This window comes from Streptomyces sp. NPDC026394 (assembly GCF_055567735.1).
The window spans coordinates 734,698-845,257 of the sequence record NZ_JBVHPX010000002.1; the positions used below are offsets into that span (position 1 = coordinate 734,698).

Annotated in this window: 106 protein-coding genes, 4 tRNA genes, 1 pseudogene and 2 riboswitches (2 of these 113 running past the window's edge); of the genes and pseudogenes, 42 read left to right on the forward strand and 69 right to left on the reverse strand. The window is 72.3% G+C overall.

Annotated elements, in window-relative coordinates; all coding sequences use genetic code 11:
- The 5 genes from ACZ4QV_RS07385 to ACZ4QV_RS07405 all read left to right on the forward strand — a co-directional run.
- Positions 1–350, forward strand: the 3' end of a protein-coding gene (locus ACZ4QV_RS07385; RefSeq protein WP_361585414.1) for a hypothetical protein. The gene continues 1,204 nt to the left of window position 1, outside the view; only the last 350 of its 1,554 coding nucleotides appear in the window; its start codon lies off the left edge, out of view; its stop codon occupies positions 348–350.
- A 143-nt stretch (positions 351–493) separates the two neighbouring features.
- The gene (locus tag ACZ4QV_RS07390; RefSeq protein ID WP_361585683.1) at positions 494–1,777 is read left to right on the forward strand and encodes an AAA domain-containing protein; all 1,284 of its coding nucleotides are present in this window, start codon (positions 494–496) and stop codon (positions 1,775–1,777) included.
- Between the two features lie 421 nt (positions 1,778–2,198).
- Positions 2,199–2,588 carry a hypothetical protein gene (locus ACZ4QV_RS07395; protein WP_361144637.1) on the forward strand — a complete coding sequence of 130 codons (390 nt, stop codon included), beginning with the start codon at positions 2,199–2,201 and terminating at the stop codon, positions 2,586–2,588.
- A gap of 191 nt (positions 2,589–2,779) precedes the next feature.
- The gene (locus ACZ4QV_RS07400) at positions 2,780–3,529 is read left to right on the forward strand and encodes a hypothetical protein (protein WP_467762662.1); all 750 of its coding nucleotides are present in this window, start codon (positions 2,780–2,782) and stop codon (positions 3,527–3,529) included.
- 141 nt (positions 3,530–3,670) lie between these two features.
- Positions 3,671–3,744, forward strand: a tRNA-Lys gene (locus ACZ4QV_RS07405).
- A gap of 82 nt (positions 3,745–3,826) precedes the next feature.
- On the opposite strand, the gene ACZ4QV_RS07410 is transcribed toward ACZ4QV_RS07405, so the two are convergent.
- Positions 3,827–5,053 carry a M6 family metalloprotease domain-containing protein gene (locus ACZ4QV_RS07410; RefSeq protein ID WP_361585421.1) on the reverse strand — a complete coding sequence of 409 codons (1,227 nt, stop codon included), beginning with the start codon at positions 5,051–5,053 and terminating at the stop codon, positions 3,827–3,829.
- A gap of 265 nt (positions 5,054–5,318) precedes the next feature.
- Between ACZ4QV_RS07410 and ACZ4QV_RS07415 the strand changes: the two genes are divergently transcribed.
- Entirely contained in the window at positions 5,319–7,379 is a 2,061-nt protein-coding gene (locus ACZ4QV_RS07415; protein WP_467762663.1) for a putative bifunctional diguanylate cyclase/phosphodiesterase, read from the forward strand.
- A gap of 148 nt (positions 7,380–7,527) precedes the next feature.
- Here ACZ4QV_RS07415 and ACZ4QV_RS07420 read toward each other — a convergent pair whose 3' ends face one another.
- From ACZ4QV_RS07420 to ACZ4QV_RS07430, 3 genes are all read right to left on the reverse strand, one after another.
- Positions 7,528–8,754, reverse strand: a complete 1,227-nt coding sequence (locus ACZ4QV_RS07420) for an LLM class flavin-dependent oxidoreductase (protein ID WP_467762664.1) — start codon at positions 8,752–8,754, stop codon at positions 7,528–7,530.
- Between the two features lie 103 nt (positions 8,755–8,857).
- Positions 8,858–9,586 (reverse strand): maleate cis-trans isomerase family protein, encoded by a 729-nt coding sequence (locus tag ACZ4QV_RS07425; RefSeq protein WP_467762665.1) that lies wholly within the window; start codon positions 9,584–9,586, stop codon positions 8,858–8,860.
- Between the two features lie 138 nt (positions 9,587–9,724).
- Complete coding sequence (locus ACZ4QV_RS07430) at positions 9,725–10,654, reverse strand: maleate cis-trans isomerase family protein (RefSeq protein ID WP_361144651.1); 930 nt, start codon at positions 10,652–10,654, stop codon at positions 9,725–9,727.
- A 209-nt stretch (positions 10,655–10,863) separates the two neighbouring features.
- Between ACZ4QV_RS07430 and ACZ4QV_RS07435 the strand changes: the two genes are divergently transcribed.
- Positions 10,864–11,829 (forward strand): D-2-hydroxyacid dehydrogenase, encoded by a 966-nt coding sequence (locus ACZ4QV_RS07435; protein WP_361144654.1) that lies wholly within the window; start codon positions 10,864–10,866, stop codon positions 11,827–11,829.
- A 56-nt stretch (positions 11,830–11,885) separates the two neighbouring features.
- Positions 11,886–13,310: an amidase gene (locus tag ACZ4QV_RS07440; protein WP_361144657.1), complete on the forward strand. Its 1,425-nt coding sequence runs from the start codon at positions 11,886–11,888 to the stop codon at positions 13,308–13,310.
- Here the strand turns inward: ACZ4QV_RS07440 and ACZ4QV_RS07445 are convergent.
- Positions 13,291–13,791, reverse strand: a complete 501-nt coding sequence (locus tag ACZ4QV_RS07445; RefSeq protein ID WP_361144660.1) for a DUF3830 family protein — start codon at positions 13,789–13,791, stop codon at positions 13,291–13,293. The genes ACZ4QV_RS07440 and ACZ4QV_RS07445 overlap by 20 nt on opposite strands.
- 269 nt (positions 13,792–14,060) lie before the next feature.
- On the opposite strand from ACZ4QV_RS07445, the gene ehuB reads away from it, so the two are divergent.
- From ehuB to ACZ4QV_RS07475, 6 genes are all read left to right on the forward strand, one after another.
- Entirely contained in the window at positions 14,061–14,990 is a 930-nt protein-coding gene (ehuB, locus tag ACZ4QV_RS07450; RefSeq protein ID WP_361144663.1) for an ectoine/hydroxyectoine ABC transporter substrate-binding protein EhuB, read from the forward strand.
- Complete coding sequence (gene ehuC / locus ACZ4QV_RS07455) at positions 14,987–15,718, forward strand: ectoine/hydroxyectoine ABC transporter permease subunit EhuC (protein WP_361144666.1); 732 nt, start codon at positions 14,987–14,989, stop codon at positions 15,716–15,718. Before ehuB ends, ehuC begins: the two co-directional genes overlap by 4 nt.
- Complete coding sequence (ehuD, locus tag ACZ4QV_RS07460) at positions 15,715–16,368, forward strand: ectoine/hydroxyectoine ABC transporter permease subunit EhuD (protein ID WP_361144669.1); 654 nt, start codon at positions 15,715–15,717, stop codon at positions 16,366–16,368. The genes ehuC and ehuD overlap by 4 nt, the downstream gene beginning before the upstream one ends.
- Positions 16,358–17,200 (forward strand): ectoine/hydroxyectoine ABC transporter ATP-binding protein EhuA, encoded by an 843-nt coding sequence (gene ehuA / locus ACZ4QV_RS07465; protein WP_467762666.1) that lies wholly within the window; start codon positions 16,358–16,360, stop codon positions 17,198–17,200. The genes ehuD and ehuA overlap by 11 nt, the downstream gene beginning before the upstream one ends.
- A 300-nt stretch (positions 17,201–17,500) precedes the next feature.
- On the forward strand, positions 17,501–18,259 hold the full coding sequence (locus ACZ4QV_RS07470) for an IclR family transcriptional regulator (protein ID WP_031011220.1): 759 nt from the start codon (positions 17,501–17,503) through the stop codon (positions 18,257–18,259).
- Positions 18,260–18,372: 113 nt separating this feature from the next.
- Positions 18,373–18,446, forward strand: a tRNA-Lys gene (locus tag ACZ4QV_RS07475).
- Between the two features lie 68 nt (positions 18,447–18,514).
- Here the strand turns inward: ACZ4QV_RS07475 and ACZ4QV_RS07480 are convergent.
- The 6 genes from ACZ4QV_RS07480 to ACZ4QV_RS07505 form a co-directional block, all read right to left on the reverse strand.
- On the reverse strand, positions 18,515–19,102 hold the full coding sequence (locus tag ACZ4QV_RS07480) for a lytic polysaccharide monooxygenase auxiliary activity family 9 protein (RefSeq protein WP_361585435.1): 588 nt from the start codon (positions 19,100–19,102) through the stop codon (positions 18,515–18,517).
- Between the two features lie 206 nt (positions 19,103–19,308).
- Positions 19,309–19,902 carry a lytic polysaccharide monooxygenase auxiliary activity family 9 protein gene (locus ACZ4QV_RS07485; RefSeq protein ID WP_361144676.1) on the reverse strand — a complete coding sequence of 198 codons (594 nt, stop codon included), beginning with the start codon at positions 19,900–19,902 and terminating at the stop codon, positions 19,309–19,311.
- Between the two features lie 168 nt (positions 19,903–20,070).
- On the reverse strand, positions 20,071–21,270 hold the full coding sequence (locus ACZ4QV_RS07490) for a hypothetical protein (protein ID WP_467762667.1): 1,200 nt from the start codon (positions 21,268–21,270) through the stop codon (positions 20,071–20,073).
- Positions 21,271–21,335: 65 nt separating this feature from the next.
- Positions 21,336–22,286: a C40 family peptidase gene (locus tag ACZ4QV_RS07495; protein ID WP_361614784.1), complete on the reverse strand. Its 951-nt coding sequence runs from the start codon at positions 22,284–22,286 to the stop codon at positions 21,336–21,338.
- Positions 22,287–22,319: 33 nt separating this feature from the next.
- Positions 22,320–23,576 carry an SPFH domain-containing protein gene (locus ACZ4QV_RS07500; protein ID WP_467762668.1) on the reverse strand — a complete coding sequence of 419 codons (1,257 nt, stop codon included), beginning with the start codon at positions 23,574–23,576 and terminating at the stop codon, positions 22,320–22,322.
- Between the two features lie 278 nt (positions 23,577–23,854).
- Positions 23,855–25,237, reverse strand: coding sequence for a peptidoglycan-binding protein (locus ACZ4QV_RS07505; protein WP_467762669.1), 1,383 nt, complete (start codon positions 25,235–25,237; stop codon positions 23,855–23,857).
- A 331-nt stretch (positions 25,238–25,568) separates the two neighbouring features.
- Here ACZ4QV_RS07505 and ACZ4QV_RS07510 point away from each other — a divergent pair.
- The 4 genes from ACZ4QV_RS07510 to glxA all read left to right on the forward strand — a co-directional run bounded on the left by ACZ4QV_RS07510 (position 25,569) and on the right by glxA (position 30,747).
- Positions 25,569–25,642: transfer RNA gene (locus ACZ4QV_RS07510), tRNA-Lys, on the forward strand.
- A gap of 145 nt (positions 25,643–25,787) precedes the next feature.
- Positions 25,788–26,468 (forward strand): FadR/GntR family transcriptional regulator, encoded by a 681-nt coding sequence (locus ACZ4QV_RS07515; protein WP_361144686.1) that lies wholly within the window; start codon positions 25,788–25,790, stop codon positions 26,466–26,468.
- Positions 26,469–26,818: 350 nt separating this feature from the next.
- A complete protein-coding gene (locus ACZ4QV_RS07520) occupies positions 26,819–28,777 on the forward strand; it encodes a glycosyltransferase family 2 protein (protein ID WP_361144689.1) in 1,959 nt (652 codons plus the stop codon).
- Complete coding sequence (gene glxA, locus ACZ4QV_RS07525) at positions 28,774–30,747, forward strand: radical copper oxidase GlxA (protein WP_361635265.1); 1,974 nt, start codon at positions 28,774–28,776, stop codon at positions 30,745–30,747. Before ACZ4QV_RS07520 ends, glxA begins: the two co-directional genes overlap by 4 nt.
- A 66-nt stretch (positions 30,748–30,813) precedes the next feature.
- Here the strand turns inward: glxA and ACZ4QV_RS07530 are convergent, their stop codons facing one another.
- The 10 genes from ACZ4QV_RS07530 to ACZ4QV_RS07575 all read right to left on the reverse strand — a co-directional run bounded on the left by ACZ4QV_RS07530 (position 30,814) and on the right by ACZ4QV_RS07575 (position 40,562).
- Positions 30,814–31,884 carry a glycoside hydrolase family 6 protein gene (locus tag ACZ4QV_RS07530; protein WP_361635262.1) on the reverse strand — a complete coding sequence of 357 codons (1,071 nt, stop codon included), beginning with the start codon at positions 31,882–31,884 and terminating at the stop codon, positions 30,814–30,816.
- Positions 31,885–32,015: 131 nt separating this feature from the next.
- Positions 32,016–32,735: a class F sortase gene (locus tag ACZ4QV_RS07535; RefSeq protein WP_467762670.1), complete on the reverse strand. Its 720-nt coding sequence runs from the start codon at positions 32,733–32,735 to the stop codon at positions 32,016–32,018.
- Positions 32,719–33,426: a hypothetical protein gene (locus ACZ4QV_RS07540; protein WP_467762671.1), complete on the reverse strand. Its 708-nt coding sequence runs from the start codon at positions 33,424–33,426 to the stop codon at positions 32,719–32,721. Before ACZ4QV_RS07540 ends, ACZ4QV_RS07535 begins: the two co-directional genes overlap by 17 nt.
- Positions 33,427–33,585: 159 nt before the next feature.
- Positions 33,586–34,365, reverse strand: coding sequence for an HAD-IIA family hydrolase (locus tag ACZ4QV_RS07545; RefSeq protein WP_361144700.1), 780 nt, complete (start codon positions 34,363–34,365; stop codon positions 33,586–33,588).
- Positions 34,366–34,564: 199 nt separating this feature from the next.
- Positions 34,565–35,623 carry a 2-aminoethylphosphonate ABC transporter substrate-binding protein gene (locus ACZ4QV_RS07550; RefSeq protein ID WP_361144702.1) on the reverse strand — a complete coding sequence of 353 codons (1,059 nt, stop codon included), beginning with the start codon at positions 35,621–35,623 and terminating at the stop codon, positions 34,565–34,567.
- A gap of 103 nt (positions 35,624–35,726) precedes the next feature.
- Positions 35,727–36,524, reverse strand: a complete 798-nt coding sequence (locus ACZ4QV_RS07555; protein WP_361144704.1) for an ABC transporter permease — start codon at positions 36,522–36,524, stop codon at positions 35,727–35,729.
- Positions 36,511–37,473, reverse strand: a complete 963-nt coding sequence (locus tag ACZ4QV_RS07560) for a 2-aminoethylphosphonate ABC transporter permease subunit (RefSeq protein ID WP_361585461.1) — start codon at positions 37,471–37,473, stop codon at positions 36,511–36,513. Before ACZ4QV_RS07560 ends, ACZ4QV_RS07555 begins: the two co-directional genes overlap by 14 nt.
- A complete protein-coding gene (locus ACZ4QV_RS07565) occupies positions 37,466–38,620 on the reverse strand; it encodes an ABC transporter ATP-binding protein (RefSeq protein ID WP_361585464.1) in 1,155 nt (384 codons plus the stop codon). Before ACZ4QV_RS07565 ends, ACZ4QV_RS07560 begins: the two co-directional genes overlap by 8 nt.
- Positions 38,617–39,447, reverse strand: a complete 831-nt coding sequence (locus ACZ4QV_RS07570; RefSeq protein WP_361585467.1) for a phosphonatase-like hydrolase — start codon at positions 39,445–39,447, stop codon at positions 38,617–38,619. The genes ACZ4QV_RS07565 and ACZ4QV_RS07570 overlap by 4 nt, the downstream gene beginning before the upstream one ends.
- On the reverse strand, positions 39,441–40,562 hold the full coding sequence (locus ACZ4QV_RS07575) for a TIGR03364 family FAD-dependent oxidoreductase (RefSeq protein WP_361585470.1): 1,122 nt from the start codon (positions 40,560–40,562) through the stop codon (positions 39,441–39,443). The genes ACZ4QV_RS07570 and ACZ4QV_RS07575 overlap by 7 nt, the downstream gene beginning before the upstream one ends.
- 346 nt (positions 40,563–40,908) lie before the next feature.
- Here ACZ4QV_RS07575 and ACZ4QV_RS07580 point away from each other — a divergent pair.
- Together ACZ4QV_RS07580 and ACZ4QV_RS07585 are read left to right on the forward strand one after the other, a co-directional pair.
- A pseudogene (locus tag ACZ4QV_RS07580) lies at positions 40,909–41,781 on the forward strand (DUF2079 domain-containing protein); the annotation flags it as partial.
- Positions 41,782–41,869: 88 nt separating this feature from the next.
- Positions 41,870–42,601, forward strand: a complete 732-nt coding sequence (locus tag ACZ4QV_RS07585) for a hypothetical protein (protein WP_467762672.1) — start codon at positions 41,870–41,872, stop codon at positions 42,599–42,601.
- 36 nt (positions 42,602–42,637) lie between these two features.
- Here the strand turns inward: ACZ4QV_RS07585 and ACZ4QV_RS07590 are convergent, their stop codons facing one another.
- The 3 genes from ACZ4QV_RS07590 to ACZ4QV_RS07600 all read right to left on the reverse strand — a co-directional run bounded on the left by ACZ4QV_RS07590 (position 42,638) and on the right by ACZ4QV_RS07600 (position 45,254).
- Positions 42,638–43,396, reverse strand: a complete 759-nt coding sequence (locus tag ACZ4QV_RS07590) for a GntR family transcriptional regulator (protein WP_361144720.1) — start codon at positions 43,394–43,396, stop codon at positions 42,638–42,640.
- A gap of 57 nt (positions 43,397–43,453) precedes the next feature.
- Positions 43,454–43,861 carry a hypothetical protein gene (locus ACZ4QV_RS07595; RefSeq protein ID WP_361585476.1) on the reverse strand — a complete coding sequence of 136 codons (408 nt, stop codon included), beginning with the start codon at positions 43,859–43,861 and terminating at the stop codon, positions 43,454–43,456.
- A gap of 148 nt (positions 43,862–44,009) precedes the next feature.
- A complete protein-coding gene (locus ACZ4QV_RS07600; protein WP_467762673.1) occupies positions 44,010–45,254 on the reverse strand; it encodes an ROK family transcriptional regulator in 1,245 nt (414 codons plus the stop codon).
- Positions 45,255–45,310: 56 nt separating this feature from the next.
- Here ACZ4QV_RS07600 and ACZ4QV_RS07605 point away from each other — a divergent pair, with 56 nt between their 5' ends.
- Together ACZ4QV_RS07605 and ACZ4QV_RS07610 are read left to right on the forward strand one after the other, a co-directional pair.
- Positions 45,311–46,408, forward strand: a complete 1,098-nt coding sequence (locus ACZ4QV_RS07605) for a Gfo/Idh/MocA family oxidoreductase (protein ID WP_361585479.1) — start codon at positions 45,311–45,313, stop codon at positions 46,406–46,408.
- The gene (locus tag ACZ4QV_RS07610) at positions 46,405–46,950 is read left to right on the forward strand and encodes a heme-degrading domain-containing protein (protein ID WP_361144728.1); all 546 of its coding nucleotides are present in this window, start codon (positions 46,405–46,407) and stop codon (positions 46,948–46,950) included. The genes ACZ4QV_RS07605 and ACZ4QV_RS07610 overlap by 4 nt, the downstream gene beginning before the upstream one ends.
- 8 nt (positions 46,951–46,958) lie before the next feature.
- On the opposite strand, the gene ACZ4QV_RS07615 is transcribed toward ACZ4QV_RS07610, so the two are convergent.
- From ACZ4QV_RS07615 to ACZ4QV_RS07635, 5 genes are all read right to left on the reverse strand, one after another.
- Complete coding sequence (locus ACZ4QV_RS07615; protein ID WP_467762674.1) at positions 46,959–48,818, reverse strand: choice-of-anchor A family protein; 1,860 nt, start codon at positions 48,816–48,818, stop codon at positions 46,959–46,961.
- 130 nt (positions 48,819–48,948) lie between these two features.
- Positions 48,949–49,806, reverse strand: a complete 858-nt coding sequence (locus tag ACZ4QV_RS07620; RefSeq protein ID WP_361144733.1) for a fumarylacetoacetate hydrolase family protein — start codon at positions 49,804–49,806, stop codon at positions 48,949–48,951.
- Between the two features lie 168 nt (positions 49,807–49,974).
- A complete protein-coding gene (locus ACZ4QV_RS07625) occupies positions 49,975–50,775 on the reverse strand; it encodes a YidC/Oxa1 family membrane protein insertase (protein WP_361585485.1) in 801 nt (266 codons plus the stop codon).
- Between the two features lie 99 nt (positions 50,776–50,874).
- Positions 50,875–51,180, reverse strand: a complete 306-nt coding sequence (locus tag ACZ4QV_RS07630) for a DUF6412 domain-containing protein (protein ID WP_361144739.1) — start codon at positions 51,178–51,180, stop codon at positions 50,875–50,877.
- 179 nt (positions 51,181–51,359) lie between these two features.
- Entirely contained in the window at positions 51,360–52,364 is a 1,005-nt protein-coding gene (locus ACZ4QV_RS07635; protein ID WP_361585488.1) for a PucR family transcriptional regulator, read from the reverse strand.
- A 692-nt stretch (positions 52,365–53,056) separates the two neighbouring features.
- Between ACZ4QV_RS07635 and ACZ4QV_RS07640 the strand changes: the two genes are divergently transcribed.
- The 3 genes from ACZ4QV_RS07640 to ACZ4QV_RS07650 all read left to right on the forward strand — a co-directional run bounded on the left by ACZ4QV_RS07640 (position 53,057) and on the right by ACZ4QV_RS07650 (position 56,861).
- Entirely contained in the window at positions 53,057–53,767 is a 711-nt protein-coding gene (locus ACZ4QV_RS07640; protein ID WP_361585491.1) for a hypothetical protein, read from the forward strand.
- A gap of 130 nt (positions 53,768–53,897) precedes the next feature.
- Positions 53,898–55,649, forward strand: coding sequence for an NADH-ubiquinone oxidoreductase-F iron-sulfur binding region domain-containing protein (locus tag ACZ4QV_RS07645; RefSeq protein ID WP_361585494.1), 1,752 nt, complete (start codon positions 53,898–53,900; stop codon positions 55,647–55,649).
- Between the two features lie 162 nt (positions 55,650–55,811).
- On the forward strand, positions 55,812–56,861 hold the full coding sequence (locus ACZ4QV_RS07650) for an SCO0930 family lipoprotein (protein ID WP_361585497.1): 1,050 nt from the start codon (positions 55,812–55,814) through the stop codon (positions 56,859–56,861).
- On the opposite strand, the gene ACZ4QV_RS07655 is transcribed toward ACZ4QV_RS07650, so the two are convergent.
- The 5 genes from ACZ4QV_RS07655 to ACZ4QV_RS07675 form a co-directional block, all read right to left on the reverse strand.
- A complete protein-coding gene (locus tag ACZ4QV_RS07655) occupies positions 56,839–58,398 on the reverse strand; it encodes a sodium:solute symporter family protein (protein WP_361144752.1) in 1,560 nt (519 codons plus the stop codon). The genes ACZ4QV_RS07650 and ACZ4QV_RS07655 overlap by 23 nt on opposite strands.
- Positions 58,395–58,640, reverse strand: a complete 246-nt coding sequence (locus tag ACZ4QV_RS07660) for a DUF3311 domain-containing protein (protein ID WP_361144755.1) — start codon at positions 58,638–58,640, stop codon at positions 58,395–58,397. The genes ACZ4QV_RS07655 and ACZ4QV_RS07660 overlap by 4 nt, the downstream gene beginning before the upstream one ends.
- Before the next feature lie 11 nt (positions 58,641–58,651).
- On the reverse strand, positions 58,652–59,467 hold the full coding sequence (locus ACZ4QV_RS07665) for a class E sortase (protein ID WP_361585500.1): 816 nt from the start codon (positions 59,465–59,467) through the stop codon (positions 58,652–58,654).
- Positions 59,468–59,562: 95 nt separating this feature from the next.
- Positions 59,563–60,243 (reverse strand): hypothetical protein, encoded by a 681-nt coding sequence (locus tag ACZ4QV_RS07670; protein ID WP_361585503.1) that lies wholly within the window; start codon positions 60,241–60,243, stop codon positions 59,563–59,565.
- 70 nt (positions 60,244–60,313) lie between these two features.
- The gene (locus tag ACZ4QV_RS07675; RefSeq protein WP_467762675.1) at positions 60,314–61,708 is read right to left on the reverse strand and encodes a DUF445 domain-containing protein; all 1,395 of its coding nucleotides are present in this window, start codon (positions 61,706–61,708) and stop codon (positions 60,314–60,316) included.
- Between the two features lie 258 nt (positions 61,709–61,966).
- Between ACZ4QV_RS07675 and ACZ4QV_RS07680 the strand changes: the two genes are divergently transcribed.
- Complete coding sequence (locus tag ACZ4QV_RS07680; protein ID WP_361144764.1) at positions 61,967–63,265, forward strand: SGNH/GDSL hydrolase family protein; 1,299 nt, start codon at positions 61,967–61,969, stop codon at positions 63,263–63,265.
- Positions 63,266–63,322: 57 nt separating this feature from the next.
- Here the strand turns inward: ACZ4QV_RS07680 and ACZ4QV_RS07685 are convergent, their stop codons facing one another.
- The 4 genes from ACZ4QV_RS07685 to ACZ4QV_RS07700 form a co-directional block, all read right to left on the reverse strand.
- On the reverse strand, positions 63,323–64,036 hold the full coding sequence (locus ACZ4QV_RS07685) for a DUF1707 domain-containing protein (RefSeq protein ID WP_361144766.1): 714 nt from the start codon (positions 64,034–64,036) through the stop codon (positions 63,323–63,325).
- A 17-nt stretch (positions 64,037–64,053) separates the two neighbouring features.
- Positions 64,054–65,190, reverse strand: coding sequence for an ABC transporter ATP-binding protein (locus ACZ4QV_RS07690; RefSeq protein ID WP_361635224.1), 1,137 nt, complete (start codon positions 65,188–65,190; stop codon positions 64,054–64,056).
- An 8-nt stretch (positions 65,191–65,198) separates the two neighbouring features.
- Complete coding sequence (locus ACZ4QV_RS07695; protein WP_361614883.1) at positions 65,199–65,963, reverse strand: ABC transporter permease; 765 nt, start codon at positions 65,961–65,963, stop codon at positions 65,199–65,201.
- A 67-nt stretch (positions 65,964–66,030) separates the two neighbouring features.
- Positions 66,031–66,828 carry an ABC transporter permease gene (locus ACZ4QV_RS07700; RefSeq protein ID WP_467762676.1) on the reverse strand — a complete coding sequence of 266 codons (798 nt, stop codon included), beginning with the start codon at positions 66,826–66,828 and terminating at the stop codon, positions 66,031–66,033.
- A 297-nt stretch (positions 66,829–67,125) separates the two neighbouring features.
- On the opposite strand from ACZ4QV_RS07700, the gene ACZ4QV_RS07705 reads away from it, so the two are divergent.
- Positions 67,126–69,549, forward strand: coding sequence for a transglycosylase domain-containing protein (locus ACZ4QV_RS07705; protein ID WP_361144773.1), 2,424 nt, complete (start codon positions 67,126–67,128; stop codon positions 69,547–69,549).
- Between the two features lie 88 nt (positions 69,550–69,637).
- Here ACZ4QV_RS07705 and ACZ4QV_RS07710 read toward each other — a convergent pair whose 3' ends face one another.
- From ACZ4QV_RS07710 to ACZ4QV_RS07720, 3 genes are all read right to left on the reverse strand, one after another.
- Entirely contained in the window at positions 69,638–69,958 is a 321-nt protein-coding gene (locus tag ACZ4QV_RS07710; protein ID WP_073761238.1) for a DMT family transporter, read from the reverse strand.
- 34 nt (positions 69,959–69,992) lie between these two features.
- A riboswitch (guanidine-III (ykkC-III) riboswitch) is annotated at positions 69,993–70,054 on the reverse strand.
- Between the two features lie 76 nt (positions 70,055–70,130).
- The gene (locus ACZ4QV_RS07715; RefSeq protein ID WP_174856576.1) at positions 70,131–70,433 is read right to left on the reverse strand and encodes a GroES family chaperonin; all 303 of its coding nucleotides are present in this window, start codon (positions 70,431–70,433) and stop codon (positions 70,131–70,133) included.
- 89 nt (positions 70,434–70,522) lie between these two features.
- On the reverse strand, positions 70,523–70,843 hold the full coding sequence (locus ACZ4QV_RS07720; protein ID WP_125046746.1) for a DUF3618 domain-containing protein: 321 nt from the start codon (positions 70,841–70,843) through the stop codon (positions 70,523–70,525).
- A 193-nt stretch (positions 70,844–71,036) separates the two neighbouring features.
- Here ACZ4QV_RS07720 and bcp point away from each other — a divergent pair, with 193 nt between their 5' ends.
- Entirely contained in the window at positions 71,037–71,504 is a 468-nt protein-coding gene (gene bcp, locus ACZ4QV_RS07725) for a thioredoxin-dependent thiol peroxidase (RefSeq protein ID WP_361875920.1), read from the forward strand.
- 121 nt (positions 71,505–71,625) lie between these two features.
- Here the strand turns inward: bcp and ACZ4QV_RS07730 are convergent, their stop codons facing one another.
- Entirely contained in the window at positions 71,626–72,996 is a 1,371-nt protein-coding gene (locus tag ACZ4QV_RS07730; protein WP_467762677.1) for a sensor histidine kinase, read from the reverse strand.
- The gene (locus ACZ4QV_RS07735; RefSeq protein WP_125046740.1) at positions 72,996–73,502 is read right to left on the reverse strand and encodes a hypothetical protein; all 507 of its coding nucleotides are present in this window, start codon (positions 73,500–73,502) and stop codon (positions 72,996–72,998) included. The genes ACZ4QV_RS07730 and ACZ4QV_RS07735 overlap by 1 nt, the downstream gene beginning before the upstream one ends.
- A 508-nt stretch (positions 73,503–74,010) precedes the next feature.
- On the opposite strand from ACZ4QV_RS07735, the gene ACZ4QV_RS07740 reads away from it, so the two are divergent.
- The 4 genes from ACZ4QV_RS07740 to ACZ4QV_RS07755 all read left to right on the forward strand — a co-directional run bounded on the left by ACZ4QV_RS07740 (position 74,011) and on the right by ACZ4QV_RS07755 (position 77,308).
- Positions 74,011–75,549 (forward strand): MFS transporter, encoded by a 1,539-nt coding sequence (locus ACZ4QV_RS07740; RefSeq protein ID WP_467762678.1) that lies wholly within the window; start codon positions 74,011–74,013, stop codon positions 75,547–75,549.
- A gap of 168 nt (positions 75,550–75,717) precedes the next feature.
- Complete coding sequence (locus ACZ4QV_RS07745) at positions 75,718–76,356, forward strand: HNH endonuclease (RefSeq protein WP_361614837.1); 639 nt, start codon at positions 75,718–75,720, stop codon at positions 76,354–76,356.
- Positions 76,353–77,225 (forward strand): HNH endonuclease signature motif containing protein, encoded by an 873-nt coding sequence (locus tag ACZ4QV_RS07750; protein WP_361144787.1) that lies wholly within the window; start codon positions 76,353–76,355, stop codon positions 77,223–77,225. The genes ACZ4QV_RS07745 and ACZ4QV_RS07750 overlap by 4 nt, the downstream gene beginning before the upstream one ends.
- A 7-nt stretch (positions 77,226–77,232) precedes the next feature.
- Positions 77,233–77,308, forward strand: a tRNA-Leu gene (locus tag ACZ4QV_RS07755).
- A 96-nt stretch (positions 77,309–77,404) separates the two neighbouring features.
- Here ACZ4QV_RS07755 and rdgB read toward each other — a convergent pair.
- The 5 genes from rdgB to ACZ4QV_RS07780 all read right to left on the reverse strand — a co-directional run bounded on the left by rdgB (position 77,405) and on the right by ACZ4QV_RS07780 (position 80,155).
- Complete coding sequence (gene rdgB / locus ACZ4QV_RS07760) at positions 77,405–78,007, reverse strand: RdgB/HAM1 family non-canonical purine NTP pyrophosphatase (protein ID WP_030023741.1); 603 nt, start codon at positions 78,005–78,007, stop codon at positions 77,405–77,407.
- Positions 78,008–78,042: 35 nt separating this feature from the next.
- Positions 78,043–78,468 carry a hypothetical protein gene (locus ACZ4QV_RS07765; protein WP_361144791.1) on the reverse strand — a complete coding sequence of 142 codons (426 nt, stop codon included), beginning with the start codon at positions 78,466–78,468 and terminating at the stop codon, positions 78,043–78,045.
- 212 nt (positions 78,469–78,680) lie between these two features.
- On the reverse strand, positions 78,681–78,845 hold the full coding sequence (locus tag ACZ4QV_RS07770) for an SCO1431 family membrane protein (RefSeq protein WP_361144794.1): 165 nt from the start codon (positions 78,843–78,845) through the stop codon (positions 78,681–78,683).
- Positions 78,846–78,999: 154 nt separating this feature from the next.
- Positions 79,000–79,731: a ribonuclease PH gene (rph, locus tag ACZ4QV_RS07775; protein WP_030023744.1), complete on the reverse strand. Its 732-nt coding sequence runs from the start codon at positions 79,729–79,731 to the stop codon at positions 79,000–79,002.
- Between the two features lie 190 nt (positions 79,732–79,921).
- Positions 79,922–80,155, reverse strand: a complete 234-nt coding sequence (locus tag ACZ4QV_RS07780; RefSeq protein WP_003986022.1) for a PTS sugar transporter subunit IIB — start codon at positions 80,153–80,155, stop codon at positions 79,922–79,924.
- Between the two features lie 243 nt (positions 80,156–80,398).
- Here ACZ4QV_RS07780 and ACZ4QV_RS07785 point away from each other — a divergent pair, with 243 nt between their 5' ends.
- Positions 80,399–81,709, forward strand: a complete 1,311-nt coding sequence (locus tag ACZ4QV_RS07785; RefSeq protein ID WP_361144798.1) for a PTS transporter subunit EIIC — start codon at positions 80,399–80,401, stop codon at positions 81,707–81,709.
- A gap of 375 nt (positions 81,710–82,084) precedes the next feature.
- Positions 82,085–83,350 (forward strand): PTS transporter subunit EIIC, encoded by a 1,266-nt coding sequence (locus ACZ4QV_RS07790; protein ID WP_361144801.1) that lies wholly within the window; start codon positions 82,085–82,087, stop codon positions 83,348–83,350.
- Between the two features lie 96 nt (positions 83,351–83,446).
- Here ACZ4QV_RS07790 and ACZ4QV_RS07795 read toward each other — a convergent pair whose 3' ends face one another.
- Positions 83,447–84,199, reverse strand: a complete 753-nt coding sequence (locus ACZ4QV_RS07795; protein WP_361144804.1) for an MBL fold metallo-hydrolase — start codon at positions 84,197–84,199, stop codon at positions 83,447–83,449.
- Positions 84,200–84,561: 362 nt separating this feature from the next.
- On the opposite strand from ACZ4QV_RS07795, the gene ACZ4QV_RS07800 reads away from it, so the two are divergent.
- Positions 84,562–85,071, forward strand: a complete 510-nt coding sequence (locus ACZ4QV_RS07800; RefSeq protein WP_467762679.1) for a type II toxin-antitoxin system PemK/MazF family toxin — start codon at positions 84,562–84,564, stop codon at positions 85,069–85,071.
- 191 nt (positions 85,072–85,262) lie between these two features.
- Here the strand turns inward: ACZ4QV_RS07800 and ACZ4QV_RS07805 are convergent, their stop codons facing one another.
- The 11 genes from ACZ4QV_RS07805 to clpS all read right to left on the reverse strand — a co-directional run bounded on the left by ACZ4QV_RS07805 (position 85,263) and on the right by clpS (position 94,161).
- Entirely contained in the window at positions 85,263–86,213 is a 951-nt protein-coding gene (locus ACZ4QV_RS07805; RefSeq protein WP_361144810.1) for a PLP-dependent cysteine synthase family protein, read from the reverse strand.
- Positions 86,213–86,518, reverse strand: a complete 306-nt coding sequence (locus ACZ4QV_RS07810) for a MoaD/ThiS family protein (RefSeq protein WP_361144812.1) — start codon at positions 86,516–86,518, stop codon at positions 86,213–86,215. Before ACZ4QV_RS07810 ends, ACZ4QV_RS07805 begins: the two co-directional genes overlap by 1 nt.
- Positions 86,519–86,677: 159 nt before the next feature.
- A complete protein-coding gene (locus ACZ4QV_RS07815) occupies positions 86,678–86,791 on the reverse strand; it encodes a putative leader peptide (RefSeq protein ID WP_467762680.1) in 114 nt (37 codons plus the stop codon).
- 100 nt (positions 86,792–86,891) lie between these two features.
- Positions 86,892–87,704: a hypothetical protein gene (locus ACZ4QV_RS07820; RefSeq protein ID WP_361144817.1), complete on the reverse strand. Its 813-nt coding sequence runs from the start codon at positions 87,702–87,704 to the stop codon at positions 86,892–86,894.
- Complete coding sequence (locus ACZ4QV_RS07825; RefSeq protein ID WP_467762709.1) at positions 87,701–88,510, reverse strand: ABC transporter ATP-binding protein; 810 nt, start codon at positions 88,508–88,510, stop codon at positions 87,701–87,703. Before ACZ4QV_RS07825 ends, ACZ4QV_RS07820 begins: the two co-directional genes overlap by 4 nt.
- A 34-nt stretch (positions 88,511–88,544) precedes the next feature.
- Positions 88,545–89,594, reverse strand: coding sequence for a FecCD family ABC transporter permease (locus ACZ4QV_RS07830; RefSeq protein WP_361144822.1), 1,050 nt, complete (start codon positions 89,592–89,594; stop codon positions 88,545–88,547).
- On the reverse strand, positions 89,591–90,604 hold the full coding sequence (locus ACZ4QV_RS07835; RefSeq protein ID WP_467762681.1) for an ABC transporter substrate-binding protein: 1,014 nt from the start codon (positions 90,602–90,604) through the stop codon (positions 89,591–89,593). The genes ACZ4QV_RS07830 and ACZ4QV_RS07835 overlap by 4 nt, the downstream gene beginning before the upstream one ends.
- 35 nt (positions 90,605–90,639) lie before the next feature.
- A riboswitch (cobalamin riboswitch) is annotated at positions 90,640–90,754 on the reverse strand.
- Between the two features lie 45 nt (positions 90,755–90,799).
- Positions 90,800–91,222: a M67 family metallopeptidase gene (locus ACZ4QV_RS07840; RefSeq protein ID WP_361585529.1), complete on the reverse strand. Its 423-nt coding sequence runs from the start codon at positions 91,220–91,222 to the stop codon at positions 90,800–90,802.
- 92 nt (positions 91,223–91,314) lie between these two features.
- Positions 91,315–92,787 (reverse strand): amino acid permease, encoded by a 1,473-nt coding sequence (locus ACZ4QV_RS07845; protein ID WP_361144830.1) that lies wholly within the window; start codon positions 92,785–92,787, stop codon positions 91,315–91,317.
- Between the two features lie 385 nt (positions 92,788–93,172).
- Positions 93,173–93,802: a DUF2017 domain-containing protein gene (locus tag ACZ4QV_RS07850; protein WP_361144833.1), complete on the reverse strand. Its 630-nt coding sequence runs from the start codon at positions 93,800–93,802 to the stop codon at positions 93,173–93,175.
- Complete coding sequence (gene clpS, locus ACZ4QV_RS07855) at positions 93,802–94,161, reverse strand: ATP-dependent Clp protease adapter ClpS (RefSeq protein ID WP_361144836.1); 360 nt, start codon at positions 94,159–94,161, stop codon at positions 93,802–93,804. Before clpS ends, ACZ4QV_RS07850 begins: the two co-directional genes overlap by 1 nt.
- Before the next feature lie 81 nt (positions 94,162–94,242).
- On the opposite strand from clpS, the gene ACZ4QV_RS07860 reads away from it, so the two are divergent.
- Together ACZ4QV_RS07860 and ACZ4QV_RS07865 are read left to right on the forward strand one after the other, a co-directional pair.
- Positions 94,243–95,571, forward strand: coding sequence for a nicotinate phosphoribosyltransferase (locus tag ACZ4QV_RS07860; protein ID WP_125056078.1), 1,329 nt, complete (start codon positions 94,243–94,245; stop codon positions 95,569–95,571).
- A gap of 136 nt (positions 95,572–95,707) precedes the next feature.
- Positions 95,708–96,304: an isochorismatase family protein gene (locus ACZ4QV_RS07865; RefSeq protein WP_361144839.1), complete on the forward strand. Its 597-nt coding sequence runs from the start codon at positions 95,708–95,710 to the stop codon at positions 96,302–96,304.
- 393 nt (positions 96,305–96,697) lie between these two features.
- Here ACZ4QV_RS07865 and ACZ4QV_RS07870 read toward each other — a convergent pair whose 3' ends face one another.
- Positions 96,698–97,003: a hypothetical protein gene (locus tag ACZ4QV_RS07870; RefSeq protein WP_361144842.1), complete on the reverse strand. Its 306-nt coding sequence runs from the start codon at positions 97,001–97,003 to the stop codon at positions 96,698–96,700.
- A 116-nt stretch (positions 97,004–97,119) separates the two neighbouring features.
- Positions 97,120–99,519, reverse strand: coding sequence for an immune inhibitor A domain-containing protein (locus tag ACZ4QV_RS07875; protein ID WP_361144845.1), 2,400 nt, complete (start codon positions 99,517–99,519; stop codon positions 97,120–97,122).
- 399 nt (positions 99,520–99,918) lie between these two features.
- Here ACZ4QV_RS07875 and ACZ4QV_RS07880 point away from each other — a divergent pair, with 399 nt between their 5' ends.
- Positions 99,919–100,260, forward strand: a complete 342-nt coding sequence (locus ACZ4QV_RS07880) for a hypothetical protein (RefSeq protein ID WP_361144848.1) — start codon at positions 99,919–99,921, stop codon at positions 100,258–100,260.
- Between the two features lie 132 nt (positions 100,261–100,392).
- Here ACZ4QV_RS07880 and ACZ4QV_RS07885 read toward each other — a convergent pair whose 3' ends face one another.
- Both ACZ4QV_RS07885 and ACZ4QV_RS07890 read right to left on the reverse strand, forming a co-directional pair.
- The gene (locus tag ACZ4QV_RS07885) at positions 100,393–101,193 is read right to left on the reverse strand and encodes an RDD family protein (protein ID WP_361635208.1); all 801 of its coding nucleotides are present in this window, start codon (positions 101,191–101,193) and stop codon (positions 100,393–100,395) included.
- 99 nt (positions 101,194–101,292) lie between these two features.
- Entirely contained in the window at positions 101,293–102,897 is a 1,605-nt protein-coding gene (locus ACZ4QV_RS07890) for an RDD family protein (RefSeq protein WP_361635205.1), read from the reverse strand.
- Between the two features lie 249 nt (positions 102,898–103,146).
- Here ACZ4QV_RS07890 and ACZ4QV_RS07895 point away from each other — a divergent pair, with 249 nt between their 5' ends.
- Complete coding sequence (locus tag ACZ4QV_RS07895; RefSeq protein WP_361144856.1) at positions 103,147–103,623, forward strand: SsgA family sporulation/cell division regulator; 477 nt, start codon at positions 103,147–103,149, stop codon at positions 103,621–103,623.
- A gap of 93 nt (positions 103,624–103,716) precedes the next feature.
- Here ACZ4QV_RS07895 and ACZ4QV_RS07900 read toward each other — a convergent pair whose 3' ends face one another.
- The 5 genes from ACZ4QV_RS07900 to hppD all read right to left on the reverse strand — a co-directional run bounded on the left by ACZ4QV_RS07900 (position 103,717) and on the right by hppD (position 109,000).
- Positions 103,717–104,130 carry a VOC family protein gene (locus tag ACZ4QV_RS07900; RefSeq protein WP_361144859.1) on the reverse strand — a complete coding sequence of 138 codons (414 nt, stop codon included), beginning with the start codon at positions 104,128–104,130 and terminating at the stop codon, positions 103,717–103,719.
- A gap of 182 nt (positions 104,131–104,312) precedes the next feature.
- A complete protein-coding gene (locus ACZ4QV_RS07905; RefSeq protein WP_361144862.1) occupies positions 104,313–105,776 on the reverse strand; it encodes a dihydrolipoyl dehydrogenase family protein in 1,464 nt (487 codons plus the stop codon).
- 110 nt (positions 105,777–105,886) lie between these two features.
- Positions 105,887–106,180 carry a ribosomal protein L7/L12 gene (locus tag ACZ4QV_RS07910; protein WP_361144865.1) on the reverse strand — a complete coding sequence of 98 codons (294 nt, stop codon included), beginning with the start codon at positions 106,178–106,180 and terminating at the stop codon, positions 105,887–105,889.
- Between the two features lie 99 nt (positions 106,181–106,279).
- A complete protein-coding gene (locus ACZ4QV_RS07915) occupies positions 106,280–107,644 on the reverse strand; it encodes an FAD-binding oxidoreductase (protein ID WP_361585547.1) in 1,365 nt (454 codons plus the stop codon).
- Positions 107,645–107,854: 210 nt separating this feature from the next.
- On the reverse strand, positions 107,855–109,000 hold the full coding sequence (gene hppD / locus ACZ4QV_RS07920) for a 4-hydroxyphenylpyruvate dioxygenase (RefSeq protein WP_467762682.1): 1,146 nt from the start codon (positions 108,998–109,000) through the stop codon (positions 107,855–107,857).
- Between the two features lie 129 nt (positions 109,001–109,129).
- Here hppD and ACZ4QV_RS07925 point away from each other — a divergent pair, with 129 nt between their 5' ends.
- The 3 genes in view from ACZ4QV_RS07925 to ACZ4QV_RS07935 are tightly spaced (at most 15 nt apart) and all read left to right on the forward strand, a layout consistent with a single transcriptional unit that may run on beyond the window.
- Positions 109,130–109,597, forward strand: coding sequence for an Lrp/AsnC family transcriptional regulator (locus ACZ4QV_RS07925; protein ID WP_073761201.1), 468 nt, complete (start codon positions 109,130–109,132; stop codon positions 109,595–109,597).
- A gap of 15 nt (positions 109,598–109,612) precedes the next feature.
- A complete protein-coding gene (locus tag ACZ4QV_RS07930) occupies positions 109,613–110,260 on the forward strand; it encodes an ABC transporter permease (protein ID WP_361614856.1) in 648 nt (215 codons plus the stop codon).
- Positions 110,253–110,560 carry the start of a betaine/proline/choline family ABC transporter ATP-binding protein gene (locus ACZ4QV_RS07935; protein WP_361144875.1) on the forward strand. 946 nt of this gene lie beyond the right edge of the window, so the window shows 308 of its 1,254 coding nt (coding positions 1–308); it begins with the start codon at positions 110,253–110,255; its stop codon lies beyond the right edge, outside the window. The genes ACZ4QV_RS07930 and ACZ4QV_RS07935 overlap by 8 nt, the downstream gene beginning before the upstream one ends.

Sequence of the window (110,560 nt, forward strand, 5' to 3'; positions counted from 1 at the left end):
TGGCGACGGACGACCGGCCGCAACTGACCGAGGGCGGCAAGCTGTACCGCGCGCTGCCGGACGGCAAGGCCCAGCCCGCCGAGTTCGTCGGGTACACGGCGGACGGGCCGGGTGAGCTGGTGGTCCGGCTGACCGGCGGGATGGGGCGGGGGAAGACCCCGGAGTCCGGGTCGGTGCCCGAGCCCGGCGACATCGTGTGCTGGACTCTGTTCGAGCACCAGCCGCGCGGCGGACCGGAGTTGCCCGAGCCCGAGGACACGCCGTGGACGCATGGCGGGCCGCCGGCGGCCGACACCGCCGTACCGCCCGTGGACCAGCCCGATCCCGTCACCGCGGAGGACTTCCTGTGACCGAGGCCCGCCCCGCGCACCCGGACGTGCCGGCCGCCCGGCGGCCGGACGGCGCACCGCACACCGCCCCGGGCGCGGCGCCGTCCGCCCCCGGCGCGGCGTCCTTCGACCCGAGCGCGGCGGCGGCCGAGGCCACCGACGCGATCGTGCGCAGCACGCTGCACGGCACCCACCGCGGCGTCGTGGTCGACTCACCGCCGGGCGCGGGCAAGTCCACCCTGGTGGTACGGGCGGCTCGCGAACTGGCCGCGGCCGGACGCCCATTGATGATCGTCGCGCAGACCAACGCCCAGGTGGACGACCTGGTGCTGCGGATCGCCGAGAAGGACCCCGAGCTGCCGGTGGGCCGGCTGCACAGCAGCGAGCCGGGCGCGTTCGACCCCGCGCTGGCGGAGCTGCCCGCTGTCCGTACGTCGTCGAAGGTCGCCGACCTGGCCGGGCTGGACATCGTCGTCTCGACGGCCGCCAAGTGGGCTTACACGAAGGTCGACGAGCCGTGGCAGCACGCCATCGTGGACGAGGCGTACCAGATGCGCTCGGACGCCCTGCTCGCCGTCGGCGGGCTGTTCGAGCGGGCGCTGTTCGTGGGCGACCCCGGGCAACTGGACCCGTTCAGCGTGGTCGGCGCCGAGCAGTGGGCCGGGCTCGCCTACGACCCGTCGGCCAGCGCCGTGACGACCCTGCTGGCGCACAACCCCGGCCTGCCACAGCACCGGCTGCCGGTGTCGTGGCGGTTGCCCGCCTCCGCGGCGCGGCTGGTCTCCGACGCGTTCTACCCCTACACGCCGTTCCGCAGCGGCACGGACCACGGTGACCGGCGGCTCGCCTTCGGGGTGCCCTCCGACGGCTCGGGAGTCGACCGGGTGCTGGACGAGGCCGCCGCATCCGGCTGGGGCCTGCTCGAACTGCCCGCCCGCCACACGCCGCGTACGGACCCGGAGGCGGTGCACGCCATCGCGCGGGTGGTACGGCGGCTGCTCGACCGGGGCGGCGCGGCCACCAGCGAGCGCGGCCCCGATCCCGCGCCGCTGACCGCCGACCGGATCGCGGTCGGCACGGCCCACCGCGACCAGGCGGCGGCGGTACGGGCCGCGCTGGCCGGGCTCGGCGTCGGCGGCGTCGCGGTGGACACCGCCAACCGCCTCCAGGGACGGGAGTTCGACGTCACGGTCTTCCTGCACCCGCTCTCCGGCCGCCCCGACGCGACCGCCTTCCACCTGGAGACCGGCCGGCTGTGCGTACTGGCCTCGCGCCACCGGCACGCCTGCATCGTGGTCAGCCGGGCCGGCATACCGGAGCTGCTGGACGAACATCCCTCGGCGGACCCCGTCCAGCTGGGCGTCACGGTCAAGTTCCCGGACGGCTGGGAAGCGAACCACGCGGTCCTGGCCCATCTGAACGAACACCGGGTGGCGTGGCGGCCCTGACCGGTCGGCCGGGGCAGCCGGGCGCGGTCGGGTCGGCCGGGGCAGCCGGGCGCGGTCGGGTCGGCCGGGCGCGGTCGGGCGCGACCGGATCGCGAGGCTGTCGGAGCCGGCCGGTGCGCTGTCCGGGTCGGCCCGCGCGGCGTGGCGTGCCGCCGCACGCGAGAGCGGGCGGGGGGCGGGAGCCGGCCCGTGCCGCCGCGCGCGAGAGCGGGCGGGGGGGCGGGAGCCGGCCGGAGCGGCGCACTGGTGCCCGGGTGCGCCGCGTGCGGCCGTACGGTGGCGGTGCAGGCGCGGAACGGGGGCGCGCGGCATGCGACGTGCCGCTCCCGGCGGGCGGCTGAACCCCGTAGGGGCGCGTCGCCAGGCGCACTTGCGCGACGCGGGACAATGGAACGCGGCACACGATCCAGGAGGTACGTACATGTCCGAGCCGCAACCGGCTTCCGACCCGCGCGGAGCCGCCTCCGCGCCCCGGCGCCTGAAACCGGCTCCGCTGCTCTTCGAGCCTCCGGAGGCCACGTCCGACCCCGAGCACTTCTTCGACCTGGAGTCCATCGAGGACCCCAAGGAGCTGCTCGCCCGCTCCACCGAGCTGACCCTCGCCTTCCGCGCGGCGGCGGACCGGGCCACCGAGTTCCAGGCGATGGCGGCGGCCCACCTCGCCGATCCCCGGCGCTTCGACCGGCTGCCGCTCTCCGTGATCGCGGAGCGCGCGGACTGGACCGAGGACTACGCGGCGAAGATGGTGGAGTTCGGCCGCGGCCTGCTGCGCGGCGGTGGCGGCAGCCGCCTGGACGCCACCACCGACTGAACGGTTCAGCGGCTCCGGCGCCCGCTTCCCGCCCGCTTCGGCCTCTCCTCGGCCCTCGGCCCGTGATCCCACTCGTTGATCATGGGTCGCTGGCATATGCGAGCGCGGGAACATACCCCACACCGCCCCGTCCTGTCCCGATTTCGGCCATTCCGCAGAAACGGAACACCGCATACCGGTAAACCGGGCCCATGAGCGACTGGCCCTCCGAACACCCTCGCCGCCCTGCCCCCGCGGCGTTCCACACCGCGGCGTACGTCACCCTCGCCGGCGCCGACTGGCTCGCCTCCGCCGCCCCGTGCCCCGAGAACGTGCACGCCCGGTGGGCTTCCTGTCCGGAGGCGCCGAGCACGCTGCCGTGCGGCACGGTCTTCGACGTGATCAACGCGCCCGCGCTCTTCGGCCGCGACCTGGTGGACCGCTTATGGACCGCGGGGCCCGGGTCCGGCCCCGTCGCCACCCATCGCGGCCGCATCCTGCTCTTCGCCGAGCCCGGCACGGCCCGGCGGCTGCCCGCCCTGCTCGACTGGGAGGAGTGGTCCGGCTCCGTACCGCCGCTGCTCTGCCACGGACCGGGCGACGCGGTGACCGTCCCGCCCCTCTTCCCCCAGCGGCCACCCCAGCCGGACCCGCCGCACACCCCCCACACGTCCCCTACGTCTCACACGTCCCCCACGCCCCACACCACTCACATCCCCCACACCGATCCGACACCCCCGTCCGGCCACAGTGCCCAGGACCTCACCGCCTCCCGCTGGCTGGTGGCCCCGGACGTACGCCACCCCTGGCTCCCCGGACCGGGCGCCCTCCTCTGGGCCTGCATACGAGCCGCCCGGCGCGCCACCGCCACCGTCGCCACCGCCGCCCCCACAGCACCCGACGACGCCCCCGCCGACCTCTCCACCACCCGAACGGCGCCAAGCCTCACCCCACCGCTGTGACCAGCGCCACCACCGCCCCGGAGCCCCGGAACACGGGCCCGCCCGGAGCGTCCCGCCCCGCACACCCCGGTGCGGGGCGGGCCTCGCTGAATCGATTTTTGCGCCACCCGTTCAGGATGCTAATGTTTTCCACGTCAGCAGGCGCCGCTAGCTCAGTTGGTTAGAGCAGCTGACTCTTAATCAGCGGGTCCGGGGTTCGAGTCCCTGGCGGCGCACCGACAGAAGAAGGCCCCCACCTCGGTGGGGGCCTTCTTCGTACGCCGTGGAACCGCCGGGCCGCCGCCCGGACACCCGCCCTCAGCCGCTCCGCTCCACCTTGACCGTCCAGTCCCCCGAGGACGACCGCCCGTACACCTGTACCCGCACCCCGTCCTTGGGGTCGTCCAGGCTTTCGCCTTCGCCGAGCGGCGCATCGGCAAGCCGGGGGAATACGGAAGTCCCCCAACACGCCTCGGTACCGGGGTGTCCGTCCAGTACCTCCATCGGGCCACTGCCGGACGCGGTCTCGCTGTGCACGCGGTAGACCAGCACGCCCTCGGTGCAGACCTCGTGATCGTTTCCCACCGCGCCGCGCGCCTCGACGGCCAGCGCGCTGCGCGGACCGGTGCGGACGACCAGCAGCCGCGTCCGCCGTGCGTCGCCCGGCCCCATGGGTGCGGACAGCGGCCGCAGGGTGTGCACGGAGGAGCGCCGGTCCCGGCCGAGGGAGACGCACGTCACCTGGCGGCCGCCGAGCCAGCCGACCTTCCACTTGTGCCAGCCGAAGGGATCGGGGGCGAGGCCGAACTGGCTGCCCATGAGGTCCCAGTCGCCCACGTACGTGTCCCAGTCGCCCTTGCCCTCCCGGGGCCGGTGGTAGAGGTCCGGCAGGTCGAAGACGTGGCCGGTCTCGTGGGCGAGGACGTTGCGGTCCGGCGGGCTCTGCTCGAAGAGGGTGACGAACCGGCTGAGGTCGGCGTCGTCGGCGCGCAGCGGCAGGTCGAGGTTGACGACCTTGGTGGCGTCGGAGTCGACGCCGGCCGCGTCCGGGTCGGCGACGAGGTAGACGACGTCGTAGCGGCTGAAGTCCACCGAGCCGTCGGCGGCGGCGACCGCGTCGCGGAGGTAGGCGGCGCGGTCGCCGGCTTCCCAGTCCCGGCGTATGCCGTACGCGCTGGAGGTCCGCGGCATCCGTACCCAGCGGCGCTGGACGTCGGGGCGCAGGGTGAAACGGCCGTAGGACGCGCGCTCGAAGAAGCGGGTGGTGGCCGGGAAGTAGTCGGCGGCCAGTTCGCGGGGGTCGACTACCGGCTCGGAGTCGGGGAAGGACAGGAAGACCATGACGGCGTCAAGGGTGCGGACCGGGCGCGGGTAGGCGCGGTTCCAGGTGTCCAGCCCCTCGGAGTGGTGGGCGTCGGTACGGGCCAGGGCGCAGGGCGGCGTTCCCTCGGACGCGGTGGCGGGGCCCGCGATGACGGAGGTGGCTATGACGGCACTGAGGGAGGTGGCCACGGCGGCCACCCGGCGCAGCACGCGACGGCCCACCTCCGGAGGTTGCTGGGCGCGTGGCACATCGACCTCCCGGTACGGATTCGGAGCACCCTCACCACTTTGTGGGGAATTGCCGGATTCCGTCCTGTTCCGGGGCCCCAGACGAGTGACCGGCCCAACTCCCCACCCCGTAACGGAAAGTCACTATCGATCGTTGACCGGATACGCACGAACACAGCCGGACGGAAATGGCCAAACTTCCGCCACGGGTGCCGATGATCACGGTTACGTCGCTGGATAGGCCCTTGCGGCAGCCTCTATGATCGCCACACTTTCCAGCGCGGATTCCCCCCTCCATCACGAGACAAGCGCCATGCGGGAGCGAGCAGTGAGCGGATACCCCGGCGGCACGGGCCGCGCGCCCGGAACGACGCTCTCCGCGGTGACGGAGCGTAAAGAACCGACCAATGAATCCGACGGAGGCCCGGACGGCGCCTCCGGCCCGGCACCCACCGACGGCCCCACCGCGGCCGCCGGCCCCATCCGGTCCACCACGGCCGACGGACACCCCCGGCCAGGCCCGTCCGGCCCACCCGGCGAGCCGCGGCCCGGCGCCCGCGGCGAACCCGACGCCGGCGACGGCTCGGCGGCCTCGCTGCGCGACTACCGCGCCGCCTTCCGGGCCGCCCGCACCCCGCTGGCCGTACTGAACCGCGACGGCCTGGTGCTCGCCGCCAACCCCGCCTTCGGCGAACTGGTCGGCGCGGCACCGGACGACCTGGTCGCGGCCACCGCCGCCGATCTGACCGAACTGGGCACCGACCCGCGCATCTGGGCCGCGTACCAGGAGGTCCTGCGCGGCCACAGCGACCGGCTGCGGTGCACCCGACGCCTGAAACATCCCGACGGGCAGTTCCTGTGGGCCGAGGTGACGGTCGAGCCGCTGCCGGACGAGGACTGCGTCCTGCTGTCCGTGGCGGACATCAGCGACCGGCACGACCTGCTGGCACGGCTGCGCCACCTCCAGATGCACGACCCGGTGACCCGGCTGCCCAACCGCGCGCTGTTCTTCGAGCGGCTCGCGGGCGCGCTGGAGTCGGCCGCCTTCGAGCAGCACGGTACGGGCCGGGTCGGCCTGTGCTACCTCGACCTGGACGGCTTCAAGGCCGTCAACGACACCCTCGGGCACCGCGTCGGCGACCGGCTGCTGAGCGCCGTGGCCCAGCGCCTGACGCACTGCGCCGAGAGCCTGGCCGAGCGCGGCGCGGTACGCGGCGGCAGCGGCCACCTGGTGGCGCGGCTGGGCGGCGACGAGTTCGCCCTCCTGGTGGAGGACTCGGCCGGTACCGAACAACTCGCCGAACTGGCACAGCGCGTCCTGGACGCGCTCCAGCGACCGTTCGACCTCGCCGGTCAGCGGCTGTCGGTCTCGGCGAGCATCGGCGTCGTGGAGCGCGCGGCGACCGGCACCACGGCGACCGGCCTGATGCAGGCCGCGGACACCACGCTGTACTGGGCGAAGGAGGACGGCAAGGCCCGCTGGACGCTCTTCGACCCCGAGCGCAACGCGCACCGGATGACCCGCCAGGCGCTGTCCAGCACGCTGCGGCCCGCGGTGGACCGCGGCGAGTTCACCCTGGAGTACCAACCGCTGGTCGGGCTCGGCGACGGGCGGGCGCAGGGCGTCGAGGCGCTGGTGCGCTGGCGGCATCCGCAGTTCGGCACACTGTCGCCGAATCGGTTCATCGGATTGGCGGAGGAGAACGGCGCCATCGTCGAGCTGGGCCGCTGGGTGCTGGCCCGCGCCTGCCACCAGGCCCGCGCCTGGCAGCTAGCGCGTCCCGGAGCCGAGCCGCTGTTCGTCAGCGTGAACGTCGCCGTACGGCAGGTGTGGGACTCCGACCTGGTGGCGGACGTGGCGGGCATCCTCGCCGAGACCGGGCTGCCGCCCGCCCTGCTCCAGCTGGAGCTGACCGAGTCGGCCGTGATGGGCTCGGCCGGGCGCCCGCTCCAGGCGCTCCAGGCGCTGAGCGAGATGGGCGTACGGATCGCCATCGACGACTTCGGCACCGGCTACTCGAACCTGGCCTACCTCAGCCGGCTGCCGGTGTCCGTGCTGAAGCTGGACGGCTCCTTCGTGCGGGGCTTCCGCTCGCAGGAGCACCCGAACCCGGCGGACGAGACGATCGTGGAGGCGCTGGTGGCGCTCGCGCACCGGCTGGGCCTGACGGTCACCGCGGAGTGTGTGGAGAGCGCCGAGCAAGCGGAACGGCTGCGCCGTATCGGCTGTGACACCGGGCAGGGGTGGCTGTACTCCCGCCCGGTGCCCCCGGACCGGGTCTGCGACCTGATCGGCGCGGGGCGGCAGACCGGCGCGTAGTGGCCACGGAGGGAGCGGGCGGAGCAGCGCGCTCCCTCCACCCGCTGCGCGCTCCCTCCGCCCGCTCCGATGCATCCGCCCGTTCCCGGAGCGGTACCGAAGTCGCGCCGTTGTCCGCGCGACGGTCACACCGTCGGGCTTACGGCCGTCACACCGTCGGCAGCCCGTACGCGTCCGCGATCAGCTCGTACGAACGCAGCCGCACGTCGCCGCCGTGCGCGTTGGCAGTGATCATGAGCTCGTCCGCGCCGGTGCGCTTGGCGAGGTCGTCCAGACCGGTGCGGACCGCGTCCGGCGTGCCGTAGATGATGTTGGACAGCCAGTTGTCGACGAAGTCGCGCTCCATGCCGCTGAACGCGTACGCCGCCGCCTCCTCGGGGCTGGGCACCAGCCCGGGGCGCCCGGTGCGCAGCCGGATCATGGACAGTGCGCCGGTGAGGACCTGACGGTGCGCCTCCTTCTCGTCCTCGGCGGCCAACGCGGCGACGCCGATCAGCGCGTACGGCTCGGAGAGGACCGCGGAGGGGCGGAAGGACTCGCGGTACAGGTCCAGGGCGGGGAGGGTGTTCGCCGCCGAGAAGTGGTGGGCGAAGGCGAACGGCAGGCCCAGGCGGCCCGCCAACTGGGCGCTGAAGCCGGAGGAGCCGAGCAGCCACAGCGGCGGCCGGTGCGCGGACTGGACGCCGCCCGGGGACGTCGCCTGGACCGGGCCCGGCACCGCGTGGATGCGGCTGTAGGGGTGCCCGTCGGGGAAGTCGTCGTCCAGGAAGCGGGTCAGCTCGGCGAGCTGCTGCGGAAACTCGTCGGCCCCCTCGTGCAGCCGCTCGGTGCGGCGCAGGGCGGCAGCGGTGGCGCCGTCGGTGCCGGGCGCGCGGCCGAGGCCGAGGTCGACGCGGCCGGGGGCCATCGCCTCCAGCGTGCCGAACTGTTCGGCGATCACCAGCGGCGCGTGGTTGGGCAGCATGACGCCGCCGGAGCCGAGCCGGATGCGGTCGGTGTGTGCGGCGAGGTGCGCCAGCAGGACCGCGGGCGACGAGGACGCCACACCGGGCATCGAGTGGTGCTCGGCGACCCAGTAGCGGTGGAAGCCGCGGCGCTCGGCCGTGCGGGCGATGCCGACGGCGGTCCGTACGGCCTCGGAGGCGGTGTGCCCCGCGCCCACGGTCACCAGGTCCAGTACGGACAGGGGGACGGGCGCGGTGCCGCGGGCCGCGCCCCGGATGCCGTCGCCGGGCCGGGAATCCCCGTTCCGCGCGTCACCGTTCCGGGCGTCGCCGTCGCGGGCGTCGTCGGCCGGGGTGCCGGCACCGGTCCCGGCCCCGTCGCCGGATCGCTTTCCGTCGTGGTCCCGGATGTCGTCGTGGTCGCCGCTCACGGTGCGGGCCCTCCTCGCGTCGCTGGTCTGCCCGGGGGACAACCGGAGCACTTCTCCGGTTATTCCCGAACGCGCGCAGCGGGCCCCCGAGGCCGGCCCCCGGCTACCCCGCCGGCGCCCCCGCGAACAGCGTGCCCAGCGCCGGGCAGACGACCGTCCGGTCCAGCAGCCGCAGCCCCTCCCAGGCGGTGACCTGGTTGGCGGTGAGCACCGGCTTGCCCAGCTCCGCCTCGATGGCGGGCAGGTGGTCCGCGGTGTGCAGAGCCGTGTCGGGGAGCAGTACCACCTGGGCGTCGGGGTGGTCCCCCGTACGGGCGAGGAGGAGGACCTCCTCCAGGCCCCAGGTGCCGACCTCGGCGGCGGTGATGATCCCGCTGCCGCGGGTCGAGACGACTTCCGTACCCGCGGACTTCAGGAAGGCGCGGAAGCACTCGGCGACGTCGTCGGGGTAGGTCGCCGCGATGGCCACGCGCTCCGCGCCCAGGGCCCGTACGGCGTGCGCGAAGGCGAAGGACGTACTGGAAGCCGGCAGCCCGGCGGTGGCCGACAGCTCGCGCACCTGCTCCTGGGCGCCCTCCCAGCCGAAGACGAAGCTGGCGCTGGTGCAGGCCCAGACGACGGCCTCGGCGCCGCGGCTCTTGAGTTCGGCGACGCCGGCGGCGAGCCGGGCGGCGGAGCCCATCTCCAGCAGCGCGTCGACGCGGTGGGCGTCCTCGCCGATGTCGGTGTGGACGAGCGGCAGACTCAGTCCGTTGCCGAGGAGCGCTTCGAGCCGGGGGTAGTCGTCCTCGGCGGAGTGGCCGGGGTAGAGGAAGCCGACCGTGGATGCCATGCACGTCTCCTGACGGGGTGGGGGGATGCGTACGGGGGTGTGTGCCGCGGTGCGCGCGCCGCCCCGGGCGTACGTGCGCGGGGCGCGCGGGTGGACGCGGGGTGGGGGCGGCGGCCGGGCGGGCGCCGCCCGTACCCGTCAGACCGGCGCCGGCGGGCCGGGCTCCTCCGGGGGATGAAAGGGCGGTACGTCCGGTCCGTCGGCCGGTTCCGCCTCGGAGGACGGGACCGCCGACCCGGCGAACGCCGCTTCGGACAGACCGCCGCACCTCGGTATCCCGGCCCCTTCCTCGGGGGCCCAGGAGGCGGTCATGGAGGCCGGTCCGCGTCTGGCGACGGGGTCCACCAGCGCCTGGTACGGGCCGACGGCCTCGGCTCCGATGGCCCGCAGGGAGGCCCACATGGTGACCTGGTTGGCGGACAGGACCGGCATCCGGAGTTCGGCCTCCAGCTGCGGGATGACGTCGTACGTCGGCAGGTTCGTACAGCTGATGAACAGCGCGTCCGCGGCGCCGACGACGGCCTGGCGGGCCATGTCGACGACGTCCCGGTACGGCACTCTCCAGATGTGCCGGGTCAGGCCCAGGTAGGCGCGGCCGGTGACGGTGACGCCGGCTTCCTTCAGGTACTCCTCCAGGGAGTCGGTGACGGACTTGGTGTAGGGGGTGACGACCGCGATCCGCCACGCGTTGATCTCGCGCAGCGCTTCGAGGAGCGCGCCGGAGGTGGTGAGCGCCGGAAGCCGCTCCCCCGCCCGGGTCATGGCGGCGCACATGGCGCGCTCGCCCGCCACGCCGCCGACGAAGCTGCCCGAGGTGCAGGCGTACGAGACGACCTGCGGGGAGACGGCGCACAGCGCCTGGACGGCGGCGTGCAGGGTTTCGTGTTCACTGACCAGGCGGGCCAGGTCGAGGCTCACCTCGACGGGCACGAAAGGGGTCCGGGTGAGGTGGAGGGACACATCGTCGGGGATCCAGCGCCACAGCTCGCGGTCCAGGGCGAAGTCGAACGGAGCGACGACACCCACACCGAGCTGAGGCTTCGGTCCCCCCAGAAATGAGACGTCCATGATGCCCCCAGAAGAGCGAAGGGCTGGTAAGGGCAAGGCCTTTGGCCAGGGGTTCGTGGTGCGACCGGCACGAGCCGGGGACGTCGGGACAGAGCCGTTGTTGACACGGTAGTTACGACTTCTTAGCGTGGTCAATCCTCGCATCTCAGGCATCTGTCGGCGCCTCCTTTCATTCAAGGGGGCTCACGTTTCAGAACGGTTTCTGGCCTATGTCCGAAAGCACCGTCCTTGTCCTCGGCTCCGACCCGCCTCCCAAACTGGACCGGCTGGCCGGCCGGGCCCGGCTGGTCTACGCCGACGACAAGACCTTCGCCGACCGACTGCCGCACGCCGACGTGGTGTTGGCGTGGGACTTCACCTCCGACGCGGTCCGCGAGGCCTGGCCCGGCGACGGACCGCGCCCCGTATGGGTGCACACCGCGAGCGCGGGCGTGGACCGGCTGATGTGCCCGGAGCTCGCCGCGGACACGACCCTGGTGACCAACGCGCGCGGCGTCTTCGAGCAGCCGATCGCCGAGTACGTGGCGGGTCTGGTGATCGCCATGGCAAAGGACTTCTACGGCAGTTGGGAGCTCCAGCGGCAGCGGCGCTGGCGGCACCGGGAGACACTGCGGGTGGCGGGCAGCCGCGCCGTGGTGGTGGGCTCGGGGCCGATCGGCCGGGCCATCGGCCGGACCCTGCTGGCACTGGGTGTCAGGGTGGATCTGGTCGGGCGGCGGGAGCGTACGGACGATCCCGAGTTCGGCCGGGTGCACGCGGGCGGCGCGCTGCACGGTCTGCTGGGCACGGCCGACTGGGTGGTGTGCGCGGCGCCGCTGACCGAGGAGACCCGCGGCATGTTCGACCGGGCCGCGTTCGGCCGGATGCGGCAGCGGGCCCGCTTCGTCAACGTGGCGCGCGGAGCGCTCGTCGTCGAGGACGACCTGGTGGCGGCGTTGCGGGAGTGGCGGATCGCCGCGGCGGCCCTGGACGTCTTCGAGCACGAGCCGCTGACCTCGGACAGCGTCCTGTGGGACGTGCCGCACCTGATCGTCTCCCCGCACATGAGCGGCGACACGCTGGGCTGGCGGGACGCGCTGGCCGAGCAGTTCGCGGACAACTTCGACCGGTGGGCGGCGGGCGAGCCGCTCACCAATGTGGTGGACAAGCGGCTGGGCTACGTACCGGGCTCCTGATCTTCCGGGACCGTGGGAGCGGAGTGTGCGCGCAGGGTTCGTGAAGGGAGGTCGGGATGGCTGAGGTGACGGATCTGGCCGACTGCTCGGCGGTGCGGCTGGTCGCCGGGTACGCGGCGGGCGAGTTCTCGCCGGTCGAAGCGGTGCAGGCGGTACTCGAACGGGCAGGGTGGGCGCAGGAGCGGGTGAACGCCTTCACCCGGATCGACGCGGACGAGGCGCTGGCCGCGGCGAAGGAGTCCGAGGAGCGGTGGCGGTCCGGGCGGCCCGCCGGGCTGGTGGACGGGGTACCCGCCACGGTCAAGGACCTGCTGCTGACCCGTGGGGCGCCGACGCTGCGCGGCTCGCACACGGTGTGCGAGGAGGGCGCGCGCTGGGACGCGGACGCGCCGTCGGTGGCGCGGCTGCGCGAGCACGGCGCGGTGTTCGTGGGCAAGACGACCACGCCCGAGTTCGGGTGGAAGGGCGTCACGGACAGCCCGCGGCACGGGGTGACAGGCAATCCGTACGACCCGTCCCGTACGGCGGGCGGCTCCAGCGGCGGCAGCGCGGCGGCCGTGGCGCTCGGCGCGGGGCCGCTGAGTCTGGGCACGGACGGCGGCGGGTCGGTGCGCATCCCCGGGGCGTTCTGCGGGATCTTCGCGCTGAAGCCGACGTACGGGCGGGTGCCGCTGTATCCGGCGAGTCCGTTCGGGACGCTGGCGCACGTCGGGCCGATGACCCGGGACGCGGCCGACGCCGCCCTGCTGATGGACGTGATCACCGGGGCCGACTGGCGGGACTGGTCGCAGCTCGCACCGCCCGCCGGGTCGTTCCGGGAGGAGCTGGAGCGACCGGTCGCCGGGCTGCGGGTGGCGTACAGCCCGTCGCTGGGCTGGGACGTGCCGGTACGCCCGGAGGTCGCCGCCGCGGTGCGGCGCGCGGTGGACCGGCTCGCCGGGCTGGGGGCGCACGTCGAGGAGGCCGACCCGGACATCGCCGACCCGGTGGAGGAGTTCCACACCCTGTGGTTCAGCGGCGCGGCCCGGGTGGTGCAGCACCTGAGCCACGCGCAGCGGGAGCTGCTCGACCCCGGTCTGCGGGAGATCTGCGCGGAGGGCGCGCGGCGCAGCGCGCTGGACTACCTGGCGGCGGTGGACGTACGGATGGCGATGGGCGTGGCGATGGGCCGCTTCCACAGCACGTACGACCTGCTGGTGACGCCGACCGAGCCGATCACCGCCTTCGAGGCGGGCGCCGAGGTGCCGGCCGGGTCCGGGCACACGCGCTGGACGGGCTGGACCCCGTTCACGTACCCCTTCAACATGACGCAGCAGCCCGCCGCGACCGTGCCGTGCGGCGTGGACGGGGACGGGCTGCCGATCGGGGTGCAGCTCGTGGGTGCGCGGCACGCGGACGCGCTGGTGCTGCGCGCCGCGCACGCCCTCTGCACATCGGGGGCCGCGCGCCTGCCCGCGCCGCCTACGCCCGGCGGAAGCTGAGGGTCTCCCCCAGCGCGCCGGCGCGCCACAGGTCCTGGCAGGCGTCGGCCATCCGGTCCAGGCCGTCCACCACCGAGCCCCACACGATGCCCGGCACCCAGCCCGCGTCACCGTTGATCAGCAGGTTGTTGCGCTCGTAGAACAGCGCGAGGTCGACGACGGTGGCGCGGCCCTGGTGCTTGGCCTGGCTCTCGTAGCCGTACGAGGCGGTGCCCAACTGGGTGTCGCTGAAGGTGAAGTAGCACAGGTCACCGGGGATGGGCGTGATGGTCGGGTTCTCCAGAGGGGGCTCCTCCGGGGCGAACGGCGGGACGAGGGCGTAGATCTCGTTGCGGGCGTACTTGGCGTGGTAGACGTCGCCGCCGAGCGGCAGGGCGTCCCAGACGGCCTTGCAGGTGACCGGCGCGCGGTCGTCGAGCAGCTTGGCGGTGCAGCTCACGCCCCGCTTGTCGAGGGAGACTTCGATGAAACGGTCGACCATTTTGCCTCCTAACGGTGCTTTGCGCCTCCATGGTGGACCAGCGGGCAGCCCGATGCACACGGGACCACCGGACGCGGCACCCTCGGCTCTCCCCGCGGCGCGCGGCCGCTGACGACCGTCGCCAATCAGCCAACCGCACAACGGAATTGCCGCCCCCGAACGGGTGTCGTATGCACGCATGACCGACATGCGCCACGACCCCGCACCGCTTGCATCAAGGGCCGGAAACGATAGGCATATTTTCAACGGGCTCGGGTAGCCGCGCGCCCATGGCTCCACCACAGGGGAACAGCTCAGGAAACACCGCATCAGGGTTACGCCGCCGCTCACTGCTCGCAGGAGCGGCGGCGCTGGGTTTGACGGGGGCGCTGGGGGCGACGGCCGGCTGCTCACAGGTCGACATCACCGGAGCTACGGACGGGGGACACCTACTCGACGATCTTCGCAGCAGGAAAGTCGTACGGATGGGCATCGCCAGCGAGCCGCCGTACGCGTCGATCAACAGCCAGGGCGAACTGACCGGCGAGGCACCCGCCGTGGCCAAGACCATCTTCCAGCGGCTGGGAGTGGAGCGCTTCGAGCCGGTGCCGGTGGAGTTCCAGGCACTCGTGCCCGGACTGCACTCCTTCCAGTACGACGTGATCGTGGCCGGCATGTTCATCAACAAGGCCCGCTGCCAGGCCGTGCTCTTCTCCGACCCGGACTACGAGTCGAAGGACGGCTTCCTCGTGCCGAAGGGCAACCCGAAGAAGATCACCTCGTACGAGGACGTGGCCGAGGGCGGCTTCCGGATGGGCACCGGCATCGGCTACGCGGAGATCGACTACGCGGTCGGCAACGGCGTCGCCAAGGGGAAGATCCAGACGTACGGCGACCAGATCGCCGGCCTGGAGGCCCTGGAGGCCGAGCGCATCGACTGCTTCGCCGGCACCGCGCTGACCATGATGGAGGCGCTGAAGACCGGCAAACACCCCACGGTGGAGATGACCCGCCCCTTCACCCCGGTGGTGGACGGCAGACCCCAGCGGGACGGCGGCGGCTACGGCTTCCGGATCGGCGAGACGACGCTGCGCGACGCCTTCAACGGCGAGCTGCACAAGATGAAGAAGAGCGGCGAACTCCTGCGCATCGCCCGGCCCTTCGGGTTCACCGAGGAGTTCATGACCGACCTCACGGCGAAGGAGCTCTGTGCCCGGTGACCGGAGCCTTGTGGGAACTGTTCTTCGAAGGGGTGTGGATCACCGTCCAGCTCATGGTCTACAGCGCCGTGCTGGCCGCCGCCGTCGCCTTCGGCATCGGCCTGGCCCGTACGTCCCGGCTGTGGATCGTGCGCTTCCTGTCCGGTGTCTACGTGGAGTTCTTCCGCGGCACCTCGGCGCTGGTCCTGATGTTCTGGCTGTTCTTCGCGCTGCCGCTGCTGGGCTGGCAACTGGCCGGCCTCTGGGCGGGCACCCTGGCGCTCGGCCTGTCCTACGGGGCGTACGGCTCCGAGGTCGTGCGCGGCTCCGTCCAGGCGGTGGCCCCCGCCCAGCGTGAGGCGGCGATCGCGCTGAGCTTCACGCCGTGGCAGCGGCTGCGCAAGGTCATCCTGCCGCAGGCCGTGCCGGAGATGATGCCGCCGTTCAACAACCTTCTGATCGAGCTGCTCAAGGGCACCGCGCTGGCCTCGCTGCTGTCGATCGGGGAGCTGACCTTCCAGGCCAAGCTGGCCCGGCTCTCCACGGGCCAGAGCGCCCAGGTCTACGGGATCATCCTGGTCCTCTACTTCGTGATCGCGTTCGTGGTGACCCGGATCATGCGCCTTCTGGAGCGCCGGGCCAAGGCGTCGATCGGCCGCGCGCCGGAGAAGTCCGGCTGGTTCTCGCGGCGGCTGCCGATCGGCGGGCCGGGCCCGCAGGTGCCCACCGCCCCCGGAGGTAAGCCGTGAACAACTGGTCCTGGGAGTACGTCGGCGACATCCTGCCCGACCTGCTCCACGGCTTGTGGATCACCGTGCAGGCGACGCTGCTCGGCTCGCTGGTGGCGTTCGTGCTCGGCCTGGTGTGGGCCCTGGCGCTGCGCTCCCCCAGCCGCTGGGTGACCTGGCCGGTCAGCATCGTCGTGGAGTTCGTGCGCAACACTCCGCTGCTGGTGCAGTTGTTCTTCCTCTTCTTCGTACTGCCGGGCTGGGGCCTGACCTTCGACCCGCTGACCACCGGCGTCATCGGCCTGGGGCTGCACTACTCGACGTACACCGCCGAGGTCTACCGGGCGGGCATCGACGGCGTCCCGGAGGGCCAGTGGGAGGCGGCGACGGCGCTGAGCCTGCCCCGCCGGCGCACCTGGACCGCGGTGATCCTGCCGCAGGCGTTCCGCCGGGTGGTCCCGGCGCTCGGCAACTATGTGATCGCGATGTTCAAGGACACGCCGATGCTGGCGGCCATCACGGTCGCGGACCTGCTCTTCCAGGCGAACAGCATCAGCGCGACCACCTTCGACTACATGGAGCCGATCACGGTCGTCGGCGTCCTGTTCGTCGTGATCTCGTACCCCACCTCTCTTCTCCTGCGAGTCCTGGAGCGTCGCCTTGTCCGCTGACAGCACCCCCACACAGCCGGGACAGCCGGCGCAGCCCGAGCCGCCCACGGTCGGCACCGCGGAGGACGGCCCCGAGCTGGTCCGCTTCGACCGGGTCACCAAGCGCTTCGGCGCGCACACCGTCCTGGACTCGCTGGACATGACGGTCTACTCCGGCAAGCACGTGACGCTGATCGGCCCCTCCGGGTCCGGCAAGACCACGATCCTGCGGCTGCTGATGACGCTGCTGAAGCCGGAGGAAGGGAAGATCAAGGTCGGTGACGCGTACCTCACCCACGAGGAGAAGAACGGCAAGCTCGTACCGGCGGGCGAGAAGCACTGCCGGGAGGTGCGCAAGAACATCGGGATGGTCTTCCAGCAGTTCAACCTCTTCCCCAACATGAAGGTGCTGCGCAACATCACCGAGGCGCCGGTGCACGTGCTGGGCCTGGGCAAGGACGCCGCCGAGGAGCGGGCCCGCGGGCTGCTGGACCTGGTGGGCCTGACGCAGCACATCGACAAGTACCCGTCGCAGCTCTCCGGCGGCCAGCAGCAGCGGGTGGCCATCGCGCGCGCCCTGGCCATGCGGCCGCAGGTGCTGCTGCTGGACGAGGTGACCAGCGCGCTCGACCCGGAGCTGGTGGCCGGCGTGCTGGACGTCCTGCGCGACATCGCGCACACCACCGACATCACCATGCTCTGTGTGACCCACGAGATGAACTTCGCGCGGGACATCTCCGACTGCGTGATGATGTTCGACCAGGGACGGGTGATCGAGTTCGGGACGCCGGAGAAGATCTTCAGCGAGCCGGAGAACGACCGCACCCGGGAGTTCCTGAGCGCGGTCCTCTGACCGGCGCGGTCCGTTCCACGCGGCGCCCGGGAGCGGCTGCGGCCGCGTTCCGGGTGCCCGTCGGGCGGCGCACCCGGGCTCCGTCACGGCCCGGGATGACCTGGGCATATGCCGGTGGACCACGCCCCTGTACAGGTGCGTGGCCATCCCCCCTTTTCGGTCAAGACCCCCTCCGGCGGGCGGCTTCGGCCGCTATCGTGGTATGTGCCCCGCTGCCCGGGAACGGCCGGTAATGTTCGTCGGTCGTGACCGCCGGCGACGGCAGCGACGCAAACGGTCACAACCTGCTAGGGGGACACCGTGGCGCTGAAGCCCGAGCCGACCGCGCCCTTCCACTCGGTGCAGTACGCCCTGCGCGTACTCGAAACCGTCGCCCGGCACGCCTGCGGTGTGTCGGACGTCCAGATCGCCCGCGAGACCGGTCTGCCGACCGGGCACCTCGCCCACATGCTGGCGATGCTGCGCCGTGAGGGCTATGTCGCGCAGGTCGCCGACGGCGCGTACGTCGTCGGCGAGTCCCTGGTCCTGCTCGGCTCGGGCGGCGGCCGCGAGGAAGCGCTGCGCGACAAGCTCCAGCGCACCCTCGTCGAGCTGCGCGACTCGGTGGGCGCGGCGGTCTACATCAGCCGCTACATCGACGGCGAGGTCAAGATCCTGCACTACGCCGACGGACCGCGGGCCCCCAAGGTCAACGAGTGGGCGGAATTCCGCCGGACGGCACATGCCAGCGCGGTCGGCAAATGCCTGCTGGCCCAGTTGGACCACGACGGCCGGATGGACCACCTCTCCCGGCACAAGACCGCCCGCCTCACCTCGCGGACGATCACCAACGAGAAGGTGCTCTTCCACAAGCTCGACAGCCAGCCGCCGACCGTCCCGATGCTGGACCTCCAGGAGTACGCGGTGGGCACGGTCTGCGCGGCCGTACCGATCACGGCGGGCTCCACAGTCGGCTGTCTGGCCCTGTCGCTCCCGCTGGAGCACGCCCACCGGCTGCGGCAGGCCGCCGACGCGCTGAACCGGCGGGCGGCTCCGGTGCTGCTGTCGCTGACGCTCTGATTGCGGGGCGCCCGGCCCCGGGTTCCGAGCCGCCGGGAGGGCGCCGGACGGGGCGGGCGGCGCCGTGGTCAGGAGCACCCCCGCGGACCAGGTAGTATTTCTTTTGTCAGCGCGCGCCGCTAGCTCAGTTGGTTAGAGCAGCTGACTCTTAATCAGCGGGTCCGGGGTTCGAGTCCCTGGCGGCGCACCTGGGAGTGGGCCTCTCGGAGCACAGCTTCGAGAGGCCCACTCGTGTTTTTCCGTACGTTCTTCCGCTCAGTACTCGATGTCCGAGCAGGCATAGAACGCGTTACCGGTGTCGGCGATCGTCCAGACCCCGACGATCAGATGCCTGCCGGTCTTCCCGCCGGGCAGCGTGCCCGGGTGCGAGTACGTGGTCGGCGGCTGCTGACCGTTGTAGGGGACGGTCAGGAACGGGGCCGGTTCCAGGTCCGCCCGGGTCAGCGGACGGCTGGGGTTCCAGCCGTTCCTGGTGATGTAGTAGCGGAAGTCCGTGGTGCGGTGCGGGGCGGTGAAGCGCCAGCGGAAGGTGTACGAGCCCGCGCTCACCTTGGTCGCGGGCCACTGGTCGGCGCGCGGGTCGTCCAGTTCCTTGAAGCGGCTGTTGCCGCCGGAGCAGATCCTGCCGTCGGCGGGTCCGCCGTTCGGGAAGCCCTTGGGCCCTTCGACACTCTGCGGCTCCCACTGGATGGCGCCGCAGTTCTTCACCGTGCCGTTGGCGCACAGTTTCTGTCTGCTGACGGGGGCGTCGGTGTAGCCGTGGCTGCCGGCGCCGCTGGTCGACAGGACCGTCGCGCCGATGACGCCCAGTCCCACGACGGCCGCGCTGATCCGTTTGCGCATGCTTCGCTCCCGGAATGAGGGGGGTTTCCTGCGAGCCGAGTGCACTGCGGTCCAGACCAACCAGCAGAATATTCCCGCCGGTCGGTGCTGCCTAGGGGAGGCGGGCCGACGGATGCGAACGGGCTCGCGGGAGGGAGCGGGGCGCGCGGGCGGAGAGGGCCTCCCCGGAGGAAGGACAGGGAGGCCCGCGCAGGCTCCGGCGCCGGTTACGACAGGTTGACGTCGGAGCAGGCGTAGAACGCGTTGCCGGTGTCGGCGATGTTCCAGACACCCAGGATGATGTGGTGGCCGGACTTCTGGGTGGGCACCGTGCCCTGGTGCTGCACGGTGGCGGCCGGCTGCCGCCCGCCCATCGGCACCGTCACGAACGGCTCGGGTTCGAGGTCGGCCCGGGTGAGCGGCTTGCTCGGGTCGTAGCCGTCCTTGGTGATGTAGTACCGGAAGTCGGTGGTGGCGTGCCGGGCCGTCAGGCGCCACTGGAAGGTGTAGCCCTGGCCGCCCTTGAGGTGGGTGGCGGGCCACTTGCCGCCGCGCGGGTCGTCCAGCTCCTTGAACCCGCTGTTGCCGCCGGAACATATCTTGCCGTCGGCGGGACCGGCGGCCGGGAAGCCCTTGGGGCCCTCGACACTCTGCGGCTCGTACTGGATCGCGCCGCAGTTCTTGACGGTGCCCTTGGCGCAGAGCGCCTGGCGGCTGGGGGGTGCGTCGCTGTAGCCGTGGCTGGAAGCGCTGCCCGTGGCGAACAGGGACACTCCGGCGATGCCGAGACCGACCACGGCAGCGCTGAGCTTCTTACGCATGTGGTGCTCCTGAAGAACGAGGGGGGTGTTCCATGAGCTGCTGACGTGCGCGTCGTGCGGTCTAGACCAAAAGGAAGGGTAGTGACGCTGCATGGACATGTCCAGACCAATAACAAGCGGACGGCCGGTTGCCGCTTCCCTACGGCCGTCCCAACAGCTCCCGCGGAATCACGCCACGGCGTTCAGCCGGCCGGCGTCCGGAAACCCTCCCGGGTGCGCGGCGCAGTGCACCAGACCCGCGTACGTACGCCGCAGCGCGATCAGTGCTTCCTGCGCCTCGCGGTAGACCGCGGCGTCCGGGCCCCCGCGGTGCGCGAGGGTGCGGACGGGCGCGCAGTGCCGGTCCAGAACGGTCAGCCAGGCGCGCTGGGCGACCGGCAGATGGCGGCGCAGCAGATGCCGGCCGCTCTCCCCCGACCGGCGCCCGCCCGCGCCGAGCACCGCGTCGGCCGCCAGGAACACCGGCGGCTCCAGTGCCCCCTGCTCCGCGAGCGCGCCCAGCACCGCGCCCTGCCGTGCGGAAGCCGGGGCCGCCCGCAGCTCCGCCGCCTCGCTCCGGAGCTGAGCGCGCAGCGCGTGCTGGATGCGGATCAGGCGGCGCAGCGCCGTACCGGTGGACGCGTCTCCGGGGGCGCACCCGGCGAGCGTCCCGGCCAGCCGCAGCAGCCAGATGCCGTGCGCTTCCAGCCGGGTGGTGGCCAGCATCAGCCGGTCCAGCCGGCCGAGCGGCTCCCCTTCCGGCGACCAGCGCACGACGGGGACCAGCGCCTCCGTACGGGCGAGCTGGTCGATGGGCAGACGGCGGCGCGGCTTGCGTTCGGGCGCCCAGTTCAGGAGGGCCAGCGTGGGGAGCGCCACGAACTGCTGGTGGTCGACGCGGTGCGCGACGGCCGACCACAGGGCGAGGAAGGCGGCGTCGGCGGTGCGCGGGGAGGCGGGGGCGGCCGGGTCCAGGGCGCTCCAGCCGCAGGCCGCCGCGATCACCGCCACCCGCAGGGACGCGGCGTCGGCGTTGCGCGGTGACAGCCGCGAGACGCGCTGCCGCAGCGCCGTCAGTTCGCCGTTGCGCCCCGCCCGGGCGACCAGGTCACGGGCGGTCTCCGCGTCCGGCGCGGTGGCGGCCGCGCCGGCCAGCTCGCTCAGCCGCTCCCAGGTGCCGGTCATGGTCCGTACGGGCGGCCGCTCCGGCAGGAACCCGTGCGCTCCCGGGTCGGACGTCCCGCCAAGAGCCCCGCCGGGCGTCCCCTCGGGGGGAGCGGAGTCAGGTATGGCGGAGCCCGGTGCGGCCGGGCCGGGTATCGCGGGGTCCGGGCCCGCGGACGGTCCGTCGGGCGGGGCCGGAAGGGTGGTGGGCGCTGTCGACGCCATGACGGTCGGCCTTTCTGCAGGAGCGGGCCCGCGCGGCAGCGGGCGGCGGACGGCTGACCGCGCGGTCAGCCGACCCGCCCGTACAAGGTGGGACGGTAGGCGGCGAAGGACGAGATCCGGACCGACCGGCCGGACCGCGGCGCCTCCAGGTACTGGCCGCCGCCGAGGTAGATCGCCACGTGATGGACGCCCGACGAGGAGCCGTCGGTCGACCAGAAGACCAGGTCACCGCGGCGTAGCTGGGACCGTGTGATCGGTTCGGCGGCGCGGTACTGCGCGTCGGCGACCCGGGGCAGCGAGATGCCCGCACGCTGGTACGCCTGCTGGACCAGGCCGGAGCAGTCGAACGCGGACGGGCCGTTGCCGCCCCACGCGTAGGGCTTGCCGATCTGCGCCATCGCCCACCGGATCGCGGTCTCGGTGCCGTACCGGGTGGGGGTGCCCTTGCCGGTACCGCTGCCCGGGGAACCGGAGTCCGCGCCGGCATCGCTGCCGTCGGGCACGTCGTCGCCCGGTCCGCCCGGCCTGCCCGTACGGGCCTCGTAGCGGTCCCGGTGGCTGGTCCACCACCAGCTGCCGCCCTGCTGGTACCAGTACACCCGGTCGACGGCGTCCCAGCCGGACCGGCCCCGGAAGGTGGGGGCGGGGTTGTGGCCGCGCGCCCCCGTACGGGTCGTGGAGGGCGCGGCGGACGCGGCCGGCGCCGTGGCGGACCTGCTGCCCGCGTGCCGGGCGTACTTCGCGTAGTGGCTGGTCCACCGCCACCAGCCGGTGGCGTCCCGGTACCAGTACTTCGTACCGTCCCAGCCCGCGTGGCGGGGCGCCGGTTCGGCGCCCGCCGTACCCGCCGCCGCGCCGACGAGCGTCACCGCGCCCACCGCCGCCGCGACCACGCCCCGCACCGTGCACCGCGCCCGGCTCCCGCCGTGGCGCGCCGCGGACTCGACCGCGGCCCCGCTGCAGAAGGCGCATCCGCAGTCGGCCCCGACGACCTCGAAGAACACCGGTGTCCGCATCCCACTGCCTGCCTCTCCGCTGTGTCAGCTCTGTCAGCTCTTGCCGGCGGCGCTGCCGCGCGCCGTGTAGAAAGCCACGGTCAGGTCCTTGACCAGGGCTTTTCGTTCGTAGTCGTCCAGCTCCACCAGCCCTCTGCTGGTCAGCCGGTGGACGGTGTCGTCGACCGCGTCCACGACCGAGGTCAGCACGCTGTCGCGGTGCTTGGCGTCGATCGCCGCGATCTGCCGTCGCTGCATGGCCGCCGCCACCTCGGGCGCGTACTCGATCCGGGTGGGCTGGACGGAGAAGACCTCGATGCCGACCGGGCGGCAGTCCGCGGCGAGCACCTGGGTGAGGGCCTCGCCGACCGCCTGGGCGTCGCGCAGCGTCGGCGCCTCGTCGTGGAACGCGTCCGCCGGGAGCTGCGACAGCACCCGCGCCATGCCCGACTCCACCTGTTCCCGCAGGTAGGCGGTGTGATCGCGGACGGTGAGCAGGGCCCGTGCGGTGTCCCTGACCCGCCAGACGACGAGCACCACGACCCGCAGTTGGATGCCTTCCGCGTCGACCGCCGGCATCGCCTCGCTGCGCCAGTGCCGCAGCCGTACGTCGACGCGGCGGCGCAGCACCAGCGGGTTGATCCACACCAGGCCGGTGCGGCGCACGCTGCCGCGGTAGCGCCCGAAGAGGGTGAGCACCCAGGCGCTGCCGACCCGCCCGCGGGCCAGCCCGCCGAAGGCGTACACCGCCACCACCGCGCCGAGGCCGGCCAGGGCCCACTCCCACAGGTGGGGAGCGGGCCGGACGGCGATCTCCAGGCCCAGGGCCCGGACCACCGACGCGGGCAGCATGCCCCGCCGCCACAGGAACGCCACGGAACAGGCGATCGCCAGCAGACCGGCGAACAGGGCCAGCCAGCCGGAGAGGGAGAAGCCGCGCCGCTCGGCCAGGCCGGAGTCCTCTTCGGGGACGGGGCGCCCGGTGCTCCCGCGGAGTTCGCGGAACCACGAGGGCCCGCCGCCCGTGGCCGTACCGGCGTCCGCGTCCCGGCCTCCGGGAGCGGCGGACGCGTCCTCCGTACGGGACCGGCTGCCCGCGGCGGCCACCCCGAGTGCGCCGTCGAGCGCGGCGCGCTCCGCGGTGTCCAGCAGGCCGGTCGCGGCGGCGATGCCGGCCACGGCGGCGTCGGCGGGGGTGACGCGGGCGGGTTCCCGGCCCGTCGGCGGGGCCGCCACCCGTGGCTGCTCGGTGGTGTCCGCCTCGGCGGGCCCGGTGCCGGTGTCCGGTTCGGCGCGGAAGAGCATGTCCATGGGGATGCTGTCGCCGTGCCCGGCGGTCCGCAGGCGAGCGGACCAGGGGGGTGGTGCGGGTGCGTCCGTGCTTCCGGTCGCCGGAGCACCCCCGGCTGACGTACCCTCAGCTTCACTGCTCTCCCCCGTCCCTGACTTCGCGTCAGTACGGCCGGCCGCCGTCGCGAGCGCAGCCTTCTCCCCCGCCCCGCCCGCCCCGCCACGCTCCGCCCCCGGTTCCCCCGCCGCGTCGTTCCCGCTGTCCGCTGTCTCGGTCTTCGTCGCCATCGTGCGCTCCGTCATCGGAAGAGTCGCCGCCATGTCTCGGGGCCGGGGTAGCCGTCGGCGTCCCGGCCGGTCCAGCCCTGGGCCCGCTGGAACGCCTCGACGTTGCGGCGGTCCGCCTCCGTCCACCGGGGCCCGGGGCCGGAGCTGTAGTACTTGCCGAAACCCTTGCTCACCAGCCGTTTTCCAAGGCTGGTGACATATCCGTTCGACTGGCCGGGCCGGAACCAGCCCCGGCCGGGGAAGGCCGTGGCGCCACCGCCACCGGAGCTGCCGATGTCCCGGCCCACCCCGTTGACCAGGTACGACCAGGTCGCCGGGCCCGGGATGCCGTCCGCCTCGGCGCCGGTCCAGCCCTGGGCGCGCTGGAACGCCTCGGTGGCCCCGCGGTCCGCCTCGCTCCAGCGCGGGCCCGGCCCGGACCGGTAGAACCGGCCGCCGCCGCGCTCCACCAGCATCCGGCCCAGCCGGGTGACGTACGCGTTGTCCGCGCCCGGCCCGAACATCCCCGCGCCGGGAAACGCCGAGGTGCCGCTGCCCGGGTCACCGCCCGGATCGCCGCCTTCGGCGAGGCCGCGGTAGCGATAGGCGACGTACCCCGCCGAATTGCTCCAATAGGCGTACGGCGTGGACCGTTTCACCGTGTGGGGCCGGGTCTGCTCGTACGCGATGTAGCGCGTACGGGAGGAATCGGCCCAGCCGCCGAAAATGGTGGCGTGCGACCCGGCGCCCGGATTTCCCGGGTTGTGGAAGAGCAGCATGTCGCCGGGCCGCAGTTCGCTCTTCGTTATACGGATGCCGTACTGGGCCAGGCTTCCGGTCCACTGGTTGCGGCCGAGGTTCCAGGCCATCGAGATGAATCCGGAGCAGTCCTGGCGGTATCCGTCGGACCAGAAGCGGCTCATGTCGTACGGGACCTGGGCGCTGACCCAGCGCTGGGCCCGCGCGATGATCTGGTCCCGGGTGAGGGGCCGGGGCGAGGAGGCGGCCACGGCCCGCCCGCGGCCGCTGCCCGTTCCCCCGTACAGCCCGCCGACCTGCCCTTGCGGGGTCGCGCCCGAGGTCAGGGAGAGGGCCGGGGTGTCCGGCCGGGCGGCCCGGAGGTGGCCGGGGCCGTGGGCCACGGCGGGGGTGAGCAGGGCCCGCTCGCGGCCGGCCGGCGCGCCCGTACCGGCCCCGGCGCCGAGCGCGGCGGCCGCCCCGGATCCGGCAACGCCGCTGCTCAGGACCGTTCCGGCGGTCGCCACGAGGACCAGCGCGCGGCGGGTGCCGTGCGCGGCGGGGTGCCCGCCGTCCCGGACCGCGAGCGCGTGCTGGAGCGCGCGCCGCTCCTGGGCGCAGCCGCCGCACGGGCAGCCGCCCGCGGGGTCGTATTCCACGAATCCCGGCTCTGCCATTCCCGGTCCCCTCCAGGCTCGTTCTGTTCCCGTTCGCCTTCGCACGTGCCCCAGCTTCTCAACTGGTAGGAGATATCGCATGTTGACGGGGCAACTGATGATCATCCATTACGAAAGCATACTCACAGACCAAATCGGTCATCCGGCTCGACGAAGGTCCCGAGATCACGGGACTTTCGCCCTGCCGGACCGCGGAATCCGGCCCGGCACCAACACTCCCCGGACGGACGCAAGAACAGGTGACACAGGTCACACATTCGGCGGGCCCGGGCGGCCGGGCGGGTGGTCAGGAGCACCCCTGGAGTTCGTGTAAAGTTTTCCATGTCAGCGCGCGCCGCTAGCTCAGTTGGTTAGAGCAGCTGACTCTTAATCAGCGGGTCCGGGGTTCGAGTCCCTGGCGGCGCACGTCACACCGAGGCCCCTCGCAGTTGCGAGGGGCCTCGGTGCTTTTCCGGGCGGCCGCCCCGGCCACTGCCCCGATCCCCGCCTTTCCCCGCGCCGGGCCGGTGCATCGCTGGTCAAAACGGTGATCGGGGTGCACAGTCGCACAATGGCGCGCGACAACCAGGAGCGGATCAAGAAGCTCATCATCGACCGGCGGCTGGCCCCCGGGGCGCCGCTGCCCACCGAGACGGACCTGATGGAGCTGCTCGGGGTCAGCCGGAACTCCGTCCGCGAGGCACTCAAGGCGTTGCAGGCGATGGGCATCGTGGAGATCCGGCACGGCTTCGGCACGTACGTCGGACCGATGTCGATGGCCCCGATGACCGAGGGCCTGGCCTTCCGGACGGTGGCCGGACACTACCGGGGCGAGGACAGCCTGCTCCAGCTGCTGGAGCTGCGCGAGGCGGTGGAGACCGGGCTGATCGCACGACTGGCGGGCCAGGTGCCGGGGGCGGCGCTCGCGGAGCTGGACGAGCTGGTGGAGCGGATGGCGGCGGAGGCCGCGGAGGGGGCGGTGCGGGCCGACACCGACCGGGCCTTCCACGCCGCGCTCTACCGGGGGCTGGACAACCGGCTGCTGAGCGAGGTGCTGGACGCGTTCTGGGAGGCGTTCCACCGCGTACGGACGGACCTGGCCGGGCTGGGGGCCGACCCGCGGGTCACCCACCGGCAGCACGCGGAGATCCTCGCGGCGGTACGCGACGGTGACGCGCAGCGGGCCGAGCAGGCCGTACGCAGCCATTTCGACAACATCCGTCTGCGGCTGCGCAGTTCGGGTCAGAAGTAATGCCCCCTCCGACCTGACCCGTCCAGCAATGCACTCGCATGTCCGGTAAACCCCTCGTTTCGCCCTTGCGATCAAGATATGAGCTTCGAGACCCTGACGGGATACTGGAGCCCAACTGAGCCTGTGCACGCTCATGTTGGGGGACACACCGGTTGCGATGAGTGTGGGAGTGGGGCCCCGCTGCGCGAGAGCGAGTCGGAGCGGGAATCATGCAACCGGAAGGCGGCCGTCCTGCGTCGTAGGCGTAGGCGGCCGACACCACTTGCGCCCGGGTCGGCCGAGGGGGGCCGGACACTCGGGCCTTGAGAAGACGGGCACGCAGCCAGCATGCGTGCCGGGGGGATGGACTCATGACGTCGCCGCCTACCGGCGCCCGGCAGGAGCACCAGTACGACCCGTCCGCGACGACACGCCTGCGTGTGCCGCGCCAGCACTGGCCGCGCCGGCAGCCGCGCAGACCGCTGCCGCGCTACGACTACGAGCACTACAGCCGCCTCGCCGGACCACTCACCCAGCCCGACCCCGACCGGCCCTACAAGGTGCGCTACCGCAGCCTGCTGGCGGACGAACCGCACCGAATACGCGCGGCGTTGCTGCTCGGCGCCGCTCCCCTGCTCTCGCTCGGCCTGCTCGCCTGGCTGATGCAGCCGGCCCACTGGACCGAACGCGACCACCCCGCCCACGACTTCCTGCCGGTGCTGGACATCGTCATGCTGGTCTCGATCGGGCTGATCGAGTTCTTCCGGTGCATGAACGTGCTGTCCAACGCCCACGCCACCCTGGTCGCCCGCGACCCCATCCCGGTCGTCCCCGAACACGGCACCCGCGTCGCCTTCCTCACCTCCTTCGTACCCGGCAAGGAACCCCTGGAAATGGTGACCAGGACACTGGAGGCGGCCGTCAGGATCCGCCACCGCGGCCTGCTGCACGTCTGGCTCCTCGACGAGGGCGACGACCCGGACGTCAAAGCGGTCTGCGAGCGCCTCGGCGTCCACCACTTCACCCGCAAGGGCATCCCGCAGTGGAACCAGAGGAAGGGCCCGCACCGCGCCAAGACCAAGCACGGCAACTACAACGCCTGGCTCCAGGCGCACGGTGACGCCTACGACTACTTCGCCTCCGTCGACACCGACCACGTACCACTGCCCAACTACCTGGAGCGGATGCTCGGCTTCTTCCGCGACCCGGACGTCGGCTTCGTCATCGGCCCGCAGGTGTACGGCAATTACGACACGTTCGTCACCAAGGCGGCGGAGTCGCAGCAGTTCCTCTTCCACGCGCTGATCCAGCGGGCCGGCAACCGCTACGGCGCGCCCATGTTCGTCGGCACCTCCAACGCCGTACGCATCAGGGCGCTGCAGCAGATCGGCGGCCTGTACGACTCGATCACCGAGGACATGGCGACCGGGTTCGAGATGCACCGGCACCGGAACCCGGACACCGGCCGGAAGTGGCGCTCGGTCTACACCCCCGACGTGCTCGCGGTCGGCGAGGGACCCAACGCCTGGACGGACTTCTTCACCCAGCAACTGCGCTGGTCGCGCGGGACGTACGAGACCATACTCAAGCAGTTCTGGAAGGCGCCCTTCACCCTGCCGCCGGGCAAGTTCTTCAACTACACCATGATGGTCATCTTCTACCCGATGTCCGCCATGAACTGGATTCTGGCAGCGCTCAGTTGCGCGCTGTTCCTGGGCCTGGGCGCCTCGGGCGTGCAGATCGACCCGGCGGTGTGGATGATGCTGTACGGCAACGCCTCGGCGCTCCAGATCGGGCTGTACGTGTGGAACCGCCGGCACAACGTCTCGCCGCACGAGCCGGAGGGCTCCGGCGGCGTGGCCGGCATGGTGATGTCCGCGCTCTCCGCGCCGATCTATGCCCGCTCGCTGTTCGACGCGGCGCTGCGCCGCAAGAGCAAGTTCGTGGTGACACCGAAGGGCGACTCCGCCAGCCCGGACACCCTCTTCGGCACATTCCGGGTGCACCTGTTCTTCATCCTGGTCTTCGGGGGCTCGCTGGCCGCCTCGTTCGTCTACGGACACAGCCACCCGGCGATGATCACCTGGGCCACGCTGGCGCTGCTGATCACGGCGGCACCCGTCTTCGCCTGGCGCTGGGGCATGCGGCAAGAGCGGCGCAAGACGTCGCGGGGAGACCCGCCGGCGTCCGGTGGCGGGCCGCAGCAGGCGCCGCATCCGCAGCGCCAGCCCAGTTGGGCGGCGGCGCCCGAGCGCTCAGCTCTCGCTGAGCCGGGTGACCGGACCGCCGGCCGGACCGCGCAGATCGCTCTTGGGGGACGTCACTCATGAAATACCGTCCGAGCCGGCGCACCCGCAGAGTGGCGATCGGCGCGGCCGTGGTGCTCGCGCTGGCGGGGATGAACGGTCCGGCCCTGTTCGGGTTCGTCTCGGAGAAGTACCACGAGTACAAGATCAACCAGCCTGAGTACAAGGCGGCGAACGGCCACTGGGACGTGGTGGACGTACCGCCCGAGTACAGGATCAACACGATTCACGCCGCGCTGCTGCACACCGGCAAGGTGCTGCTGGTCGCCGGGTCGGGGAACAACGCCAAGAACTTCGCGGCCAAGTCGTTCCGTACGGTCCTGTGGGACCCGGTGAAGAACACCTTCAAGAACATTCCCACCCCGAAGGACCTCTTCTGCGCGGGTCACACCCAACTGCCGGACGGCAAGCTGCTGGTGGCCGGCGGAACCCAGCGGTACGAGAAGCTCGGCGGCGACGTGAAGAAGGCCGGCGGGCTCATGATCGTCTACAACGAGAACCCGGACGCGCCGAAGACGTTCCCCGCCGGGACGCTGTTCACCGGCAAGCAGAACGGCAAGACCTTCGCGTCCAAGGACCCGGTCGTGGTCCCGCGCGCCAAGAAGAAGACGGACCCCAGGACCGGCAAGGTCACCGTCACCCACAGCGAGGCCCGCGTCTACGTGGAGGCGCTCAAGGAGGGCCGCCAGTACTCGACCGGCGCCCAGGACAACTACCGCATCCACGGTCTGACCGGCGCCGACGCCCGCAACTTCTACGGCATCGCGCAGAAGCTGTCCTTCGACAAGAAGGACTTCCAGGGGATCAAGGACTCGTTCGAGTTCGACCCGGTGGCCGAACGCTACGTCCCGGTCGACCCGATGAACGAGGCCCGCTGGTACCCGACCCTGACCAGCCTGGAGGACGGCAAGGTGCTGTCCACCTCCGGGCTGGACGAGATCGGCCAGGTCGTCCCGGGCAAGCAGGAGATCTACGACCCGAAGACGAAGAAGTGGACCTACCTGCCCAAGCAGCGCTTCTTCCCGACCTACCCCGCCCTCTTCCTCACCGACAAGGGGCGGCTGCTCTACACCGGGTCCAACGCCGGATACGGCCCCGACAACATCGGGCGCACCCCCGGCATCTGGGACCTGAAGACCAACAAGTTCCAGGTCATTCCCGGAATGAGCGACCCGGACGTCCTGGAGACCTCGATGTCCGTACTGCTGCCGCCCGCGCAGGACCAGCGGTACATGGTGCTGGGCGGCGGCGGGGTCGGCGAGGACCCCAAGGCCACCGACAGGACCCGGCTGGTGGACCTGCACGCCGACAAGCCGCGCTTCACGGACGGCCCGCCGCTGTACGCGAAGGCGCGCTACCCGAGCAGCGTCATCCTGCCCGACGACACGGTGCTCACCACCAACGGCTCCGGGGACTACCGGGGGCGCGGCGACAGCAACGTCCTCAGCGCCGAGCTGTACGACCCGAAGGCCAACACCTCGCGGGCGGTGGCCGATCCGCTGGTGGGGCGCAACTACCACTCCGGGGCGCTGCTGCTGCCGGACGGCCGGGTGATGACGTTCGGCTCCGACTCGCTCTTCGCCGACAAGGACAACACCAAGCCGGGCGTCTTCCAGCAGCAGATCGACATCTGGACGCCGCCGTACCTCTACCGGGACTCGCGGCCGGAGCTGACCGACACCGCGCCGAAGACGGTGGAGCTGGGCGGCCGGGCCACGTACGGGACCGAGCACGCGTCCTCGATCAAGAAGATGCGGCTGGTCCGGCCGGGTTCGTTCACGCACGTCACCAACATCGAACAGCGGTCGATCGCACTGGACTTCAAAACGTCCAAGAACGGTGTCACGGTGACCCTGCCGAAGGACCCGACGCTGGTACCGCCCGGCTGGTACATGCTCAACGCCGTGGACGACCAGGGCACTCCGTCCAAGGCGGTCTGGGTGAAGGTGCCGACGGCGTCGGAGGCCGAGCTGAAGGGGCTGGGCCTGAACTGAGCCGGTGACGGCGGTGCGGGGTGCCGCGGTTCGCCCGGGGCGCCCCGCGCCGTCGTCCCCTCGCGGCTACTTCGTATTGCGGGCCAGCTCCAGGGCGTAGTCCGGCCACCACTCGCCGGCCTTGGGCCCGCCCTTGCACGTGCCGTCGGACTCGCCGGGCCGCTTGATCCACAGGTAGGCGTCCACGAGCGGGTCGCCCGTCCGGGTCGTCGGTGCCGCGCCGAGGGCGCGGCCGGGCGGGTTGCACCAGTTCTCCGGGTCGTCACCGCCGGGCGCGGGGCCGTTGCCGTTGCGGCTGGTGTCGATGACGAAGTGCTTGCCGCCCACCATCGAGGAGAGCTGCTTGCCGTACTTCTTGTTCTCCTCGGTGGTCTGGAAGTTGGAGATGTTGAGCGCGAAGCCGTCGGCCTGGTCGATGCCGGCCCGCTCGAGGGGCTCCACCATGCGGCCCGGGTCCTTGATCCAGTGCGGGTTGCCCGCGTCCAGGTAGACCTTGGTGTGCGGCAGCGCCTTGAGCTTGCCGACGGCCTCCGTCAGCAGGGCGTAGCGCTCCTCGTGGAACTGCTCGGGTGTGCACCGGTCCGCGATGTGCGGCAGGGCGTCCGGCTCCAGGACGACCGTGGTGGGGCGGTCCCCGATGCCCTTGAGCACGCCGTCCAGCCACGCGCGGTAGGCGTTGCCGTCCGCCGCGCCGCCCTTGGAATAGCTGCCGCAGTCGCGGTGCGGGATGTTGTAGAGGACCAGCAGCGCCTCACGGCCGGCCTTGGCCGCGGCCTCGGTGAAGCCGCGGGCCTCGCCCTGCGGGTCCTCGACGCCTATCCACTCGGCCACGGGCCGGGTGGCTATCTTGTCGATCAGCCGGGCGTCGTCGGGCTTGTCGCTTCTGGCGTACGTGGCGGCCTGCTGTGCCGCCTTGCCTTCCGGGTTGACCCAGTACGGCACCGTGGCCTTGGGCTGCTGACCGGGTCTGGCCCCGGCCTTCCCCTCCGCCTCGCCGTCTCCGTCGCCGGACGAGAAGCACCCCGAGACCAGCAGCAGCGCCCCTAACGCCGATACCGTGCCGGACACCCCGCGCCGGCGCGCGGCGCGGCGCTCACCCGGGGGCCCGCCCCCGGATCCCCGAACATTGCCGTACATCCACTCCCCCCTCGGAGCACGGAACAAGAGCGGTCGAATCCATCCTGGCACACGCCCCTCAACCGCAGGCCGGGCTGTGGACAACCTGTTACGCCGGCCCCACGGCGCCGGAATCGGCCGGACGGGACGGCTCAACCCGCCGGTGCGGGCGTGACCTTCGTGAGATAGGCGTGCACGACGACGTTGGCGCTGTAGGCGTCCCGCTCGCTGTCGAAGGTGCCGGCGCAGGTGATCAGGCGCAGTTCCGCGCGGCCCGGCAGGTGCGCGCCGTAGACCTTGCGCGGTACGAAGTTCCGGCGGTCGTAGATCTTGACGTCCTCGACGGTGAACCGCGCGGTGCTGCCGTCCGCCCTGCGCACGTCCACCGGCTGCCCCGGCTTGAGGCTGCCGAGGCGGTGGAAGACCGCGCGGCCGCTGGTCGTGTCGACGTGCCCGGCCAGCACCGCGGCGCCCGCCGTGCCCGGCTGCGGCCCCTTCGCGTACCAGCCGACGCGTCCGGGCGTGCGGTACGGCGGTGTGCCGACGGCGCCGGTGGCGTCCAGGCCGGTCTCCGTCACACCGGCCCGTACGCCCAGTGCGCCGACCGCGACCTCGGTGGGGCGGCCGCCCGGGGAGGTGGCCAGGGGCGCGTGGGCGGCGGGCAGTTCCTGTTCGAGCGGGCGGCCGACGGCCGCGACGTCGCCGGTGGTCGGCGCCTTCGCCAGGTCTCCGCCGTCCGTCAGGTCCCGGCCCCACTGCCACAGTCCCAGCAGCAGTACCGCCCATGCCACACCGACGGTCATCCGGCCGCGGCCGGGAGTGTGCGGGGGGCGGCGGGCCGCCACCGGGTGGTCGTCAGCCCGCATCGCCATCGCCCGACCCCTTGCGCCGGCGCCGCATCCGCAGCGCCTGTCCGGTGAGCGCGAGGACCGCGCCGCCTGCCAGTACCAGGCCCACCGCGTAGACACCGTCGCCCTCGTGGCGCGCGGCGGTCCGGACGGTGGCGGTGCGAACGGCGGTGGTCCGGGCGAGTGCGGAGCGCGCGGCGTCGGGGCGGGGGTACGGGTGTGGGTGGGTCGCCGTCCAGCCGCCTCCTGCCCGTACCGGGGCGGAGGGGGAAGCCGGTGGTTCGGCCGTGTCTGTGTCCGCTTCCGTAGCCGTGTCCGTACCCGTATCCGGTTCCGCCCCGTCACCGTTGTCCGCGGATGCCGGGACGACCTCGAAGGAGCCCGCGGCGCGCGCGTCCTCGCCGTCGCAGTGGACGGAGACGGCGTACGTGCCGGGGTCGGCCGTCGAGCGCACCCGCGCGTCGCCCACCAGCCCGGCGGCGACCCCCGCCAGCGGCACGGCGTCGACGAAGGCGGCCGAGGTGGCCCGGCCCGACCGGCTCGCGCAGCCGGTGACCTGGAGGGCCGCCTCGGTGCCCGGCGCGAGGGCGGACGGTGTGACCGCGACGGTGCCCGCCGTGGCGCCCGGTGCCCGGGGCGCGGACGCGAGCGCGGGCCCCGGCGTCAGCACCGTCACCGCCAAGGCGGCACAGAGAGTGAATCCCGGTGTGCGCATGGTGAACCTCCGAACACTTCCGAAGGTCCGCCCGGCGGCCCGGTTCCGCATCCCGGGCGGGCCCGCGGCTGCGCCGTCCGGGTGAGCGGCCGGGCTCTGACACCGAAGGCCGGGAACGGGCGCGCCGCGGCCGGGCTCAGACGCCGGGCCGCGTCCCGGTCACACCAGGTCGACGAGGTCGGCGATGGAGTCGACGACCCGCGACGGCCGGAACGGGTGGCGCTCGATGTCGCCCTTGCCGGTCAGCCCGGTCAGTACCAGGAACGTCTCCATGCCCGCCTCCAGACCGGCCAGCACATCGGTGTCCATCCGGTCGCCGATCATCGCGGAGGTCTCGCTGTGCGCGCCGATGACGTTCAGGCCGTGCCGCATCATCAGCGGATTGGGCTTGCCGACGAAGTACGGCTCGACGCCCGTCGCCTTGGTGATCAGCGCGGCCACCGAGCCGGTCGCGGGCAGCGCGCCCTGCGCCGAGGGGCCGGTCTCGTCGGGGTTGGTGGCGATGAACCGGGCACCGTCGTTGATGAGCCGGATGGCCTTGGTGAGCGCCTCGAAGCTGTACGTGCGGGTCTCGCCGAGCACCACGTAGTCGGGCTCGTGGTCGGTGAGGACGTAGCCGATGTCGTGCAGCGCGGTGGTCAGGCCCGCCTCGCCGATGACGTACGCGGTGCCGGACGGCCGCTGCTCGTCCAGGAACTGGGCGGTGGCCAGCGCGGAGGTCCAGATGGACTCCCAGGGCACGTCCAGGCCGATCCGGTTCAGCCGGGCGTGCAGGTCGCGCGGGGTGTAGATGGAGTTGTTGGTCAGGACGAGGAAGGGCTTGCCCGATTCGCGCAGCCGCTTGATGAAGGCGTCGGCACCGGGCACCGGGATGCCCTCGTGCATCAGGACCCCGTCCATGTCGGTCAGCCATGACTCGATCGGCTTGCGCTCTGCCACTGCCGGTCTCCCGCCGTGCGTGTCTGCCAGGGGTGCCGGCCGTACCCGCGCCGTCGCGGGGCCCGTACGCGCCGCGCACCCCACCGGGTGACCTGCGTCTCGTACGTATGGCCGACGCCCCCAGCCTAAGTCAGCCGCCGCGATCTTGACCCCGCCGAGCGGCCCGCGGGCCGGACCGCCCCCGGAGCCGCGGCGGCGGTCAGCTTCCCGTGGCCGTCTTCCAGGCGGCGAGGTAGGTGGACAGGTTCTTGTCGATGTCGTTCCAGTCCGGGCGGAAGATGTCGACGCCGTCCATGATGGTGGCGAGTTCGGTGGCGTTGCGGTCGGTGGGCCGGATGTCCGTACGGGCGGCGAACCCGCCGCCGACCGCGGAGACCTGTTTCTGCACCTCGGGTGAGAGCAGGTGGTCCAGGAACTTCTTCGCCTGCGCCGCGTGCGGGGCGTTCCTGACCAGTCCGGCCGCGTACGGGAGCGCGAAGGTGGACGGCTTCGCGCCGGGGCGGGCGGCCGGGAAGAAGATGCCCTGGTTCGGCATGGACTTCATGTTGGCGTAGTTCATCTGCACGTCGCCGTTGGCGACGAGGAGTTCGCCCTTGTCGGTCTTGGGGGCGAGCTGTCCGGTGGAGGAGGACGGGCCGACGTTGTTGGCCTGGAGTTTCTTGAGGAACTCCATGGCGGGGCCCTGGCCGCCGAAATCGTGCAGGGCCTGGACGAGGACAGCCGTACCGTCCCCGGCGACGCCCGGTGTGGAGTACTGGAGCTTGTTCTTGAAGCGGGCGGCCGTCAGGTCCTGCCAGGTACGGGGCGGCTGCTGGAGCTGCTGCTTGTTGTAGATGAAGCAGAAGTAGTTGTTGACGACGGCGGTCCACCTGCCGTCCGGGTCCTTGTCCGCGGCGGCGACCTGCTCGGAGCCCTTGGGGCGGTACGGCTCCAGCAGCCCCTTGCCACCCGCCTGCTGGATGAACGGCGGCAGCGTCACGACGATGTCCGCCTTGGTGTTGGCCTTCTCCCGGACCAGCCGCTGCACGGCGGCGCCGGAGCCGCTCTCGACCAGGTTGACCTTGATGCCGGTCTTCTTCTCGTAGTCCTTGAAGACCCGGTCGTAGAAACCGTCGCCCCGCTCACCGCGCAGGCCGTCGGCGCTGTAGACGGTGATCTCCCGGGCGTCGGCGCGGGACACGCCGCCGCACCCGGTCAGGGCGGCGCCGAGGACCAGGGTGCCGCAGACGGCGGCGGTCGGCTTGAGGGGGCTGCGCATGACGTGTCGTGGCTCCTTGAGGTGGCAGGTGGCAGGTGGCAAATGGCCGGGCCGGGGTCCGAGGGGAGTCGTGCCGGGGCCCGGAGTGATCGGTCCGGGCCCGTCAGCGGTACGAGGCCTTGGTACGCACACGGGAGACGGCCGACAGGACGAGCAGCGTGGCGGCCATCAGCGCCACCGCGAGCGCGGCACCGGCGAACAGGGCGCCCCGGTCGGTGGTGGCGAAGATCCGCACCGGCAGCGGCGTCCAGTCCGGCGGGTAGATCATCATCGTGGCGCTCAGCTCGCCCATGGACAGGGCGAAGCACAGCCCGGCGGCGGCGGTCAGGGACGGCAGCAGCAGCGGCAGCTTGACGCGCCACAGGACGTAGGCCGGGCGCGCGCCGAGGCTGGCGGCGCTCTGCTCGTACGCCGGGTCCAGGCGGGCCAGCGCGGCCGTCACGGACTGGTACGCGAAGGCGGTGACCAGCACCGTGTGCGCGACGACCACGATCTGCGGGGTGCCGTTCAGGAGCAGCGGCGGCTGCGAGAAGGCGACCAGCAGCGACAGGCCCACGACGACGGACGGCACCGCGACCGGCAGGACGAACAGGCCGTCGAGGACACGGCGGGCGCGCGGCCGCAGACGCTGGGCGGCCAGCGCGGCCCAGGTGCCGGCCGTGAGCGCCAGCAGGCTCGCGGCGACGGCCGTGACCAGACTGGTGACCAGCGCCTCCAGCGAGTCACCGCGCGCGATGTCCTGGTAGTGCGCCGTCGTCGGACCGGACGGCAGCGCCCCGCTCCAACTGCTCGCGAAGGACGCCGCGACGACCACCAGCAGCGGCAGGGCGAAGACCGGCAGGAAGAGGACGAAGAACACGGTCCAGACGGCCCGTCGGGCCCCTTTGCTATGCACGAGCACGGTGGCCGGCACCTCCCGCTGTCGGTGTACGCGCCCCGCCCGCCCGTGCGGCCACGGTCCGGTACAGGGCGTAAAGGGCGACGGACAGCACGATGTTGACGACGGCGACGACGCACGCCCCCGTGTAGTCGCCGTCGAGAATGGCCTTGGTGTAGACGAGGACGGGCAGGGTCACCACGTCCTTGGCGCCGGTGAACAGCACGATCCCGAACTCGTTGAGCGTCAGCACGAGGACGAGCGCGCCGCCCGCCGCCAGCGAGGGCAGCGCCTCGGGCCAGATCACCTTCCGTACGACCCGGGCCGGCCGGGCGCCGAGCGACGCGGCGGCCTCCAACTGCCCGGTCTCCACCTGGGAGAAGGCCGCGAGGAGCGGGCGCATCACGAAGGGCGTGAAGTACGTGATCTCGGCGAGGAGCACGCCCCACGGGGTGTGCAGAAAGGCGAAGGGCCCGGCCGCGGCGCCGGTGGCGTCCGTCCACAGTCCGTTGGCCAGCCCGGCCGTGCCGTACACGAAGAGCAGGGCGAGGGTGATCAGGAAGGACGGGAAGGCGAGGAAGACGTCGACGAAGCGGCTCAGCGCGCGACTGCCCGGAAACGGTACGAACGCGATCACCAGCGCGAGGACGAAGCCGAGCAGCAGGCAGCCGACGGTCGCGCCGACGGCGATCAGCACGGTGTTCCCGAGCGCGTCCCGGAAAGACACCTCGGCGAAGACCTGCGCGTACGGGGCGGTGGACGGCGGGCCGCCCTCCTCGCCCACGAAGGACTGCCGTACGACCAGGGCCAGCGGGTGGAGGAAGACGAGGGCGAGGGCGGCGAGCGGAGGCAGGGCCCAGAGGACCGGTGCGGTACGCGCGGCCCAACTGCCCCGGTCCCGGCTTCCCGCGTCCGTTCCCGTACCCCGGCTTCCCGCGTCCCGCGGCAGCGAAAGGGTCTCCGTGCTACTCATCGGCGGTGCTCCCCGCCCCGGCCGGCAGCAGCACCGCGTCCTCGGCGGTGAAGTGCAGGACGACCTCGGAGCCGGGCTGCGGAGTCGCGCGCAGCTCCCGTACGTCCGCCATGACACGGTGCCCGGCCACGTCCGCGTACACCCGGTGGGTCGCGCCACGCCACTGCACCTCGGTGACCCGGCCGTGCAGCGCGTTGGGTCCCTCGCCGAGTCCGACGAGGTGCGGGCGCACACAGAGCGTGGCGGACGCGCCGGGGGCCGCGCCGTCGGCGGGGGTGACGGCCAGCCGCGTACCGGCGAAGTCCGCCGTGCCGTGCGGGCCGGCCGTCACCGGCAGCAAGTTGGCGTTGCCGACGAAGGAGGCGGTGAACTCGGTGCGCGGGCGCCGGTAGAGGTCCTGCGGGGTGCCGCAGTCGCGCAGCCGCGCCCGGTCCATGACGGCGATGCGGTCCGCCAGCGTCAGCGCCTCCACCTGGTCGTGGGTGACGTACAGGATCGACACGTCCGGCAGTTCCCGGTGCAGCCGCGCCAGTTCGGCGAGCATTCCGGAGCGCAGCCGGGCGTCGAGGGCGGACAGCGGCTCGTCCAGGAGCAGCACCCCGGGCCTGATGGCCAGCGCCCGCGCGATGGCGACGCGCTGCTGCTGCCCGCCGGACAGCTCGCGCGGATAGCGCCGCGCGTACGCGGTCATGCCGGTCATCTCCAGCGCCTCGGTCACGCGCGCGGCGGTCTCGGCACGCGAACCGGTGCGCCCGCGCCGCGCCTTGAGGCCGAAGGCGACGTTGTCCTCGACGCGCAGGTGCGGGAAGAGCGCGTACTGCTGGACGACCATGCCGATGCCGCGCCGGTGGGGCGGCAGCCCGGTCACGTCCCGGCCGCCGATCAGCACCCGCCCCGTACACGGCCGGACGAATCCGGCGACCGCCCGCAGCGCGGTGGTCTTGCCGGAGCCGGACGGGCCGAGCAGGGCCAGCACCTCGCCCGGCTCGACGCTCAGGTCGAAGTCGTCCAGGACGACGTTCCCGCCGTACGCGACGGAGACGTGGTCGAAGCGGATGCCGGAGGGGGCGGGGGCGGGCGTCGCTGCGGGGGCGGGGGCGGTGTGGCCCGCGGGGGCGGCGTCACGGGTACCGGCGGCGGCACTCATACAGAACGCTCCGGCCGCCGGCCACCGCTCCGCCGCTCCGGGCCGTCGCTCTCATCGCTCGGCTGCTCCCGGCCGTCACTCCGCCGCTCCCCGCCCCCGCTCCGCCGTTCCTGCCCGCCGTCGAGCAGGGCGGGCAGTTCGGCCACCGAGCCGAGGACGTGCGTGGCGCCCGCGCCGCGCAGCGCCTCTTCGTCATGGGCGCCGGTCAGGACCCCCGCCACGACCGACGCGCCCGCCCGGCGGCCGGAGCGCATGTCGTACGAGGTGTCACCGGCGACCGCGATCTGCTGTACGGAGTCGGCGGCGCCGGTCCGCAGCAGCGCGGCCAGCACCAGGTCCGGGTACGGCCGTCCGCGGCCGCCCGCGTCGGCGGGGCACAGGGTCAGCGTCACCAGGTCCCGCCAGCCCAGCGCGTCCAGGATGGCGTCCTGCGTGACCCGTGCGAAGCCGGTGGTCAGTACGACCGTGCGGCCCGTGTCCTGAAGGGCCTCGACGGCTTCCCGGGCGCCGGGCACGGGCGCGATCCGCCCGCCGTCGACCAGTTCCCCGTACGCCTCCTCGAAGGCGCTGTTGGCGCGCCGCGCCCGCTCCTCGTCGCCGAACAGGTGCCGGAAGACGGAGATCTTCGACTCGCCCATGGTGGCGCGGACGTATGCCAGGTGCTTCTCGTGCTCGGCGCTGCCCGGTACGACGCCGAGCCGTCCGGCCGCCGCGCTGAACGCCTGCTCGACCAGTCCGCTGTCGGCCACCGTCGTCCCCGCCATGTCGAGCACGACCAGCGAGATCCGTTCCCGCTCCGTATTGCCGACCGTCATCATCCTCACCATCCGATGTCCTTCGCGGTGTCCTCGGCCAGCGCCGGGGAACACGTCATCCCACGCCCTCCGGGCCCGGTGACCAGCCAGACGCCGTCACGCACCTGTTGCCGGTGCACGACGCGCGAGGTGTCCGTGCACTGCGCGTACACCCCGGCCCAGCGGCGGCGCACGGCGGGCAGCGGGCGCCCGAGCAGGCCCTCGACGACTCCGGTCAGGTGCTCGTACGGGTCCTCGACGACGTCGAAGCCGAACGGCGCGTCGTACTCGTGTGTGTCGCCGATGGTCAGTCCACCGTCCGCGCGCTGCACCATCAGCAGTTGCATCCGGTGCTCGGCCGCTACGGGCGCCTGCGGCCGCGCCGCCGCCCACGCGTCCAAATCGGGCCCGTCGTACGCCGGGTAGTAGCGGAAGCTGTCCGCGTCCGCGACCGAGGGGGTCAGGGTTTCGCCGAGTGGCGCGGTCTGCATCATCTGAAGCCGGACGCGGCGCACCGGCAGGTCGGGCACCAGCTCCCGCACCAGACCGCCGAGCCAGGCGCCGGTGCAGAGCACGACGGAATCCCCCTCGTGCAGGTCGCCGTGGTCATCACGTACGGCCCGTTCACCGACGACGTCGCGTACTTCGCGGCCCCCCAGATAGGTGTAACGCCCGGAAGCCATCAGCGCCTCGCGCAGCGCGCGCTGAGCGGTACGCGGTTCCACGGCGGCATCCCGCTCACACCACAACGCCCCGGCGAACTCGCCCCGCAGGGCGGGGTTCACGTCCCGCACCTCGTCGGCGCCGAGCAGCTCGTACCCCCGGGAGGCGGCGTCCGCACGACGCATGGCGGCCTCCGCGACGGCGCGCTCCGCCTCGTCCCGTACGACGGTCAGCGAACCGTTCGCCCGGAACCCGAGGCCGGGAACCCGCTCCCCGACGCCCTCCCACAACTCCCGCGCCCGCAGCGCCGTCTCCAGCTCCGCCCCACCGGCCCGCCCACCGACCCAGACCAGCCCGAAATTCCGCACCGAGGCCCCACGCGCCTCGGCCTCCCGCTCGATGTGCACGACCTCATGACCGCGCCCGACCGCTTCCCAGGCGTGCATGGTCCCCAGCACCCCGGCTCCGACAACTATGACTCGCATGCCGGGAACGCTCGTGGGACCGGGTGACCCGGGGCAGGCCGGGAGACGACGCCGGGGTGAACGGGGACTCAACCTTGGCCTAGACCCGTTATCGCTTCGTGACTTATCGGTGCCGGCGCCCCTCCCCCGCCGGCTTCGCTCGCACACAGCCGCACGCGCCCGGTTACGCCTGACCCGTGGCGTGTTTCTTTCCGTGAGCGAGCGCATGAAAGGAGAATCGCGGTAGACATTACTTCCGTGGTGGCTGTTTGCTAGGTCTTGCTGATATACCCGTGCGCTGTCTGCGGCCACTACGGGCATCGGGCGCAAGCGATCGGCTTCCTTCTGCCGATCGAGGGACAAGAGCGTGCCGACGACTCATCACACAACAGCATCAGAAAGTGGCCACCGCGCCGGACTCACAGCTCCTCCGCCACCTCCGCGCTCACCTTCCGTCAGGTGGACCGAGAGAGTCCCGGAATTCCTGTCGGCCCACCACACCCTCCTATGGGCCGCACTCTGCTTCCTCATCTCCTTGACTCTGGGCCTGCAGCAGTGGAGTGCGGGGAAACTGGGCGGATTCGATCTGGGGATCTTCGATCAAGCCATCCGGAACTACTCCGGTTTCCGATTACCCGGATCGGAGCTGAAGAGCACCCACCACGGTTTCCCGCCGGACTTCTCCATACTGGGAGACCACTTCTCCCCCGTACTGGCACTCCTCGCTCCCCTCTACTGGATCTGGGACGACCCGCGCGTACTCCTTGTCGCCGAAGCGGCGCTCTTCGCCGCCGGAGTGCCCGTGGTCCGACGTATCGCGGAGAGCTGTTTCCAGAGCGCACCAGCACCCGTCGTCTCCCGAGCCGCGCATCTGGCCGGTGCGGCGTACGCGCTGGGATGGCCGCTGATGACAGCCTCCCGCCGCGGTTTCCACGAGGTCGCTTTCGCCGTTCCCTTGCTGCTGCTTCTGCTGGAGCGGGGAATGCGCCGGCGCTACGGAGCCGTCCTGGTGTACGCCGGGTTGCTGTGCTGCACCAAAGAAGACCTGGGCCTGGTGGTCGGTGTCCACGGCGCGGTACTGGCATACCGCGGCCGACGCGACAGCGTAAAAGGCCGGGCAGGTGTCGCAACGGGGGCGGCCCTGTTCGTTCTCGGCCCCGCGGCCACCATCGTGACCATCAAGTGGCTGCTTCCGATGATGGGAGGAAAGCCCGGGTTCTACTGGAGCTACCACCGACTGGGCCCCGATTTCGGCGCCGCCCTGCTGAAAACCGTGACGGAACCCTGGGTCCTGTTCGGAGTGGCCACCGCTCCGCATCGCGCTGGTCTTGTGGCTGTTCGGCACCTTGCTGTTCCTGCCGCTGGGCTCGGCGACGGCGTGGTGCGCGCTGCCTCTGGTGGCCGAGCGCGTCCTGTCCGAGACGTCGAAACACTGGACGGTGCTGTACCACTACGACGCCTTCCTCTGGCCGGTCCTGCTCACGGCCGGTGTGGAAGTGTCGGGCAGGCTCTACCGCCGGAGCCGCACGAGCAGTGTCAGAAACCGCAAGAGCAGCAGAAGCCGCAGCACGAGCCGGGCCCTACGGTGGTGGGGGCCGGGCGCCGGCCTTCTGACCCTGGTCATCGCTGTCCCCTTCGGCCTGTTCGTGATTCCCCACCCCGGTTACTGGACACCCGACCCCCACACTCGCGCCCTGCGCGAAGCTGCCGGAATGATTCCCGACGGGGCTTCCGCGGAGGTGGACAACATCATCGCTCCGCACTTGACCGCCCGTGGCCCCGTGGTCCTGGCAGACAGCGTGCCGCGAGGCGCGGATTACGTGCTGCTCCAGTTCGGCGTCGTTTCGTTTCCCTTCACTTCTGTTTCCCAAGAGCAGCAGTACTCCGGCTTCCTGCTGGAGCACGGATACCGCCGGGTCTGGGAGCACGACAAAGTGTTGCTGCTGCGCCGCGAAACCGAGTTCCCGATCACCCCGGAAGTGCCTGCCGCCGGGCCGGAAAGCAACCCGGCTCCGGAAGGGACAGCACCGGGAACGGGAATGAGCATCTTCCGCGGCTGAGGCGGACGAGACGGCCGGTCAGGAATCCGGTTGCGGTCAGTCGCCCAAGTGGGTCGTGAACGAGAACCGGTCGCCCCGGTAGAGGGACCGCACCCGTTCGAGCGGTACGCCCCGGGTGTCGCGGGAGAGGCGGTGGATCAGGAGCATCGGGAGGGCGCCCGGGGTGCCGATCAGCAGGGCCTCGCGTGGGGTGGCCAGTACGGTCTCCAGGCGCTCGTCCGCGGTGCCGAAGCCGATGCCCAAACGCTCGTGGAGGTAGGCGTAGAAGGAGGAGTCGGGCTCGAAGTCCGTGTCCAGGTGCGGTACGCGTGCCACGGCCACGTACGTGCTCTCCAGCCCCACCCGCTCCTCGTCCGCGAGCAGCACCCGCTCCAAGTGCCACACCTCGTCGCCCACTTGGAGGCCCAGTTCCCCGGCCAGCCTCGTCTGCGCGGGGAAGCGGTCCAGGCCGACCAGATGACGGCCCGGCCGCCGGCCCTGCTTCCGTACGCCCTCGGTGTAACTCGCCAGGGACAGCGGCTGCTCCAGCTTGGGGCCCGCCACGACCGTGCCACGGCCGAGGCGCCGCAACCGTCCCTCCAGGTGGAGTTCGCGCAGCGCCAGACGCAGGGTTTCGCGGGAGACCTCGAAGCGCAGCGCCAGGTCGCGTTCGGTGGGCAGCGCCTCGCCCTCGCCCAGCTCGGCGAGGAGCGCTTCGATCCGGACCTTCGCCGCGTAGTACTTGGGGATGCGTCCGTGCTCGGGAATGCCGGAGCGGATCGGTGCGCCAGGTTCCTGGCCGTTCGGGTAGTCCACCGGCCGATCCTCGCACCCTTCTCCCAGGGGAGGGCGGCGGGTTCGGCGTCGGTGGCGTCAGCGTCGGCGGAGTCGGCGGGCCGCCGCCACGAGGAGCGCGCCGGCTGACAGGAGTACCAGGGCGGCGGCTCCGATGCGGGTCACTCCCGGTGAACCGGTGTCGGCGAGGTGGGGTGGAGGGCCGGGCTCGGGGACGGGGGCGAGGACGGGGGCAGGGGCAAGGGGTGAGTGGTCGGTCCGCGTCGCGGGTTCGGGGGCGGCCGCGTAGGCGGCGACTGCGGGGACGACAGCCGTGGGGGCGGGGACGGGGACAGGCGTGCGGAAGACAGCCGTGGGGGCGTGGACCGGTGGCGTGGCGTGGGCCGGCGCGCCGGCGGCCGGGAGGGGCGCGGACAGGAGGGTCGCGGACAGCACGGCCGTCGGGAGGGTGGCGCGCAGCAGTGCGCGGGGCGGACGCACGGGCATGACGGACGCTCCTGCTCGATCAGCTCAGGCGACCGGGACCACACCAGGCCGCTCGTATGACCGGTCGGTTCCGGACCTTGCCACGCGGGCCCGTCGCCGGGGCACCGACGCCCCGGTGCGGCGCGCCGATCGCCCGAATGCCGCGCGTTCAGCGCAGTCCGGCGCCCGCTGCGGCGCCGAACGGTGTCCCCGGCGCGCCGAAGAGCGGGGCCAGGACGAGGTGCGCAGCGCCGTCCGCGACCGCCCGCGCGCCGCCCCCGGCCACCGCCACGGGGACCGCGGCCGTACGGCCCTCGCCGCGCACGCGGGCCTGTTCGGCGAGGGCTTCGGCCACGCCGCGTACGTACGTGCCGGGACGCGCCAGCACCGTACGGCCGCCGAGCAGGACCCGGTCGATGTCGAGGAGTTCCACGAGGTTGGCCGCGGCGGTGCCCAGGATGCGCGCCGCCTCGGCGGGCTCGCCGCGCGCCGCCCTGTCGAGGCACAGTGCCTCGACGCAGCCGCGCTTGCCGCAGCCGCAGCGCGGCCCGTCCAGTTGCAGCACCTGGTGGCCGAACTCCCCCGCGCCGGTCCTGGCCCCCCGGTACAGCGCGCCACCGAGCACCAGGCCGGCGCCCAGGCCCGTACCGAGGTGGAGGTAGCCGAACGAGCCCCGGCCGTCCGGTTCGCGCTGGGCGAGGCCGAGCGCCGCGGCGTTGGTGTCCTTGTCGAGGACGACGGGGAGGCCGAGCCGTTCGGCGAGCGCGTCGCGCAGCGGGAAGCCGTCCCAGTCCGGGAAGCCGGTGACCCGGCGCAGCACTCCGGCCGTGTGGTCCAGCGGCCCCGGGCAGGCGGCGCCGACGCCCAGTACGCGGGGCGAGCGGGCCTCGTCCGGCAGGGCCGCGAGCTGCCCGGCGACCGTGTCGAGCACGGCGGGCGCGCCCGCGCCGAAATCGAGCGGGGCGGTGCGCTCCGCGACGGTGCGGCCCGCGAGGTCGGTGAGGACGGCGGTCAGCTCGTCGCGGTCCAGGTGCAGGCCGATCGCGTACCGGGCCTCGGGCACCAGGCACAGCACCGTACGCGGCTTGCCGCCGGTGGAGGCCCGCCGGCCCGCCTCGGCGGCCAGACCCTCGGCCCGCAGCCGGGCGGTGATCTTGCTGACGGCCTGCGGGGTCAGGCCGGTGTGCGCGGCGAGCTCCAGCCGGCTGACGCCCGCCGGTCCCGCCGACCTCAGCAGACCCAGCACCAGGGCGGTGTTGTGGCCGCGCAGGGCGGGCAGGCCGGCTCCGCCGCCGGGCGGCACGGAGGACGGGGTGGACGGCGGCACGGCAGGCGGAGTGGCGGACGGGGCGGCGACACCCGGTGGCGCGGGGGCCGGCGCGGCGCCACGTTCGGCGGGGTCGTTGCTGGTCACCCGTCCATTGTCCGCATTGCTTGCACTTTGGCAACAGCGTTGCTTAAGTGGGCGGCATGAACGACTCCCCCGGCACACCCCTCCGCGTCGGCCTCATCGGCTACGGCCTGGCCGGCTCGGTCTTCCACGCCCCGCTGATCGCCGCCACCGACGGCCTGGTGCTGGACACCGTCTCCACCGGCAGCCCGGACCGGCAGGCTCAGGCCCGCGCCGAACACCCGCAGGTCCGCACGGTCGCCACCCCCGACGAGGTGCTGGCCCGCGCCACCGAACTGGACCTCGTCGTCATCGCGTCCCCCAACAAGACGCACGTCGCGCTCGCCGAGGCCGCGCTGCGCGCCGGCCTGCCGGTCGTCGTCGACAAGCCGCTCGCCGGGACCGCCGCCGAGGCCGACGGGCTGGCCGGCCTCGCGGACGAGCTCGGCCTGCTGCTCTCCGTCTTCCAGAACCGCCGCTGGGACAACGACTTCCGTACGGTGCGCAAGCTGCTCACCGAGGGCGCGCTCGGCGACGTGCAGCGCTTCGAGTCGCGCTTCGAACGCTGGCGGCCCGAGCCGAAGGGCGGCTGGCGCGAGTCCGGTGATCCCGCGGAGATCGGCGGGCTGCTGTACGACCTGGGCAGCCACGTCGTCGACCAGGCGCTCGCCCTGTTCGGGCCGGTCACCCTGGTCTACGCCGAGTCCGACGTACGCCGCCCGGGCGCGGAGGCCGACGACGACACGTTCCTCGCCCTCACCCACGCGAACGGCGTCCGCTCGCACCTGTGGGTCAGCGCGACCACCGCCCAGCTCGGCCCGCGCTTCCGGGTGCTGGGCAGCCGCGCGGGCTACGTGAAGTACGGCCTGGACCCGCAGGAAGCCGCCCTGCGCGAGGGGCGGCGGCCGGGCGGCGACCCGGACGGCTGGGGTACGGAACCGGAGTCGGCGTGGGGCCGCCTCGGCGCCGGGGAGTCCCCGCTGACCGGCGGCGGCGACCCCGTACCGACCCTGTCCGGTGACTATCCCGCGTACTACGCCGCCGTCGCGGAAGCACTGCGCACCGGGGGCGAGCCGCCGGTGAGCGCCAGGGAAGCGGCGGCCGCCCTGCGCGTCCTGGAAGCGGCGAAGACATCGGCGGCCGAGGGCCGCGCGGTCCGGATCGAGGAGTCGGCATGAGCGGCACGACGCAGGTGAACGGCACAGGCGGCAGCGGGGTGCTGAACGGCCTGGACGAGCGCGAGGCGGCCCGCCACCAGGTCCGCGAACTGGAGGAACAGGAGCGCCGCCTGGTCCTGGACCGCTTCGGCAACGAGGACGCCTGGCAGCTCGGCTGCCTGCTGGCGGACCTGGCGCGTGAGCGCGGCGCGGCCGTGACGGTGGACATCCGGCGCGGCGCGCAGCAGTTGTTCCACTGCGCGCTGCCGGGCACGTCGGCCGACAACGACGCGTGGATCGAGCGCAAGCGCCGCGTCGTCGAGCGGTACGCGGAGTCCTCGTACCTCGTCGGCGCCCGCTTCCGCGCCAAGGGCCGGACGTTCGAAGAATCGTCCCGTCTCGACCCGGACCGCTACGCCGCGCACGGCGGCGCCTTCCCCGTACGGCTGCGCGGCACCGGAGTCGTCGGCACGGTCGCGGTCTCCGGCCTCCCCCAGGGCGACGACCACGCGCTGGTGGTCGACGCCCTGGGGCGCTACATCGAGCAGCAGCCGGCGGGCTGACCCGGAGGTCAGCCGCCGGAGCGGCGGCGGCGCGTGCGGATGATCAGTACGAGCACCGCACCGCTGACGACGGCGGCGGCTGCCGCCCCGATGAACAGCGGGTCCTGGAAGGTGCTGCTGCCGCTGTGCGCCAACTGGTCCCCGTCATCCGTCGGCCCCGGGCTGGGCACCGGACCTCCGGAGGAGGAGCCCGTGGGGGCCGGGGTGGGGCTCGGGGTGGGGGCGGTCGGTGACGGTGATGTGGTCGGCTCGGTGGTGGTCGGGGACGGTTCCGGGGTGGGGTCGGTGGGCTCCGGAGTCGGCTCGGTGGGCTCCGGGGTGGGTTCGGTCGGTGACGGTGGTGCGGTCGGCCCGGTCGGTTCCGGGGTCGGTTGCGGGGTCTGCTCCGTGGGTGACGGCGACGGCGGCCGGGTCGGCTCCGTGGGCGACGGCGTCGGCTCGGGCGGTGTCGGCCTCGGCTCGGTGGGCGACGGGGTCGGTTCGGTCGGAGTGGGCGTCGGGGACGGGCTCGGGTCCGTGGGTGTGGGGGACGGAGTCGGCTCCGTCGGCGACGGGCTCGGCTCCGTCGGCGTGGGGGAAGGCTCGTCGGTCGGTGACGGTGACGGCTCGTCCGTGGGCGACGGGCTCGGCTCCGTCGGGCTCGGTGACGGCTCGTCGGTCGGTGACGGCTCGTCCGTGGGTGACGGCGACGGCTCCGTGGGCGACGGGCTCGGCTCGGTCGGCGACGGACTCGGATCCGTCGGACTCGGCGACGGCTCCGTCGGTGTCGGAGAAGGGGTCGGCGTCGGACTCGGCGTCGGACTCGGGCTCGGGCTCGATGCGCGGCAGTCCGGCAGATCCCCGTTGAACGGGTAGTTGTGCAGCTCCGCGCCGGATGTCGAAGTGTGCACCAGCGAACCGACCGTGAAGAACCGGCCGTTCATGCCCGGTACCGAGACCGTCGTCGTGCTGCCCTGCTTGCCGACCAGCACGCTTCCCTGGAACTGCGCGCCACCCTTGAACTCCACCGTGTTCGCGTCCGGGAAGTTCCACAGCAGCCGCTCGCGGATGCCGGGCGGCTGGAGGTCGTGGCCGATGTAGGTGTTGACGGTGCGGGCGTCGCCGACCATGTTGACCAGTACGGTCGCGCCGGCCGGGATGTTCTGGAAGGTGATGCCCTGGGCGCCGCCGTTGCGGCCCGCCAGGTCGAAGTCGACGTTGAAGACCTGGAGGGCGGAGGTCCCGTCGCCGGTGAACACCGTCGAGTAGCCCTGGTTGACGGCGGTGCCGGTCGCGGGCCGCTGCCCGTCGCCGGTCCGGGCGTAGCACTGGCTGCTCGCCGTGAGGTCGGGCACCAGTCCGCAGTACGGGTCGGCGGCGCCCGGCCGCTGGTCCGACTGGGGGATCACGGTGCCGGTCAGCCTGCCTTCGTACGCGACGACGCCGTGGGTGCTGCCTTCCTCGGCGAGCAGCCGCTGGCCGGGGGCGATGGTGACGTCACCGCCCACGGTCAGGAAGTCGGAGCCGTTGGGCGGGGGCACCCGGGAGCCGACGCCGACGACCCCGACGTTGTAGACGCTGGAGCCACCGGTCTTGTTCATCCGGAAGTCGCCGAGGGTGACGATCTTGCCTTCGGCCTCGGCGGCCGAGCCGCCGACGCGGAAGTCCCCGCCGACGAAGATGTTGAGGTTCTCGTCCCGTCCGGCCACCGGTCCGTTGTTCGGATCGGAGTACGAGGGCGGGCACTGGCTCCCCAGACACGGGCCGAGGCCGCCGGGCAGCGGCGCCGCGAAGCCGAACGCCGCGAACAGGCCGAGGAGCACCGCGGCCACGGCTCCCAGCGCGGCGGCCCCCACCACATGGGTCCGTTTTGTCTTTTTTGCAGGCATAAGTGCACTATGTGCGTGAAGTGGCCGGGCAGCGGGACCGCTCGCGCCCCCGTACGGCGAGTCCCCCTGTCCAGCCGACAGCCGGCCACCGGCCACCCGCCCCGGGCGGACCCGTGCGCCTGAGGCCCCGTCAGGCTCCCTTCAGCTCCTGCCGCTGCCGCCCCAGGCCGTCGATCTCCAGCTCCACCACGTCACCGGCGCGCAGGTACGGCTTGGGCTCCGGGCAGCCCATCGCCACGCCCGCCGGGGTGCCGGTGTTGATGACGTCGCCCGGGTACAGGGTCATGAACCGACTGACGTAACGGACCACTTCGGCCACCGGGAAGATCTGCTCGGCGGTCGTGCCGTCCTGCCGCAGCGTGCCGTTGACCCACAGCCGTACGCCCAGCGCCTGCGGGTCGGGCACCTCGTCCGCCGTCACCAGCCACGGGCCCAGCGGGTTGAACGTCTCGCAGTTCTTGCCCTTGTCCCACTGGCCGCCGCGCTCGATCTGGAACTCCCGTTCGGAGACGTCGTGCGCGATCGTGTATCCGGCGACGGCGGCACGGGCCTCGTCGTCGGTCTCCAGGTAGCGCGCGGTACGGCCGATGACGACGGCCAGTTCGGCCTCCCAGTCCGTCTTCCCGCTGCCGCGCGGCACCAGCACCGTGTCGTCGGGCCCGACGACCGTGTCCGGCGCCTTCATGAAGACGATCGGCTCGGCCGGTACGGCGGCGCCGGTCTCGCGCGCGTGGTCGTGGTAGTTCAGCCCGATGCACACGATCTTGCCGATCCGGGCGACCGGCGGCCCGGTGCGCAGACCGGCCGGGTCCAGGCGCGGCAGCACACCGGCGGCGGCCGCCGTCCGTATCCGGGCGAGCGCCGGGCGGTCCCCGAGCAGCGCCCCGTCGATGTCCGTGACCAGCGACGACAGATCGCGCAGCACACCTTCCTCGTCGAGCAGCGCCGGGCGTTCCGCCCCCACCGGACCGACACGCAACAGCTTCATCGGTACAACTCCCGTGGTCGAAGGGTCGGTCCGGGAGGGCTCTCCCGGACCGGCCGATGGGGACGGCCATCGAGCGATTCGGACGATCGTCCAAGAACGGCGTCCGCTCCGCAAGACCCGGTTCACGTACTGGACCGTTACCCGGCGGTACGGTCCGGGGACGTACCGTTACCCGGCCGTACCGGCCCGGGCCGCGGCCTCCTCCCCCGCCGTACGGTCAGCGTGGCCGTCCCGGTCGTGGTCCCGGTGGAGCAGCGCCCGCTCGCACGCCGTCCACGCCGTGGTCGTCACGAGGTAGAGCGCGGCCGCCAGCGGCAGCACCGCGATGCTCACCAGCGTCCCGAAGGACAGCAGCGGCATCATCTTCGTCATGGCGGCGAGGCCGGGCACCGTACCGCTGCCGGCCGTACCCGCCCGGCCGGGGGCCGAGCCCGTCGCCGCGTTCCGCGCCATCGTCGTACGGGCCCGCCGGTAGTTCCAGGTGGCGACGGCGGCGGCCGGCGCGAACAGCGCCAGATAGACCAGCCCGTGCGGTCCGGTCGGGCCGCCGTCCGCGAGGGCCTGGGTCCAGTGCCCGCCGAGCGGCGCGCCCAGCAGCGTGTGCGTGAGCAGGCCGCTGCCGTCGCTGGTGAACAGGTGGTACATGACGAAGAAGACGGGCAGTTGCAGGAGCGCCGGCAGGCAGCCGGCCAGCGGCGAGGAGCCGGTCTCGGCGTAGAGCGCGGCGGTCTCCTCCTGCAGACGCCGCGGGTCCTTCGCGTACTTGCGGCGCAGTTCGGCCAGGCGCGGGGCGTGTGCGGAACGGGTCTTCTCGCCGCGGGCGGCGGCGCGGGCGAGCGGATGCAGTGCGGCGCGTACGCACAGGGTGAAGAGGATGATCGCGGCGGCGGTCGCCGAGGCGCCGAAGAGCGGTTCGATGAGGTCGGCGGCCTGGGACAGCCCGCTGCCCAGGGTGGCGAAGACGGACATGGGTGAGCCCTCCACGGGGTCTCGTCGTGCCGGAAGAGGAATTCGGCGTGACGAGCCGCGCGGGGCCGGTGCCTCCGCGGAGTGCGAGGGGAGAGGCGCCTACGCGGCCGTCGGGAGGGGACGGCCGGGCGCCCTGGGCCGCGGGCGGCCCGCGGCGTCGGGATCGCGTTGCGGCAGGAACGCCGTACGGCGTTCCCGGTCGCGGATGGCGGTACGGACCCGGCCCGGGGGCTCGGGCCGGGCGAGCGCGGCGGCCAGGAAGGCGCGGCACAGCAGCAGTACGGCGGCGGTGGTCGCGGCGGCGGCGAGCGTCGAGGTCAGCCCGCTCTGGGCGAGCGCGAACCCGGAGAGCAGGAAGAAGAGCGCGCCCATGTACAGCCGCCAGGCGTCGGCGAAGCGCCGCATGTGCTCCCCCTCCCCGGTCCGTACGGCTTACGCATACGCGCACGCATCGCACACGAATACGGCTTACGGCAGGCCACGGTCCGTCCGGCCTGCTTCCGCCCCAGCGTAGCGGCAGGACCGCCGGGCAGGGCGGCGGCCCCGGAGGGGAGCCCGGGGCCGCCGCGGTCACCGTGCGCCGGTCACAGCCCGTTGACCCGGGCTTCCCTGGCCATGCCCAGCGGTCGGATGGTGGAGGCGACAGCCCGTGCCCGGCGGCCGGCCCGCGAGCGGTAGCGCCGCACGTGGGCCATCAGGCGGCGGCTGCGCAGCGCCATCTCCAGTTCGAAACGGGTCCGCGGGTCGCGCAGCGCGGGGCCGAAGAGCTTCTCGATCTGCCGCAGGCGGTAGCGCACGGTCTGCGGGTGCACCTGGAGCACCCGGGCCGCTTCGGGTGCGCCGCCGCCCTCCAGCCAGGCGAGCAGGGTGACCTCCAAGCGTTCGCTCTGGCGTGGCGTCAGGTCGTCAAGGGGACTCAGCCAGCGTGCGGAGAGCGCTCTGGCCAGCGACTCGTCCTGGAGGAGGAGCAGTGCGGACAGGTGGTCGTCGACGAAGGCCGGGCGTGTGTCGGGGCCGCCGCGGCCGGGCGACAGGGCGAGCAGGGCGCGGGCCCAGCGCAGCGAGGAAGCGGCGTCACCCGCCGGTACGGCATGGCCGACCGCCGCCGCCCGGCCCTTGAGGGCGGCCTCCAGACGGGCGCGGGTCTGCGTCCCGGGGTCGGGGACGAGCAGGCAGGTGTCACCGTCGACGGTGCCGATGAGGGCGTCGCCGAGGGCGGCGGCCAGTTGAGGGGCTTCGGCGGGCGAGGCGAGCGCGACGGCCTGGACGAGGGCCGGTACGGGCCAGCCGGCGCAGCGGGCCACTTCGGAGAGGGCGACGTCGGAGACGTCCTTGGTCCCGGTGAGGGCGGCGAATATCTCGCGGCGGGCCGGCGCCATGGGGAGCGGGGTGACGACGAGATCCTTGGGCCGGTGGACGCGCTCCGCGTTTTCCTGGTAGCCGAGCGCCACCAGCATGGCCTGTTCCACGGCCCGGCGGGCCTCTTCTTCGGCGCCCGTTTCCGCGAGCAGTGCGGCAAAGGCGGGAAATCCGCTCCGCAGCTCCTCGGTCATCTTCTCGGCGAGCGCCGGGAGTTCCTTTCTCAGCACGCGGGTCCATTCGCCACGGGGGCGTGACCAGATGCGGTTCAGGAGATCACACATCGCTACCTCGATCCTGGCGTGATGCGGAGGGGGGTACGGCCCTGCTGCCCGGAAGCACCGTGGGCGTCGAGCGCGTCGTGCGGCGGTGCCGCGTGCGGCGGAGCGGTGTCCGGTGGTGCTTCGAGCGGTGGTGCTTCGAGCGGTGCTCGTGCTTGAGGGGGCACCATCCGGAGTTACCACGCGTAACTTCGATGCCGGTGCAGGAATTTGTCACAGCGCGATAAACCGGCGGACGCTCCGGCGGCGTTCCGTGATGCTGCTGCTCACCCCGGACCACCGCCTTTGGCGCACACCTTTCCGCGTCCCGGCGGGACACCGCGCATAAACAGGTGCGAATATCCCCGGCGGCCCGAACCGGGCCACCCCGCGCGCCGATACCGGCGACCGTCACCGGAACCGGCCGTGACCGATACCGGCCGTCACCCGGACCGGCAGCCGTCACCCAAACCGGCAGCCGTCACCGACACCGGCGACCGTCACCGACACCGGCAGCGGTCACCGATACCGGCGGCCGTCGTCGAAACCGGCGTGCGGCGTACGCATTTCGCCGCACGGCCACCGCTCCGAAGCGCTGCCCACACCCCTGCCCGCACCCCGCGCTTCTCCCCCGTACCCCAACTCCGCCCCAAGGAGGCCCGATGCCCGCGTCCCGTCTGCGGACCGCCCTGCGCCCGGCACTGCCCGCCGTCGTGCTGCTCTTCCTCGCCGTGGCCACCCAGGCCGGCGCCCCTCGGCGGGTGCTCGACTTCCTGGACTTCGGCGCGGGCGTCCTCGCGCTGGTCTCGCTCACCGGCACCGTGCTGTGGGGCCTGGCCGCCACCGACCGGCTGCTGCTGCATTCCGGCCACCGGCTGATCGCGCAGGCCGTGCACCGCGGCACCGGCGTCGCGGGGCTGGGCTTCCTCGCCCTGCACATCGGGGTGAAGATCGCCCGCGGCCGGGTGGGCGGCACGGCCGCCGTGGTGCCGTTCGCCGACGGCGGGCGGCCGCTGCTCATCGGGCTCGGCACCCTGGCCGGCTATCTCTTCCTCGCGGCGGCGGTGACGGGCGCGGTGCGCGGCGCGTTCACCTCGCGCCGCGGGTCGCGGTGGTGGCGGGTGCTGCACATGGGCGCGTACGTGGCCTGGTGCGCGGCGCTGGTGCACGGGCTGAAGTCGGGGCGCGCGGCCTCCGGTTGGGTGACCACCGGATACCTGCTGTGCGTCGCCGGGGTCGCGGTGGTGCTCGTACTGCGGCTGCGGGCGCCGCGGCGGGTCAGGATTCCGTACAACCCGACGCCGGGCGCTGATTCCGGCGGGGCCCGGGCCCCGGACCGGGCGGCGCGGCACTCCCGTGGTGGCCGTCCATGACGTACGGCTGCGGGCGAAGAATGCGCCGGTATGGCCGGTATGGCGGCGGGGTGCGGCCGGTGCGCCTACGGGGGCGGCTCTTGTGGTCCCCCGGATACCTCAACGTGTCGCAGGACGATAGGAGTTCCCCATGACGCTCTTGGTGTCGGCTGCCGCTGTTCCGCTGCCTGGCTCCGGTGGCGGCCCCGGCGGTGGGCATGTGCCCGCCGTCGACCCCGTCTCCACCGGCCCAGCCCCCGTCGGCCCCGTCCCCGCCGCGCCCGGTCCGGTCGTTCCCGGCCTGGCCGTGTTCGAGGCGCCTCGACTGCTGGCCGGGCTGGTCGAGCTGGACGGGTTGGGCGTGGTGGAAGGGCTGGACGGGGTGGACGGGCTGGCCGGAGCGGGCAGGGTGGCCGGAGCGGGCAGGGTGGAGCGCCTGGGGCGGGTGGCGCACCTTGCCCGGCACGGCAGCCCGCCCGATCTGTCCGCGAGCGAGCTGGTGGCGCTGGCCGAGGACACCGGTCTGCGCGGCCGTGGCGGCGCGGGCTTCCCCTTCGCGCGCAAGCTGCGCGCCGTCCTGGCAGGCGGCCGCCGTACGGGAGGGCGGGTCGCGGTGGTCGTCAACGGCAGTGAGGGCGAGCCCGGTTGCCTCAAGGACACGGCTCTTCTGCTGTTCGCGCCGCACCTGGTGCTGGACGGCGCGCTGCTGGCCGCGCGGGCGCTCGGCGCCGAGGAGGTCGCGGTCGGGGTGACCCGCGCGGACGTGGCCCGGTCGGTACGCCGGGCGATCGCCGAACGGGGCCCGCTGTCCACACCGGTACGTGCCGAACTGCTGCCGGAGCGTTTCGTGACGGGCGAGGGCACCGCACTCACCGACGGCCTCGGCCGGGGCCCCGGCCTGCCCTCGGGCCGCAGGGTCCGCTCCAGCGAACGCGGCCTGCACGGCCTGCCCACCCTGCTCTCCAACACCGAGACGTACGCCCAGCTCGCCGTCGCCGCGCGGCTGGGCGCCCTGGGCTACCGCGCTACGGGCGACCCGGCCGAACCCGGCACCGTCCTGCTGACCGTGGCCGGCCACCGGGTCGTGGAAGCGCCCACGGGGGTGCCGCTCGCCCGCGTCCTGGCCCGGTGCGGCCTCGGCCCCGGCCAGGGCGTCCTGATCGGCGGCTACCACGGCACCTGGCTGTCACCGTCCGCCGCCGGTACGGCCCTCCTCAGCCGCGACGACCTGGCCGCGCACGGCTCGGTGCTCGGCGCGGGGGCGGTGCTGCCGCTGCCGGAAGGGACCTGCCCGGCAGGAGAGACCGTGCGGGTCGCGCGCTGGATGGCCGCCGAATCCGCTGGACAGTGCGGGCCCTGTGTACTGGGCCTGCCCGCACTCGCCGACTCGCTCGGCCGAGCAGTCGGCGGTAGCGGACAGCGCGCGCTGGACGCCGTACGGGACCGGATGCGGGCCGTGGAACGACGCGGCGCGTGCAGTCATCCTGACGGCACCGCCCGTTTCATCGCCTCGGCGCTGGCCGCCTTCCCCGACGAGTTCGCCAGGCATGCCGACGGAGCCGGGTGCGGCCGCCCGGTGCTCGGCGCGCTGCCGGTCCCCGGCCCGGCGGCGCACGGCATCGGCAGCGCCCCGGAGACCGGTGACGGACCGCACTCCGGCGCCCGAGCCGACACGGTCACCGCCGCCCGGCCCCCCGCGCCCGAGCAGCGGCTGCTCGTCGACTGGACGCTGTGCCAGGGCCACGGCCTGTGCGCCGACCTCGTGCCCGGCATGGTCCGGCTGGGGCCCGACGGCTACCCGGAGCGGGCCACGATGCCGCTGCCCGCCCGGATGCGCCGCCGCGCGCAGCTCGCGGTACGGCGCTGCCCGGCGCTCGCCCTGCGCGTCCAAGGCGGCGAATGACCCGTACGGCCACCGAAGGGCCATCGAACGTCCCCTGTACGGAGGCCACTTGCGCCCGTTTTTCGTCCGCCGATGACAACTTCCGCCCCGCCTGAACACCCGCTTCCCCTCCCGCGTACCCCCGCAGACAACCCTCCCCGGCACCCCTCCAAGGAGACGACGATGAGCCCGCAGCCCCACCCGCACACCGGCCACCCCCGCCCCGCTGCCCACCCGCGCCCCGACACCCAGCGCCGCCACACCGCCCTGGCGGTGACGGCCGCCGCCGTCATGGCGCTCACCACCGCCTGCGGCTCCGGTGACCGTACCGACGCCGCCCCCGTGGCCAACGGCAAGGCGCAGGCGGGCAGCGGCAGTTCCACCGACTACGGCTCGGGCGGCGGCGGTTACGGTGCCGACAGCGGCGCGGGCAAGGGCCAGGCCGGCGGCGACGGCTACGGCTCGACGGGCGACAGCAACCGTCCCGCGGCCCAGGGCGAGCCCGCCCGGACCCTCGCGCTGCGCCAGTCCCCCCAGCTCGGCCCGGTCGTCACCGACAGCAAGGGCAAGGCGCTCTACCGCTTCGACAAGGACACCGCCAAGCCGCCGAACTCCGCCTGCTCCGGCGCCTGCGCGACCACCTGGCCCCCGGTGCCCGCCGACGACGTCACCGCCGCCTCCGGCATGGCAGCGAGCGCCCTCGGCTCGGTCACCCGCGCCGACGGCACCCAGCAGCTCACCATCGACGGCTGGCCCGCCTACCGCTACGCCAAGGACACCGCCCCCGGCGACACCAAGGGCCACGGCGTCGGCGGCACCTGGAACGCGTTCGCCCCCGACGGCAAGAAGGCCACCGCCGGACCGGCCGCCGACGTCTCCGTCTTCGACCAGCCCAAGCTCGGCAAGCTGCTCGTCGACAAAGAGGGCCGTACGGTCTACCGCTTCGACAAGGACAGCGCCTGGCCGATGAAGTTCGGCTGCAACGGCGCCTGCCTGGACACCTGGAAACCCGTCGGACCGGCCGACAAGAGCAAGCTCGAAGGCATCCCCGAGAAGCTGATCAGCACCGTCACGCGGCCCGACGGCACCCAGCAGCTCGCGGTCGACTGCTGGCCGGTCTACACCTTCAGCGGCGACAAGCAGCCCGGGGACGTGAACGGGCAGGGCAAGATGGGCACCTGGTTCGCCGTCTCCCCCGAGGGCAAGAAGATCACCTCGCCGGCGACGGGCTGACGCCGGCGGCGCCGCCTCCCGACGCGCCGTCCCCCGGCGCGACGGCCGCGCCCGGACCGTCCTCGGGGTCCAGGTCCGACGCCAGCACCTCGGCGTCCGGCCGGTCGTCCACGGGCCGCGGGCCCAGCCAGGTCACCGCGAGCGCCACCACCAGGTTCACCGCGAGCGCCACGATCCCCGCGTTCATGCCCCACACCGGGTCGTGTTCGGTGAAGACCAGCCCGCAGACCACCACGAGGCCCACGAGCAGACCGCTGACGGCTCCGTACAGCGTCAGCCGCCGCCACACCAGCCCCAGCAGGATCATCGGTACCAGTTGCGCCATCCCCTCGTACGAGATGAGCGAGAGGCGTACGAGGGTGTTCGGCGCGGTGTACGTCAGCAGCAGCGCCAGCGCGCCCGCCGCCACGACGACCACCTGGGACCACAGCTTCTGGCGGTTCGCCAGGCGGGGCACCGCACCCAGCACGCTCCTCCCCCACATCGTGCCGATGACCAGCATGAACACGGCCATCGGCACGATGGAGGAGAGCGCCGCGGCGACGCCGGTGACGCCCACCAGCCAGGCCGGCAGCGAGTCCACCACCAGCTTGAACAGCGCCAGGTTGGAGTCCGCGCCGGTCAGCCCCGGCACCACGAACAGCGCCGCCATCCCCAGCAGCATCGGCACGAACAGCAGCACGTTGTAGAACGGCAGCAGCACCGCGTTGCGCCGCAGCGCGTCGGCGTTGCGCGCGCCCAGATAGCCCGCGACGGTCGTCGGGAAGATGACGACGGTCAGCGAGTTCAGGAGGGAGGTGGTGATGAACCAGCCCTGGCCCAGGCCGCCCGACGCGTGTCCCGGGAAGGTCAGCCACTGCGGCTTCTCGGCGACGATCCGGTCCAGGAAGGGCCCGTACCCGTCGAAGTAGTGCAGCGGTACGTACACGGCGAGGAACGCCAGCGTCGCGATCACCAGGATGTCCTTGAGGACCGACACCCAGGCGCTGCCGCGCAACCCGCTGACCACGACGAAGAGGGTGGTCACCGCGAAGCCGATGAAGTAGGCCCGGTTCAGGCTGATCGCACCGTAGGAGATGGTCGTCACGACCACACCCATGCCGGTGATCTGGAGCTGGATGTACGGCAGCAGGCAGACGGTGGCGAGGATCGCCACGGCCGTACCGAGCCAGCGCCGCCCGTAGCGGTGCGCGACCAGGTCGGTGATGCCGACCAGGCCGTGCCGGCGGGCGTACGACCAGAGCATCGGGCCGACGACGAAGCCGAGCGCGTAGCCGCAGGACATGTAGGCGAGGACGTAGAGGACCGGGGCGCCGAAGTTGTAGCCCCAGCCCGCCGCGCCCAGGTAGCTGAAGCTGGTGTAGCTCTCGCCCGCCATCAGCACCCAGATGAAGACCGTGCCGAGGCTGCGGCCGCCCACCGACCATTCGGCGAGCCCGCCCTCGCGGCGCCCGCCGCCGCGGACCGCCAGCAGGCCCAGGGCCAGCGTCAGCACCATGAACGCCGCGAAGATGGAGGTGGCGATGGTCGCGTTCATGCCGCGCTCCCCTCTCCGGCCGGCGCGCCCGCTCGCCCGGCGGCCCGCCGCGCGGCCCGTTTCCGGTCGCCGCGCCAGGCCAGCCACACCGACAGCGGCGTCAGCAGGGTCGCGAGCAGCATCCAGAAGACGAGGAAGGGCAGTCCGAACACGGTCGGCGTCACACGGTTCACCAGCGGCAGCACACCGAGGTAGAGCACGTGAGGGACCAGGAGCCACAGCAGCGTGGGACGTTTCAGCACAGCGGAAGAGCCTATCGGGGCACCGCGCCCGTCAGTCGGCCCCACACCACCAGCCGGTACGCCGAGGAGTACTCGGGGGTGCAGGTCGTCAGCGTCAGGTAGGAGCCGGGCTCGGTGTAGCGCAGGGACGGGTGGGCGGTGCTGTACGGGACGGGGGCGACGACGGTGCCGTCGGAGGGCGTGGTGCGTGGCACGGTCCGGTCGACCGCGTACGTGTAGCGGGCGGCCGCGGTGACCACCTCCACCGTGTCGCCGGGCCGCAGCCGGTTCAGGAAGCGGAACGGTTCGCCGTGCGTGTTGCGGTGCCCGGCGAGCGCGAAGTTGCCCGTCTCACCGGGCTGCGCGGTGTGCGCGTAGTGACCGGCGTAGCCCTTGTTCAGGACGGCGGACCTGCCGGTCCCCTCGGCGACGGGGACGGTCAGGCCGAGACGCGGGATGCGCAGGACCGCGTACGCGGCGTCCCGGCGCGGGCGCGGCGGCGGGACCTGCTCCAGGGTGCCGCGGGACTCCTGCCGCATACGGTCCCCGTGCCGCTCGGGCGCGGTGGAGGCGGCCGGGCCGGGCGACGGTCCGGCGGGCGGCGTTCCGGTGGCGGGTGTTCCGGCGGACGGCGGGAACTGCGCGTCCCACTGCCGTTCCAGCCGCGCCACCTGGTCGCGCGCGCTCGCCTGCGCCTGCCGGTTCGTCCAGTACAACTGGTGCACGACCAGCAGCAGGACGAGCACGCCGAACGTCACCGCCAGCTCCGCGCCCGCCCACACCACCCGTACGGCGCGCGGCCGTCGCCGCCGCTGCCCCTGCACCACCACCGGTATCCGCTCGCGCACGCGCTGCACGGTAGGGCCTGCGGCGGGAGACTTCCATAGGCGGCGCTGCCCGAGGCGGGGCCAGGACCGGCTTCGGGGCCGGTCCCTCGGCGTCGTCAGGAGCGCTGGTCGAGGTGATCGGCCCCGTTGTCCACCCGTACGGCAGGAGCCACCCGAACGGCCTCGATCAGGTCGCTGCCGACGAGGCGTTCGGCGAGCGCTTCCGAGCACGCCACATACGTGGAGCACAGGTCCCAGTCGCACGCGACCACCCAGCCGCGGTCCTCGGGCCACCAGTGCTCCGGCCCCGCGTACTCCTCCCCCGTGCGGGCCCGCACGGCTTCCAGGCCGGAGAGCGACGACGTCCAGACGAGGGTTTCCTCGCCGCGGAGCTCTCTGGCCAGCTCATAGCTGTAGAAGACCCGCTGGTCCGCCGCCGTGGCTGCCGAGAGGATTTCCACGAGTCCCTGACGCGTGGCCGGGTCGGGTTCCCCGTCGAAAACCTCCCACTGCTCCCCGACCGGCGGGCTGAGCACCTCCCGCCGCACGGCTCCGCCCATCAGCTCACCGTGGAAGTGCGCGCCGGAAGCCGCCGCCATCTCCCGCCACGTCCTGCGCAGTCCGGGTATTTCCTCCAGCGTCCAGGTGTGGAAGACGCGTACGTACGCCGGGTAGCCCTCGGGGACGAGTTCGGTGACGACATGCCGCCCTGCGTCGGTGCCAGGGGTCAGCCGCTCGTGCAGCCACCGCAGTGCCCGCTCCGGGTCCGGTACAGCCAGGATGTCGTCGTCCGTCACCTCCTCATTTTCCCCGTACGCCCAGGTTCCTCCCGTACGGGGTGGCTCCAGAGCCCTGTACCGAGCCGCCCTACCCCCCGAGCAACCGCGACACCGCGTAGATGCACAGGCCGGCGAGGGCGCCGACGACCGTGCCGTTGATCCGGATGAACTGGAGGTCGCGCCCGATGTGCGCCTCGATCTTCTTCGAGGTGTGGTCGGCGTCCCAGCTCGCGACGGTGTCGGTGATCAGCGACGTGATCTCGGCGCGGTACGTCGTCACGACGTAGACCGCGGCGCCCTCCAGCCAGCCGTCGACCTTGTTCTGGAGCCGCCCGTCACGGGCCAGCCGTTGGCCCAGCGACAGCAGCGCCGACCGGGTGCGCTGCCGCAGCTCGCTGTTCTCGTCCTCGGCGGCCGCCACGATCATGGTGCGTACGGAGCCCCACGCGGAGGCGATCAGATCCTGCACCTCGCCGCGCCCCAGCACCTCCGACTTCAGGCGCTCCACCCGCTCCCGGGTGTCGGTGTCGGACTGGAGGTCGCCCGCGAAGTCCTTGAGGAAACGGTCCACCGCGCCGCGCGCCGGGTGCTCGGGCATGTCCCGCATCTCGGTGACGAACCGCAGCAGCTCCTTGTAGACCCGCTCGCCGACCTTGCGGTCCACGAAGCGCGGCGTCCAGCCGGGGGCGCCGCCGGAGACCGCCGTCATCACCGAGTCGCCGTGCGAGGTCAGCCAGTCGTGCGCCCGTACGCAGACCAGGTCCACGACCCGGCGGTGCCCGCCGTCCGCGACCACCTTCTCCAGCATCTTGCCGAGGCCCGGCGCGACCTCCTGCGCGTCGGCGCGGCGGGTGATCGCCTCGCCGACCACCGCCTGCACGTCGGAGTCGCGCAGCACGGTCAGCGCGCCGCGCAGCGCGGTGGACAGCTCCGCCGTCACCCGGTCGGCGTTCTTCGGTTCGGCGAGCCAGGCGCCCAGCCGCCGGCCGATGCCGACCTTGCGCAGCCGCTGCCGTACGACGTCGCCGGACAGGAAGTTCTCGCCGACGAACTCGCCGAGGCTCACCCCGAGCTGGTCCTTCTTCGTCGGGATGATCGCGGTGTGCGGGATGGGCAGCCCCAGCGGCCGCTTGAACAGGGCGGTGACCGCGAACCAGTCGGCCAGCGCGCCGACCATGCCCGCCTCGGCCGCCGCCGCCACATACCCCGCCCAGCCGCCCGCGCCGGCCGCCTTCGCCCAGGTGGCCAGGGCGTACACCAGGGCCACCCCGAGCAGCAGACCGGTCGCGAGGGTCTTCATGCGCCGTACGCCGCGCCGCTTCTCCGCGTCCGCGGGGCTGTCCCCGGGGCTGTGCGGGAAGCCGCCGGGCGGTACCGGGCCGCGGAACCGGCCCGTGCCCGCGCGCCCGCCGTCCGGCGGTGTCCCGCCCGCTCCCGCGGCCGTATCCGCCCCGGGGACCACGTCCGTCTTCGTCCGTTCCATCCGCTCCACCCGCTCGAACCCGTCAGCACCGTACGTACAGGCATCTGCCCTGTTTCCTGCCGGCCGTGCGTTCAACTGTGTCCTACTCCTGAGGCGAACCACGAGTTCCCCCGCGCGCCGCCAGGGCGCCACCCGGGCCGCCCGGACCGCGTGGCAGCATGAATGACCCGACCGGACCACGACGCCGCCGCTGATCACACGCTGCCCTGTGCCCGCCCGGAGCACGCCGCTCCGCCTGCCGTAGGAGACGGTGCCCGCATGTCGACTCCAGTGGGCCGCCCCTTGCCCTTGCTCGCCGGTCTGGCGGCACTGCTGGCGCTCGCCGCCGCCGCGGTGCTCCTCGGCTCCGGCGGTGGCGGTACCCAGGACCCCGCGGGAGACGACCGCCCGCCCGCGGCGGAACGGTGGACCGGTACGTGGTCGGCGGCCGCCGCGGCCGCCGAACCCGGCACGTCCGACGGCTACGCGAACACCTCGCTGCGCAACGTGGTGCACACCAGCATCGGCGGCACCAGCGCCCGTATCCAGCTCTCCAACCTCTACGGCACCCGCCCGCTGTCCGTCGGGCACGCCACCCTCGCCCGCGCCCTCGCACCCGGCGGCCCGGCGGCCACGCCCGGCACCATGCGCCGGCTGACCTTCTCCGGACGGCCCGCGGTGACCGTACCGGCGGGCGGCGCCGTCACCAGCGACCCGGTCCGGCTGACCGTGCCGCCCGCCGCCGACCTGCTGGTCACCACCTACTCCCCGGCCCCCTCCGGGCCCGTCACCTACCACCCGCACGCCCGCCAGACGTCCTACCTGACACGCGGCGACCACGCCGCGGACACCGCCGGCGGCGCCTACACCGAGAAGGTCACCGCCTGGCGCTACCTGACCGGTGTGGACGTCCGCGGCCCGCACACCGACGGCGCCGTCGTGGCCGTCGGCGACTCGATCACCGACGGCAACACCTCCACCCCGGACGCCAACCACCGCTGGCCGGACTTCCTCGCCGCCCGGCTGCGCACCGAGCCCGGCGCGCCCCGCTACGGCGTCCTCAACCAGGGCATCAGCGGCAACCGCCTGCTGACCGACAGCAACCGCTGGTCGGTCAGCGGCGGGCCGAGCGTGCTGTCCCGGCTGGAGCGCGACGTGCTGTCGCGTGCGGGGGTGCGGGCCGTCGTCGTCGAGATCGGCCTCAACGACCTGTTCAAGTCACCGCGCCGCCTCGACGCGGAGGAACTGGCGGACGGGATGCGGGAGATCGTGCGCCGGGCAGCGGCCCAGGACATCCGGGTCGTCGGCAGCACGCTCACCCCGTTCGGCGGCCACCGCGGCCACCGGCCGGAGCTCGACGCCGTACGCCGGGCCCTCAACGCGAAGATCCGCGCCGGGGAGATCTACGAGCAGTACGCCGACTTCGACCAGGCGCTGCGCGACCCGCACCACCCGCTGCGGATGCGGCCCGCCTACGACTCGGGCGACCATCTGCACCCGAGCGACGCCGGCTACCGGGCCATGGCCGACGCGGTCGGCCTGCGGCAGCTCGAGGGAGCGGTGCGGGCGGCACGGTGAGGAGGCCCGGGGGCGCGGAGACCGCTGAGACAGCGGCACCGGCGCCCGCGCACGCCGTCAGCCCAGCTCCTTGCGCCGGCGCTCCGACACCTCGTTCCCGCGCGCGTCCCCCGGAAGCGCCGACTCCGCGCGCCGCTCGCGCTCCAGCCTGATCCGCTGCTTCTCCAGCTTGGAGAGCCTGCGCCGGACACCGACGCCGCCCATCATCGCGAACCCGGTGATCTTCACCCGCGGCGCGCCCGGCTCCCCCGGCTCGCCGTCACCGTTGTCGAAGCCGCCCATGAAACCCCAGCCGGTCACCTGCACCTCGACGCCCGGCGGCACCACGACATCGATGCCGCCCATGAGCGCGAAGCAGCGCACCGTGACCTCGCCGGCCTCGAAGTGCGCGTCGCGCAGGTCGATCTCGCCGCCCGCCTGGAACACCCCGGCGGTGAACGTGCGCGGCGCCGTCCAGCGCCCCTTGCGCGAGAAGCCGCTCCAGAAGGCGAAGGCCCCGCGGGAGGACGGCTCGCCGCCGATCCGCTCCCGCCAGGCGGCCGCCCCGGACCCGGCGGCCCGGGTGTCCGGCACCCCGCCGTCGAACGTCTGCGGCAGGTCGGCGACCAGCGGCCGCAGCGCACCGACCGTACGCGCCTCGTACGTCGCGGTCAGCCGCTCCTCGAACTCCTCCATCGCCAGCCGCCCTTCGGCGAGGGCGTCGCGCAGGATCCCGGCGATCCGGTCACGGTCGGCGTCCGAGGCGCGCAGATCGGGGAGTTCGTCAGTCATACGGACAGATTAATGCCTCATGGCGTCGCGTTGTCCGCGTACATCCGAGAGATGACGTCCTCGATGTCCGGTTCCCGCACCGACAGGTCGACCAGCGGATACCGCTCCGCCACCGCCGAGACGACCGGCGCCGCGCTCTGCGCCGCCGGGAACGCCAGCCACTGCCGCGGGCCTTCGACCTTGACCGTACGGGCGCCGGGCACCCCCTCGATCGGCGGAAGCTCCCGTTCCAGGTCCACCACCAGCGTCCGTTCGCTGCGTCCCACGGCGTGCAGCCCGTCCAGGCCGCCGTCGTACACCAGCCGCCCGTGGTCGATGACCATCACCCGGCGGCACAACTGCTCGATGTCGGTGAGGTCGTGCGTGGTCAGCAGGACGGTGGTGCCCCGTTCCGCGTTCACCTCGCGCAGGAAGCCGCGGACCTTCGCCTTGCTGATGACGTCCAGGCCGATGGTCGGCTCGTCGAGGTAGAGCACCTCCGGGTCGTGCAGCAGCGCCGCCGCGATGTCGCCACGCATCCGCTGGCCCAGCGAGAGCTGCCGCACCGGGACCGGCAACAGTGCCGCCAGGTCGAGCAGTTCGACACAGCGCTCCAGGTTCCGGCGGTAGGCACTCTCCGGAATCCGGTACATCCGCCGCACCAGCTCGTAGGAGTCCCGCAGCGGCAGGTCCCACCACAGCGTCGTCCGCTGCCCGAAGACCACCCCGACCCGGCGCGCGAGCCGGGTCCGCTCCCGCGCCGGGTCGATGCCCGCCACCCGCAGCCGCCCGCCGCTGGGCACCAGGATGCCGGTGAGCATCTTGACGGTGGTGGACTTGCCCGCGCCGTTCGGGCCGATGTAGCCGACCATCGCGCCGCGCGGCACCCGGAAGCTGATGCCGTCGACGGCCCGCACCTCCTCGCGCACCCGCCGCAGCCGCCCCGCCTTGCGCCGTACGTGGAAGACCTTCTCGACGCCGTCCAGTTCGATGAAACCGGGCTCCCCGCCGGACGGCCCGGGGTCGTGCGCCGGCCCGGCCCGCCGCTGCTGCCGCGCCGCGACGTCCCCGTCCTTCTCCGGACTGCGCGCCGCGGCCCCGGCCTCTGCCGGGCCGCGCTCCGCAGCGCCGGACTCCTCCGGGCCGCGCACCGTATCCCCCGTACCGCTCCGCATACCGTCCCTCAACTCCCCGTGCTCCGATAGTTGCGCAGGCCCGCCCGCCAGGCCAGCCAGGCCGGCCCGCACATCGCCACCGCGACCGCGGGCCCCAGGAAGTCCACCCAGCCCGGCAGGCCCAGCGGATCGTCGCGGCCCAGCAGGCGCAGCGCGGGCAGCCAGTTGACGAAGGCGAGCGGGACGACGAAGGTGACGCCGCGCACCAGGTCCTCGGCGAAGACGGTGGGCGGGTACTGGAGCATCGTCGTGCCGCCGTACGTGAACGAGTTCTGCACCTCGGCGGCGTCCTGCGCGACGAACTGGAACGCGGCCCCGATGGTGAAGACCGCCCCGAAGATCACCGCGCCGCACAGCAGCATCACCGGTACCAGCAGCACCTTGCCCGGCGTCCAGTCCACCTCCAGCCGGGTCAGCGACCAGCCCAGCACCAGCGCCGACTGCACGATCCGGCCGAGCCGGCGCAACGCGAAACGGTCCGCGGCGACCTGCGCGAACACCGGTACGGGCCGCACCAGCAGGACGTCCATCGTGCCGTCCCTGACCCGCACGCCGAGCCGGTCCATGCTGCCCAGCACCAGGTCCGCCAGGCCGAGCGCCGCGCCGGACGTGCCGTACAGGAACGCCACCTCGGGCAGCGAGAAGCCGCCGAGGGCCGTGACGTGGGAAAACATCAGCAGGATCGCGAGAAAGTCCAGCCCGGTGGCGGCGAAGTTGCCGAGCGCCGTCAGCAGGAAGGACGTCCGGTAGGCGAGCGTGGAACGTATCCACATCGCCGCGATCAGGCCGTACGCCCGCAGGCCCTCGGACAGCCGCGAGCGGTGGGTCCACGTACCTTCCTCAGCCACCCTGCACCACGACCTTCCGCGTCGCCACGGACTGCACCAGCCGCCCCGCCGCCAGCAGCACCACCGCCCACCCGGCCTGGAAGGCCAGCGCCCGCGCCACCCCCGCGCCGCCGTGCACCCCGAGCAGCACGTCGGCCGGCACCTGGAGCATCGAGGACCACGGCAGCAGCCGGACGGCCTCGCCGAACCCGCCGGGGAAGACGTTCAGCGGCAGCACCATCCCGGAGAAGAACAGACACATCAGCCCGGCGACCATCGCCACGCCCGCGCCGTCCAGCAGCCAGAACGACGTCAGCGCCACCAGATAGCGCAGCGCGAAGCCGACCACCACACCCAGCGCCACCGACACCAGGAACAGCAGCCAGGTCACCGGCGAGGCGGGCAGCGCCGACGGAAAGACCAGCGTGCCCACCGCCATCGGCACCAGGCCCCGGCCGAGCAGTTGGAAGGCGGCCCGCCCGAGGTCCGCGGCCAGCCACCAGAGCTGGAGGTCGGCGGGCCGGTACAGGTCGACGGCGATGTCCCCGCTGCGGATGCGCTCCTGCAGCTCGTCCATGCCGCCGCCGATGAGCAGCCCGGTGGCCGCCAGCAGCGTCTGCCCGGTCCACACGAAGGTCAGGGCCTGCGGCAGGTCGTAGCCGCCCAGGTGGGGGCGCTCGGTCCACAGGGCGATGTAGGTGTAGGCGAGGATGAACCCGAAGACGGTGTTGGTGAAGACGCCGGAGGCGGTGGCGATACGGTAGGTGGCATAGCGCCGGAAGCTGCCCGCCGCGACGGCTGCGCACAACACGTCCGGCGCCTCCCGTTCCTGACGGCACGCCACCTTCGGGCGCGAAGCACCGGAGCCTAGTGCGGCGCGCGGGGGCCCGGCCACGCATTTATTCACCCGTTCCGGTGAGTCTTTCGACCCGTTCGGCCGGTCACGGAGCGGTCACAGGTGCGCGCCGCCCCTCGTGGGTGAAGGGCTTGATGCGAGAGTTTCGTATCGGGCGACAGTTCCTTTTCCGGCTTAGAACGCGAATCGCCCGACACGTCACCGATCCGCCGCGGTACAACCCTCGGCGGCGGCCGAGGAGTCCATACAGACATGAGCGACGATCCGCAGCAGGACGGCAAGGCCGGCCCCCGCGTACCGAAGTGGGCCGCACGCTCCGAGTTGCCCGCGGCCGCCGACGGGGACGGCCCCCAGGAGGGACCGGCCGCCGGCCGGAAGGCCGAGACCGGCAAGGGCCGCCCCCGGCGCACCGGCTGGCGGCGCGCCCTGCCCACCTGGCGGATGGTGCTGGGCGGCTTCCTGCTCGTCCTGCTGCTGGTCGCGGGCGGCCTCGTCGCCGGGTACATGCTCGTCCCCATCCCCGCCGCCAACCGGGCCGCCCAGGCGCAGAGCAACGTCTACCTGTACGCCGACGGCAGCCAGATCGCCCGCGACGGCAAGGTCAACCGCGAGAACGTCCCGCTGAGCCAGGTCCCGAAGACCACCCAGGAAGCCGTCCTGGCCGCCGAGGACCGCGACTTCTACTCCGAGTCCGCCGTCGACCCCGTCGCCATGCTGCGCGCCGCGTGGAACACCGTCACCGGCAAGGGCAAGCAGTCCGGCTCCACCATCACCCAGCAGTACGTGAAGAACTACTACCTCGGCCAGGAACAGACCATCACCCGCAAGGCCAAGGAGTTCTTCATCGCCATCAAGCTGGACCGCGAGCGCAGCAAGTCCGAGATCCTGGAGGGCTACCTCAACACCAGCTACTACGGCCGCAACGCGTACGGCATCCAGGCCGCGGCCCAGGCGTACTACAGCAAGAACTCCGACCAGCTCACCACCGCCGAGGGCGCCTACCTCGCCACCCTGCTCAACGCGCCCAGCGCGTACGACGTCGCCACCCACCCGCAGAACCGGCAGCGCGCTCTGGACCGCTGGAACTACGTCCTGGACGGCATGGTCAAGAAGAAGTGGATCAGCGCGTCCGAACGGGCCGGGCTGACCTTTCCCACGCCCGGGAAGGCCAAGCCGCCCACCGGCCTGTCCGGACAGCGCGGCTACCTGGTCGAAGCGATCAAGGACTACCTGACCAACAACAAGATCATCGATGATCAGACGCTCGCGGCGGGCGGCTACCGCATCACCACCACCCTCGACAAGAAACGCCAGGACGCCCTGGTCGAGGCCGTCGACAAGAAGCTGATGCGGCAGCTCGGCACGTCCACGGCCGACCGTTACGTACGAGCCGGCGGCGCCTCCATCGACCCCGCCACCGGCAACGTCGTCGCCATGTACGGCGGCATCGACTACGCCAAGCAGTACGTCAACAGCGCCACCCGCCGCGACTACCAGGTCGGCTCCATCTTCAAGCCGATCGTCTTCACCTCCGCCGTCGCCAACGGCGCCGTCACCCAGGACGGCAACAAGATCACCCCGAACACGGTCTACGACGGCACCAACAAGCGCGAGGCGGTCAGCAACGGCCGGCGCGTCGGCTTCGCCCCCGAGAACGAGGACGGCCGCTCCTACGGGCCGATCACCGTCTCCACCGCCACCGACAAGTCCGTCAACGCCGTGTACGCCCAGATGGGTGTCGACGTCGGCCCGGAGAAGGTCAAGGAGACCGCCATCGACCTCGGCATCCCCAAGGACACGCCGAGCCTCGGCTCCTCCCAGGGCGCCATCTCGCTCGGCACCGCCACCCCCAGCGTGCTGGACATGACGCAGGTGTACGCCACCCTCGCCAACCACGGCAAGCAGCGCGCGTACAGCCTCGTCGGCAAGGCCACCAAGGGCGGCGAGACCGTCGAACTGCCGGACCGCGGCGAGAAGACCGCGGTGCCCCGCAACGCCGCCGACACCACCACCTCGATCCTCCGCAGCGTCATCGAGAGCCCCGGCGGCACCGGCTCGGCGGCCCGCGCCGTCGGACGGCCCGCGGCCGGCAAGACCGGCACGGCGGAGCAGGACAAGGCCGCCTGGTTCGCGGGCTACACCCCCGACCTGGCCACCGTCGTCGGCGTCCTGGGCCAGGACCCGGACACCGGCGCCCAGAAGCCGCTGTACGGGGCGGCGGGACAGGCCCGGATCAACGGCGGCGGCTTCCCCGCCGAGATCTGGGCCGCGTACACCGAAGCCGCCCTGGACGGCACACCGGCCAAGGACTTCGACCTGGACCTGGAGGCGGGCGCGAGCCAGGCCCCCAGCCGGGCACCGAGCACGCCCGGCGAGCAGCCGAGCACCAGCGAGGCACCGCCGAGCGACACGCCGCCGCCCAGCGGCCCGACCGGCACCCCGCCGACCAGCGGCCCCGGGCCCACCACGGCCCCCGGGCCCAGCTTCCCCACCTTCCCGACCGAGGAGCCGACCACCGCCCCCACCGACGACTGGCCCACCGTGGAGCCCCCCGCCGGGGGCGTCGAGGGCGGCATCAACGGCGGCCGGGGCGGCAGCGGCGGCGGCATGGGAGGCGGATACGACGGGGGGTACGGCGGGGCGTACGGCGGGTGGGAGAACTTCCCGGGGGCGTGACGGAGACCCGCCCGGGGGCGGGCGGACGCGGGCCGTACGCGGCGGGCGCGGACCGTGCGTACGGCCCGCGCCCGCCTGGCCTCCGGCGTCAGTGGCCGGACGTCATCTTCAGTCCCACCACCGCCACCAGCAGCAAGCAGATGAAGAAGATCCGCGCGGCGGTGGCGGGCTCACCGAGCACCAGCATGCCGACGACCGCGGCGCCGGCCGCGCCGATGCCGACCCAGACGCCGTAGGCGGTGCCGATCGGCAGGGTCCGGGCGGCGTACGAGAGCAGCATCATGCTGGCGACGATGCCCGCGCCGGTGAAGACGCTGGGCCACAGCCGGGTGAACCCGTCCGTGAACTTCATGCCGATCGACCAGCCGACTTCGAGCAGACCGGCGACGGCGAGCAGAATCCATGCCATGACGGCACCTCCGTGGAAAGCGAGCTTCTACAGGGGTGCGTCGTCTTGTCGTGACCCGGTACGGCGCGTCTCGTCGGGATGTCCCCGAGCCTAGCAAAAGGCGCACAAAACGGGCGGTGACGCCGGTCACCGCCCGTCCTCGCCCCGGTGCGGCCGCACGGCCGCAGATCCGCTACAGGTACAGCCCCGTCGCGTCCTCGGCGCCCTCCAGGCGCTCCGCCGCCACCGCGTGCAGGTCGCGCTCGCGCATCAGGACGTACGCGACGCCGCGCACCTCGACCTCGGCCCGGTCCTCCGGGTCGTACAGCACCCGGTCACCGGGCTCCACGGTCCGCACGTTCTGTCCCACCGCGACCACCTCGGCCCAGGCCAGCCGGCGGCCGACCGCCGCGGTGGCGGGAATGACGATGCCGCCGGTGGAACGGCGCTCGCCCTCGGCGATGTCGGTACGGACCAGCACCCGGTCGTGCAGCATCCGGATGGGCAGCTTGTCGTGGGTGTCCTTGGCGTTATTCGGGCTCACGGCACGACCGTACCTGTCCGCGCGCCCGCACAACGCCCGCCTCAGGAACGGCGCCGCTTGGAGCCCACCACGAGCAGCCCGACCACGGCCACACCGATCATCGCCAGCGGCACCACCCGCTCCAGACGGGGCGCGCCGTCCTCCGCCACCAACTGGGCGCGGATGTCCGAGACCGCGCGGTTGGCGGCCACGTACGCCCGCCCCGCCGTACGGTCCACGGCCGCCGCCGTCTTCGCCTTCGCGTCCCCCATGATCGTCTTCGGGTGCAGCCGCACACCGATCTCGTCCAGCGTCACGGCAAGCTCCTGCCGCCTGCGGACGATGTCCTTCTCGATCTGCGCAGGGGTCCTGGCTTCCGACACCGCGCTGCCTCCGGTCGTCTCGATCCGTATCCGTGCGGACAGTCTGTCAGCACCACGGCCCCGCCGCCCCACAGCACCCCCTTTTCGAGCGGCTCAGTAACCTCGGGGCGTAGCACGAACAGGGGCGCGACCCGCTCGCGCACCCGCCTTTCCCGTACCCGCACCCCGCGTGCCGCCCACCCCAAGGAGAGCCATGAGCGAGCGACTGCAGCCCGGCGACACCGCCCCCGCCTTCACCCTCCCCGACGCGGACGGCAAGCAGGTCTCGCTCGCCGACCACAAGGGCCGCAAGGTCATCGTGTACTTCTACCCGGCCGCGCTGACCCCCGGCTGCACCAAGCAGGCGTGCGACTTCACCGACAACCTCGACTTCCTGGCCGGGCACGGCTACGACGTCATCGGCATCTCCCCCGACAAGCCGGAGAAGCTCGCGAAGTTCCGCGAGAAGGAGGAACTGTCGGTCACCCTGCTGGGCGACCCCGACAAGCAGGTCCTGGAAGCCTACGGCGCGTACGGCGAGAAGAAGCTGTACGGCAAGGTCGTGACCGGCGTCATCCGCTCCACGGTGATCCTGGACGAGGAGGGCAAGGTCGAGCGTGCCCTGTACAACGTGAAGGCCACCGGCCACGTCGCCAAGATCATCAAGGATCTGGGGCTGTAGGCGGCCGACGGCGGCAGGCAGCGGCGGCGGCCGAGGGCTGACGGCAGGCAGTGAGGGACGGCCGGGACGGTACGTACGGCCGCCCTCGTCGTCTCTTCCGTCTCTCCCCTGACAGGGCGGCCTACGGGGCCGCCACCGCTCCCCGCTCCGCCGCCGGCACCCGCTCCGCCTCCCCCGGCCCGGCCGGCTCCGGCAGCTCCAGCACCGCCTCGGCGCCACCGCCCTCCGCCGTACCGAACACCAGCCGGCCGCCCAGCACCTCCGCCTGACCGGCCGCGATCGTCAGCCCCAGACCGTGCCCCGTACCGCGCTCCGGAGCCGCCGTACGGAACCGGCGCGGACCCTCCTCGCACAGCTCCGGCGGATACCCCGGCCCGTGGTCGCGCACGACGATCCGCACGCCCTCGACCCGTACCTCCACCGGCGGCGCGCCGTGCTTGGCCGCGTTCGCCAGCAGGTTGACCAGCACCCGCTCCACCCGGCGCCGGTCGGTCTCCACCACCCGCGCCGGACCCGCCACGACGATCTCGACACCCGTGAGGCCACGCACCCGCTCCGCCCGGCCCACGATCCCGCGCACCAGCGACGGCAGATCCACCGCGTCCAACTGCGCGGACTCCACGCCCGCGTCCAGCCGGGACACCTCCAGCAGGTCCTCGACCAGGTTGCGCATCGTCTGCGCCCGGTCCCGCACCAGCTCGACCGCCCGCTCGTGCGGCAGCAGCTCGGCCGCCGCGACCAGCCCCGCCACCGGCGTCCGCAGCTCGTGCGCCACGTCGGCGGTGAACTTGCGCTCCGCCTCCACCCGCGCCGCCAGCGACGTCGCCATGTGGTGCACCGAACGGCCCAGCTCCGCCACCTCGTCCCGGCCGCCCGCCGCCAGCGCGTCCGCGTCCGGCGGCTCACCCGCCGCGATCCGGCGCGCCGCGGCCGCGCTGTGCCGCAGCCGCCGCGACAGCCGCTGCGAGACGAACCACGACACACCGGCCATCAGCACCACCGTGCCGACACCCGCGATCACCAGGGCCCGGTCCAGCGCCTCCTGGGCCGGGTCGTTGTCCGGGAACGCCGCCGACACCGACAGCGTCCGCGGCTGCCCGCCGGAACCATCGTCACGGGAGTCACCGTCACCGGAACCGCCGTCACGGGAGCCGCCGTCACCGGACCCGCTGTCCCCGGAACCTCCGCCGACACCCGTCGCCGCCCACACCCGCGGATCCTCGCCCTGACTCACATACGTACCGGACTTCCCCTCGAAGACCGCCGCCCGCAACGGGCTCGGCAACGTCGCGTCGTCCAGCTGCGCGCCCAGCGCCAGCGTGCCGTCCCGCTCGTAGATCTGCAGCGCCGAACTGAGCCGGTCGTCCTGGTACGAGCGCGCCGAACGCTCCCGCTCCGCGTCCGCGATGTGGTGCACCGCGAACCCCAGCACCACCACCGCCAGCGCCGTCACACACGAAATGGCCAGGGCGATCCGGCCTCGGATCCCCATCACGCGAGGTTGTACATCTCCGTCGAGTCACCGAGCGGCGTCGAGCCCTCGTACGTCACCTCCAGACCCGTGAAGGCCCGCGCGCCGTCCACCGTCTTCGCCGCGTACAGCCGGAACGTCGCCGGGAAACCGGCGTCCGTACCCGCCCCCGCGGCGGCCTTCTCCACCTGCACCACGCCCTTGCCCTCGGCCTCCGCCGTGCCGTACCGGTGCCAGGTGATACCGGTCGCCACCATGCCCGCGTCCGCACACGTCAACGTGATGACCTGCGGCTTGATCTCCGGCTCGCCGAACCCGCAGTCCCGTACGCCGGGCAGCCCGCCGGTCGCCTTCCCGGCCGACTTCACGTCCTGCACCGCCGATGTCTTCGGCGCCGCGTCCACCGCCGACGCGCGGTCGGCCGCCTGGCTGAACCACACACCGCCGGCCGCCAGCGCGGTGACCGCGGCGAAGGTCGCCAGGGCGGTACGCCCGCTGAACCGGCGGGCACCTTCGCGGTCGGTCATGAACTTCTCCTTCCGGGGCGGCGGCCCCGTGCCGGCACAGTACGGGCCACCCCGTCCGAACGCCGCACGCGCGCCGGCGAGTGCGCCCCCGCGCACGACGACCAGGCACACGTACACGAGGTGTCCGCGGGGCGAACGGTTCGGAGCATAAGGGTGGTTTCGATACCCACACTCTCCCCTCCCCGCCACACGGGCTGATTGCCCGGACGCTTCGGTGACCACGCGGCTGTGTACCAGTTCTGTAACAGCGGTGGTCACAGGCCTGGCGAAAAGCAGCACGAAACCGGGAGGAACCGCTGCGCCGGACGGCGCAGACCACGTGACGTACATCGCGTTGTGGGGTCAGAGTGGTTTGAGTCGCGCTCCAGTGCGCAGGCGCACCTGTCGTACGACCACCTTTGTGATCACCGGCGACCGCCGACGGCCCACCCGGCCAGCAGGACGCCCCCGACCGCTGCGAAACCCTGCCGCGCATCGAGCGCGCTGACCGACCGAGAGGACTCGACTCGTGCCGACCGGCAGCACCGAAGCCGAACCCACGACCGACCGGGACCCTGCGGCGTTCAAACGCCACAGAAACCTGTTCCGCGCCGTCGCCCGCCGCCGGAACCCACGGTTGCGCCGCACCGACATCACGGTGACCGACGAGCGCGTCGTCAAACGCGCCGTGAAGGCCGCCGCGCTCGGCAACGCCATGGAATGGTTCGACTTCGGCATCTACAGCTACCTCGCGGTCACCATCGGAAAGGTGTTCTTCCCCGGCGGCAGCGACACGGTCAGCCTGCTGTCCTCCTTCGCCACCTTCGCCGTCGCCTTTCTCGTGAGGCCCATCGGCGGCGCGTTCTTCGGGCCGCTCGGCGACCGTGTCGGCCGCAAGAAGGTCCTCGCCCTCACCATGATCATGATGGCCGCGGGCACCCTGTGCATCGGCCTGATCCCCTCGTACGCCAGCATCGGTCTGTGGTCGCCCGTCCTGCTCATCCTCTTCCGCATGATCCAGGGCTTCTCCACCGGTGGTGAGTACGGCGGCGCCTCCACCTTCATCGCCGAGTACGCCCCCGACAAGAAGCGCGGCTTCTTCGGCAGCTTCCTGGAGATGGGCACCCTCGCCGGCTACACCGGCGCCGCCGGCCTGGTCCTGATCCTCAACACCACGCTCGGCTCCGAGACCATGCACGACTGGGGCTGGCGCATCCCCTTCCTCGTCGCCGGACCGCTCGGCCTCGTCGGCCTCTACCTGCGGATGAGGCTCGACGAGACCCCCGCCTTCCAGAAGCTGGAAGCCGCCCAGACCCACCACGGCGACGCCTCCGTCACCGAGACCGAGGCCGACTTCTCCCACCTCTCGGAGAACGCCCCCAAGAAGAAGCTCGGCGAGATCTTCTCGCAGCAGTGGCCGATGCTGATCCTGTGCATCGCGCTGGTCGGCGCGTACAACATCTGCCACTACATGCTGCTCTCCTACATGCCGACCTACCTGACCGACACCCTCCACTACGACGAGGCGCACGGTCTGCTGATCGTCATCGGCACCATGGTCGTCCTGATGTGCATCGTCAGCAGCGTCGGCAAACTCAACGACCGCTTCGGCCGCAAGCCCCTCCTGATGACCGGCATGCTCGGTTTCTTCCTCCTCTCCATCCCCGCCTTCCTGCTGGTCAAGCAGGGCAGCATGGCCGCGATCGTCCCCGGCATGCTGATCCTCGGCCTCTCCCTGGTCTGCCTCCTCGGCACCATGTCCGCCGCGCTCCCCGCCCTCTTCCCCACCAGCGTCCGCTACGGCTCCCTCTCCATCGGCTACAACCTCGCCGTCTCCCTCTTCGGCGGCACGACCCCCCTGGTCATCACCGCCCTCATGGACGGCTTCGGCGGCAACGACATGATCCCCGCCTACTACGCCATGGGCGCCGCCCTGGTCGGCGCCATCGCCGTCGCCTGCATGAAGGAAACCGCCCGACAGCCCCTGGAGGGCTCCCCGCCCGCGGTCGCCACCAAGGAGGAGGCCGTGGAAATGGTCACGTCCCAGTCCCCGGACCCGCGCTTCTGACCCCTCCGCGGACACCGCCTCGCGGCCCTCGCCCTGACCGGACGGGGGCCGCGGTCGTCTCTTCGGGGTTTTGGGCTGTTCGGCGTAACCGGGTGGGGGGTGGGGGCGTTGGGCAGTTCGAGGGCGCTACACACGACCGATATGCGCCACCGGGGGAAAGCGGGGCCCATGGGCACGAAGTACACGCGCGATCTGCTCATCGAGGCCGCGCTCGCATCGACGTCGTACGAGGAAGCCGCTCGCCACTGCGGAAGCACGCCGACTCGGAGCGTCCGGTGTTACCTCAGCCGCAAGATGGCCGAAGAGCGCATCGACACCTCCCACTTCACCTCCAAGACCGTCCGCCACACCGCAGCAGCACTCCGCGAAGCGGTGTCCCTGTCCCACAGCACCGCCGAGGTCGTACGCCGTCTCGGCATCCACCCGGTGGGCGGCAACCAGGCCCATATCGCCCGTCGCATCGCCGAACTGCATCTGGACACGTCCCACTTCACGGCCACGCACCCCAGGCGGCCGCCACGCCCGTTCACCGACCGGCTGGTCCTCGGGGCGCCGTCCGAGGGACGGCTGCCCGGCGACCGGCTGCGCAGAGCCTTGCTGCTGCGGGGCGTAAGGGAGCGGTGCGCGATGTGCGGCACGGGCCCGGAATGGAACGGCAAACCCTTGCGCCTGGAGGTCGATCACCGCAACGGCGACTGGTGGGACAACCGCCCGGCCAACCTGCGTCTGCTCTGCCCCAACTGCCACGCCGTCACGGACACCTACCGCGGCCGCAAACGGCGCGAGCCGAGCCGGCAGCGGCCGTGACAGCCCGTCGGCGGTACACCCGCGATCTGCTCGCCCGTACGGCCGCGGCGTCCACCGGCCCGGTGGACATGCTCCACCGCCTGGGCACGCCGCCGGGCAGCGCCACCCGTCGCTACCTGTGCCGTCGCCTGGCGCACTACGGCATCGACACCACGCACTTCGTCCGGGAGGAGCTGCCCCGGCGGCCTTCACAGACGTATGGCAGGGAACGCCTGGAGGAAGCTGCCGCACAGGCGCGAAGCATCCGCGACATCCTGGAGTACCTGGGCGTCGAGCCGTACGACAGCGCCTACAGCCACATCCGCAAGAAGCTGACCCGTTTCGGTGTCAGCACGGCACACTTCACCGGACGCGGCGCTCACGGGGAACTGCTGCCGCGCGACGACCTCATCGCTGCCGTGGCCGGTTCGAAGAGCCGGGCGGCGACGCTCCGGATGCTCGGCCGCCCCGTGAACAGCGCCTCCAGGCGACTCCTGGACCGGAGCATCACGGCCTACGGCCTGTCGACCGCGCACTTCACCGGACAGGGCCACGGACGCGGCCACCCCTCCCCGGCTCGCAGACCTGCCGACGACATCCTCCGGCGCCGTCCGGCGGGCTCCCGCCGGACGAAGACGTCCTTGCTGCGCCGTGCTCTGGACGACAAGGCAGTTCCGCGGCACTGCGGCGTCTGCGGTCTCGGCGACACCTGGCAGGGCAGACGGCTGGTCCTGGAGATCGACCACATCAACGGGGACCGGCTCGACGACCGCCTCGGCAATCTGCGGTATTTGTGCCCTTCGTGCCACAGCCAGACCTGCACGTTCGGACGGCGGACCGCCCGAACCGAAGATCGCCTGACGGCCGCGCGACCGGGCACAGTACAGTAGGCGCCGCGGGCCCGTACCCCAGCTGGCCAAGAGGGCGCCGGTTTAGGTCCGGTGTGTCGTGGGTTCGAGTCCCACCGGGCCCACAGCTATGCGGCAGCCGCCTCCTTCCCCGGAAAGAGGCGGCTGCCGCATGTGTGCGGTCGCAGGCGGGCTGCTGGACGTCGTGCCGCGGGCTGCCCTCAGCCCACCAACTCCCGAACCACCGGCACCAGCCCCCGGAACGCCTTGCCGCGATGGCTGATGGCGTTCTTCTCGTCGGCGGTCAGTTCGGCGCAGGTGCGGGTGTCGCCGAGGGGCTGAAGGATCGGGTCGTAGCCGAAGCCGCCGGTGCCGGCGGGGGTGTGGCGGAGGGTGCCTTCGAGGCGGCCCTCGACGACGCGTTCGGTGCCGTCGGGGAGGGCGAGGGCCGCGGCGCAGGCGAAGTGGGCGGCGCGGTGGCCGTCGGCGATGTCGGAGAGCTGGGCGAGGAGCAGGTCGAGGTTGGCCTGGTCGTCGCCGTGCCGGCCTGCCCAGCGGGCGGAGAAGATGCCGGGCGCGCCGCCGAGGACGTCGACGCAGAGGCCGGAGTCGTCGGCGACGGCCGGGTGGCCGGTGGCGCGGGCGAGGGCGTGGGCCTTGAGGAGGGCGTTCTCGGCGAAGGTGACGCCGGTTTCCTTGACGTCGGGGACGTCCGGGTAGGCGTCGGCGCCGACCAGTTCGACGTCGAGGTCGGCGGCGGCCAGGATGGCGCGGAGTTCGGTGACTTTGCCGGCGTTGCGGGTGGCGAGGATCAGGCGCTTCATGAGGCCCGATTATCCAGGTGCGGCGGCGGCTTCTCTCATCCCGTGGCGCAGCTCTTGGTGAGGGCGCCGGCCGCGTCGCCGAGTGCGGACAGGTCGGGGGTCCGGCCGTCGCGTACGGCGTCGTCGGCCTTGTCGAGGGCGTCGGTCAGGCTGCTGAGCGCCTTCTGGACGTCGGGGTCGTCCGTGGCTTTCTGGATCTTGCCGAGGTCCGCGTTGAGCCGGTCGATGGCGCGTTCGGCGTCCTGGGGGCTGTCGGCGGCGTTGCTCAGGTCCTGGTGGAGGGAGGCCAGGTCGTCGGCGAACGTCGTGGCGGTCTTGGCACAGCCGACGGCCTTCTCGACCGCTCCGCAGGCGGTGAGGAGCGGGACGGTCAGGGCGGCCGCCGCCAGCAGGACGGCGGTGGTGGCCGCCGGGCGGCGGTCCGCGGTGCGGCGGAGTGCGGTACGGCGGTGTAGAGCCATGGAACGGTCCTCCCCTGGGCGTGCCGTGCACAAGGGGCACGGGCGGTGCACCGGTCCTGATGCCGGTTCCGGTACCAGGGAGAACGCCGGTTGGCCGGCTTTGGTTGCCGGGGCCCGGGCGGATCCGGGGGCTCGGAGCGGGCCAAGGGGGCTCGGAGCGGACCAGGGGGCTCGGGGTGGGCCGGGGCGGTGCGGGGCGTGCGCCCCGCGTGTCACATGAGGCCGGTCTGGGTGAAGAGCATGGCCAGGACGATGACGAGGGTCCAGCCGACGAGGTGTTCCAGCAGGTCGGGGCCGTCCTTGGGCCCGCCGGTGCGGGTCCGGGAGGCGGTGGCGGGGGCGTCGGCTGCGGCGGCGGTGGCAGCGGAAGTGGACATGTGTTCCACGGTGCGCGGCGGGCCGCCGTTTTCCTAGAGACGCAGATCCCACGAGGGAAAGGTCACAGGGCGGGCCCGACGGAGCGGTGAGCGGCGCGCCGGCCCGCCGTCGCGGGGCCGGCGCGTCAAGAGGCTCGTACGGCGGCGGAGGCCGTCAGAGCGTGCGGGCGAGGGCCTCGCGCTGGGCGGCGTCCAGCGTCGAGCAGCCGGCGACGGCCAGGTCGAGGAGGGAGTTGAGTTCCTCGCGGGCGAAGGGTTCGGCTTCGGCGGTGCCCTGGACCTCGACGAAGCGGCCGTCGCCGGTGCAGACGACGTTCATGTCGGTCTCGGCGCGCACGTCCTCCTCGTAGCAGAGGTCGAGCAGGGGGACGCCGCCGACGATGCCGACGCTGACGGCGGAGACGGTGCCGACGAGCGGCTGGCGGCCGGCCTTGATGCTCTTCTTGGCCTGGGCCCAGGAGATCGCGTCGGCGAGGGCGACGTAGGCACCGGTGATGGCGGCGGTGCGGGTGCCGCCGTCGGCCTGGAGGACGTCGCAGTCCAGGACGACGGTGTTCTCGCCGAGGGCCTTGAAGTCGATGACGGCGCGCAGCGAGCGGCCGATGAGGCGGGAGATCTCGTGCGTACGGCCGCCGATCTTGCCGCGGACGGATTCGCGGTCGCCGCGGGTGTTGGTGGAGCGCGGCAGCATCGAGTACTCGGCGGTGACCCAGCCTTCGCCGCTGCCCTTGCGCCAGCGCGGGACGCCTTCGGTGAGGGAGGCGGTGCAGAAGACCTTGGTGTCGCCGAAGGAGATCAGTACGGAGCCTTCGGCGTGCTTGCTCCAGCCGCGTTCCATGGTGACGGGGCGGAGCTGGTCGGGGGTGCGGCCGTCGATTCGAGACATGGCCACGACCCTATCGGCTCGGTAGAGGGGCGCGTTCCGGATCGGGTGAGGTCGGGTCCCGGCGGTGGGACGTACGCGTACGGGCCCGTGCGGACACGTGCCGGAACCCGCGCGCGTACACGTGCCGAAGCCCCGGTCCGTCGCCCGGTGGGGCGGACGGCCGGGGCCCGGCGGGTGAGCGGTCAGCCGCTCACATCATGTCTTCGATCTCGGCGGCGATGGGGTCCGCGTCGGTGCCGATGACGACCTGGATGGCGGTGCCCATCTTGACGACGCCGTGCGCGCCGGCGGCCTTCAGCGCGGCCTCGTCGACGAGCGAGGGGTCGGCGACCTCGGTGCGCAGGCGGGTGATGCAGCCCTCGACCTCTTCGATGTTGTCGAGGCCGCCGAGCCCGGCGACGATCTTCTCAGCCTTGCTGGCCATGTCCACTCCTGCTTGTCTCGGCCACCGGCGGTCGGTGCCGCGCGGTGATCACACGGTAACGCACGTTCAGCCCAGTTACCCGGGCGTGTGCCCGTGCTCTGGCGAATGATGGCGACCACCCGGCAGCGCTTTTCCGGGGGCCCGAAACGCACCACTCCGAAACGCACCACAAGTGGTCTACACCATCAGTATGCGGCACGTACCGAGCCGGCCCGCTACGGACCGGCGGCCGGGAGGACGCGGATGAGCTCGAACGCGGCAGCGGCGGGAACGAAGAAACGGTCGACGGGCCTGTTCCAGGGCTTGCAGAAGATGGGGCGCAGCCTGCAGTTGCCCATCGCCGTGCTGCCGGCCGCGGGCATCCTGAACCGGCTGGGCCAGCCGGACGTCTTCGGTGCGGACGGTCTGGGCTGGGAGAACGTGGCGAAGGTGTTCGCGGGCGCGGGCGGCGCGCTGCTGGACTCCTCGCTGGGGCTGCCGCTGCTGTTCTGCGTCGGTGTGGCGATCGGGATGGCGAAGAAGGCGGACGGTTCGACGGCGCTCGCCGCGGTGGTCGGCTTTCTCGTCTATTACTCGGTGCTGCACCAGTTCCCGCAGGACTGTGCGGCGGGGGCGGCGTATGCGACGGCCGGGCAGTGGGGCGGGGTGTGTGTCGACGGGAGCGGCAAGGCCACTCCGGCGGAGTTCCAGAATCCGGGGGTCTTCGGCGGCATCGTGACGGGTTTCTTCGCCGCGTGGATCTGGCAGCGGTATCACCGGGTGAAGCTGGTGGACTGGCTGGGCTTCTTCAACGGGCGGCGGCTGGTGCCGATCGTGATGGCGTTCGTGGGGCTGCTCTTCGCCGCGCTGTGTCTGTGGGTGTGGCCGCCGATCGGTGACGCGCTGACAAGTTTCAGCAGGTGGCTGACGGATCTGGGCGCGACCGGTTCGGGCATCTTCGGTGTCGCCAACCGGGCGCTGCTGGTGATCGGGATGCATCAGTTCCTGAATACGTTCATGTGGTTCCAGTTCGGTGATTTCACCAAGCCGGACGGTACGTCGGTGCACGGTGACATCAACCGGTTCCTGGCGGGGGACCCGACGGCGGGGCAGTTCACCACGGGTTTCTTCCCGATCATGATGTTCGCGCTGCCGGCCGCGGCGCTGGCGATCACGCACTGCGCCAAGCCGCACCGCCGCAAGGAGATCGGCGGTCTGATGCTGTCGGTGGGGCTGACCTCGTTCGTCACGGGGGTGACCGAGCCGATCGAGTACTCGTTCCTGTTCGTCGCGCCGGTGCTGTACGGGATCCACGCCGTGCTGACGGGGGTGTCGATGGCGGTGAGCTGGGCGCTGGGCGTCAAGGACGGGTTCAGTTTCTCGGCCGGTCTGATCGACTACGTGATCAACTGGGGGCTGGCCACCAAACCGTGGTTGATCATTCCGATCGGTCTGTGTTTCGCGGCCGTCTATTACGCGCTGTTCCGCTTCGTGATCACCAAGTTCGACCTGCACACTCCGGGGCGTGAGCCGGAGGAGGTGGAGGAGGAGCTGACGAAGGAGAACACGAAGTAGGCGGGGTACGGCGGGGGCGCGGATGCGCGGTGCGGGCGCGCGGCCCGGGTGGTGTGCAGCGGGGCGGTGCGGGGCGAGGACCGTACGGGGGTCGCGGGGTGACGGGCAGTACCGGCGGTGCGGGCAGTACGGGCGGTATCGGGTGGTACGGGCACCGGGTCGAGGGGGCACGGTACGGAGTACGGCCCGGGCCGACCGGCCCCCGGAGCCGCGGCACTTGTAGGCCGCTCGGCTTGTGATCTAAACGTTGGGGAACAACGGATTCCTTTATGTGTGGGCGACATGCTAAGAATGGTCTAAACCACTGAGTGGTGTAGACCAAGCCGGCGGGCCGTCCCCCTTTCTCCGAGTGCCCGCCCCACCAGGAGGAATCCGATGAGTTCGGCCCCCGCCAAGGCGGCTCCCGAGAAAAAGCGTGGCGCCGGCGCCATGGCCGTCGCGCAGCGCATCGGCCGCAGCCTCATGCTGCCCATCGCGACGCTGCCCGCCGCGGCGCTCATGGTCCGGCTCGGCCAGCCGGACATGCTCGGCCGGGACTCGTTCCCCGCGTTCCTGAACAAGATCGCGGAGTTCATGGCCGCCGGCGGCGGCGCGCTCCTGGACAACATGCCGCTGCTGTTCGCCGTCGGTATCGCCATCGGCTTCGCCAAGAAGGCGGACGGCTCGACCGGCCTGGCCGCCGTCGTCGGCTACCTGGTCTTCAGCAAGGTGCTGGCGACGTTCGGCGACGACAGCCTCCCGAAGATCGCCAAGGTGGTGGACGGGAAGATAGTCGAGACGGCCGCGCCCGCCGACGCCAAGGTGCTCGGCGGCGTGGTCATGGGCATCGTGGTGGCCCTGCTCTACCAGCGCTACAGCCGCAAGAAGCTGCCGGACTGGCTCGGGTTCTTCAGCGGCCGCCGTCTGGTCCCGATCCTGTCGTCCTTCGCGGGCCTGGTCATCGGCATCGTCTTCGGCTACATCTGGCCGGTCCTGGGTGCCGGTCTGCACAACTTCGGTGAGTGGCTGGTCGGCTCCGGCGCGGTCGGCGCGGGCATCTTCGGTGTCGCCAACCGCGGTCTGATCGCGGTCGGCATGCACCACCTGCTGAACTCCTTCCCCTGGTTCCAGGCCGGTGACTTCGAGGGCAAGCACGGCGACATCGCCCGCTTCCTGCAGGGCGACCCGACCGCCGGCCAGTTCATGACCGGCTTCTTCCCGATCATGATGTTCGCGCTGCCCGCCGCCTGCCTGGCGATCGTGCACTGCGCCCGCCCCGAGCGCCGCAAGGTCGTCGGCGGCATGATGTTCTCGCTCGCGCTCACCGCCTTCGTCACCGGCGTGACCGAGCCGATCGAGTTCACGTTCATGTTCATCGCGCCGGTGCTGTACGCGGTGCACGCCGTCCTGACCGGTGTGTCGATGGCGCTGACCTGGGCGCTGGGCATGAAGGACGGCTTCGGCTTCTCGGCCGGCGCGATCGACTACCTGCTGAACCTGGGCATCGCGACCAAGCCGCTGATGCTCGCGGTGGTCGGCCTGTGCTTCGCCGCCCTGTACTACGTGATCTTCCGGTTCGCGATCACCAAGTTCAATCTCAAGACGCCGGGCCGTGAGTCCGACGAGGAGATCGCCGAGATGCAGAAGCTCGAAGGCAAGTAGGCCCCCGGCCGCGCCTGCGACAGCGGAAGGCCCCCGTGACCACCTGGTCGCGGGGGCCTTCCGCGTACGGCTCGGACGGGGCCTTCCGTGTACGCCTCAGATCTCGTACACCGCGCCCGCCTTGGCGACCTCGACCGGTCCTTCGAAGACCTCCTGCGCGTCGCGCAGGTTGATGCCCGGGTCGGTCCACGGCGGGATGTGGGTCAGGACCAGCCGTCCCGCGCGGGCGCGCGCGGCGTGCGCGCCGGCTTCGCGCCCGTTGAGGTGGAGGTCGGGGATGTCCTCCTTGCCGTGCGTGAAGGACGCCTCGCACAGGAAGAAGTCGGTGTCCTCGGCGAGGCCGTCCAGGGCGTCGCAGACTCCGGTGTCCCCGGAGTACGTCAGCGTCTTGCCCTCGTGTTCGATGCGGAAGCCGAACGCTTCGACGGGGTGGCTGACCAGGTCCGTACGGATGGTGAAGGGTCCGACGGCGAACGTGCCGGGGGTCAGCGTCCGGAAGTCGAAGACCTCGCTCATGGCCTGGTCGGTCGGCAGGTCCGCGTGCGCGGCGGTCAGCCGGCGTTCGGTGCCGGCCGGGCCGTACACGGGCATCGGCGCGCACCGGCCACCGTCGGGCCGGTAGTAGCGGACGACGAAGTATCCGCACAGGTCGATGCAGTGGTCGGCGTGCAGGTGGGACAGGAGTACGGCGTCGAGGTCGTAGAGACCGCAGTGGCGCTGCAGCTCGCCAAGGGCACCGTTGCCCATGTCGATGAGCAGCCTGAAGCCGTCGGCCTCCAAGAGGTAGCTCGAACAGGCCGATTCCGTGGAAGGGAACGACCCCGAGCAACCGACGACAGTGAGCTTCATGCGGGCGTGAACCTCCGTGGCTGGGGGCGGAGCGGCGGGTCCATGCGGGGCTTCGGCGGGGGCGTGCACAAGTCCCCGCCGGTCCTCGTCCGGCGGGCGTCGTGCCGGGTCCTGAGCGGTCATTGCGGTGCCCACGAGCGTAAGGCGCGAAAGGGCCGGTGGCTCCTCCGGCGGGGCGAGCTGTGGGCGGAATCACCAGTCCGGGTGGGTGTGTACAGGAGGGCGTTCCCTACCTGTCGTTCCCCGGTGCCGTACGCCTACACGACGCCCGTACGGCGGCGCCCTACTCCAGAGTACGGCCGTGCCGCCCGGCTGCCGGGCCGATACGGTCGGGCGGGGCCTGGAGCTTGGAGGGAACGGGTTTGGACGTCTCGGGGTGGTGGCCCGCGCTGGCCGTGGTGGCCGCGCTGGCGCTGGTGGCGGCGCTCGTCGACGGGCGGGCCCGCGCGCGGGGCGCGCGGAGGCGGCAGAGCGCTCGGTTCCGGCCAAGAGCGCGGGCCCGTGACCGTACGCGCCCCGGCGGCCGCCCCTCGCGGGTCACCGGGCCGGGCGGCGCCGGGACGCCGCGGGCGCGGGAGATCTGGTGGGCCCTGGTGCCGTACGAGGACGGGCCGGGCGCGAAGGACCGCCCGTGCCTGGTGCTGTCGGTGCGCGGCGGTACGGCGCACGTCGTGAAGATCACCAGTCGGCATCATCCGGACCGGCCGGGGAATCTCCCGCTGCCGCCCGGCGCGGTCGGGGACGGGCGGCGCCGGGCGAGCTTCCTGGAGACGGACGAACTGCGCGACGTGCCGCTACGGGACTTCCGCCGCCGGGCGGGGACGGTCGACGACGCCCTGTGGAAGCGGGTACGCCGCCTGACCGGGCGGTGAGGCGGCGGGGACGCGGCCCGTCCCGCCGTTCCCCGGGGACCTCGCCACGGGCCGCGCGGCCTTCCGGCCCCAGGGCCGTACAGCCCCTCGGAGCCGCACGGCCCTCAGCGCTGCACGTCCCTCGGACCCGCACGGGGCCCTCAGGACTGCACGGTCCTCGGACCAGCACGGGCCCTCAGAGCCTCAAGCCCTCACGCCCAGAGCTGTCCGTGCAGCGTCTCGATCGCGGCCTCGGTGGATGCGGCCGTGTAGACGCCGGTGGAGAGGTACTTCCAGCCGCCGTCGGCGACGACGAAGGCGATGTCGGCGGTCTGCCCGGCCTTGACGGCCTTGCGGGCCACGCCGATCGCCGCGTGCAGGGCGGCCCCTGTCGAGACGCCCGCGAAGATGCCTTCCTCGGCGAGGAGTTCGCGGGTGCGGCGGACGGCGTCCTCGGAGCCGACGGAGAAGCGGGTGGTGAGCACCGACTCGTCGTACAGCTCGGGCACGAAGCCCTCGTCGAGGTTGCGCAGCCCGTAGACCACGTCGTCGTAACGCGGTTCGGCGGCGACGATCTGTACGCCGGGGACGTGCTCGCGCAGGTAGCGGCCGACGCCCATGAGGGTGCCGGTGGTGCCCAGGCCGGCCACGAAGTGGGTGATGGACGGCAGGTCGGCGAGGATCTCCGGGCCGGTGGTGGCGTAGTGCGCGCCGGCGTTGTCGGGGTTGCCGTACTGGTAGAGCATCACCCAGTCGGGGTGCTCGGCGGCCAGCTCCTTGGCGACCCGTACGGCCGTGTTGGAGCCGCCGGCGGCGGGTGAGGAGACGATCTCCGCGCCCCACATGGCGAGCAGTTCACGCCGTTCGGAGGAGGTGTTCTCCGGCATGACGCAGACGATCCGGTAGCCCTTGAGCCTGGCCGCCATCGCCAGCGAGATGCCGGTGTTGCCCGAGGTGGGCTCCAGGATGGTGCAGCCGGGGGTGAGCCGGCCGTCCTTCTCCGCCTGCTCGATCATGTGGAGCGCGGGGCGGTCCTTGACCGAGCCGGTCGGGTTGCGGTCCTCCAGCTTGGCCCAGATGCGGACGTCGGCGGAGGGCGACAGCCGCGGCAGGCGGACCAGCGGGGTGTTGCCGACCGCCGCCAGCGGGGAGTCGTACCGCATCAGCGCTGTTCCCGGGGGTCGTCGGACATGCCCGAGCCGCCGGCCACGGCCGGGAGGATGGTGACGCTGTCGCCGTCGCTCAGCTCGGTGGAGATGCCGTTCAGGAAGCGCACGTCCTCGTCGTTGAGGTAGACGTTCACGAAGCGGCGCAGTTGCTCGCCGTCGACGAGGCGCTCCCGGATGCCGTTGTGGCGGCTCTCCAGGTCGGCGAAGAGGTCGGCGAGGGTCGCTCCGCTGCCTTCGACGGCCTTCTGGCCGTCGGTGTAGGTGCGGAGGATGGTCGGGATACGGACCTCGATGGCCATGGGAGCTCCTGTGGGAGGGCGTTGACGTGCGGGCGGGCGGGTGGGCGGCGCAGGCTCGGGGCGTGCGGCGCGGAGGCGCTGGGCGTGCGGAGGCGCGCTGCCGGGGCGCGCGGCATGGTGCGCGCGGGGGCCGCCGCGCGGCCGGTGGTTCCGGCGGCGTCAGGCGGCAGCGCGGATCGGACAGATGGCGCTGGCAAGGCGGCACAGGTCGACGTGCAGCCGCACCACAAGCAAAATGCCCGGCGTCTTCTCGCTCACGTCGTCAAAAACCATGCGGTCATCGTATCGATTCCCGGTCCGGGGACTGGAACCTCGTCTTGCGATGCGGACGCTCGGTGCACACCAGGTGGGACGCGGGCGGCGGCGGTACGGCTCAGGAGCGCGCCGCGTATGCCGCGATCCGCTCGTCCCTGCTGGTCAGGCAGCAACTGACGCAGCGTACGGCTTCGGCGCTCGTGTGGAAGAGGCAGCAGGTGCGGCGGAGGTAGACCAGGCGCGGGGAGCCGTCGCGACGTGTGACGGTGACCACATCGCCGAGGGCGGCGAGGCCGCCGGGTGCCCCGTCCAGGAAGGCGGCCCAGCGGCGGGCCAGCAGCGCCGGATCGGCGTGGGAGGCCCCGAGTGCGGTCGCGCAGCCGTGGGCCACTCCCCCGCGCAACTGCCGCAGTCCGGCCCGGGTGCGCTCCCGCAACGCGTCGGCCAGGGGCAGCAGGTGGCGTGTGAGGACGACGTGCTGAATCGTTTCGGCGCCCTCGCGCTGGGCCCGTTGGAGCGTCCCGGCGCCCGTCCCCGGCCCGTCCAGGATGCGGAACGTCCGCAGCCCGACCCCGGCGATGCCGTGCCCGGGGTCGGGCCGCAGCACGACGTTCTCCGGCCGTACGTCCAGGACGCGGCCGGTCAGCGCCCAGTGCAGGACGGCCGCCGCGGTGACCCGGCCCGCGTAGACCGCGATCAGGGTGAGGGCGGCGGCGTGGGCGGTGCGGTGGCCGCTGCCCTGGTGCTCGGTGTCCAGGAGGTGGGACAGTTCCGGGCCGTACGGGTCGAGCAGCCGGTCGGCCGCGAGCCAGCCGGGCTCGCCGTCGGGCGGGGTGCCGAGCCCGAGGCGGTAGCGGGGGCCGTGGGCGGCGAGGGCGGCGAGCGGCCCGCCCTGACCGCCGGTGGCGGCCCCCGTCTCGTACGCGCTCACCGCCGCCCCACCGCCCCCGGAGCCGCCGCCGTCCGCCCGTCCTCGGTCCCCGGCGGCAGGTACACCACCGTCGGCGCCCCGGTCACCGGATGCGTGCTGATCTCGGCGGCGACCCCGTACACGTCGGCCAGCAGGCCGGGGGTGAGGATCTCGTGCGGCGTCCCGTGGGCGACGACGCGGCCCTCGCGCAGCACGTACAGGCGGTCGCAGTAGTACGCGGCGAGGTTGAGGTCGTGCAGGGCGAGCAGGGTGCTGGTGCCGAGGGAGGTGACCAGGGAGAGGACGTCGAGCTGGTAGCGGATGTCGAGGTGGTTGGTCGGTTCGTCGAGGACGAGCAGGGACGGCTGCTGCACGAGCGCCCGCGCGACCAGGACGCGCTGTCGCTCACCGCCCGACAGCGCGGCGAAGGAACGGTGGTGCAGCGCCGCAACCCCCACCCGCTCCAGCGCCTCGTCGGTGCGCGCGGCGTCGTCCGCCGTGTCGGTCTCCCAGAAGCGCTTGTGCGGCGAACGGCCCATGGCGACGATCTCGCGCACGGTCAGTTCGAAGGTGCCGCTGCCGTCCTGCGGGACGGTGGCCACGCGCCGGGCCCGTTCCTTGGCGGAGAACCCGGCCAGGTCGCGGCCGTCCAGGGTGATCCGGCCGTGGGTGGGGGCCAGGGTGCCGTACACGCAGCGCAGCAGGGTGGTCTTGCCGCTGCCGTTGGGGCCGACCAGGCCCACCGTCTCGCCGGGCCCGACGTACAGGTCGGCGCCGTCGACGAGGTGGCGGCCGTCGATGCCGTACGACAGCCCTTCGGTCCGCAGTTCGGCGGGGACGGCATCTGCGGGGGCCGCGCGCTCATCCGGTGACTCCTTCCGTACGGGTGGTGCGGCGCAGCAGCCACAGGAAGAACGGTCCGCCGGCCAGCGCGGTGATCACTCCGACCGGGATCTCCTGGGAGCCGGCGACGGTGCGGGCCAGCAGGTCGGCGAGGACGACGAAGACCGCGCCCGCCAGGGCGACCACCGGCAGCAGGGCGCGGTGCGAGGCGCCGACGAGCATGCGGGCGGCGTGCGGCACCATCAGGCCGACGAAGCCGATGGAGCCGCTGGCCGCGACGAGTACGCCGGTGACCAGCGACGCCAGGACGAAGACGGCGGCGCGGAAGCGGCCGGTGTCCAGGCCCAGGACGGTGGCGCCCTCCTCGCCCACGAGCAGCAGGTCCAGCGGCCGGGCGAGGGTGAGCAGCAGGGCGAGGCCGGCCAGCAGGACGAGGGCGGGCAGCCACAGGGTGTTCCAGCGGGCCTGGCCGAGGCCGCCGAGCGTCCAGAACATGATGGACCGCAGGTGTTCGGCCTGGGCCGAGGTGACCAGGACGAGGCTGGTGAGCGCGGAGAGGATGTACTGGACCGCGACGCCCGCCAGCACCAGCCGCCCGGTGGTCATGGTGCCGCCGCGCCGTGCCAGGGCGTAGACGGCGACCAGTGCGCCCAGTGATCCGGCGAAGGCGGCCAGCGGCATCGAGACGGTGGTGGCCAGGCCGCCGCCGACACCGAGGACGACGACCATGACGGCGCCGGTCGAGGCGCCCGAGGAGATGCCGAGCAGGAACGGGTCGGCGAGCGGGTTGCGGACCAGCGCCTGCAGGACGGTGCCGATGACAGCGAGCCCCGCGCCGACGACGGCGCCGAGCAGCACGCGCGGCAGCCGTACGTCGAGGACGATGGTCGGGAACGGGCCGGCCGGCGCGTCCCCGGACAGGATGCGCAGCACGTCGCCGGGCGGGATGCGGACGGAGCCGAGGACGAGTCCGGCCAGGCCGGCCGCGAGCAGGGCGGCGGCGAGGACGGCCAGGACGAGGGTGCAGCGCAGCCGGCGCGGCGGTGCGGCCGCGGTCTTGCAGCTCACCGGGGCTGCTTGAAGGCGTCCGGGTGCAGCTGCCCGGCCAGTGACCGGACGGCGTCCGGTACGCGTACGCCGAGCACCGCGCTGGACAGCGGCAGCACCGCGAACCGCTTGTTCCTGACGGCCGGTACGTCCTTGAGGGCCGGGTCTTCGAGCAGTTGCTTCTTCTTCGCCGCGACGGGGGTGCCGCCGTAGTCGTAGATCACGATGGTCTCGGGCTTGCGCTCGACGATCTGTTCCCAGGACACGTCGGTGAAGGTCTTGGCCCGGTCCGCGAAGATGTTGCGGCCGCCGGCGAGGGTGATGATCTCGTTGCCGATGCCCTTGCCGCCCGCGGTGTGCACCGAGCTGTCGCCGCTGTCGAAGACGAAGACGGAGGCCGGGTCGGTGCCCTTGAGCTTGTCCTCGGTGGCGTCGATCGTGGCCTCGGCCTTCTCGACCAGGGCCTCGGCGCGGTCGCGTACGCCGAAGGTGGCGCCGACCTCGCGGATCTCCTGGGCGAGCTGCTGGACGCCGGTCCTGCCCTGCGCGCAGTACTCGATGTTCAGGCGGGTCTTGATGCCGGACTTCTCCAGGGCGGCCCGTTCGCGGCCCTCGGCCTTGTCGAAGGCGCTGGAGTAGCCGCCGTACACGAAGTCGGGGTTGGCGCCGAGGAGCGTCTCGTAGGAGGGGTACTCCTTGGCGAGCACCTTGACACTCTGGTAGTCCTTCTCGTACTGCGGCAGCACCTTGTCGTCGAGATAGGCGGTGCCGGCCAGCCGGTCCTTGAGGCCGAGGGCGAGCATGATCTCGGTGGTGTGCTGGTTCATGGTCACCACGCGCTCGGGCGGGGCCGTGAAAGTGGTGCGTACGCCGCAGTTGTCGACGGTGTGCGGAAAGCCGGCCGCCTTGGAGGCGGACTCGCCGGACGCCTTCGCGGCACCGTCGCCGCCGGTGCCGCAGGCGGCGAGCGGCAGCAGGAGCGCCGCCGGGATGAGCGCGCGCAGTGCGCCGCGGGACCTGCGTCTGGACATGGCCGTGCCTCCTCCGGGGGATCCGCGTCCCCTGGTCGGTGTGCAGGCGGCAGGTCAGTTCCTGGCTTCCGGGCCGTGCGGCCCGGTCACAGTGGCGGGACCGTCCCGGATTCGCACCGGGTTCCTGGGTCCTGCCGCCCGAGGTGATGCGGCACAGTGTGTCAGGCGCGCGGACGGCGTCCGCCGCCGCGGTGGTCAGTGGGCGTCGACGACTTCGACGCCTTCCTCCGTGACCTGGCCGTCCAGGATCCGGAACGAGCGGAACTGGAACGGTCCGGCGTCGTCGGTGTCGGCCGTGGAGACCAGGACGTAGTGCGCGCCGGGCTCGTTGGCGTACGAGATGTCCGTACGGGACGGGTACGCCTCGGTCGCGGTGTGCGAGTGGTAGATGATCACGGGTTCCTCGTCCCGGTCGTCCAGCTCGCGGTAGAGCTTGAGCAGGTCCTGGGAGTCGAACTCGTAGAAGGTGGGCGAGCGGGCGGCGTTGAGCATCGGGATGAACCGCTCGGGGCGGCCGCTGCCGGCCGGTCCCGCGACCATGCCGCATGCCTCGTCGGGGTGGTCCTTGCGGGCGTGTTCCACGATCTGGTCGTACAGGGCCTGGGTAAGGGTCAGCATGGGCCCCAGAATAAGCAGGCGGGCCGGCCCGTACCGAAGGTTGGTACGAACCGGCCCGCATGCCGGACAGCCCGCCCTGGAGCGGGCCGCCCTCAGTGCTTCCCGCCGCCCTGCGGGGCGGACGAAGCGGCCACCGGAGCGGCGGCCTTGCCGAACATGTCGGGGTTGCGGGACTTGAGCACCAGGTAGCTGACGCCCAGGACCAGCGCCCAGACCGGTGCCGCGTACAGCGAGACCCGGGCGTCCGGGTCCACGCCCATCATCACGATGACCATGCCGATGAAGGCCAGCGCGAAGATCGAGGTGTACGGGGCGCCGGGCGCCTTGAACTCGGACTGCGGCAGCTCGCCGCGGTCCGCCTTGGCCCGGAAGCGGAGCTGGGAGAGCAGGATCATGATCCAGGCCCACATGCCGGAGATCGTCGCGAAGGACACCACCAGGTCGAAGGCCTTGCCCGGCCACTGGTAGTTGATCCAGACGCCGAACAGCATCATCGCGACGGAGACGCCGGTGCCCCAGGTCGGCAGGCCGTTCTTGCTGAGGCGGGTGAACAGCTTGGGGCCCTGGCCGTTGAGCGCCAGGTCACGCAGCATCCGGCCGGTGGAGTACATGCCGGAGTTGGCCGAGGACAGTGCCGCGGTCAGCACCACGAAGTTGACGATGGCCGCGCCGGCCGGCAGGCCGATCTGCTGGAAGGCCGCGACGAACGGGCTCACACCCGGCTTGAAGACGGTCCAGCTGACGACGGACAGGATGATGATGAGCGCGCCGATGTAGAAGAGGCCGATCCGCCACGGCACGGTGTTGATGGCCTTGGGCAGGACCTTCTTGGGGTTGGTGGCCTCGCCCGCGGTGACACCGACGAGTTCGACCGCCAGGAAGGCGAACATCACGATCTGCAGGGTCATCAGCGTGCCGCCGATGCCCTTCGGGAAGAAGCCGCCGTCCGACCACAGAAGGCTGAAGGAAGCGGTGTCACCGGCGTCGGAAAAACCGATGGTGATCACGCCGAGACCGATGAGGATCATGCCGATGATCGCGGTGACCTTGACCATCGAGAACCAGAACTCCAGCTCACCGAAGAGCTTCACGGAGATCAGGTTGATACCGAACAGGGCGACCGTGAAGACCAGGGCGGACGCCCACTGGGGTATTCCCTTGTTCCAGTACTGCACATAGGTGGCGGCTGCAGTTACCTCGGTGATGCCGGTGACCACCCAGAACAGCCAGTATGTCCAGCCGGTCACGAATCCCATGAACGGGCCGAGGAATTCGCGGGCGTACTCCGAGAAGGAGCCCGACACCGGGCGGTACATGAGCAGCTCGCCCAAGGCGCGCATGATGAAGAAGATGACCAGGCCCACGATGGCGTAGGCCAGGATGATGCTGGGTCCCGCTTTGGAGATCGCCTTGCCCGCTCCGAGGAACAGACCGGTTCCGATGGCGCCACCGATGGCGATCATCTGGATCTGCCGGTTTCCCAGCCCCCGCTGGTAACCCTCTTCCGAGGCAGACCCCGCGGCGTCGCTGCCGCCGGCGTTCTTTTCGACCTGCACAGAGGTCATGTGTGGTGCGCCCTTCTCCATTCCGACCCGGTCTGTCCGGATCGGGTTCCGATCCCCCCGGATGGAGTTCCTGCACGCCGACGGTCGGCCGGCCAAGCGCTCCCGGAGTGACAGGGGTGGCGTCACTCACGGCAGGTTCGTGAACATGTATCACGGCCCCTTGGACATCTACCAGTGATGTCTTGGAGCCGAGCACAAGAAAAGTAGGATAAATGCTGGAATGGGATGCTGGGTAGTCAGGGTCGGTGACGCGATCGTTATCCGGATTTGAGCGTCCGCTGAGCGGGCCCCGCGATCGGGACATCCGGGACAGACGGCGCGGGGGCGTGCGGACGGGCGCCGGGCGGCCGGAGGCCGTGCCCGGCGAGGGTCCGGAGCCCGGGGCTCAGGCCGTCAGCGTCTCGATCAGGCTCTCCTGGAGCCCGCCCAGCCACAGGTACGCCATCACCATCGGCTTGCGCGGGTCGCTGTCCGGGAGCCGCAGCAGCTCGCCGCTCTCGTCCTCGTCGGTGACCTCCAGACGGGTGCCGATGGCCAGCCGGAGGTCGTTCAGGGCGCCCAGCCACTGCCGCGACTCGTCCGGCTTCAGACGCAGCACGGCACCTTCGGAGGCGGTGGCGCCGGCCGGGTCGTCCGTGTCGCGCGCCCCGCCGACCGGCCCGAGCGCGTCCAGGGCCCGTACGACCGCGAGGGCGTCCTCGCGCTTACGGGTGCGCAGATCGTTCTCCGTGTAGCGGCGGAACTCGGCCGCGGCGGCATGCGTGGCGTCGTCCGGCACCTCGTCCGGGCCGCCGTACGCATCCGGGAAGAGGCGGGCCAGCGCCGGGTCGGACGGGGGCTCGCTGGGGCCCTCCGTGAACAGCGCGGCGAGCGGGTCGTCACCCTCGGCGGGCTCCTCGCCCGGACCGATCAGCTCCATGAGCTGGACGGCGAGGCTGCGCAGGATGGAGATCTCGACCTCGTCGAGGGGGGCGGCCGCGCCGCCGCCGGGCAGGGGCTCGAAGTGGCCGGCCATCAGCGGTCCTGCGTGAGGGTCGCCCACAGGCCGTACCCGTGCATCGCTTGCACGTCGCGCTCCATTTCCTCGCGGCTGCCGCTGGAGACGACCGCCCGTCCCTTGTGGTGAACATCGAGCATGAGCTGCCGGGCCTTGCCCTTCGAGTAGCCGAAGTACGTCTCGAAGACGTACGCGACATAGCTCATGAGATTGACGGGGTCGTTGTGCACCAGCGTGACCCAGGGCACGTCCGGGTCGGGCACCTCGGACGGTGCCTCGCTGGACTCGGGTCGTTCGATCTCCACGGGGGCGCCGAGCGCGCAGCGCGTCGATCGAAGGGCGATGGTGGCAGACGGGTCGGCGCTCACGGTCTCCATGCTGCCACCCGCGGTGGGGCATCGCACAAACAGCCCGGGGAAATCGTCAGAGTGACGAGTATGAGAGGTAGCATCCTTACCATGAACACAGCAGACCTGGGGCTGCCGGTGGACGTGCCGTCGACTGCGCTCTTCACCGACCAGTACGAACTCACCATGCTGCAGGCCGCACTGCGGTCCGGGACCGCCGAGCGCCGCTCGGTCTTCGAGGTCTTCACCCGGCGCCTGCCGGAAGGACGCCGCTACGGCGTCGTCGCCGGTACGGGCCGGGTCCTGGACGCGGTGGAGAACTTCCGGTTCGACGAAACGATTCTCGGCTTTCTCCGCGAGCGCGGCATCCTCGACGAACGCACGCTGGACTGGCTGGCGGACTATCGCTTCCGCGGTGACATCTGGGGCTACCCCGAGGGCGAGGTCTACTTCCCCGGCTCGCCGATCATGCGGGTGGAAGGCACCTTCGCCGAGGCGGTCCTCCTGGAGACGGTGATCCTCTCCATCCTCAACCACGACTCCGCGGTGGCCGCCGCCGCGTCCCGCATGGCCGTCGCCGCCGGCGACCGTCCGCTCATCGAGATGGGCGCCCGCCGCACCCACGAGCTGGCCGCCGTCGCCGCGTCCCGCTCGGCGTACGTGGGCGGCTTCCACTCCACGTCCGACCTCGCGGCCGGCTTCCGCTACAACATCCCGACCGTCGGCACCAGCGCCCACTCCTTCACCCTGCTGCACGACAGCGAGCGCGACGCGTTCCGGGCGCAGGTCGACGCGCTGGGCAGCGGTACGACGCTGCTCGTGGACACCTTCGACGTCACCGAGGCGGTCCGTACGGCCGTCGAGGTGGCCGGGCCCGGCCTCGGCGCCGTCCGCATCGACTCCGGCGACCTGCTGCTGCTCGCCCACCGCGTACGGCAGCAACTGGACGAGCTGGGCGCCCGCGACACGCGCATCGTCGTGACGAGCGACCTGGACGAGTACGCGATCGCCTCGCTCGCGGCGGCGCCGGTGGACGCGTACGGCGTGGGCACCCAACTGGTCACCGGCAGCGGGCACCCGACCTGCTCCATGGTCTACAAGCTGGTCGCCCGTGCCGACAGCGACGCGGCGGACGCGCCGCTGCGGCCGGTGGCCAAGAAGTCCATGGGCGGCAAGGCGTCGCTCGGCGGCCGCAAGTGGTCGGCGCGGCGGCTGGACGAGCACGGCGTCGCGGAGGCGGAGGTCGTCGGTACCGGGCCGGTACCGGCGGAGTTCGCCGAGCGGCAGCTCGCGGTGCCGCTGGTGCGCGGCGGTGAGGTGGTCGCCCGCGAGCCGCTGGACGCGGCGCGGGAGCGGCACATCGCGGCGCGGGCCGGGTTGCCGATGTCCGCGATGCAGCTCTCCCGTGGGGAGGCGGTGCTGCCCACGGAGCAGGCTTGACGGGGTGCGCCTGCGGCCCCCCGGCGCCCGCTCCCCGGCCCCCGGGTGCGCACTCCCCCTCGGCTCAGCTAGTGGCTACCCTCGGTCACACCACTTCGCGCCCACTTCACCGCTCCCCAGCCGGAAGGCTCGCACCATGCACCGGGCATTGATCGTCGTTGACGTGCAGAACGATTTCTGCGAGGGCGGCAGCCTTGCCGTGGCGGGAGGTGCGGATGTGGCTGCCGCCATCACCGATCTGGTGGGTGAGGCCGCGGGCAGCGGCTACCGGCACATCGTGGCGACCCGCGATCACCACATCGACCCCGGTGATCACTTCTCCGTGCGGCCGAACTACGAGACCACCTGGCCTCCGCACTGTGTCGCCGGTACGGAGGGCAGCGGCTTCCACCCGAACTTCGCGCCGGCGCTCGCGTCCGGGGCGGTCGACGCGGTCTTCTCCAAGGGCGCGCACGCTGCCGCTTACAGCGGCTTCGAGGGCGTGGACGAGAACGGGCACCCGCTGGCGGAATGGCTGCGGGCGCACGGGGTGACCGAGGTGGACGTGGTCGGCCTGGCCACGGACCACTGCGTGCGGGCCACGGCGGTGGACGCGGTGGGCGAGGGCTTCCGGGTGCGGGTGCTGCTGGATCTCACGGCGGGGGTGGCACCGGGGACGACGGAACGGGCGCTGGACCAGATGCGGTCCGCCGGGGTCGAACTCACCGGCAAACCGGTGATCATCGCAGCCTGACGACGATGCACGCTGCGCGTGCGCCTGCGGCTGGTGGGGGTGCGCGACGGGTCCGGTGGGTGGGGGCCGCTCCGGGGCCGCTCTCCCCGGCCTTCGGCCCGGGAGCACCTCCACGACATCCTTCAGCCCCGGCCGTCGGGCGGCTGTCCCGGGCGATCATGCTGGGCTCTTCGCGAGCCAAGCGCGCCGGGTCCGGTGCTCGCGTTGTGCGCGATGGGCCCGGTGGTGGGGGGCTCGGGGCCACTCCGGGGTCACTCTCCCCCGGCCGAAGGCTGGGGGAGAGTTGGCCCCCTGCGCGCCCCCGCCCCACCACCCAAGCAATCCGAGCCCGCGATCAGCAAAAACCCTCGCGCGCGGCGCAGAGGGCGAACCGGAACCCCGCCGCAACAGCGGCTACCGCAACAACGCCCTGATCGGATGCCAAGACTCCGTATCGTCCTCCGGCGTCTCCCGCCAGACCAGCCCGTCGGGGTGGTGCAGGACAGCGGTGACCTCATCCGGAGTGGGCGGCTCCGTGTTGCCGCGAAGGTACACCGCACGCAGGCCCAGGTTGCGCAGCCTGGTCAGGGCGCGCTGGCGGTTCACGGCGTGGACCAGGACACGGACGCGGTGTCCGTTGTCGCCCGGTCTGGGCAGGGCGAGGGCGACCACCACGCTTCCGCCGGGAAGCCTGATGAACCCTCCTCCGGATGTGGGCACGGTTTCCCCCGTGAGACTCGGCGTCAACAAGGACTCGCAAGGTGCATCTAAACGCGATCGGCCGCCGCCCGCTAGGGGGCGGCGGCCGATCGGCTTGTGACCTGCGGTTTTGTCGACTACTTGGTGGAGGGACCCACCTGGAGGGTCACCGTGGAGCCGTTCCAGGACTCGTGGAGGATCTTGATGCGGGTGTTGGTGTCAGCAACGATCACGCCGCCGGTCGGGTTCGACTCGTCGTAGTAGTCGCCCTTGCGGTCGTCGAAGACGGTCACGCCGGGCTTCGACTTGATCTTGGTGATCTTGCCGTCCTTGTGCAGCGTGAGCGCATCCGTACGGTGCCGGGTGAAGGTCGAGTCGTAGCTCTGGAAGCGGTTGCGCATCAGCTTGCCGTCCGACCACTTCTCGGCCTTCGGGTGGGCGTCGACCGGCAGGATCTGGCCGTAGCCGGGGTGCTGGCCGACGTTGTTGTCCGGCTGCGAGGTGTCCCACAGCCAGATCAGGACGCCGTTCTGGTACGGGAAGTGCTCGACCCACTGGGGACGGCTGGACGCCCAGCCGAAGTTGTACGGGCCGGTCTTCAGGGTCTTGTCGTACGAGACGTACTGGCGGTTCTCCGCGATGTAGTAGCGCGGGTAGTCCTTGGTGAAGGAGGCGCCAATGCGCGAGAAGCCCTTCGCGGCCCAGCCGTTGTCACCGGCCTCGGCGCCATCCGTGAACAGTGCCTTGCCGTCGGCGGTCACCGAGATCGCGTCCGCGGCGAAGCCCTTCTGGGCGGCGCCGCCGTCCGTCTGGTAGCGGAAGCGGAGGTCGATCTTCTTGCCGGCGTACGCGTCGAGCGGGAAGACGAGGTCCTTGTACGCGCCGGAGGTGCCGGTCAGAGCGGGCTTGTCGCCGCCGTCGCGGGTGATCGGCCTGCCGTCGGCGGTGCCTTCCAGCGGCGTGTAGTCGGCGCCGCCGTCCGTGGAGACCTCGGCGTAGGCGAAGTCGTAGTTCTGCTCGATGTCCCACCAGCCCTTGAGGGTCAGGGCGGCCTTCTTCTTGCCGGTGAGGTCCACGGAGCGGGACAGGGTGTTCTTCAGGTCGTTGCCCATGCCGCTCCACCACTGCCGGGTGCCTTCGGCGGGCTCGACGACGTCGGTGCGGACCGTCTTGGAGGGGAGTTCGACGACCAGGGCCTGCTTGTCCTTGGTGTTGTACTCGGCGACGCCCAGCTTGTGGGTGGACCTGGTGGCCGCCTTGGCCTTGGCGTAGTTGAGCCAACCGAGCTGGAGCTTGTCCCAGGCGCTCATGTCGCCGGGGAGGTCGCCTATGGAGTCCTTGCCGCGGCCGAGCCAGGAGCCGCCGGACATCAACGACCAGGAGTCGACGGAGGATTCACCGGTGCCGGTGGTGTCGTACTCGTCGGGCAGGCCGAGGTCGTGGCCGTACTCGTGGGCGAAGACGCCGAGGCCACCGTTCTCGGGCTGCATGGTGTAGTCGCCGACCCAGATGCCGGTGCTGCCGATCTGGGTGCCGCCGGCCTTGTTGCCGGCCGGGCCGGTGCGGCCGGACTCGCTGCCGTACGCGTACCAGCGGTGCGCCCAGATGGCGTCGGTGCCCTGGGCGCCGCCGCCCGCGGACTCGTCCTCGCCGGCGTGCACGATCTGGAAGTGGTCGATGTAGCCGTCGGGCTCGTTGAAGTTGCCGTCGCCGTCGTGGTCGTAGCGGTCCCACTGGTCGTACTTGGCGAGGTCGGCCTTGATCTGGGCGTCGGTGCGGCCCTTGGCCTTCTGGTCCTCGGCCCAGCGGTTGACGCCGTCGCGTATCAGGTCCCAGGCGCTGGCGCAGTTGGTGGAGCCGCAGAAGTTCGACCCGTAACGGGCCTCGTTCCAGTCGACCTTGACCCAGTCGGAGACCTCGCCGTCGACCGAGTAGCGGCCCGAGGACTGCTTCTCGTAGTACTTGGCCAGGGACTCCTTCTTCTTGTCGTGCGAGAAGTAGAGGTCCTGGAAGTGCTGGCGGTTGTAGTCCTTCTGCCAGGCGGTGGAGTTGTCGTTGCGGCGGTCGGGCCGCGCGATGGTGTTGTGCGCGGGGCCGGGCTTGCCGCCGTACTTCTTCACCGGGGGCTTGGGGCCGTCGCCGTCCGGGTCGTACATCGTGGTGTCGTCGACCTTGTCGCCGAACTCGACCAGGATGGTGAAGATCTTGTCGGTCTTCTCGCGGGCGAGTTCGACGTATTTGCCCCGGCCGAGCTTGACGACCTGGGAGGCGCCGTGCCGGGCGGGCGTGGCGTCGCCGGAGATGACCTGCTGGAGCGCTTCCTTGCGCTGCGCCGCCTGCTGGTCGCTGAACGGGCCCTTGAGGTCGTGGTCGACGGCCTGCTTGGCGGGCGCGCCCGGGTCCTGCCGCTGGACGGCGAGCGGCGGACGGCCGTCGTCGGCCTGCGCCGGCGCGCCGGAAGACAGGGCGGCCGCCCCGATCGCGGCGGCGGCCGTGGCCAGGGCGGCCGGTTTGAACGCCCGTCTCTTGGCTCTCACTTGGCGCATTCCTCCCCTTGAAAACGGTCACTGGATGCCAGCATTTGACCGGAAGGGGGAGGAAAAAGACAGACCTTGACTTGAGCACGACAGAGAAGTACGGTTTTCGATCCTCAGGTTGCGGGTAGCGGACACTTTTGGGTACGTACGGGGACGTGGTGCGTGTACGTACCCACACCACCCCGGCGGCTCCCCCGCGTCGTACTCCGCGCACGCCAACGGACGCACCGATCAGGCCCGTTCAAACCCGGGATGAATCCGTGCGCCCCCTATGCCTCGGAACCGTGGGTTAGGTCACGCTTACCGCCAGTTCCGCTCGGGCAGTAAGGACCGTAGAGTCGTTTGACGGCGCGCCCCTGTCGACCACACCCCTGCCGACCTCCCGAGGACGGATCCGCCATGCCTCGTCCGACTGCCGCACAGCTCGCCTACGGATCGGCCACCGTCGTCTTCTCGACCCTCGCGTTGTTACTGCTCTCGCAGACGCGGACCGGGGTCGGAATCGCGGTCATCGCCGTCGCAGCCCTCGCCCTCGGCCTGCTGGTCGCCCTCACGGCGCCACTGCCGGGGGTTTCTCATGTGAGGCGCCGCCGTACGGCCCGGCGCTCCGGCGCGCACGCCGTTCACGGCGCACGCACGCACCTGCCGTCCGCCACCCGCGCGACGGCTCTGCGGGTACCGCGCCAGCACACGCACGCCGGAGTCTCTTCGGAAGGGCGCGTCAGCGAGCACTCCCGTTAGTCACCTGTCCGTGGCTGGTGGACGCGCGTAGGCGGCCGGGCACCGCTCGGAAGAGGGGTGCGCCGACCGCCGGTTGACGCGCCGGAGCCGCCAGGGAGGCCCTGCGGGGGCAGCCGCCCCGGGTGTCCGGTCTCAGGCCGTGGAGACCACCACCGTCTTGGCCGTCTTGTCGTGCAGGCACTGCTGGTACGGCTTGTCCCAGGTGCACCACAGGACGTTGACGAGCCAGAAGATGAAGCCGCAGCACGGCACGATCTCCGGCAGGGTGTAGACCGCCGCCCGTACCCAGCCCGCCTGCCCGGCCGGTACCGCGCCGTTCTCCAGCATCCCCACCCGGATCTTCATCGCCATCTTGCCGACGGTCTGGCCCCGGCTGGTGAGCATCAGGCCCTCGTAGACGAGGTAGACCAGCATCGTCACGAGGGAGACGGAGGCCTGGCGTCCGGTCTGGGTGCCGTCGGTCGTCCAGTAGTCGAAGCCGCCGACGATCCCGCTCATGATCAGGCCGACCGGTACGCAGACGATGAACCAGTCGATGATGCGGGCGACCAGGCGGCGGCCGCGGCCGGCCAGCGGCGGCATTCCGGCCAGCGGGTCGGCGGCGCCGTACTGGCCGCCGTACGGGTTGCCCCCGTACGGGTCACCGCCGTAGGGCGGCGGCGGCATCCCCCCGGGCGGCGGCCCGCTCCCGGGAGGCGGGGCATCGCTGCCGTACGGGTCACCGCCGGGCGGCTGTTCGCCGTGCGGGGTGGCGTTGGCGGGACGGTCGTACGGGGAACCGCCGGCGGCCGGCCGGCGGCCGTACGGAGAGCCACCGGCCGGCTCGGCACCGTACGGAGAGCCGCCCGACGGCGGTTCCTGCGGCTTCTTCAGATACGGGTCGTGCTCCGGCGGTTCGCCCGCGGAGCCGGGCCCGGGCTGGTCGGTGCTCATGGCCCGAGTCGAACCCGGGCCGCGCGCCGCCGCATCCGGCGAGGTCCGGCCGGGTGACGCGGCCGGGCGGGCGGTCTGCTTCCCGGCCCGCTTCCCGGCCTACTTCTCGGCGACGAACGTCCGGGCGATCTTGTCGTGCCAGCACTGCCGCCACGGCCGGTCGAACAGGCACCACACGGCGTTGACGACACCGACCGCCAGCACACCGAGCACGCCGTACACCAGCCACCGCTTGATCACCGAGGCCAGGGGCGGGGTGTCGTGGCTCTCGATGTCCAGCACCTTGACGCCGCACACCTTCTTGCCGAGCGTGTGGCCCCACTTGGCGGTGGGCAGCACCTCGTACAGGCCGCCGCCGATGAGCAGCACGGCGAGCACGACGGCCAGGTAGGGGCCGGTGGTGCCGTCCAGCAGGTAGACGGTGACCTCCCGTCCGGACTGCTTGGCGGCCTCCACCTTGGCGTCGATGTGGTCGGTGGCCGGGCCCCACAGCGGTACGGCGGCGGCGCCGGTGATGACGGCCAGGACCAGGGTGTCGATCAGGCGGGCGGCGAACCGGCGGCCCAGGGGGGCGGGGCGGCCCTGTTCCTGCGCGGCGGCGAGGAACGGGTCGGTGGTCGGCGGCTTCCAGGGGACGACGCCTTCGGCCGCGCCGTCCTGCTGCGGCGGGAAGCCGGCGAAGGGAGCGGGCTGGGCCTGCGGACCGGGCTGCGGCGCGGGGGCCGGTCCGGGGGTGGGGCCGGGGGCCGGTCCGGAGGCCGGGCCGGGGGCCGGACGGGAGGGGGGCTGGTGCGGCGGAGCCTGCGCCGCCGGTGACTGTTGTGGCGACTGGGGGTGCTGAGGCTGCTGCGTCGGGAACGGCTGGTGCTGCACGGGAGGCACGGCGGGCCCAGGGCCGGGCTGCGGCTGCGGCGGGGACTGCGGCTGTACGGGCCCCTGCGGCGCCTGCTGGGCCGGTGCGTGGGCGGCGGGCGTCCGCACCCCGGGGCCGGGCTGCGCGGCCACCTGCTGCGGGCCGGGGCCCGTCGGCGGCTGCGGCGCGCCGGTGGACGGCAGCGGCTGCGGGGCCGCGGCGCCGGGCAGCGGCGACGCCGGGGCGCCGCCGGACTGCGGCGCCATCCGGATCGACATCGTGTCGCTCTTGCCGCCCTGGGGCCCGTCGGGGCGTACGGCGCGGATCGTGGTCGTGCCGCGGTCGCGGCCGGGGGCGCCGCCCTCGTCCCGTACGGCGCGGATGGTGACCGTGCCGTCGGTCCGCGGCGGCTCCTCGCCGGACGCCGGCGCAGCGGCCGCGGCCTCGTCGCGCTGCTGCGGCAGACCGGCCTGCCGCTCCTCGGGCGAACCCCAGGCGATACGGCGGTCCTGCTCGCCGCCGAAGCCGCTCTGCCGGGCGGTGTCGGCCTGCCAGGCGGAGGCGGGTGCGCCGCTGCCCGCCCCGGTCAGCCGGTCGTGTTCCTCCTCCTCGTCGAGGAAGACCGGGCCGGTCTCCTCCACGGCGGGGGTGGGGGCCGGTGCGGGCGCGGGGGCCGGGGCGCTGCCGGGCGGCGGCGCGGGGAGCGCCTCGCCCTCGGCGGGCGCGGGCCGGCTGGTGCCCGGCACCCATGCGGCACCGTTCCAGTACCGGATGTAGCCGGGGATGGACGGGTCCGGGTAGAAGCCTGGCGTGGGGCTGCCGCCGGCGGATCCTGAGGAAGGGGCGCTCATGTCCGAAGTCCCGTATCTGTTCTCGGCCTGGTGTGGTGGGTGGGGCATGTGCAGTCTGCCGCAACGCAGCGTCCACATCTATCAGACAGAGGGTCGGGGCGGGTGTCCCGGCCGGGCCGGACCACCTGGAAGAGGCCCGCGAAAAAAGTTGTGCGAAGTCGCGTAATGGTCCGGGCTCCGGAGCCTCTAACCAGGTGCGGGCCCCGTCACAGGGGGGTTCGCAGGAGGTACCGAAGAGAGGCGGACCGTATGCACACCGTGGTGGAACGAGAGCTGGAGCTGGGACTGGTCCTGTCGCCGGAGCGCAGCGTCCCCGTCCCGGCCCGGCTGACCTACCGCACGGACGACCCCTACGCCGTCCACGTCACCTTCCACATCGGCTCCGACGCCCCCGTCAACTGGACGTTCGCGCGGGAACTGCTCGTCGAGGGGGTGTTCCGGCCGTGCGGTCACGGTGATGTGCGGGTGTGGCCCACGAAGGTGGACGGGCGCAGTCTGGTCTGCATGGCGCTCAGTTCCCCGGACGGCGACGCGCTGCTGGAGGCGTCGGCCGCGGCGGTCTCGGCGTGGCTGGAGCGCACGCTGCGGGTCGTGCCGCCGGGGTCGGAGCAGGACCATCTGGGGCTGGACAAAGGGCTGAGCGCGCTGCTCGCCATGACGCCGCGGGACGACCTGTGGCTGTCCGACCCGTGGCCGTCGGACGAGTCGCCGGAGGCGGGGGCGTAGGCCGTGTCTTCCGGCGGGGGACGGCGTACGGCCCGGGCCCGGCCGGGCGGTCCGGCCCCGGGTGTACGGGGCCGGGAAGCGCGATTACCAGGGTCAGGAAGCGTCGGTACCGAGGCTTGCGCCGGTCCGGGTGCGCGGGGTGATGAATTCGATGGCGTGGCCGTCCGGGTCGTCGACATAGACCCCGCGGGCACCGTCGAGGTGTCCGATCTGCTGCGGCTTCCGGTGGTGCGGGTCCGCCCAGTACGGCAGCCCGCGCTCCTGGATGCGGCCGAAGATCTCGTCGAACTCCTCGTCCGTGACCCGGAACGCGAGGTGCTGCAGCACGATCGCTTCCGGTTCGACGACCGTGTCGGCGTAGTCGACGGTCAGGTCGTTGGCGAACGTGACGGCGGCGAAGGGGCCGGTTTCGACCGGTTCGCCGACGCCGGTCAGCTCCGCGAGGAAGCGCGCGGAGGCGAGCTTGTCGGTGGCGTGCATGATCGTGTGGTCGAGTTGGACGGGCACGGCGGCCTCCTGTGAACGTCGGATTTTCAGGGGCGTTGCTGACGTGCACTCCTGACCGTACGGCGGCCTCGCGCGTCTGAGTATCGGATTTTTGACCTACGTCGCCGGTCCGGCCGTGCCCGGACCGACGTCCTGGTCCGGGGCAGGCCCCGCCGCCCCGGCCGGGTATCGGTACCGACGTCTCAGCCTCGGTACGTCTCCAGCAGCCGCAGCCACACCTCGCTGATGGTCGGGTAGGCGGGCACCGCGTGCCACAGACGGTCCAGGGGGACCTCGCCGGCCACCGCGACGGTGGCGGAGTGCAGGAGTTCGCCGACGGCCGGGCCGACGAAGGTGACGCCGAGGAGGGTTTCGCGGTCCAGGTCGACGATCATGCGGGCGCGGCCGCGGTAGCCGTCGGCGTACAGGCCGGCGCCCGCCACCGATCCGAGGTCGAAGTCGACGACGCGGGTGCGGTGCCCGGCGCGTTCGGCCTCGGCGGCGGTCAGGCCGACGGAGGCGGCTTCGGGGTCGGTGAAGACGACCTGCGGTACGGCGGCGGTGTCGGCGGTCGCGGCGTGCGCGCCCCAGCGGCCGGTGTCCAGGGCGGTGGTGCCCCGGGCCTGTGCGGCGATGGCGGCGCCGACGATGCGGGCCTGGTACTTGCCCTGGTGGGTCAGCAGCGCGCGGTGGTTGACGTCGCCGACGGCGTACAGCCAGCCGTCCGCCACGCCCTTCACCCGGCAGGTGTCGTCGGTCTCCAGCCAGGAGCCGGGCTCCAGGCCGACCGTCTCCAGGCCGATGTCGTCGGTGCGCGGCGCGCGGCCGGTGGCGAACAGGACCTCGTCGGCGACGAGCTCTTCGCCGCCGTCCAGCACGACGGTGGCGGGTCCGTTGGGCATCTCGCGCCGTACCGCGCTCACCGAGACGCCGGTGCGTACGGTGGCGCCCGCCCCGGCCAGGGACTCGGCGACCAGTTCGCCCGCGAACGGCTCCATCTTGGGCAGCAGTCCGCCACCGCGCACCAGGAGCGTCACCCGGGAGCCCAGGGCCTGCCAGGCGGTGGCCATTTCGACACCGACGACCCCGCCGCCGACCACCACCAGGCGCGGCGGTACGGACTGCGCGCTGGTCGCCTCGCGGCTGGTCCAGGGGCGGGCGGCCGCCAGTCCGGCGAGGTCGGGGAGGACGGCGCGGCTGCCGGTGCAGACGGCGACGGCGTGCCGGGCGGTGAGGACGCGTTCTCCCCCGCCGTCGGTGGCGACCACGACGCGCCGGGGGCCGTCGAGGCGGGCCCGGCCGCGTACGAAGTCGATGCCGGCCGAGTCCAGCCACCGGACCTGGCCGTCGTCCTTCCAGTGCGAGGCGAACGCGTCGCGGTGGGCGAGCACCGCCTTGGTGTCCAGCGGCGCGGCCCCGGCCTGGAGCAGGCCTGGGACGCGGCGCGCGTCGGCGCGGGCGGTGACCGGGCGCAGCAGTGCCTTGCTGGGCATGCAGGCCCAGTACGAGCACTCGCCGCCGACCAGTTCGCTCTCCACGATCACCGCGCTCAGGCCGAGGGCGTGCGCCCGGTCGGCCACGTTCTCACCGGTCGGCCCGGCGCCCAGCACGACGACGTCGTAGGTGTCCCGGCCGGTGGCCCCTTCGGCCCCTGTGGTCGCTGGCATCGCTCATCGCTCCCTGCGTCGGCGTCGCGGCGGTCGGCTCCATCCTCGTCCCGGGTGCCCGGCCCGGCCACATGTACCGGGGCATTCGCCGGGCGGCGGAACACCGGCCCTCAGCCTTCCCGGCGCTCCACGGCCTCCTTGGCCTCGACCAGGCCGGCGCCGGTCAGTTCGCGGTAACGCTTGATCGCCTCGATCTTCTTGCCCTTGTGCAGCAGGGCGTCGACCTCGGCGATGCCCTCGGGGCCGGTCTCCTCGACGCCGAGGTGTTCCATGATCAGGTCGAGCTTGCGGTCCATGCGCCGGAGGCGGCGTTCGAGCGTCTTGTGGCGGGTGTCCATGGTGGAGGCGAGGACGACGATGACGACGGCCGCGGCGCCGATGACGGTCCAGAGGTCGGAGTTCATGGACCGAACCCTAGAAGGTGCGGCTCACCACGGCCGAACCGCGCCCGGATCACGGCCGGGCCACGAACGGACCGCGGCCGAACCGCGGGCGGGTTCCGTTCAGAAGACCTTGCCGGGGTTGAGCAGCCCGAGCGGGTCGAAGACGGCCTTGATGCCGCGGTGCAGCTCCAGGCCGACCGGGCCCAGCTCGCGGGCCAGCCACTCCTTCTTCAGGACGCCGACGCCGTGCTCGCCGGTGATCGTGCCGCCCAGTTCCAGGCCGAGCGCCATGATCTCGTCGAAGGACTCGCGGGCGCGCCGGGACTCGTCGGGGTCGTGCGCGTCGAAGCAGACGGTGGGGTGGGTGTTGCCGTCGCCCGCGTGCGCGCAGACGCCGATGGTCAGGTCGTACTTCTCGGCGATGGCGGCGGTGCCGTCGAGCATCGCGGCGAGCTGCGAGCGCGGTACGCACACGTCGTCGATCATCGTGGCGGACTTGACGCGTTCCAGGGCGGTCAGGGTCAGCCGCCGCGCCTGGAGGAGGAGGTCGGACTCGGCCGGGGTGTCGGCCGGTACGACCTCGGTGGCTCCGGCGGCCTCGCACAGCGCGCCGACGGCGGCGAGGTCGGCGGCCGGTTCCGGGGTGTCGAAGGCGGCCAGGAGCAGTGCCTCGGTGCTGTCCGGCAGGCCCATCTGCGCCATCGCGTTGACGGCGCGGATGCTCGTACGGTCCATGAGTTCGAGCAGCGAGGGAGCGTGGCCGCGTGCCATGATCTCGCAGACCGCGTCGCACGCGGCGGCGGCCGAGGGGAACTCGGCGGCCAGCGCGAGCTGCTGGGGCGGTTCGGGCTTGAGGGCCAGGACGGCGCGTACGACGATGCCGAGGCTGCCCTCGGAGCCGACGATCAGGCGGGTGAGGTCGTAGCCCGCGACGCCCTTGGCGGTACGGCGGCCGGTCGTCAGCAGCCGCCCGTCGGCGAGGACGACGTCCAGGCCGAGGACGTATTCGGCGGTGACGCCGTACTTGACGCAGCACAGGCCGCCGGAGGCGGTGCCGATGTTGCCGCCGATGGAGCACTCCTCCCAGCTCGAGGGGTCGGGCGGGTAGTAGAGGCCGTGCTCGTTGACGGCGCGGGAGAGCACCGCGTTGACGACGCCGGGCTCGACGACCGCGATCCGGTCGACGGGGTTGATCTCGATGATCCGGTCCATCTTGACCAGGGAGAGCACGATGCAGCCGTCGGAGGCGTTGGCGGCGCCCGACAGGCCCGTGCGGGCGCCCTGGGGGACGACCGGGACGCGCAGTGCGGTGGCGGTGCGCATCACGTGCTGGACCTGCTCGACCGTGCGTGGCAGGACGACGACGGCGGGCGTGCCGGCCGCGCAGAAGCTCGCCATGTCGTGGGCGTAGGCGCCGGTGACGTCGGGGTCGGTGAGGATGGCTTCCGCGGGCAGGGCGTCGCGCAGGCGTGCGAGGAGGTCCATGCCGTCAGCCTCCCATCCGTGGGCCGTACACGGAAGATCGTCTCCCGCATCCGGGGAGCCCTCGGAGGCCCTCTCCCGCGCCCGGGTGGCGGTCCCGGGCGCGGGAGTGCCGCTCCCCGCGGGAAGGGCCACGGCCCCGCCGGGTCAGGTTCCCGGCGTGACTGTGGGGTGGGGGGTGGCGTCCGGAGGACACCCGGGGCGGGCCGGGTGTCAGAGGTTGCCGCGCCGTTCCTGCTCCCGCTCGATGGCCTCGAAGAGGGCCTTGAAGTTGCCCTTGCCGAAGCCCAGCGAGCCGTGCCGTTCGATCAGTTCGAAGAAGACGGTGGGGCGGTCCTGGACCGGCTTGGTGAAGATCTGCAGCAGGTAGCCGTCCTCGTCGCGGTCGACGAGGATCTTCAGCTCACGCAGCGTCTCGACCGGGACGCGGGTCTCGCCCGCCCACTCGCCGAGGGTGTCGTAGTAGGAGTCCGGGGTGTCGAGGAACTCGACGCCCGCCGCGCGCATGGCCCGTACGCTCTCGACGATGTCGTTGGTGGCCAGGGCGATGTGCTGGCAGCCGGGGCCGCCGTAGAACTCCAGGTACTCGTCGATCTGCGACTTCTTCTTGGCGATGGCCGGCTCGTTGAGCGGGAACTTCACCTTGCGGGTGCCGTCCGCGACCACCTTGGACATCAGCGCGCTGTACTCGGTGGCGATGTCCGAGCCGACGAACTCCTTCATGTTCGTGAAGCCCATGACGTTGTTGTAGAAGGCGACCCACTCGTCCATCTTGCCGAGCTCGACGTTGCCGACGCAGTGGTCGATGGCCTGGAAGCGGCGCTTGCCGGGCTCGACGATGGGGTCGGCGGCGACGTAGCCGGGCAGGTACGGGCCGTCGTAGCCGGTGCGCTCGACCAGCGTGTGCCGGGTCTTGCCGTACGTGGCGATGGAGGCGCGGACGACGATGCCGTGCTCGTCCTTGGTCTCGTACGGCTCCTCTGTGCCGGTGGCGCCGTGCTCCAGGGCGTAGGCGTAGGCGGCGCGCGCGTCCGGCACCTCGATGGCGAGGTCGATGACGCCGTCGCCGTGGGCGGTGACGTGGTCGGCCAGGAAGCGGCCCCAGTCGGTCGTCGGCTTGATGACGGAGGTGAACACGAAACGGGCGCCGCCGGATTCGAGCACGTAACTGGCGGTCTCGCGGCTGCCGTTCTCCGGTCCGGAGTAGGCGACACGCTTCATGCCGAAGGCGGTGGCGTAGTAGTGCGCCGCCTGCTTGGCGTTGCCGACGGCGAAGACGACCGCGTCCATCCCCTTGACCGGGAAGGGATCGGCCTGCCGAGCACTGGTGGGGGTGGTGTGGTCCGTGGTCTGTGTCATGCCCGCAGACTCCCTCCGGGCCACAAGGTGCGCAATAGTTTGCGCGTTCACTGGGCAAGCTGTACAGCGAATCACGCGATTCACCGGACGTTTCGTACATGATGACCATCAAAATCGGAGGCAACGACCTTGGCGATCGATCATTTGGACGGCAGACTTCTGGAACTGCTCGCCGAAGAACCGCGCATCGGCGTACTGGAGGCGTCGCGCCGGCTCGGGGTGGCGCGCGGTACGGCGCAGGCACGCCTGGACCGGCTTCAGTCGAACGGAGTGATCCGGGGATTTGGGCCCGACGTCGACCCGGCGGCGCTGGGATACCCGGTCACCGCATTCGCGACACTGGAGATCAAACAGGGTCAAGGGGCCGACGTCCGGGCGCACTTGGCGTCCGTACCGGAAGTGCTGGAGCTGCATACAACGACGGGACATGGGGACATGCTGTGCAGACTCGTTGCCCGTTCCAACGCCGACCTGCAACGGGTGATCGACCGAGTTGTGGGTTTCGATGGCATCATGCGGGCTTCCACCGCGATCGTCATGGAGAATCCGGTTCCGTTGCGCATCATCCCCCTGGTCAAACAAGCTTCGGGGGACTGACCGAGGAGAGCGCGTGTGAGCTTCTGGGAGTACGTCGGCAACCGGCACACCCAGCTGCTGACGGATACGTTTCAGCACGCCAGCGCCGTCTTCCAGTGCATGGTGCTCGCCACCGTGCTCGGCGTGCTGCTGGGCGTCGCCACCTACCGCACCGAATGGGCCGGGAACCTGGCCACCGCCACCACCGCGACGATCCTGACGGTGCCCTCGCTGGCCCTGATCGGCCTGCTGGTGCCGATCGTCGGCCTGGGCGTGGCGCCGACCGTCATCGCCCTGACGCTGTACGGGCTGCTGCCGGTGGTGCGTAACGCCGTCGTCGGGCTGCGCGGCGTCGATCCCGCGCTGATCGACGCCGCCAAGGGCATAGGGATGTCCCGTTCGGCACGGCTGCTGCGGGTGGAGCTGCCGCTGGCCTGGCCGCCGATCCTGACCGGCATCCGGGTCTCCACGCAGATGCTGATGGGCATCGCGGCCATCGCCGCCTACGCCTCCGGGCCCGGCCTGGGCAACGAGATCTTCCGTGGCATCGCCTCCCTGGGCAGCGCCAACGCGCTCAACCAGGTGCTGTCCGGAACGCTCGGCATCGTCGTCCTGGCCCTGCTCTTCGACGCCGCGTACGTCCTGATCGGACGTCTGACCATTCCCAGGGGGATCCGTGCCTGAGACCACCGCATCCGGCGCCGGCATCGCGCTGGAGCACCTCACCAAGCGGTACCCGGGCAACCCCACGCCCGCGGTCGACGACGTCAGCATGGACATCAAGCCCGGCGAGACGGTGATCCTCGTCGGACCCTCGGGGTGCGGCAAGTCCACCACCCTGAAGATGATCAACCGGCTGATCGAGCCCACCTCCGGGCGGATCATGATCGGCGACGAGGACGTCACCGGCATCGACCCGGTCAAGCTGCGCCGCAAGGTCGGTTACGCCATCCAGTCGTCCGGCCTCTTCCCCCACATGACCGT

Bases quoted from the DNA above. Each gene is read 5' to 3' on its own strand.
- ACZ4QV_RS07845 (WP_361144830.1), bottom strand. From the start codon at position 92,787: ATGACCTCTGTGCAGGTCGAAAAGAACGCCGGCGGCAGCGACGCCGCG.
- ACZ4QV_RS07435 (WP_361144654.1), top strand. From the start codon at position 10,864: ATGTCCGAAAGCACCGTCCTTGTCCTCGGCTCCGACCCGCCTCCCAAA.
- ACZ4QV_RS07605 (WP_361585479.1), top strand. From the start codon at position 45,311: ATGAACGACTCCCCCGGCACACCCCTCCGCGTCGGCCTCATCGGCTAC.
- ACZ4QV_RS07595 (WP_361585476.1), bottom strand. From the start codon at position 43,861: ATGCCCGTGCGTCCGCCCCGCGCACTGCTGCGCGCCACCCTCCCGACG.
- ACZ4QV_RS07880 (WP_361144848.1), top strand. From the start codon at position 99,919: ATGCCTCGTCCGACTGCCGCACAGCTCGCCTACGGATCGGCCACCGTC.
- ACZ4QV_RS07805 (WP_361144810.1), bottom strand. From the start codon at position 86,213: ATGCGGTACGACTCCCCGCTGGCGGCGGTCGGCAACACCCCGCTGGTC.
- ACZ4QV_RS07615 (WP_467762674.1), bottom strand. From the start codon at position 48,818: ATGCCTGCAAAAAAGACAAAACGGACCCATGTGGTGGGGGCCGCCGCG.
- ACZ4QV_RS07630 (WP_361144739.1), bottom strand. From the start codon at position 51,180: ATGCGGCGCTTCGCCGACGCCTGGCGGCTGTACATGGGCGCGCTCTTC.
- ACZ4QV_RS07705 (WP_361144773.1), top strand. From the start codon at position 67,126: ATGAGCGACGATCCGCAGCAGGACGGCAAGGCCGGCCCCCGCGTACCG.
- ACZ4QV_RS07500 (WP_467762668.1), bottom strand. From the start codon at position 23,576: ATGGACATGCTCTTCCGCGCCGAACCGGACACCGGCACCGGGCCCGCC.
- rdgB (WP_030023741.1), bottom strand. From the start codon at position 78,007: ATGAAGCGCCTGATCCTCGCCACCCGCAACGCCGGCAAAGTCACCGAA.
- ACZ4QV_RS07840 (WP_361585529.1), bottom strand. From the start codon at position 91,222: ATGCTGACCCTTACCCAGGCCCTGTACGACCAGATCGTGGAACACGCC.
- ACZ4QV_RS07440 (WP_361144657.1), top strand. From the start codon at position 11,886: ATGGCTGAGGTGACGGATCTGGCCGACTGCTCGGCGGTGCGGCTGGTC.
- ACZ4QV_RS07550 (WP_361144702.1), bottom strand. From the start codon at position 35,623: ATGCGCAGCCCCCTCAAGCCGACCGCCGCCGTCTGCGGCACCCTGGTC.
- ACZ4QV_RS07565 (WP_361585464.1), bottom strand. From the start codon at position 38,620: ATGAGTGCCGCCGCCGGTACCCGTGACGCCGCCCCCGCGGGCCACACC.
- ACZ4QV_RS07910 (WP_361144865.1), bottom strand. From the start codon at position 106,180: ATGAACTCCGACCTCTGGACCGTCATCGGCGCCGCGGCCGTCGTCATC.
- ACZ4QV_RS07835 (WP_467762681.1), bottom strand. From the start codon at position 90,604: ATGTCCAGACGCAGGTCCCGCGGCGCACTGCGCGCGCTCATCCCGGCG.
- ACZ4QV_RS07905 (WP_361144862.1), bottom strand. From the start codon at position 105,776: ATGCCAGCGACCACAGGGGCCGAAGGGGCCACCGGCCGGGACACCTAC.
- rph (WP_030023744.1), bottom strand. From the start codon at position 79,731: ATGTCTCGAATCGACGGCCGCACCCCCGACCAGCTCCGCCCCGTCACC.
- ACZ4QV_RS07570 (WP_361585467.1), bottom strand. From the start codon at position 39,447: ATGGTGAGGATGATGACGGTCGGCAATACGGAGCGGGAACGGATCTCG.
- ACZ4QV_RS07650 (WP_361585497.1), top strand. From the start codon at position 55,812: ATGAGCCCGCAGCCCCACCCGCACACCGGCCACCCCCGCCCCGCTGCC.
- ACZ4QV_RS07685 (WP_361144766.1), bottom strand. From the start codon at position 64,036: ATGACTGACGAACTCCCCGATCTGCGCGCCTCGGACGCCGACCGTGAC.
- ACZ4QV_RS07540 (WP_467762671.1), bottom strand. From the start codon at position 33,426: ATGCGCACACCGGGATTCACTCTCTGTGCCGCCTTGGCGGTGACGGTG.
- ACZ4QV_RS07860 (WP_125056078.1), top strand. From the start codon at position 94,243: ATGAACACAGCAGACCTGGGGCTGCCGGTGGACGTGCCGTCGACTGCG.
- ACZ4QV_RS07520 (WP_361144689.1), top strand. From the start codon at position 26,819: ATGACGTCGCCGCCTACCGGCGCCCGGCAGGAGCACCAGTACGACCCG.
- ACZ4QV_RS07485 (WP_361144676.1), bottom strand. From the start codon at position 19,902: ATGCGTAAGAAGCTCAGCGCTGCCGTGGTCGGTCTCGGCATCGCCGGA.
- ACZ4QV_RS07895 (WP_361144856.1), top strand. From the start codon at position 103,147: ATGCACACCGTGGTGGAACGAGAGCTGGAGCTGGGACTGGTCCTGTCG.
- ACZ4QV_RS07575 (WP_361585470.1), bottom strand. From the start codon at position 40,562: ATGCGAGTCATAGTTGTCGGAGCCGGGGTGCTGGGGACCATGCACGCC.
- ACZ4QV_RS07710 (WP_073761238.1), bottom strand. From the start codon at position 69,958: ATGGCATGGATTCTGCTCGCCGTCGCCGGTCTGCTCGAAGTCGGCTGG.
- ACZ4QV_RS07530 (WP_361635262.1), bottom strand. From the start codon at position 31,884: ATGTACGGCAATGTTCGGGGATCCGGGGGCGGGCCCCCGGGTGAGCGC.
- ACZ4QV_RS07505 (WP_467762669.1), bottom strand. From the start codon at position 25,237: ATGGCAGAGCCGGGATTCGTGGAATACGACCCCGCGGGCGGCTGCCCG.
- ACZ4QV_RS07395 (WP_361144637.1), top strand. From the start codon at position 2,199: ATGTCCGAGCCGCAACCGGCTTCCGACCCGCGCGGAGCCGCCTCCGCG.
- bcp (WP_361875920.1), top strand. From the start codon at position 71,037: ATGAGCGAGCGACTGCAGCCCGGCGACACCGCCCCCGCCTTCACCCTC.
- ACZ4QV_RS07815 (WP_467762680.1), bottom strand. From the start codon at position 86,791: ATGGTTTTTGACGACGTGAGCGAGAAGACGCCGGGCATTTTGCTTGTG.
- ACZ4QV_RS07620 (WP_361144733.1), bottom strand. From the start codon at position 49,806: ATGAAGCTGTTGCGTGTCGGTCCGGTGGGGGCGGAACGCCCGGCGCTG.
- ACZ4QV_RS07400 (WP_467762662.1), top strand. From the start codon at position 2,780: ATGAGCGACTGGCCCTCCGAACACCCTCGCCGCCCTGCCCCCGCGGCG.
- ACZ4QV_RS07795 (WP_361144804.1), bottom strand. From the start codon at position 84,199: ATGAAGCTCACTGTCGTCGGTTGCTCGGGGTCGTTCCCTTCCACGGAA.
- ACZ4QV_RS07430 (WP_361144651.1), bottom strand. From the start codon at position 10,654: ATGGACGTCTCATTTCTGGGGGGACCGAAGCCTCAGCTCGGTGTGGGT.
- clpS (WP_361144836.1), bottom strand. From the start codon at position 94,161: ATGGAGACCGTGAGCGCCGACCCGTCTGCCACCATCGCCCTTCGATCG.
- ACZ4QV_RS07515 (WP_361144686.1), top strand. From the start codon at position 25,788: ATGGCGCGCGACAACCAGGAGCGGATCAAGAAGCTCATCATCGACCGG.
- ACZ4QV_RS07790 (WP_361144801.1), top strand. From the start codon at position 82,085: ATGAGTTCGGCCCCCGCCAAGGCGGCTCCCGAGAAAAAGCGTGGCGCC.
- ACZ4QV_RS07915 (WP_361585547.1), bottom strand. From the start codon at position 107,644: ATGGACCTCCTCGCACGCCTGCGCGACGCCCTGCCCGCGGAAGCCATC.
- ACZ4QV_RS07425 (WP_467762665.1), bottom strand. From the start codon at position 9,586: ATGGCATCCACGGTCGGCTTCCTCTACCCCGGCCACTCCGCCGAGGAC.
- ACZ4QV_RS07690 (WP_361635224.1), bottom strand. From the start codon at position 65,190: ATGCGGAGCGGTACGGGGGATACGGTGCGCGGCCCGGAGGAGTCCGGC.
- ACZ4QV_RS07535 (WP_467762670.1), bottom strand. From the start codon at position 32,735: ATGGCGATGCGGGCTGACGACCACCCGGTGGCGGCCCGCCGCCCCCCG.
- ACZ4QV_RS07780 (WP_003986022.1), bottom strand. From the start codon at position 80,155: ATGGCCAGCAAGGCTGAGAAGATCGTCGCCGGGCTCGGCGGCCTCGAC.
- ACZ4QV_RS07675 (WP_467762675.1), bottom strand. From the start codon at position 61,708: ATGGAACGGACGAAGACGGACGTGGTCCCCGGGGCGGATACGGCCGCG.
- ACZ4QV_RS07490 (WP_467762667.1), bottom strand. From the start codon at position 21,270: ATGGCGTCGACAGCGCCCACCACCCTTCCGGCCCCGCCCGACGGACCG.
- ACZ4QV_RS07680 (WP_361144764.1), top strand. From the start codon at position 61,967: ATGTCGACTCCAGTGGGCCGCCCCTTGCCCTTGCTCGCCGGTCTGGCG.
- ACZ4QV_RS07610 (WP_361144728.1), top strand. From the start codon at position 46,405: ATGAGCGGCACGACGCAGGTGAACGGCACAGGCGGCAGCGGGGTGCTG.
- ACZ4QV_RS07645 (WP_361585494.1), top strand. From the start codon at position 53,898: ATGACGCTCTTGGTGTCGGCTGCCGCTGTTCCGCTGCCTGGCTCCGGT.
- ACZ4QV_RS07480 (WP_361585435.1), bottom strand. From the start codon at position 19,102: ATGCGCAAACGGATCAGCGCGGCCGTCGTGGGACTGGGCGTCATCGGC.
- ACZ4QV_RS07495 (WP_361614784.1), bottom strand. From the start codon at position 22,286: ATGCGGACACCGGTGTTCTTCGAGGTCGTCGGGGCCGACTGCGGATGC.
- ACZ4QV_RS07735 (WP_125046740.1), bottom strand. From the start codon at position 73,502: ATGACCGACCGCGAAGGTGCCCGCCGGTTCAGCGGGCGTACCGCCCTG.
- hppD (WP_467762682.1), bottom strand. From the start codon at position 109,000: ATGACACAGACCACGGACCACACCACCCCCACCAGTGCTCGGCAGGCC.
- ACZ4QV_RS07695 (WP_361614883.1), bottom strand. From the start codon at position 65,963: ATGTGGATACGTTCCACGCTCGCCTACCGGACGTCCTTCCTGCTGACG.
- ACZ4QV_RS07850 (WP_361144833.1), bottom strand. From the start codon at position 93,802: ATGGCCGGCCACTTCGAGCCCCTGCCCGGCGGCGGCGCGGCCGCCCCC.
- ACZ4QV_RS07865 (WP_361144839.1), top strand. From the start codon at position 95,708: ATGCACCGGGCATTGATCGTCGTTGACGTGCAGAACGATTTCTGCGAG.
- ACZ4QV_RS07655 (WP_361144752.1), bottom strand. From the start codon at position 58,398: ATGAACGCGACCATCGCCACCTCCATCTTCGCGGCGTTCATGGTGCTG.
- ACZ4QV_RS07890 (WP_361635205.1), bottom strand. From the start codon at position 102,897: ATGAGCGCCCCTTCCTCAGGATCCGCCGGCGGCAGCCCCACGCCAGGC.
- ACZ4QV_RS07415 (WP_467762663.1), top strand. From the start codon at position 5,319: ATGATCGCCACACTTTCCAGCGCGGATTCCCCCCTCCATCACGAGACA.
- ACZ4QV_RS07765 (WP_361144791.1), bottom strand. From the start codon at position 78,468: ATGGCTCTACACCGCCGTACCGCACTCCGCCGCACCGCGGACCGCCGC.
- ACZ4QV_RS07785 (WP_361144798.1), top strand. From the start codon at position 80,399: ATGAGCTCGAACGCGGCAGCGGCGGGAACGAAGAAACGGTCGACGGGC.
- ACZ4QV_RS07770 (WP_361144794.1), bottom strand. From the start codon at position 78,845: ATGTCCACTTCCGCTGCCACCGCCGCCGCAGCCGACGCCCCCGCCACC.
- ACZ4QV_RS07810 (WP_361144812.1), bottom strand. From the start codon at position 86,518: ATGGCCATCGAGGTCCGTATCCCGACCATCCTCCGCACCTACACCGAC.
- ACZ4QV_RS07445 (WP_361144660.1), bottom strand. From the start codon at position 13,791: ATGGTCGACCGTTTCATCGAAGTCTCCCTCGACAAGCGGGGCGTGAGC.
- ACZ4QV_RS07730 (WP_467762677.1), bottom strand. From the start codon at position 72,996: ATGGGGATCCGAGGCCGGATCGCCCTGGCCATTTCGTGTGTGACGGCG.
- ACZ4QV_RS07640 (WP_361585491.1), top strand. From the start codon at position 53,057: ATGCCCGCGTCCCGTCTGCGGACCGCCCTGCGCCCGGCACTGCCCGCC.
- ACZ4QV_RS07715 (WP_174856576.1), bottom strand. From the start codon at position 70,433: ATGCTGCACGACCGGGTGCTGGTCCGTACCGACATCGCCGAGGGCGAG.
- ehuB (WP_361144663.1), top strand. From the start codon at position 14,061: ATGGCTCCACCACAGGGGAACAGCTCAGGAAACACCGCATCAGGGTTA.
- ACZ4QV_RS07560 (WP_361585461.1), bottom strand. From the start codon at position 37,473: ATGAGTAGCACGGAGACCCTTTCGCTGCCGCGGGACGCGGGAAGCCGG.
- ACZ4QV_RS07885 (WP_361635208.1), bottom strand. From the start codon at position 101,193: ATGAGCACCGACCAGCCCGGGCCCGGCTCCGCGGGCGAACCGCCGGAG.
- glxA (WP_361635265.1), top strand. From the start codon at position 28,774: ATGAAATACCGTCCGAGCCGGCGCACCCGCAGAGTGGCGATCGGCGCG.
- ACZ4QV_RS07745 (WP_361614837.1), top strand. From the start codon at position 75,718: ATGGGCACGAAGTACACGCGCGATCTGCTCATCGAGGCCGCGCTCGCA.
- ACZ4QV_RS07625 (WP_361585485.1), bottom strand. From the start codon at position 50,775: ATGTCCGTCTTCGCCACCCTGGGCAGCGGGCTGTCCCAGGCCGCCGAC.